Origin of the sequence: Volucribacter amazonae, from assembly GCF_029783845.1 — a bacterium.
Lineage (GTDB): Bacteria > Pseudomonadota > Gammaproteobacteria > Enterobacterales > Pasteurellaceae > Volucribacter > Volucribacter amazonae.
Genome location: NZ_LWID01000001.1, coordinates 1,379,616 through 1,494,958, shown reverse-complemented (window position 1 = coordinate 1,494,958; position 115,343 = coordinate 1,379,616). Strand labels below are relative to the sequence as shown.

100 protein-coding genes and 3 pseudogenes (2 of these 103 cut by a window edge) are annotated in these 115,343 nt (G+C 39.3%); 42 read left to right on the top strand and 61 right to left on the bottom strand.

Annotated features, from left to right (window positions below; genetic code table 11):
- Positions 1–378, top strand: partial view of an ABC transporter ATP-binding protein gene (locus A6A20_RS07150; RefSeq protein WP_279572796.1) — the 3' end only. 1,221 nt of this gene lie to the left of the window's left edge; 378 of the gene's 1,599 nt are visible here — the last part of the coding sequence; its start codon lies beyond the left edge, outside the window; its stop codon occupies positions 376–378.
- Between the two features lie 208 nt (positions 379–586).
- Here A6A20_RS07150 and gnd read toward each other — a convergent pair whose 3' ends face one another.
- From gnd to nudE, 5 genes are all read right to left on the bottom strand, one after another.
- Positions 587–2,041 carry a decarboxylating NADP(+)-dependent phosphogluconate dehydrogenase gene (gnd, locus tag A6A20_RS07145; RefSeq protein WP_279572795.1) on the bottom strand — a complete coding sequence of 485 codons (1,455 nt, stop codon included), beginning with the start codon at positions 2,039–2,041 and terminating at the stop codon, positions 587–589.
- Between the two features lie 50 nt (positions 2,042–2,091).
- On the bottom strand, positions 2,092–2,796 hold the full coding sequence (pgl, locus tag A6A20_RS07140) for a 6-phosphogluconolactonase (protein ID WP_279572794.1): 705 nt from the start codon (positions 2,794–2,796) through the stop codon (positions 2,092–2,094).
- A gap of 1 nt (position 2,797) precedes the next feature.
- Positions 2,798–4,315 (bottom strand): glucose-6-phosphate dehydrogenase, encoded by a 1,518-nt coding sequence (zwf, locus tag A6A20_RS07135; protein ID WP_279572793.1) that lies wholly within the window; start codon positions 4,313–4,315, stop codon positions 2,798–2,800.
- A gap of 86 nt (positions 4,316–4,401) precedes the next feature.
- Positions 4,402–5,214, bottom strand: a complete 813-nt coding sequence (gene cysQ, locus A6A20_RS07130) for a 3'(2'),5'-bisphosphate nucleotidase CysQ (protein ID WP_279572792.1) — start codon at positions 5,212–5,214, stop codon at positions 4,402–4,404.
- A gap of 16 nt (positions 5,215–5,230) precedes the next feature.
- Complete coding sequence (gene nudE / locus A6A20_RS07125; protein ID WP_279573765.1) at positions 5,231–5,791, bottom strand: ADP compounds hydrolase NudE; 561 nt, start codon at positions 5,789–5,791, stop codon at positions 5,231–5,233.
- A 124-nt stretch (positions 5,792–5,915) separates the two neighbouring features.
- Between nudE and hslR the strand changes: the two genes are divergently transcribed.
- A complete protein-coding gene (gene hslR / locus A6A20_RS07120) occupies positions 5,916–6,329 on the top strand; it encodes a ribosome-associated heat shock protein Hsp15 (protein WP_279572791.1) in 414 nt (137 codons plus the stop codon).
- 65 nt (positions 6,330–6,394) lie between these two features.
- Here the strand turns inward: hslR and trmL are convergent, their stop codons facing one another.
- The 4 genes from trmL to cyaY all read right to left on the bottom strand — a co-directional run bounded on the left by trmL (position 6,395) and on the right by cyaY (position 10,120).
- On the bottom strand, positions 6,395–6,883 hold the full coding sequence (gene trmL, locus A6A20_RS07115) for a tRNA (uridine(34)/cytosine(34)/5-carboxymethylaminomethyluridine(34)-2'-O)-methyltransferase TrmL (protein WP_279572790.1): 489 nt from the start codon (positions 6,881–6,883) through the stop codon (positions 6,395–6,397).
- A 217-nt stretch (positions 6,884–7,100) separates the two neighbouring features.
- On the bottom strand, positions 7,101–8,957 hold the full coding sequence (gene recQ, locus A6A20_RS07110; RefSeq protein WP_279572789.1) for a DNA helicase RecQ: 1,857 nt from the start codon (positions 8,955–8,957) through the stop codon (positions 7,101–7,103).
- The gene (gene pldA / locus A6A20_RS07105) at positions 8,947–9,801 is read right to left on the bottom strand and encodes a phospholipase A (protein ID WP_279572788.1); all 855 of its coding nucleotides are present in this window, start codon (positions 9,799–9,801) and stop codon (positions 8,947–8,949) included. Before pldA ends, recQ begins: the two co-directional genes overlap by 11 nt.
- A 7-nt stretch (positions 9,802–9,808) precedes the next feature.
- A complete protein-coding gene (gene cyaY, locus A6A20_RS07100) occupies positions 9,809–10,120 on the bottom strand; it encodes an iron donor protein CyaY (RefSeq protein WP_279572787.1) in 312 nt (103 codons plus the stop codon).
- A gap of 352 nt (positions 10,121–10,472) precedes the next feature.
- On the opposite strand from cyaY, the gene A6A20_RS07095 reads away from it, so the two are divergent.
- On the top strand, positions 10,473–12,686 hold the full coding sequence (locus A6A20_RS07095) for a FepA family TonB-dependent siderophore receptor (RefSeq protein WP_279572786.1): 2,214 nt from the start codon (positions 10,473–10,475) through the stop codon (positions 12,684–12,686).
- A 175-nt stretch (positions 12,687–12,861) separates the two neighbouring features.
- Here the strand turns inward: A6A20_RS07095 and bamC are convergent, their stop codons facing one another.
- Positions 12,862–13,863, bottom strand: coding sequence for an outer membrane protein assembly factor BamC (gene bamC / locus A6A20_RS07090; RefSeq protein WP_424585443.1), 1,002 nt, complete (start codon positions 13,861–13,863; stop codon positions 12,862–12,864).
- A 99-nt stretch (positions 13,864–13,962) separates the two neighbouring features.
- Complete coding sequence (dapA, locus tag A6A20_RS07085) at positions 13,963–14,856, bottom strand: 4-hydroxy-tetrahydrodipicolinate synthase (protein ID WP_279572784.1); 894 nt, start codon at positions 14,854–14,856, stop codon at positions 13,963–13,965.
- 140 nt (positions 14,857–14,996) lie between these two features.
- Between dapA and bcp the strand changes: the two genes are divergently transcribed.
- The 4 genes from bcp (at position 14,997) to trpS (ending at position 18,099) form a co-directional block, all read left to right on the top strand.
- Positions 14,997–15,470 (top strand): thioredoxin-dependent thiol peroxidase, encoded by a 474-nt coding sequence (gene bcp, locus A6A20_RS07080; protein ID WP_279572783.1) that lies wholly within the window; start codon positions 14,997–14,999, stop codon positions 15,468–15,470.
- Positions 15,471–15,709: 239 nt separating this feature from the next.
- Positions 15,710–16,393 carry a ribulose-phosphate 3-epimerase gene (gene rpe, locus A6A20_RS07075; protein ID WP_279572782.1) on the top strand — a complete coding sequence of 228 codons (684 nt, stop codon included), beginning with the start codon at positions 15,710–15,712 and terminating at the stop codon, positions 16,391–16,393.
- 17 nt (positions 16,394–16,410) lie between these two features.
- Positions 16,411–17,091 carry a phosphoglycolate phosphatase gene (locus A6A20_RS07070; protein WP_279572781.1) on the top strand — a complete coding sequence of 227 codons (681 nt, stop codon included), beginning with the start codon at positions 16,411–16,413 and terminating at the stop codon, positions 17,089–17,091.
- Between the two features lie 9 nt (positions 17,092–17,100).
- Complete coding sequence (trpS, locus tag A6A20_RS07065; protein ID WP_279572780.1) at positions 17,101–18,099, top strand: tryptophan--tRNA ligase; 999 nt, start codon at positions 17,101–17,103, stop codon at positions 18,097–18,099.
- 540 nt (positions 18,100–18,639) lie between these two features.
- On the opposite strand, the gene A6A20_RS07055 is transcribed toward trpS, so the two are convergent.
- Complete coding sequence (locus A6A20_RS07055) at positions 18,640–19,470, bottom strand: MurR/RpiR family transcriptional regulator (protein WP_279572779.1); 831 nt, start codon at positions 19,468–19,470, stop codon at positions 18,640–18,642.
- Between the two features lie 490 nt (positions 19,471–19,960).
- On the opposite strand from A6A20_RS07055, the gene A6A20_RS07050 reads away from it, so the two are divergent.
- The 3 genes from A6A20_RS07050 to A6A20_RS07040 all read left to right on the top strand — a co-directional run bounded on the left by A6A20_RS07050 (position 19,961) and on the right by A6A20_RS07040 (position 23,571).
- On the top strand, positions 19,961–20,896 hold the full coding sequence (locus A6A20_RS07050; protein ID WP_279572778.1) for a substrate-binding domain-containing protein: 936 nt from the start codon (positions 19,961–19,963) through the stop codon (positions 20,894–20,896).
- A gap of 81 nt (positions 20,897–20,977) precedes the next feature.
- Positions 20,978–22,513: a sugar ABC transporter ATP-binding protein gene (locus tag A6A20_RS07045; RefSeq protein ID WP_279572777.1), complete on the top strand. Its 1,536-nt coding sequence runs from the start codon at positions 20,978–20,980 to the stop codon at positions 22,511–22,513.
- A 29-nt stretch (positions 22,514–22,542) separates the two neighbouring features.
- A complete protein-coding gene (locus A6A20_RS07040; protein WP_279572776.1) occupies positions 22,543–23,571 on the top strand; it encodes an ABC transporter permease in 1,029 nt (342 codons plus the stop codon).
- Positions 23,572–23,632: 61 nt separating this feature from the next.
- Here A6A20_RS07040 and lptD read toward each other — a convergent pair whose 3' ends face one another.
- Both lptD and A6A20_RS07030 read right to left on the bottom strand, forming a co-directional pair.
- Positions 23,633–25,981 carry an LPS assembly protein LptD gene (gene lptD, locus A6A20_RS07035; RefSeq protein ID WP_279572775.1) on the bottom strand — a complete coding sequence of 783 codons (2,349 nt, stop codon included), beginning with the start codon at positions 25,979–25,981 and terminating at the stop codon, positions 23,633–23,635.
- A 55-nt stretch (positions 25,982–26,036) separates the two neighbouring features.
- Entirely contained in the window at positions 26,037–26,615 is a 579-nt protein-coding gene (locus A6A20_RS07030) for a DNA-3-methyladenine glycosylase I (RefSeq protein ID WP_279572774.1), read from the bottom strand.
- 165 nt (positions 26,616–26,780) lie between these two features.
- Here A6A20_RS07030 and tal point away from each other — a divergent pair, with 165 nt between their 5' ends.
- A complete protein-coding gene (tal, locus tag A6A20_RS07025) occupies positions 26,781–27,731 on the top strand; it encodes a transaldolase (protein WP_279572773.1) in 951 nt (316 codons plus the stop codon).
- A gap of 226 nt (positions 27,732–27,957) precedes the next feature.
- On the opposite strand, the gene A6A20_RS07020 is transcribed toward tal, so the two are convergent.
- The 8 genes from A6A20_RS07020 to A6A20_RS06985 form a co-directional block, all read right to left on the bottom strand.
- On the bottom strand, positions 27,958–37,683 hold the full coding sequence (locus tag A6A20_RS07020; RefSeq protein WP_279572772.1) for an Ig-like domain-containing protein: 9,726 nt from the start codon (positions 37,681–37,683) through the stop codon (positions 27,958–27,960).
- A complete protein-coding gene (locus A6A20_RS07015; RefSeq protein WP_279572771.1) occupies positions 37,655–38,182 on the bottom strand; it encodes a hypothetical protein in 528 nt (175 codons plus the stop codon). The genes A6A20_RS07020 and A6A20_RS07015 overlap by 29 nt, the downstream gene beginning before the upstream one ends.
- A 479-nt stretch (positions 38,183–38,661) precedes the next feature.
- Positions 38,662–39,531, bottom strand: coding sequence for an arginase family protein (locus A6A20_RS07010; protein ID WP_279572770.1), 870 nt, complete (start codon positions 39,529–39,531; stop codon positions 38,662–38,664).
- 1 nt (position 39,532) lies between these two features.
- Entirely contained in the window at positions 39,533–40,483 is a 951-nt protein-coding gene (locus tag A6A20_RS07005; protein ID WP_279573764.1) for an NAD(P)H-dependent flavin oxidoreductase, read from the bottom strand.
- Between the two features lie 10 nt (positions 40,484–40,493).
- Positions 40,494–40,964: an ester cyclase gene (locus A6A20_RS07000; protein WP_279572769.1), complete on the bottom strand. Its 471-nt coding sequence runs from the start codon at positions 40,962–40,964 to the stop codon at positions 40,494–40,496.
- A 237-nt stretch (positions 40,965–41,201) separates the two neighbouring features.
- A complete protein-coding gene (locus A6A20_RS06995) occupies positions 41,202–41,939 on the bottom strand; it encodes an SDR family oxidoreductase (RefSeq protein WP_279572768.1) in 738 nt (245 codons plus the stop codon).
- Positions 41,940–41,986: 47 nt separating this feature from the next.
- A complete protein-coding gene (locus A6A20_RS06990; protein WP_279572767.1) occupies positions 41,987–42,283 on the bottom strand; it encodes a YciI family protein in 297 nt (98 codons plus the stop codon).
- Positions 42,284–42,298: 15 nt separating this feature from the next.
- Positions 42,299–42,850 (bottom strand): NAD(P)H-dependent oxidoreductase, encoded by a 552-nt coding sequence (locus A6A20_RS06985; protein ID WP_279572766.1) that lies wholly within the window; start codon positions 42,848–42,850, stop codon positions 42,299–42,301.
- Between the two features lie 103 nt (positions 42,851–42,953).
- Between A6A20_RS06985 and A6A20_RS06980 the strand changes: the two genes are divergently transcribed.
- Positions 42,954–43,877 (top strand): LysR family transcriptional regulator, encoded by a 924-nt coding sequence (locus tag A6A20_RS06980; protein WP_279572765.1) that lies wholly within the window; start codon positions 42,954–42,956, stop codon positions 43,875–43,877.
- Here A6A20_RS06980 and A6A20_RS06975 read toward each other — a convergent pair.
- Complete coding sequence (locus tag A6A20_RS06975; protein ID WP_279572764.1) at positions 43,874–44,521, bottom strand: LysE family translocator; 648 nt, start codon at positions 44,519–44,521, stop codon at positions 43,874–43,876. The genes A6A20_RS06980 and A6A20_RS06975 overlap by 4 nt on opposite strands.
- Before the next feature lie 174 nt (positions 44,522–44,695).
- On the opposite strand from A6A20_RS06975, the gene A6A20_RS06970 reads away from it, so the two are divergent.
- Both A6A20_RS06970 and A6A20_RS06965 read left to right on the top strand, forming a co-directional pair.
- Positions 44,696–45,004: an ArsR/SmtB family transcription factor gene (locus tag A6A20_RS06970; RefSeq protein WP_279572763.1), complete on the top strand. Its 309-nt coding sequence runs from the start codon at positions 44,696–44,698 to the stop codon at positions 45,002–45,004.
- Positions 45,005–45,083: 79 nt separating this feature from the next.
- The gene (locus A6A20_RS06965) at positions 45,084–46,025 is read left to right on the top strand and encodes an alpha/beta hydrolase (protein WP_279572762.1); all 942 of its coding nucleotides are present in this window, start codon (positions 45,084–45,086) and stop codon (positions 46,023–46,025) included.
- A gap of 54 nt (positions 46,026–46,079) precedes the next feature.
- Here the strand turns inward: A6A20_RS06965 and A6A20_RS06960 are convergent, their stop codons facing one another.
- Positions 46,080–46,976, bottom strand: coding sequence for an oxidoreductase (locus A6A20_RS06960; protein ID WP_279572761.1), 897 nt, complete (start codon positions 46,974–46,976; stop codon positions 46,080–46,082).
- Between the two features lie 106 nt (positions 46,977–47,082).
- Between A6A20_RS06960 and A6A20_RS06955 the strand changes: the two genes are divergently transcribed.
- From A6A20_RS06955 to A6A20_RS06935, 5 genes are all read left to right on the top strand, one after another.
- Positions 47,083–47,955 carry a LysR family transcriptional regulator gene (locus A6A20_RS06955; protein ID WP_279572760.1) on the top strand — a complete coding sequence of 291 codons (873 nt, stop codon included), beginning with the start codon at positions 47,083–47,085 and terminating at the stop codon, positions 47,953–47,955.
- A 310-nt stretch (positions 47,956–48,265) separates the two neighbouring features.
- Complete coding sequence (locus A6A20_RS06950) at positions 48,266–50,053, top strand: class I SAM-dependent DNA methyltransferase (protein WP_279572759.1); 1,788 nt, start codon at positions 48,266–48,268, stop codon at positions 50,051–50,053.
- Positions 50,053–51,348 (top strand): restriction endonuclease subunit S, encoded by a 1,296-nt coding sequence (locus tag A6A20_RS06945; protein WP_279572758.1) that lies wholly within the window; start codon positions 50,053–50,055, stop codon positions 51,346–51,348. Before A6A20_RS06950 ends, A6A20_RS06945 begins: the two co-directional genes overlap by 1 nt.
- Complete coding sequence (locus A6A20_RS06940; RefSeq protein WP_279572757.1) at positions 51,345–52,331, top strand: hypothetical protein; 987 nt, start codon at positions 51,345–51,347, stop codon at positions 52,329–52,331. The genes A6A20_RS06945 and A6A20_RS06940 overlap by 4 nt, the downstream gene beginning before the upstream one ends.
- 3 nt (positions 52,332–52,334) lie before the next feature.
- Entirely contained in the window at positions 52,335–55,508 is a 3,174-nt protein-coding gene (locus A6A20_RS06935) for a type I restriction endonuclease subunit R (protein WP_279572756.1), read from the top strand.
- A gap of 76 nt (positions 55,509–55,584) precedes the next feature.
- On the opposite strand, the pseudogene A6A20_RS06930 reads toward A6A20_RS06935, so the two are convergent.
- The 3 genes and pseudogenes from A6A20_RS06930 to A6A20_RS06920 form a co-directional block, all read right to left on the bottom strand.
- A pseudogene (locus A6A20_RS06930) lies at positions 55,585–55,811 on the bottom strand (aminotransferase class III-fold pyridoxal phosphate-dependent enzyme); the annotation flags it as partial.
- A 25-nt stretch (positions 55,812–55,836) separates the two neighbouring features.
- Entirely contained in the window at positions 55,837–55,977 is a 141-nt protein-coding gene (locus A6A20_RS06925; protein WP_279572755.1) for a hypothetical protein, read from the bottom strand.
- Between the two features lie 80 nt (positions 55,978–56,057).
- Positions 56,058–56,675, bottom strand: a complete 618-nt coding sequence (locus A6A20_RS06920; protein WP_279572754.1) for a GNAT family N-acetyltransferase — start codon at positions 56,673–56,675, stop codon at positions 56,058–56,060.
- Positions 56,676–56,780: 105 nt separating this feature from the next.
- On the opposite strand from A6A20_RS06920, the gene A6A20_RS06915 reads away from it, so the two are divergent.
- The gene (locus A6A20_RS06915; RefSeq protein ID WP_279572753.1) at positions 56,781–57,632 is read left to right on the top strand and encodes a LysR family transcriptional regulator; all 852 of its coding nucleotides are present in this window, start codon (positions 56,781–56,783) and stop codon (positions 57,630–57,632) included.
- A gap of 81 nt (positions 57,633–57,713) precedes the next feature.
- On the opposite strand, the gene A6A20_RS06910 is transcribed toward A6A20_RS06915, so the two are convergent.
- Positions 57,714–58,175, bottom strand: coding sequence for a GNAT family N-acetyltransferase (locus A6A20_RS06910; protein ID WP_279572752.1), 462 nt, complete (start codon positions 58,173–58,175; stop codon positions 57,714–57,716).
- 243 nt (positions 58,176–58,418) lie between these two features.
- Here A6A20_RS06910 and A6A20_RS06905 point away from each other — a divergent pair, with 243 nt between their 5' ends.
- Both A6A20_RS06905 and A6A20_RS06900 read left to right on the top strand, forming a co-directional pair.
- On the top strand, positions 58,419–59,315 hold the full coding sequence (locus tag A6A20_RS06905) for a LysR family transcriptional regulator (protein ID WP_279572751.1): 897 nt from the start codon (positions 58,419–58,421) through the stop codon (positions 59,313–59,315).
- A gap of 306 nt (positions 59,316–59,621) precedes the next feature.
- Positions 59,622–60,416 carry a methylated-DNA--[protein]-cysteine S-methyltransferase gene (locus tag A6A20_RS06900; protein WP_279572750.1) on the top strand — a complete coding sequence of 265 codons (795 nt, stop codon included), beginning with the start codon at positions 59,622–59,624 and terminating at the stop codon, positions 60,414–60,416.
- Between the two features lie 63 nt (positions 60,417–60,479).
- On the opposite strand, the gene A6A20_RS06895 is transcribed toward A6A20_RS06900, so the two are convergent.
- The 6 genes from A6A20_RS06895 to murJ form a co-directional block, all read right to left on the bottom strand.
- Positions 60,480–60,737, bottom strand: a complete 258-nt coding sequence (locus A6A20_RS06895) for a ComEA family DNA-binding protein (RefSeq protein WP_279573763.1) — start codon at positions 60,735–60,737, stop codon at positions 60,480–60,482.
- 276 nt (positions 60,738–61,013) lie between these two features.
- Positions 61,014–61,958, bottom strand: coding sequence for a 4-hydroxy-3-methylbut-2-enyl diphosphate reductase (ispH, locus tag A6A20_RS06890; protein ID WP_279572749.1), 945 nt, complete (start codon positions 61,956–61,958; stop codon positions 61,014–61,016).
- Positions 61,959–61,970: 12 nt separating this feature from the next.
- The gene (gene lspA / locus A6A20_RS06885) at positions 61,971–62,459 is read right to left on the bottom strand and encodes a signal peptidase II (RefSeq protein ID WP_279572748.1); all 489 of its coding nucleotides are present in this window, start codon (positions 62,457–62,459) and stop codon (positions 61,971–61,973) included.
- Between the two features lie 85 nt (positions 62,460–62,544).
- Positions 62,545–65,358, bottom strand: coding sequence for an isoleucine--tRNA ligase (ileS, locus tag A6A20_RS06880; protein ID WP_279572747.1), 2,814 nt, complete (start codon positions 65,356–65,358; stop codon positions 62,545–62,547).
- A gap of 59 nt (positions 65,359–65,417) precedes the next feature.
- Positions 65,418–66,356, bottom strand: a complete 939-nt coding sequence (ribF, locus tag A6A20_RS06875) for a bifunctional riboflavin kinase/FAD synthetase (RefSeq protein ID WP_279572746.1) — start codon at positions 66,354–66,356, stop codon at positions 65,418–65,420.
- 49 nt (positions 66,357–66,405) lie between these two features.
- Positions 66,406–67,977 (bottom strand): murein biosynthesis integral membrane protein MurJ, encoded by a 1,572-nt coding sequence (murJ, locus tag A6A20_RS06870; RefSeq protein WP_279572745.1) that lies wholly within the window; start codon positions 67,975–67,977, stop codon positions 66,406–66,408.
- Positions 67,978–68,242: 265 nt separating this feature from the next.
- Between murJ and rpsT the strand changes: the two genes are divergently transcribed.
- Entirely contained in the window at positions 68,243–68,506 is a 264-nt protein-coding gene (rpsT, locus tag A6A20_RS06865; protein ID WP_017805402.1) for a 30S ribosomal protein S20, read from the top strand.
- Positions 68,507–68,939: 433 nt separating this feature from the next.
- On the opposite strand, the gene iolG is transcribed toward rpsT, so the two are convergent.
- The 3 genes from iolG to iolD form a co-directional block, all read right to left on the bottom strand.
- Positions 68,940–69,950 (bottom strand): inositol 2-dehydrogenase, encoded by a 1,011-nt coding sequence (iolG, locus tag A6A20_RS06860; protein ID WP_279572744.1) that lies wholly within the window; start codon positions 69,948–69,950, stop codon positions 68,940–68,942.
- A gap of 1 nt (position 69,951) precedes the next feature.
- Positions 69,952–70,848 (bottom strand): myo-inosose-2 dehydratase, encoded by an 897-nt coding sequence (gene iolE / locus A6A20_RS06855; RefSeq protein ID WP_279572743.1) that lies wholly within the window; start codon positions 70,846–70,848, stop codon positions 69,952–69,954.
- Between the two features lie 92 nt (positions 70,849–70,940).
- Positions 70,941–72,881 (bottom strand): 3D-(3,5/4)-trihydroxycyclohexane-1,2-dione acylhydrolase (decyclizing), encoded by a 1,941-nt coding sequence (gene iolD, locus A6A20_RS06850; RefSeq protein ID WP_279572742.1) that lies wholly within the window; start codon positions 72,879–72,881, stop codon positions 70,941–70,943.
- Between the two features lie 310 nt (positions 72,882–73,191).
- Here iolD and A6A20_RS06845 point away from each other — a divergent pair, with 310 nt between their 5' ends.
- From A6A20_RS06845 to rraB, 4 genes are all read left to right on the top strand, one after another.
- The gene (locus A6A20_RS06845; protein WP_279572741.1) at positions 73,192–73,917 is read left to right on the top strand and encodes an NAD-dependent epimerase/dehydratase family protein; all 726 of its coding nucleotides are present in this window, start codon (positions 73,192–73,194) and stop codon (positions 73,915–73,917) included.
- 300 nt (positions 73,918–74,217) lie between these two features.
- Positions 74,218–75,645 carry a sugar porter family MFS transporter gene (locus tag A6A20_RS06840; protein WP_279572740.1) on the top strand — a complete coding sequence of 476 codons (1,428 nt, stop codon included), beginning with the start codon at positions 74,218–74,220 and terminating at the stop codon, positions 75,643–75,645.
- A 22-nt stretch (positions 75,646–75,667) separates the two neighbouring features.
- A complete protein-coding gene (locus A6A20_RS06835) occupies positions 75,668–77,581 on the top strand; it encodes a bifunctional 5-dehydro-2-deoxygluconokinase/5-dehydro-2-deoxyphosphogluconate aldolase (RefSeq protein ID WP_279572739.1) in 1,914 nt (637 codons plus the stop codon).
- A gap of 369 nt (positions 77,582–77,950) precedes the next feature.
- Positions 77,951–78,352, top strand: coding sequence for a ribonuclease E inhibitor RraB (gene rraB, locus A6A20_RS06830; protein WP_279572738.1), 402 nt, complete (start codon positions 77,951–77,953; stop codon positions 78,350–78,352).
- 218 nt (positions 78,353–78,570) lie between these two features.
- On the opposite strand, the gene glpT is transcribed toward rraB, so the two are convergent.
- The 6 genes from glpT to A6A20_RS06800 form a co-directional block, all read right to left on the bottom strand.
- Complete coding sequence (gene glpT, locus A6A20_RS06825; RefSeq protein ID WP_279572737.1) at positions 78,571–80,016, bottom strand: glycerol-3-phosphate transporter; 1,446 nt, start codon at positions 80,014–80,016, stop codon at positions 78,571–78,573.
- A gap of 393 nt (positions 80,017–80,409) precedes the next feature.
- Positions 80,410–81,180: a class I SAM-dependent methyltransferase gene (locus tag A6A20_RS06820; RefSeq protein WP_279572736.1), complete on the bottom strand. Its 771-nt coding sequence runs from the start codon at positions 81,178–81,180 to the stop codon at positions 80,410–80,412.
- Positions 81,162–82,259, bottom strand: coding sequence for a tRNA (uridine(54)-C5)-methyltransferase TrmA (gene trmA / locus A6A20_RS06815; RefSeq protein ID WP_279572735.1), 1,098 nt, complete (start codon positions 82,257–82,259; stop codon positions 81,162–81,164). Before trmA ends, A6A20_RS06820 begins: the two co-directional genes overlap by 19 nt.
- A 173-nt stretch (positions 82,260–82,432) precedes the next feature.
- A complete protein-coding gene (locus tag A6A20_RS06810) occupies positions 82,433–82,759 on the bottom strand; it encodes a MaoP family protein (protein WP_279572734.1) in 327 nt (108 codons plus the stop codon).
- Between the two features lie 68 nt (positions 82,760–82,827).
- A complete protein-coding gene (dsbA, locus tag A6A20_RS06805; RefSeq protein ID WP_279572733.1) occupies positions 82,828–83,451 on the bottom strand; it encodes a thiol:disulfide interchange protein DsbA in 624 nt (207 codons plus the stop codon).
- A 10-nt stretch (positions 83,452–83,461) separates the two neighbouring features.
- Entirely contained in the window at positions 83,462–83,728 is a 267-nt protein-coding gene (locus A6A20_RS06800; protein ID WP_279572732.1) for a YihD family protein, read from the bottom strand.
- A 108-nt stretch (positions 83,729–83,836) separates the two neighbouring features.
- Here A6A20_RS06800 and mobA point away from each other — a divergent pair, with 108 nt between their 5' ends.
- Positions 83,837–84,412 carry a molybdenum cofactor guanylyltransferase MobA gene (gene mobA / locus A6A20_RS06795; RefSeq protein WP_279572731.1) on the top strand — a complete coding sequence of 192 codons (576 nt, stop codon included), beginning with the start codon at positions 83,837–83,839 and terminating at the stop codon, positions 84,410–84,412.
- Here the strand turns inward: mobA and A6A20_RS06790 are convergent.
- Positions 84,409–84,831, bottom strand: a complete 423-nt coding sequence (locus tag A6A20_RS06790) for a PNPOx family protein (RefSeq protein ID WP_279572730.1) — start codon at positions 84,829–84,831, stop codon at positions 84,409–84,411. The two genes, mobA and A6A20_RS06790, sit on opposite strands and share 4 nt — an antisense overlap.
- Positions 84,832–84,907: 76 nt before the next feature.
- Between A6A20_RS06790 and glpE the strand changes: the two genes are divergently transcribed.
- From glpE to A6A20_RS06775, 3 genes are all read left to right on the top strand, one after another.
- Positions 84,908–85,231: a thiosulfate sulfurtransferase GlpE gene (glpE, locus tag A6A20_RS06785; protein ID WP_279572729.1), complete on the top strand. Its 324-nt coding sequence runs from the start codon at positions 84,908–84,910 to the stop codon at positions 85,229–85,231.
- Positions 85,232–85,400: 169 nt separating this feature from the next.
- Positions 85,401–85,574, top strand: coding sequence for a hypothetical protein (locus A6A20_RS06780; protein WP_279572728.1), 174 nt, complete (start codon positions 85,401–85,403; stop codon positions 85,572–85,574).
- Positions 85,575–85,577: 3 nt separating this feature from the next.
- On the top strand, positions 85,578–85,868 hold the full coding sequence (locus A6A20_RS06775; RefSeq protein WP_279572727.1) for a type II toxin-antitoxin system RelE/ParE family toxin: 291 nt from the start codon (positions 85,578–85,580) through the stop codon (positions 85,866–85,868).
- 399 nt (positions 85,869–86,267) lie between these two features.
- Here A6A20_RS06775 and A6A20_RS06770 read toward each other — a convergent pair whose 3' ends face one another.
- Positions 86,268–86,591 carry a DUF5389 family protein gene (locus tag A6A20_RS06770; RefSeq protein ID WP_279572726.1) on the bottom strand — a complete coding sequence of 108 codons (324 nt, stop codon included), beginning with the start codon at positions 86,589–86,591 and terminating at the stop codon, positions 86,268–86,270.
- A 105-nt stretch (positions 86,592–86,696) separates the two neighbouring features.
- On the opposite strand from A6A20_RS06770, the gene A6A20_RS06765 reads away from it, so the two are divergent.
- The 6 genes from A6A20_RS06765 to A6A20_RS06740 all read left to right on the top strand — a co-directional run bounded on the left by A6A20_RS06765 (position 86,697) and on the right by A6A20_RS06740 (position 92,529).
- The gene (locus A6A20_RS06765) at positions 86,697–87,557 is read left to right on the top strand and encodes a rhomboid family intramembrane serine protease (protein WP_279572725.1); all 861 of its coding nucleotides are present in this window, start codon (positions 86,697–86,699) and stop codon (positions 87,555–87,557) included.
- Positions 87,558–87,615: 58 nt separating this feature from the next.
- Complete coding sequence (locus A6A20_RS06760) at positions 87,616–88,380, top strand: DeoR/GlpR family transcriptional regulator (protein ID WP_279572724.1); 765 nt, start codon at positions 87,616–87,618, stop codon at positions 88,378–88,380.
- A 7-nt stretch (positions 88,381–88,387) separates the two neighbouring features.
- Positions 88,388–89,251 (top strand): 4-hydroxybenzoate octaprenyltransferase, encoded by an 864-nt coding sequence (ubiA, locus tag A6A20_RS06755; protein ID WP_279573762.1) that lies wholly within the window; start codon positions 88,388–88,390, stop codon positions 89,249–89,251.
- A 170-nt stretch (positions 89,252–89,421) separates the two neighbouring features.
- Positions 89,422–89,952 (top strand): ATP-dependent protease subunit HslV, encoded by a 531-nt coding sequence (gene hslV, locus A6A20_RS06750; RefSeq protein ID WP_279572723.1) that lies wholly within the window; start codon positions 89,422–89,424, stop codon positions 89,950–89,952.
- A 48-nt stretch (positions 89,953–90,000) separates the two neighbouring features.
- The gene (gene hslU / locus A6A20_RS06745) at positions 90,001–91,332 is read left to right on the top strand and encodes an HslU--HslV peptidase ATPase subunit (RefSeq protein WP_279572722.1); all 1,332 of its coding nucleotides are present in this window, start codon (positions 90,001–90,003) and stop codon (positions 91,330–91,332) included.
- Positions 91,333–91,554: 222 nt separating this feature from the next.
- Positions 91,555–92,529: a carboxylesterase family protein gene (locus A6A20_RS06740; protein WP_279572721.1), complete on the top strand. Its 975-nt coding sequence runs from the start codon at positions 91,555–91,557 to the stop codon at positions 92,527–92,529.
- A 132-nt stretch (positions 92,530–92,661) separates the two neighbouring features.
- On the opposite strand, the gene A6A20_RS06735 is transcribed toward A6A20_RS06740, so the two are convergent.
- The 5 genes from A6A20_RS06735 to A6A20_RS06715 all read right to left on the bottom strand — a co-directional run bounded on the left by A6A20_RS06735 (position 92,662) and on the right by A6A20_RS06715 (position 97,590).
- A complete protein-coding gene (locus tag A6A20_RS06735; RefSeq protein WP_279572720.1) occupies positions 92,662–93,414 on the bottom strand; it encodes an ATP-binding cassette domain-containing protein in 753 nt (250 codons plus the stop codon).
- A 2-nt stretch (positions 93,415–93,416) separates the two neighbouring features.
- A complete protein-coding gene (locus A6A20_RS06730) occupies positions 93,417–94,415 on the bottom strand; it encodes a FecCD family ABC transporter permease (protein WP_279572719.1) in 999 nt (332 codons plus the stop codon).
- An 18-nt stretch (positions 94,416–94,433) separates the two neighbouring features.
- Positions 94,434–95,270, bottom strand: a complete 837-nt coding sequence (locus A6A20_RS06725; protein ID WP_279572718.1) for a heme/hemin ABC transporter substrate-binding protein — start codon at positions 95,268–95,270, stop codon at positions 94,434–94,436.
- Between the two features lie 141 nt (positions 95,271–95,411).
- Positions 95,412–97,031: a TonB-dependent receptor domain-containing protein gene (locus A6A20_RS06720; protein ID WP_279572717.1), complete on the bottom strand. Its 1,620-nt coding sequence runs from the start codon at positions 97,029–97,031 to the stop codon at positions 95,412–95,414.
- Positions 97,018–97,590 (bottom strand): TonB-dependent receptor plug domain-containing protein, encoded by a 573-nt coding sequence (locus A6A20_RS06715; RefSeq protein ID WP_279572716.1) that lies wholly within the window; start codon positions 97,588–97,590, stop codon positions 97,018–97,020. The genes A6A20_RS06720 and A6A20_RS06715 overlap by 14 nt, the downstream gene beginning before the upstream one ends.
- A gap of 386 nt (positions 97,591–97,976) precedes the next feature.
- Here A6A20_RS06715 and A6A20_RS06710 point away from each other — a divergent pair, with 386 nt between their 5' ends.
- From A6A20_RS06710 to A6A20_RS06690, 5 genes are all read left to right on the top strand, one after another.
- The gene (locus tag A6A20_RS06710; RefSeq protein WP_279572715.1) at positions 97,977–100,151 is read left to right on the top strand and encodes a TonB-dependent hemoglobin/transferrin/lactoferrin family receptor; all 2,175 of its coding nucleotides are present in this window, start codon (positions 97,977–97,979) and stop codon (positions 100,149–100,151) included.
- Between the two features lie 237 nt (positions 100,152–100,388).
- Positions 100,389–100,928, top strand: coding sequence for a HugZ family pyridoxamine 5'-phosphate oxidase (locus tag A6A20_RS06705; protein ID WP_279572714.1), 540 nt, complete (start codon positions 100,389–100,391; stop codon positions 100,926–100,928).
- A 208-nt stretch (positions 100,929–101,136) separates the two neighbouring features.
- Positions 101,137–102,246, top strand: coding sequence for an aspartate-semialdehyde dehydrogenase (asd, locus tag A6A20_RS06700; protein ID WP_279572713.1), 1,110 nt, complete (start codon positions 101,137–101,139; stop codon positions 102,244–102,246).
- 52 nt (positions 102,247–102,298) lie between these two features.
- Positions 102,299–103,240 carry an alpha/beta fold hydrolase gene (locus tag A6A20_RS06695; protein WP_279573761.1) on the top strand — a complete coding sequence of 314 codons (942 nt, stop codon included), beginning with the start codon at positions 102,299–102,301 and terminating at the stop codon, positions 103,238–103,240.
- Positions 103,241–103,383: 143 nt separating this feature from the next.
- Complete coding sequence (locus A6A20_RS06690) at positions 103,384–104,301, top strand: mechanosensitive ion channel family protein (protein WP_279572712.1); 918 nt, start codon at positions 103,384–103,386, stop codon at positions 104,299–104,301.
- 439 nt (positions 104,302–104,740) lie between these two features.
- Here the strand turns inward: A6A20_RS06690 and A6A20_RS06685 are convergent, their stop codons facing one another.
- From A6A20_RS06685 to A6A20_RS06635, 11 genes and pseudogenes are all read right to left on the bottom strand, one after another.
- Positions 104,741–105,106, bottom strand: coding sequence for a transposase (locus A6A20_RS06685; RefSeq protein WP_279572711.1), 366 nt, complete (start codon positions 105,104–105,106; stop codon positions 104,741–104,743).
- Positions 105,106–105,561: pseudogene (locus tag A6A20_RS12700) on the bottom strand (IS630 family transposase). The gene A6A20_RS06685 and the pseudogene A6A20_RS12700 overlap by 1 nt, the downstream one beginning before the upstream one ends.
- Positions 105,562–105,641: 80 nt before the next feature.
- Positions 105,642–105,944, bottom strand: coding sequence for an IS630 transposase-related protein (locus A6A20_RS06670; RefSeq protein WP_279571743.1), 303 nt, complete (start codon positions 105,942–105,944; stop codon positions 105,642–105,644).
- Between the two features lie 161 nt (positions 105,945–106,105).
- Positions 106,106–106,276 (bottom strand): annotated as a pseudogene (locus tag A6A20_RS12760) (IS1/IS1595 family N-terminal zinc-binding domain-containing protein); the annotation flags it as partial.
- A gap of 180 nt (positions 106,277–106,456) precedes the next feature.
- Complete coding sequence (locus tag A6A20_RS06665; protein ID WP_279572710.1) at positions 106,457–107,713, bottom strand: heme biosynthesis HemY N-terminal domain-containing protein; 1,257 nt, start codon at positions 107,711–107,713, stop codon at positions 106,457–106,459.
- 13 nt (positions 107,714–107,726) lie between these two features.
- Entirely contained in the window at positions 107,727–109,241 is a 1,515-nt protein-coding gene (locus A6A20_RS06660) for a uroporphyrinogen-III C-methyltransferase (protein WP_279572709.1), read from the bottom strand.
- A gap of 65 nt (positions 109,242–109,306) precedes the next feature.
- Entirely contained in the window at positions 109,307–110,068 is a 762-nt protein-coding gene (locus A6A20_RS06655; protein ID WP_279572708.1) for a uroporphyrinogen-III synthase, read from the bottom strand.
- 17 nt (positions 110,069–110,085) lie between these two features.
- Positions 110,086–111,015 carry a hydroxymethylbilane synthase gene (hemC, locus tag A6A20_RS06650; RefSeq protein WP_279572707.1) on the bottom strand — a complete coding sequence of 310 codons (930 nt, stop codon included), beginning with the start codon at positions 111,013–111,015 and terminating at the stop codon, positions 110,086–110,088.
- 69 nt (positions 111,016–111,084) lie between these two features.
- On the bottom strand, positions 111,085–111,861 hold the full coding sequence (nudC, locus tag A6A20_RS06645; protein ID WP_279572706.1) for an NAD(+) diphosphatase: 777 nt from the start codon (positions 111,859–111,861) through the stop codon (positions 111,085–111,087).
- A 48-nt stretch (positions 111,862–111,909) separates the two neighbouring features.
- Positions 111,910–114,198 (bottom strand): PTS trehalose transporter subunit IIBC, encoded by a 2,289-nt coding sequence (gene treB / locus A6A20_RS06640; protein WP_279572705.1) that lies wholly within the window; start codon positions 114,196–114,198, stop codon positions 111,910–111,912.
- A gap of 233 nt (positions 114,199–114,431) precedes the next feature.
- On the bottom strand, positions 114,432–115,343 hold the 3' portion of the coding sequence (locus A6A20_RS06635) for a Gfo/Idh/MocA family protein (protein WP_279572704.1). Its footprint extends 195 nt past the window's final position; 912 of the gene's 1,107 nt are visible here — the last part of the coding sequence; its start codon lies beyond the right edge, outside the window; the stop codon is at positions 114,432–114,434.

Here is a 115,343-nt window from a genome sequence, read left to right as displayed (position 1 = left end):
ATGTTACAAGAGGTGAATTTATCGCCAACAATGATAAACCGTTATCCCCACGAATTTTCAGGTGGACAACGGCAACGTATCGCCATCGCTCGAGCAATTATCCTTGAGCCTAAATTTGTGCTACTTGATGAACCTACCTCAGCATTAGATCGTTCAACCCAAATTACGGTAGTTGAACTCCTCAATCGCTTACAGCAAAAATACGGTCTAAGCTACATTTTCATTAGCCACGATTTAGCTGTTATTCGGGCATTAAGTGATCGTATTATCGTAATGAATCAAGGAAAAATAGTGGAAACAGGCAATGCCGACCAGATTTTTAATAATCCACAACAAGATTACACTAAACGACTAATTACAGCATCAAATTTAACTTAATGTGAACTAAAAAGAGAGGTAAGTTTTTGAATGATATCTTTGATGTTGCTAATAGCGATATATAATTGTTTCAATTTAAGATAAGGGGGACGCCGAAGAAGAATTGTACAGTGAGGCGCCAACACCGTATTATTCTAAAGTGGAACGACTATATAATAAAACCACCTACTATAGAAACATAGAAAGGTGGTTTTAGTTAAACTAGTTTTTACACATCATAAGTACTTGAAGATACATTACCGCCTGTTCCTGTCCAGTTGGTATGGAAGAATTCGCCACGCGGTTTGTCGGTACGTTCGTAAGTGTGAGCACCAAAATAATCACGTTGTGCTTGTAATAAGTTAGCAGGCAAGCGTGCGGTGGTGTAGCCGTCTAAGAAAGTAATGGCTGATGCCATACAAGGCATTGGGATACCGATTTCAATGGCTTTAGCCGCCACTTTACGCCAATCAGCTAAACAGTCTTCTAAAATAGCTTTGAAATAAGGATCTGAGCCTAGGAAAACAAGGTCTGGGTTGTTTTCATAAGCATCTCGGATATTGCCTAGGAATGCACTACGAATAATGCAACCCTCACGCCATAATAATGCTGTACTACCATAGTTAATATTCCAACCGTTATTTTCTGATGCTTCACGAATAAGCATAAAGCCTTGTGCGTAAGAAATAATTTTTGAGGCAAGTAGGGCTTTGCGTACCGCTTCAATCCAAACTTGTTTATCACCTTCTACTTTGCCAATTTGTTTATTAAAGGCTTTTTCTGCGGCAACACGTTGTTCTTTAAAAGAGGATACACAACGAGCAAAGACAGATTCGGTAATTAAGGTTAATGGAATACCTAAATCAAGAGCATTAATGCCTGTCCATTTTCCTGTTCCTTTTTGTCCAGCGGTATCAAGGATTTTTTCTACTAATGGCTGACCATCGCTGTCTTTATAACCAAGAATATCTGTTGTAATATCAATGAGATAGCTATCTAACTCTGTTTTTTTCCATTCAGCAAAAGTAGCTTGCATTTGTTCATAGCTTAGCCCTAATCCGTCTTTTAAGAATTGGTAAGCCTCACAAATTAACTGCATATCGCCATATTCAATGCCATTATGTACCATTTTGACGAAATGCCCTGCCCCTTCTTTACCAACCCAATCACAGCAAGGTTCGCCTTTATCAGTTTTAGCTGAAATAGCTTGTAGAATAGGTTTTACATATGGCCAAGCCTCTTCATTACCACCTGGCATAATGGAAGGTCCGTGTCTTGCTCCCTCTTCGCCACCTGATACACCGGCACCAACAAAACGAATACCTTTTTCACGCAAAGCCTCAACGCGGCGATTGGTATCAGGGAAATTGGAATTACCACCATCAATAATGATGTCGCCTTGTTCTAAATGTGGCACAAGGGCATCAATAAATTGATCCACTACCGTACCTGCACGCACCATTAACATAACACGACGTGGCTTTTCTAATTTGCTGACTAAGTCCTCAATGGAATAAGCTCCAATAATATTAGTTCCTTTCGCCGCCCCCTCAAGAAATTCATCAACTTTTGAGGTGGTTCGGTTATAAGCCACCACTTTAAAACCGTGGTCATTCATATTTAAAATTAAGTTTTGTCCCATTACCGCTAAACCGATAACGCCGATATCGCCTTTTACTGACATTGTTTTCTCCTGTTGTTTGGTAACCACAAAAAGTGCGGTTAGATTTTTATTTATTTTTGCAATAAGTTAGCGGCATCTTGATCAAGATACCAATCTGTTTTACCGTTTTTTGCCTTAATTTTGGCGGCAGGATAAGGTAATTGCTCTGCATCATTATCTTGAATTTCTTGCAAAATTTGTGCTTTCGCTGCCCCTGTTACTAAGTAAGTAATACGTTTTGCTTGTTCAAGTAAATGAGCGGTTTTGGAAATGCGTAATTGTCCTGTTTCAGGGTGTTTCGCAATAACAGCCCAATGTGTATCATTAAAATCCGTTTGGTGTGGAAATAATGAGGCTGTATGTCCATCAGTCCCCATACCTAAAATAATCCAGTCAAATTGACCTGTGGGAATATATTGTTTTAATTCTGCACTAAAACGAGCTAATTCTTGTTCAGGATCTTGCTCACCACGAATACGATGAATATTTTCTGCTGGAATAGTAATATGATCAAATAATAAATGTTGTACTTCGCCATAATTACTTTCAGGATCAGTAGGGGCAACCATACGTTCATCGCCCCACCAAAAATGTAAATTTTGCCAATGAATACCCTGCTGATAAGGAGCTTGAGCTAGGGTTTTGAACAATAATTTTGGTGTACTGCCACCAGATAAAGAAATATGCACAGGGCGATCTTGCTGACTATAAACCAACAGCTCTTGTGCGATTTGCTCTACGGCTTGTTGTGCCGTAGCAAAAATGGTTTTATTCATATTAAAGCTCACAATAATTGGTATTGGTTAAATTTTTACAAGGGAAACGCCATTCACGTTCACTTCTTGCCATTAATTGATCTGCTGCTTCAGGTCCCCAAGTACCACAAGCATAACCATGTAATTTGAAATCAGGTTTGGTTTTATAGTCCAAAATAGGTTGGACAAATTGCCAACAGGCTTGTACCGCATCACTACGGGTAAATAAGGTAGCATCGCCCTTAATGGCATCAAGCAATAACCGTTCATAGGCAGTTAAAACGTGCGACTCTTCTAAATTGCCATAATGGAAGTCCATAGATACCTCTTGAGCTTCAAAGCCTGCCCCCGGTTTTTTCAAACCAAAGCTCATTACAATCCCCTCATCAGGCTGAATACGAATAATCAATTTATTTTCAGGGGCATTTTGGCTAAATACAGGGTGTGGCGTACTTTTAAAATGAATCACAATTTCTGTAACACGGGTTGGTAAGCGTTTTCCTGTACGCACATAAAACGGCACACCGCTCCAACGCCAGTTATCAATTTGCATACGCAATGCCATATAGGTTTCGGTGCGAGATTCTGGATCAACCCCTTTTTCCTCACGATAGCCTGCTAACGCATTACCACGCACTTTTGAGCTGGTATATTGCCCAAGTACCAAATTTTCCTCTAAATCTCGCTCCGATAATGGGTGCAAACTTTGCAACACTTTTACCACTTCATTACGCAACGAGTCCGCATTAATTACTGCTGGCGACTCCATAGCAACCAAGGCTAATACCTGCAATAAATGGTTTTGGAACATATCACGCATTGCCCCAGCCCCATCATAATAGCCACCTCGATCTTCTACTCCAATGGATTCTGCCCCTGTAATTTCTACATAATTGATATAATTACGATTCCATAATGGCTCAAACAAGCCATTTGAAAAACGTAATACCAATAAATTTTGTACAGTTTCTTTGCCAAGATAATGATCGATACGATAAAGTTGATGTTCTTGGAAATATTGATGAATTTTGTCATCAAGTTCAATAGCAGATTGCAAATCATAACCAAAAGGTTTTTCTACCACTAAACGTTTCCAACCTTGTTGCTCAGAATTTAATTGATGTGCTGCTAAACATTCTGGAATAACGCCGTATAAGCTCGGCGGAGTAGAAAGATAATAAACCACATTGCCTTGGGTATGATGTTGAGTTTCTAACTCTGCTAAACGCTGTTTTACCTTAGCATATTCGCTTACTTCAGAAGTATTGACTGGCACATAATAAATATGCTGTAAAAAACCCTCTAACAAAGGGGTTTCATCAATCTTTTCATACTCAATTAAGGCTTGTTTTACCTTATCTCGATAGGCTTGATCACTATAATCCGTACGGCTAATGCCCAAAATCGCAAAATCTTCAGGCAATTTGCCATGTAAAAACAAATTATAAAATGCGGGAATAAGTTTACGTTGGGTCAAATCCCCTGATGCACCAAAAATAGCAATGGTGCTGTTCTCTGGTTTCGTTTCTACTTTGGTCATGTTGCTTTCCTATTGATGAATTAATATATTATGTTTTTGTTATATTACCGATTAATTTGATTTTCACTAATTGGTTTTACCTAATATTAAAAACGGAAAACCTTTTGCCAATCCCTCTGCCCTTGTGCCACCATGACAAAATGCGGATTAATCAAACTATGCCGTTGATTATACGTTAAGGGTTGGAATTGTGGATCAAAAATTTTGCCCCCCATTTCATTAAGAATAATCTCAGCAGCGGCAGTATCCCACTCTCCAGTATTACCTAAACGCACATAACAATCGCATTCGCCTGTTGCCACCAAGGTGCTTTTTAGCCCGCTTGAACCATAAACCAAAAATTCACAGGCAAAATTCTCGGGCAAAATTGACCGCACTTTTTGTTGTGAATAACTTGAACCTATCGCAATCTTCAACGGCTGATGCAAGTTTGGTTCTTGCCGAGATAATCTTTGTGTACTCTGTGGCGATTGTTGATAAGCACCATAACCCTGCATAGCATAAAAACTACGTTGCAAAATAGGGGCATGAATAACCCCTAATGTAGGACGATGCTGTTGCACCAAGGCAATAAGTATCGCAAATTGATCGGTGCGATCAATAAATTGCTGTGTGCCATCAAGGGGATCTATCAACCAATATTGTTGCCATTGTTGACGTTCAGAAAAGGGAATATGACAATTTTCCTCTGACAACACAGGGATATTCGGTGTTAATTGGCTTAATTGTTGAGTCAAAAATTGGCTCACAAACAAATCTGCTTCCGTAACAGGTGTGTTATCCGCTTTTAACTGTACATTTACCCCAGCAGATTGCTGATAAAATCGCCGTAAATGTTCGCCTGCTTGTTCTGCGATAATTAATACGGATTGCAACAATACCTTTGAAAGCACTAACATAATATCCCCTCTCCATTTAGCCTTTGCTTGCTGTCTTTGCTAAATAATCACGTAACGCATATAACGCAACTAAATTACGAGCCTCGCAAAAATCAGGATCTTGTAATAATTGATCCAACTGACTTAAAGGTATGCTTACCCGTTGCAAGGGTTCAGGTTCATCGCCCACTAATTGGCTAGGATAAAGATCTTGGGCAACAAAAATGTGCATGGGATTATTCATAAAACTCGGCGAAGTATTCACTGTACGCAACGGAATAAAATGTTTTGCGGCCAAACCAATTTCCTCTTGCATTTCTCGATTTGCACTCTGTTCAGGGCTTTCGCCCACTTCCATTAAGCCTTTGGGAAATCCCAGTTCATACCGTTCAGTGCCTACGGCATATTCTTTAACCATCAATAAGTTATCATTTTCAATAGGCAAGACCATAACCGCTGCTCGGCTACTTGGCTTAAAGCGTTCATAGGTGCGTAATTCGCCATTAGAAAATTTTAGATCAACCGCCTGAATTTCAAAGAGACGTGATTGTGCCACAACAGAAATGGATAAAATTTGTGGTTTTTGTAATGCTGGCATACTGACCTCAAGTTTTACAAATGCGAGCAATAACGATACCATAAAATACACAAAGCACAAATGCGATTATTGTCATTTCAATGAAGACAAGACGACTATAACAAAACGGAGAAACACAAAATCTATGGCAAAACACCGTTCTCAACCACAAGACAACGAAAGTGATAACAACGTACGTTTAGATAAATGGCTATGGGCTGCTCGATTTTACAAAACCAGAACTCTCGCCAAAGAAATGATTGATGGTGGTAAAGTGCATTACAATGGACAGCGAAGCAAGCCCAATAAAAATGTTGAAATTGGGGCAAAAATTCGCTTAAGGCAAGGTAATGATGAAAAAGAAGTGGAAGTGCTTGCTTTATCTAGCCAACGGCGAGGCGCTCCCGAGGCACAATTACTTTACCAAGAAACTGAACAAAGCCTTATCCAACGTGAAAAAATGGCATTAGCACGCAAAATGAATGTTATGCCTCACCCTGATCGCCGCCCAAATAAGAAAGAACGGCGTGAACTGATTCAATTTAAGACGCAACGATAAGTTATTGTCGTCCCACTAAAGTAATACAGTGTTGGCACGCCTTACCTTATTTTGAATTGACACGACTATAACTCACTGGCTTTAGATAAATTAGTTGCCCCTTGATAACCTAGTTGTCGCCAAGCCTCATAGACCGCCACTGCCACTGAGTTAGATAAATTCATACTACGGCTATTGGCCGTCATCGGAATACGAATTTTTTGGCTAAGGGGCAAACTGTCTAAAATCGTCATAGGAATGCCACGCGTCTCTGGTCCAAACATTAAATAATCCCCCAAAGCAAATTGCACTTCGCTATGGGCAGGTTGCCCTTTGGTGGTTAAGGCAAAAAGGCGGCGAGGTTGTTCATTTGTTAAAAAATCTTGATAAGTTTTATGTTTTTTTATCTGAGCAAACTCGTGATAATCCAAACCTGAACGGCGTAATTTTTTATCGTCCCAAGTGAAACCCAAAGGCTCAATTAAATGTAAACGAAACCCCGTATTGGCACATAAACGAATAATATTCCCTGTATTTTGTGGTATTTCAGGCTCATATAATACAATATCTAACATCATCACAACCGTTAATCAATAAAACAAAAAGCACATTATAGTCGTTCCACTTTAAAATAATACGGCGTTGGCAAACCGCGCCGTACTCGTTGTACTGTCTTCGGCATACCGCCTTATCTTATTTTAAATTGAAAGGGCTATATTCTAACAAATTTTATGGCGAAAAACTGCGAGAAAAATGACCGCACTTTAGTTCGCTGCCCGAGAATACGCCATATTATGATGCGGATTTATATTCCCGAATAATTGGAATAAACTGGTGAGCAAAGCGTTCTAATTTTCTTAGCCCAACGCCATTGATTTGTAGCATTTCTGCATCATTGGTAGGATAAAATTTTGCCATTTCTTGTAAGGTCGCATCACTAAACACCACAAAAGGCGGAATATTTTCCCGATCGGCAATTTGTTTGCGTAAAAAACGTAAACGAGCGAATAAATCTTTATTATAATCGTTAATAGTGGGTTTATTATTAAGTGCAGGACTAATTTTGGCTGAAATACGTGGCACAGCTAATTCCAAAGCCACTTCGCCACGCAATACTGCTCGAGCATTCCCTGCAAGCTGTAATACAGAATGTTGAGCAATATTTTGTTGTACTAACCCCAAATGAATTAATTGGCGAATCACTGATAGCCAATATTCTTGCGAATATTCCTTACCAATGCCAAATACACTCAGTTGGTCATGTCCAAAACCTTTAATTTTTTGATTTTGTAAACCACGCAATACCGCAATAACGTGATAAACCCCAAAGCGTTGCTCAAGGCGATAAATGGTAGAAAGCACTTTTTGAGCATCAATTAAACCATCATATTTTTTGGGCGGATCAAGGCAAATATCACAGTTTTTACAAGCGGTTTGCCGATTTTCGCCAAAATAATTTAATAACACTAAACGGCGACAGGTTTGTGATTCGGCAAAGTCGCCCATGGCTTGCAATTTATGTTGCTCAATTTGACGTTGTTCCGTTTCGGGCTTTTCTAATAACACCTTTTGTAACCAAGCATAATCCGCAGGATCATAGAACAATACCGCTTCCGCTGGGAGGTTATCACGCCCTGCTCGCCCTGTTTCTTGGTAATAGGATTCAATACTACGGGGTAAATCAAAATGTGCCACAAAACGAACATTAGATTTATTGATCCCCATACCAAAAGCAATGGTCGCCACAATCACTTGAACATTATCACGCTGAAAAGCACGTTGCACCTGTTCTCTTACCTTATTTTCCATACCCGCATGATAACCTGCAACGGCAATCCCCCGTTGACGCAAAATGTCGGTTAATTTCTCCACTTTTTTGCGACTATTACAATAAATAATGCCACTTTTGCCCTTTTGTTGTTGCACAAAACGGCAAATTTGCTCCATAGGTTTATATTTACTGACGAGGGTATAACGAAGATTAGGACGATCAAAACTGCCAATATATAAATGGGGTTGTTCAAGTTTTAATAGATGTAAAATATCCTGTCTAGTGGTTTTATCAGCGGTCGCTGTTAATGCCATAATGGGAATATTAGGAAAACACCCTTTTAATCCGCCAAGCTGGCTATATTCAGGGCGGAAATCATGTCCCCATTGGGAAATACAATGTGCCTCATCAATGGCGACAAAGCTCACTTGGCATTGTGAAATAAAATGGAAAAAACTATGGGTCATGACTTTTTCAGGAGAAAGATAAAGCAACTTCAACTGACCTGAAATCGCTTTATTTTGCACCTGTTGCTGTTGTTCAAAGGTTTGGCTAGAATTAAGATAATCCGCCTCAATCCCATTTGCCAATAATTGATCCACTTGGTCTTTCATTAAGGAAATCAATGGCGAAATCACAAGGGTCAATCCTGAAAAACATAAAGCAGGAATTTGATAACAAAGGGATTTGCCATTGCCTGTCGCCATAATGACTAGGCTATCTTGCCCCGCTAATGCAGCTTCAATAACCTCTTGTTGCCCTTGGCGAAAGGATTGATAACCAAAAACCTGTTGTAACACTTCAAGTGCGGTGTCGTTGGCAAAAATTTTTGGATTTTGCACCGCACTTTTCCTTGAAGTTTCTTGATTAGAAAACATTGTTTAGTGAAATACCAATCCCAATACGTTGAATATTACGATTATAATCAATTAATGATTCCCCATAACCGCCGTAATATTGGGTATAAAAACGAATATATTTGGTAATAGGATAACTATATGCCACTTCTAACCCACCTTTATTGTAGCGAGGGTTATAATGCCCTGTAAATTTAATCTGGTGTTGGTTATATTGATACCCCACTGATAAATCAAAATAGCCACGATAATGGGTTATATCAGGATTATCATCGTCCTCCGATTTTTCAGGAATACGCCACCAAGGTTTAATTTCCACAATCCAATTTCCTTTTGAGGCAGTAGCACGAGCATAGAGCCGATTCCAGCTACGAGATTTTAATTGTTCATCACTTTTGCCATTGGATTGATGATTAAATCCTGTTTCCACTTCATTTAATGTCCAACCAAAAGGCAAGGCATAATGGGTTGCCCAAGCCAAGAAAAGTTGCGGTTCATAATTGGTTTCACGAAATGGCGAAGAATTTGCCGTATTACTTAACTGAAACCAAGATTGTTGAGTATAAGATCCTGCCAAAACCGAGTTTTTTCCCAAAATATGTCGCCAAATGGGCAATGCCAAACTAATTTGAAACTTCACTTCATCATGTTTCATCTCTTTTTGGTCGTAGAAATTACCATTAGAAAAGGTTTGCATTAAATAATTTTGCTCATAAGCCGTTAGCCCGATCATATTGTCTGAACGAGGTGCTAATAATAATTCTGTTTTACTTTTGTAAGACTGCCACCCATTGTCCGAGCCATTGGCAAACAATAAAGAGGGGCTTATCAATAATATTAAAAATAAAGACAATGTTTTTTGCATAAAAATCCTACTCACCAAATTTAACGCTTTCACCATGGGCGGCACAGGCTTGCTCTAAACAATGCCAAAAGGTTTCGCCATCGCTATTTATCCATTGTTGATTTTTATAAGCAAAATGCAATCCCCCTAAGCGGCTGGCTAACCAAAGTTCTAACATAGGTTCTTGCTTATTAATGATAATTTGACTTCTATCAGCAAAGGTTATAGAAAATACAGCTCCTTGTGTATCGCAATCCACGTCGCAATCTTGTTGTTCTAATTGCTGTTCAATTTCCGACCAAACTTGTTCAATATTATGATGATATTCCGCTAAATTCATAGTATTTCCTTCTCTACTTGCTAAAGTTAAAGGATTATAGTGATTTTTTGCTGGCTATGCAGTAAAAATTCATCAATAGTGATGAATTTCAAGCAAAATACAATGACAGAAATTTTTTTCAAAACACACCGCACTTCAGATGAAGATAAATAACATAAAATTACCAAAACCAATAAAAATCAAAATAAATATACCAAAAATAAACACCCTCACTGGTTGATACCTATTTTTGAGTAATAAAATCGCTATAAATGATAACAAATCTCAAAAACTTGTTGAGAATAACTTTCATTAATGATAATGTTATTTCGCTTTATTATAAAAATTGCATAAAACTTAAGGAAATGACTATATGAAATTTACAAAAAGTAAGTTGTCTATGGCGATCATCATCGCTATGACTCCCTTTGCTTATGCAGAGGAAAATCTCCAGCTGGAGGAAATTACGGTTACCGCAGAACAACAGCTTAAACAATCTCTAGGGGTAAGTCAGTTACCCGCTCAAGAAATTGAGAAAGTGGCGGTAGTCAATGATGTTTCAGATTTAGTACGCAAAATGCCTGGGGTTAATTTAACGGGTAATACCGCCACAGGGCAACGAGGTAATGCACGTCAAATTGATATTCGAGGAATGGGACCTGAAAATACCTTGATTTTGGTTGATGGTCGTCCAATTACATCACGTAATTCCGTTCGTTATAGCTGGCGTGGGCAACGTGATACAAGAGGGGATTCAAATTGGGTACCCGTAGAAGATATTGAGTCTATTGAGGTGCTAAGAGGCCCTGCCGCAGCTCGCTACGGATCTGGCTCAATGGGTGGTGTAGTTAATATTATTACTAAGAAAGCCAACAATGAATTTAAAGGCTCAATTACCTATTACACTAACCAACCCGAGGATAGTAAAGAGGGGGCTACCAATCGTGTGGGCTTTAATCTTTCTGGTCCATTAGCTCAAGACAAACTTTATTTCCGTTTATATGGTAACTGGAATAAGACACAGGCTGATGCCTTGGATATTAATCCATCATCAACGACAGTAGCCACAAGAAATGGAAGAACCACAACCACAATTTATCGCCCAGCAGGTAGGGAAGGGGTACGTAACAAAGATATTGCTGGGCAATTAAGTTGGAAAATCGATCCTCGTCAACGGGTAGATTTAGATATTAGTTATAGCCGCCAAGGAAATATTTTTGCTGGAGATACACAGAACAGTTCTTATACAGTGGAAGATGGTAGAGCCTCCACCATTACAGGATTATATGGAGCTGAAACAAATAGAATGTATCGCCAAAGTTATGCGGTTACCCATAACGGCGATTGGGGTTGGGGGACAACCAAATTTGTGGCTCAATTTGACCGCACAACCAATAGCCGTTTAAATGAAGCATTAGCAGGTGGTCCAGAGGGAAGTATTTTAGCCTCAACTAATAATAATTATGGTTTTTCTGATAGCGTGCTAAAAACTTCTCGCCTAGCCTTTGAAACCAGCATTCCTTTTAGCGTAGCTGTACCTAATGTAATAACCCTTGGTGCTGAGTTTAACCACGATAGTTTAGATGACCCTGCTTCTATGACAGGACAAAGTTCTGCAGCGAACTTTAGCCGTTTTTCAGGTGTTAATCGAGGTAAGCAATCACAAGATAGTTTCTCAGCTTTTATTGAAGATAATATCTTAATTAGTGATAAAGTTAATCTTATCCCTGCGGTACGTTTTGACCATAATAACCGTTCTGGTAGCAAATTCAGTCCTGCATTAAATGCGTTCTACTACATTACTGATAATCTTACCCTTAAAGGTGGAATTGCACAGGCATATAAAGCACCAAATCTGTATCAAAGTACCGAAGGCTATTTACTCTATACACGTGGTAATGGCTGTCCGTTACAATCAGTAAGCTCAATTACCTCTTGCTATTTAATGGGGAACTCCAACCTCAAACCTGAAACAAGTTGGAATAAAGAAATTGGCTTAGAATACAATTATGCAGATTGGAAAGCCTCTTTAGCTTATTTCCATAATGATTACCGTAATAAAATTGCAGCAGGAACAACCATTTTAGAAACGGTTAATGGACACAATTTATTACAATGGGAAAATATTCCTAAAGCGGTAGTATCAGGTATTGAGGGTAACTTAACCATTCCATTAATTGATGATGTCTTAACTTGGACTAATAACTTTACTTATATGATTGAAAGTAAAGATAAATCCACAGGTAATCCGTTATCCATTATTCCAAAATATACCATTAATACTTTCTTAGATTGGCAAATTACTGAACAATGGGACGCTCAATTAAACGCCACTTTTTATGGTCGTCAAAAACCTCGTCAATATGCCGAAAATAATATAGAAAATAACAATGGCTTATCTAGCAGAGTAGTGGGTTCTTATACCCTTGTTGGTTTAAATACAGGCTATCAATTTAATAAGAATCTAAGTATCCGTTTAGGTATCTCAAATCTATTTAATAAGAAACTCTATCGTGAAAATGATGGTGCAAGCACCTACAACGAACCAGGACGTGCTTATTATGGAAGAGTAACAATTTCCTTCTAATCGGAGCGGATAAACAATTCAGGGCTAGACAACTAGCCCTGTTTTATTTTTCTCAGGAAAATAAGGAACCCCACGAATTTTCTATCCATTACACGATTTAAATAAAAATAGCTTGCCATAAAAAATCCTCGTTATTAAATAACGAGGATTTGATTTTAATCACTAACAACTAAATTTAGTTTGCCAACAACCGTTGTAACGCTTGATAAACTGCTTCGGCTTGTTGTTGGTCAAGAGGTTGATCATCTTCATCAGTGAATACGATTGCGGTATTATTTCCAACTACGGCAATTTGTAACTTATATTCGCCTTTGGCTAAGTCAGGGCGTGCAACGCCAAAACGTCGCCATTCTAATTCATCTAAGGCACGATATTTTAATTCACGATAACCTCGTCCTATATTTTCTTCTTCAATGCTAAAGCCTAATGAAGGCAGGATTTGAGCAAGTTTTTGCCAAGTGGCATTAAAACCTGCTTGAGCAATTAAGGCTTGGCGTCCATTGCGGTCAGTGGCTATGGTGGAATTTAGTGGGATATTTGAACTTGTGGCTAATTGTTGTTGCTGTTGTTGATAAGCAATATTTAATTCGCCGACTAACTGATTTAAACGACCCGCGGCATAGCGTTGTTTATCCACCACCGTTGGCGTAAAAATCACGTTATCACGTTTGGCTTGCAAAATGGAAATGGCTAAGGCGCTGGCTTGTTGGTTGCCAAGCTGTTCAATTTGATAGCGTAATTGTACATTGCCCACTTCGTCAGCACGCCCTGTTGATGTCCAATCAGTAATGATTTTGCCATTTTCCTGTTGATAAGCAATGCCTTGTTCATTGAGTAAACGTGCTACTTGTTGCAGGTTATAAACCGCTTGTTTATCAGCAGGATAAACAATAGAAGCTCGTTCGCCGTCAAATTGTGCAATGGAATCGTGGATGATCGGTAGCGGATTTACTGGTGGGCGAATATCAACTTGTAATCCACTGGTAGGAATATGTTCTGCTGGAATATTAAATCTTGGATCAGGTTGAGGTAAATTAACACCGCCACTGTTTAAGGGGGAAAAGGTTGGAATTTCTTTTTCAACAAAAGGATCATTGGCTTGTTGTTTTTCTTGATTATCGGAAGAACAAGCAGACAACGAGCCTAACGCAATAAAAGGTAATAACCAATATTTTATTTTTTTCATTTTCAACCCTATAAAAATTTTTCAAAAAACTACCGCACTTTGACTAAATTTAAGGCAAAAAGTTCAAACAAAGTGCGGTGTAAAATAAGATTAGATTAACCCTGCTTTTTCTAATGCCGCAACGACTTTAGGTTGGGCTTGTTCACTCAAGGTGGTTAATGGTAAACGTAAACTTGGGTTATCAATCAAGCCTAATTTATAAGCCGCCCATTTTACAGGAATTGGATTAGACTCTACAAACAGATCACGATGTAATCCCATTAGGGCTTGATTGATTTGCTCGGCTTCAGCAAATTTGCCTTCTCGCACTAAGCGACACATTTCGCTCATTTGCGCCGCTGCCACATTATTGGTTACTGAAATGACCCCATGTCCACCTAATTTCATACTTTCTAAGCCCGTAGGATCATCGCCGCTGAGGAAAATAAAATCTTCGCCCGCTAATTCACGAATTTTGGCAACACGACTTACGTCGCCAGTGGCTTCTTTAATCCCAATAATATTGTCAATTTTTGCCAAGCGTCCTACGGTTTCTGGCAATAAATCGCTACCAGTGCGTCCCGGAACATTATATAAAATTTGAGGTAAATCAGTACATTCCGCAATGGCTTTAAAATGTTGATACATACCTTCTTGGGTAGGCTTATTGTAATAAGGCACAACCGATAAACAGGCGGCGACACCACTATTATTTAATAATTTTGTCATGGTAATGGCTTCGCTGGTGGCATTAGCCCCAGTGCCTGCAATAACGGGAATACGCTCATCAGCAAATTCTAAGGTTTTTAAAATGGTTTTGACATTTTCTTCAATGCTTAAGGTGGCGGATTCGCCTGTTGTACCTACCGACACAATGGCGTTTGTGCCAGATTTAATATGATATTCTACTAAGTTGCGTAACTGCTCAAAATCAACTTCACCATGGTGATCCATTGGCGTAATAAGAGCAACAATACTGCCATAAAAACGAGGGGTGTTTGCCATAAAATCTCCTGTCATCATTATTGTTAAAATGGATTACTGATTGTTATTGGTTAAGATCGCCAAATTAAACATAATTTGCAAGTAATTTTTTTATTTTTATAATAGAGATCAACGATTTTGACGATTTTTTAAGGAAAATTATGCTATCCATATTAAAACAAGGGCAAAATGCACCGCACTTTTGCTTACTCGATCAACAAGGTCATCAAGTTTGTTTAACGGATTTTCAAGGGAAAAAAGTGTTAGTTTATTTTTATCCCAAAGCCTTAACCCCGGGTTGTACTACTCAAGCCTGCCATTTGCGAGATAGCAAAGCGGAATTGGATAAATTGGGGGTAACCATTATCGGTATTAGCCCTGATTTACCGGCTAAATTGGCAAATTTTACCGATAAAAAACAATTAAATTTTATTTTGTTATCCGATCCTGAGCATCAAGTCGCCGAGCAATTTGGCGTGTGGGGCGAAAAGAAATTTATGGGGCGAACCTTTGATGGTATTCATCGCATCAGTTTTTTAATTGATGAACAAGGTAAAATTGAACAAGTGTTTGATAAATTCAAAACCAGCAATCATCATCAAGTGGTTATTGATTATTTAAGCCAAAATTCTTAATGTGTTCTGCCCTTAATCGCTTTTATAGTCGTTTTTCAGTATATTATGAACGACTATACTTCCCTGTGGCAAAAATTTTGTCAAAATAGACCGCACTTTGTGATGAAATTTTATTGGGAAAGTTGTTAAGCCCTAAAATTTGAAAAACCGAGGGGAAACAAACGCCTTTCCTTTCTGCTTATGGCATAAACGTGTTATGATGATAACCAATTTGGCTTATTAATCTAAAGGAATTGGCTATGAAAGAGTATCTTATTGCCCCCTCTATTTTATCCGCTGATCTTGCTCGTCTTGGTGAAGATGTTGAACGTGTATTAAAGTGCGGTGCGGATTTGATTCATTTTGATGTCATGGATAATCATTATGTGCCTAATTTGACGTTTGGACCTGCGATATGTCAAGCGTTGCGTGATTATGGCATTACTGCCCCTATTGATGTGCATTTAATGGTAAAACCCATAGATAGAATTATTCCTGATTTTGCTAAAGCAGGGGCAAATTATATTACTTTTCACCCTGAGGCAACGGAACATATTGATCGCTCTTTGCAGTTAATTCGTGATTGTGGCTGTAAGGCTGGTTTGGTGTTTAATCCTGCCACCCCTCTGAGTTATTTAGATTATGTTATGGATAAAATAGATGTGATTTTGTTGATGTCTGTTAATCCGGGCTTTGGCGGACAATCTTTTATTCCTGCCACATTAGAGAAATTACGTGAGGCTCGTGAACGTATTGAACGCAGTGGTTTTGATATTCGTTTAGAAGTTGATGGCGGCGTAAAAATCAATAATATTGCGGAAATTGCACGAGCAGGGGCTGATATGTTTGTGGCTGGTTCTGCCATTTTTGATCAACCTGATTATCAAGAGGTTATCGATCAAATGCGGCGAGAATTAGCCAAGGTTGAAGGCGAGATTATTTAGTTTATAAGGTTAATAAAATGGGTAAACAATTTAAATTAATTGGATTTGATTTAGACGGTACATTGGTTAATAGCTTGCCTGACTTGGCATTATCCGTTAATTCGGCGTTGGTGGAATTAGATTTGCCTACCGCTGAAGAAGCATTGGTTTTAACTTGGATTGGTAACGGTGCTGATGTATTAAGTGCCAGAGCGTTGAGCTGGGCAACGCAACAAGCAGGAAGAACATTAACCCCTGAGCAAACTCAGCAATTTAAACAACGTTTCGGCTTTTATTATGGCGAAAATCTGTGTAATGTCAGTCAGCTTTATCCCCATGTGAAAGAAACCTTGGAGCAATTACATCAGCAAGGTTATCTATTAGCAGTGGTAACGAATAAACCTACTAAGCACGTTAAGCCTGTTTTAGCGGCATTTGGGATTGATCATTTGTTTAGCGAGTTATTAGGCGGGCAATCATTACCAGCAATTAAGCCCCACCCTGCCCCACTGTATTATTTATGCGGCAAATTTGGTTTATACCCAAAACAAATTCTCTTTGTGGGGGATTCTAAAAATGATATTTTAGCAGCCCATAGCGCAGGTTGCCCAGTGGTGGGACTGACCTACGGTTATAACTATAATGTACCCATTGCGGAATCTCACCCAGACTGGGTCATTGATGACTTCGCACAACTTCTCTCAATTATTAATGACTAAGGAAAGAAAATGAGCAAACCTATTGTATTTAGCGGTGTACAACCTTCGGGCGAACTCACCATTGGCAACTATATGGGGGCGTTACGCCAATTCGTTGCCATGCAAGATGATTATGATTGTATGTATTGCATTGTGGATTTGCACGCCATTACCGTACGCCAAGATCCTGCGGCACTGCACAAAGCCAGCCTAGATGTGCTTGCTTTATATCTTGCTTGTGGCATTGATCCCAATAAAAGTACCATTTTTATCCAATCCCACGTGCCAGAACACACCCAATTAGCTTGGGTACTAAATTGCTATACTTATTTTGGCGAAATGAGCCGTATGACCCAATTTAAAGATAAATCAGCACGTCATGCCAATAATATTAATGTGGGATTATTTACTTATCCTGTATTAATGGCGGCGGATATTTTGTTATATCAAGCCAATCAAGTGCCAGTTGGGGAAGATCAAAAACAGCATTTGGAAATTACACGAGATATTGCTGAACGCTTCAACGGACTATACGGCGATATTTTTGCCATTCCTGAGGTCTTTATTGCTAAATCAGGGGCAAAAGTAATGGCATTGCAAGATCCTGATAAAAAAATGTCTAAATCTGATGATAATCGTAATAATGTGATTACCTTATTAGAAGATCCAAAATCTGTGGCGAAAAAAATTAAACGTGCCGTAACTGATTCTGATGAGCCACCTGTTATCCGCTATGATCGCCAAAATAAAGCTGGAGTTTCTAATCTTATTGATATTTTACATGGGATTACAGGACAACCTATCGCCGAGATTGAAGCGGAATTTGCAGGGAAAATGTACGGACATTTAAAAACTGAAGTGGCAGAAAAAGTATCTGAAATGTTGACCGCACTTCAAGAAAAATTCTGGCATTATCGTAATAACGAAGCATTATTAAATCAAATTGCCGCCGAAGGGGCAAAAAAAGCCAGAGAACGTGCGAAACAAACTTTAGATAAAGTCTATGAGGCAATTGGTTTTGTGCGTTAGCATTTAGTGGAATTAAAAGTTAGGGGCTAAATAACTAGTTTAAGCCCCTTTATTAATCGGTTTAAAATGGAAATTGGAGATTTTATATCTTTGTAATTAAAATCCATTTAAATAGAACTCAAAATGACTAAACTGACTTACATCAAGTCTATCGTAATGACAAATAAATATTGATGTAAACAATACTATCAGGCTTTATTTTACTCCGAATAATAATGGGGAATAATGATTCTATATTTGGTAAGATGATGATATAAACCTTGCTGTTACGTTTAAGATAATTTTATCAGCCATACGGTGTTCTTGTTTACCTTTCGAACACTACCAAAATAGTTTTTATTCGCTTTAGATTCTTTTTCAGACATTTCTAAATGAGGGCTATTTGGATAAATAAGCAAATTTAAACGATGAAAATAGAATGCCATTTGTATTTTTGTTTATCTGCTGTTTGTACGATAACGCTGGCAACAAACGACTTAATAAATTTATGTTGTTTATATTGGCTTTTTTATCCTAAATAGAAAATCGATCCCCTATTTTTTATTCTTTACCTTTACGCATTGCCAAGGCAATAGCAATAGTTTGGGCAAGGGTCATGGTGGCACATTGTGAACGAAAACCATGCACTTGTGCCTCTTTAATCACAAAGGAAACATCACTAAAAGCCAATAATGGGCTGATTTGGCTATCGGTAATGGCGATTTGTTTAATGCCTTTACGGGCAGTGGCTTGCATAATTTCTAACGTTTCTTTGGCATAAGGGGAAAAACTAATGGAAATTACCGCATCACCTTCACGAATTAAACTTAATTGTTCATCAAACATTCCCCCTAATCCATCTAAAATAAAGGAACGTTCCTCAAGATGATGCAGGGCATAATTTAAATAACTGGCAATACTAAAAGAACGTTTTAGTCCAATAATAAAAATATTGTTGGCTTGTAATAAAATATCTACTGCACTTTCAAGCTGTGATAAGGAAATATTATTCGCCATTTGTTGCAAAGCATGGCTATTTGCCTGACTAAAAATCGTTAAAACATCTTTACCATTTTGCGAAATTGGCTCTTCTTTATCTAGTTGACGAGAAAGCTGTAAACGTTCTGTATAATTTACCGTTCCCTCCATTAAACTTTCACGAAATAATTGTTTCATTTCGTTAAAGCCACTAAAACCAAAAGCATTGGCAAATCGGATTAGGGTAGATGGTGGAACTTCTGCTCGCTCTGCAATGGTCGCTACGGTATCAAACACCACACTTTGATGATTATCTAAAACATATTTTGCGACTTGCTTTAAACGCTTACTCAAGCGATCATAACGTTGACGGATCTCTTGTTGCAAATTAGCTAATTCTACATTTTCTGACATAATGATCCTTGCTCTTAGTAAAATATCTATAACATAGTTTATACAACTTTGAATTAAAAGCATACAAATATTGTGTAACAGTATTCAATTTATCGCCCATGACGTAGCAAATTGGAATAATTTTTAAAATTAAAATTTCAAAAATATGATCAACTTAACAAAAATGAAATAAAATTTTCATTTTTGCTAGACAGATACATAACTAATGGTAATCTAGCAAGCAGTTAATCCATTCTATCTTTTATGTTTATTCTTCGCTGTACATTATCAAGGAATGATAAGGCAACTTACCATTTTACTTGATAGTAAGAGGATATAGTCGTTTCAATTTAAAATCAGACAAGGCGAAACGCCGAATATAGTACAAAGAGTACGGCGAGGCTTGCCAACGCTGTATTCTTTTAAATTAGGACGACGATACTTGTATGATTAGATAGCTGTAACATCTAATTCTACTTCTTTTAGCTCAACCTACCAAAGAGGTGAAAATATGAAAAAAAGTAGTAAATTAATCTTATCTATTCTGACATTAAGCTGTGCTGTTTATGCTCAAGCAAAAAATGAATTAGTTGTTTTTAGCTTGCCAAACTTATCCAGCCCTTTTGAAGTTCAACTGTCCAAATCAGCATTAAACACTGCAAAAGCGTTAGAAATTAATTTACAAGTATTAGACGGGCAAAGTAGCTCAACCAAACAAGCGGCTGATCTTGAAAATGCCATTACACGAGGTGCTAAAGGGATTGTTATTGCCCCTAATGATGTGAACGCTATCGCTGCTGCAGTGGAAGAAATTATTGAAGAAAAGATCCCTGCGGCAACTTTAGATCGTAAGGTACAAAGTAGTCAGCCTATTCCTCATTTTGGGGCAAATAATTATACGGGAGGGCAAGAAATAGCCAAAGTCATTAAAGCCCGTTTTCCACAAGGGGCAAACATTATCTTGCTCACAGGGCAACCGGGTTCTAGTTCTAATATTGAACGCACTAAAGGCTTTAGAGATGAACTCAAAGCAGGGGGCGATAGCTACAATATTATTATTGACCAAACAGGTAATTGGCTTCGCTCAGAGGGATTACGCATTATTGAAAGCGTTTTACCAACATTAAAAGTTAAACCTCAGGTTATCCTCTCTGCCAATGATGATATGGCATTAGGGGCAATAGAAGCCTTGCATAGCCTTGGCTATAAAGCCGGTGAAATTATTGTAACAGGGTTTGATGCTGGTCCTGAAGCCTTAGCACGTATTAAAGATGGTTGGTTATATGCGACTGCCGATCAACGTCCTAGCTATGCGGTAAAAACAGCCTTGGAACAAATTGTTAATAAAGAACGTAATGGGGTAGCAATGACAGGCTTAGATTTCGCCCCAACAATTATTACTTTAGAAAATATCAATGATGCCGAACGCATTAGTGAAGTGCAATAAAAATAAATTGCTAGTCTTTAAGGACAGATTTTATTGTTACTAACAATAAACGGGCTTGAAGACTGGCTTTGAGAGGTTTATATGCCAAGTCCTTTATTAACGGTTAAAAATCTTAGCAAGAGTTTCTCTGGAATATTTGCCTTAAATAATGTTCATCTTGAAGTAGGGCGAGGCGAAGTGCATGCCTTACTTGGTGAAAATGGTGCGGGGAAATCTACTTTGCTTAAAGCCTTATCTGGAGCACAACCACAAAGTAGTGGTGAAATTATTTTTGATAATAAAACTTTATCGCCACAGGATAGCCCCTATCAACGGCAACAACAGGGCATCGTAACAATTTATCAAGAATTTAATTTATTGCCGAATATGACGGTTGCCGAGAATTTTTTTCTGGGACGAGAAAAAACAAAAGGTTTGTTTGTTGATGAAAAAATGGTTAATGAAGAAGCTCAAATGGTACTGGATAACTTAGGTTTAGAGATCAAACCTAACACCCAAGTATCTCGTTTAAGTGTAGCTCAACAACAAATGGTTGAAATCGCACGAGCCTTGACCTTAAATGCCAAGCTGATCATTATGGACGAACCTTCCGCTGCATTAAGCGATAAAGAAGTGGAAACCTTACATAACATTGTAAGGGATCTCAAACAACGAGGGGTAAGTGTCATTTACGTTACACATCGTTTAAATGAAGTTTTTGCCCTTTGTGATCGCTTTACGGTATTTCAAGACGGTAAATATTCTGGCGAGGGCAAGGTTGCTGAAGTGAATGTTGATGATATTATTAAAATGATGGTTGGACGCAATGTGGCATTTACTCGCCGTCCAGCTAGCGAAACCCATCATCAAGATAAACCTGTGGTACTTTCTGTCCGTCATCTTCATCGAGAAAAACCAGCTTTAGATCCTCATGGCATTGCTTTACATGATATTAGCTTTGATATTCATCAAGGCGAAATATTGGGTATTGCTGGCTTAGTTGGAGCAGGACGCACAGAAATCGCTCGTTGTTTATTTGGTGCAGAACCTTATATTGCTGGCGAAATCTTACTTAATGGCGAGCCTTATCATGCTAATTCGCCATTGGAGGCTTTAGAAAAAGGCATTGCTCTTGTGCCAGAAGATCGTAAAAAAGAAGGGCTAGTATTGGGGCTACCTATTAGAACCAATATGACGCTTTCTAATTTAAAGAACTTATTATCCTTAAAATGGTTTGTAGATGAAAATAAAGAAAGTGATTTAATTGAATCCTATCGCCAAGCCCTTCGGATAAAAATGGCAAGTTCCCACCTTGAAGCTCGTAAATTATCTGGTGGTAATCAGCAAAAAGTCATTCTTGCTCGCTGTATGTCCCTTAACCCCAAAGTGCTTATTGTTGATGAACCGACAAGGGGTATTGATGTTGGGGCAAAATCTGAAGTGCATCAAGTACTATTTGATATGGCAAAAAAAGGAGTTGCTGTATTGGTTATTTCTTCTGATTTACCTGAAATTATGGCTATTTCTGATCGGATAATTACCCTTTCCGAAGGGCGAGTAACTGGGCAAATTCATGGCGATGATGCTACTGATGAAAAATTAATGTCGATGATGGCTATCGGCGTAAATAGAGATTAAATCATAACCTTAGCATTGGAGAAATTATTATGCTAAACAATATGTTAAAGAATATGGGCATTATTGATGAAAATGGTAAAAAAGATCCCATTGCATTTTTTGAACGGTTCGGCGTACTTATCTTTCTTGTTTTGCTTATTATATTCTTTTCTGTGCAAAACAGTGCTTTTCTATCGCAACGCAATATTTTTAATATTCTCACTGAAGTATCCATTTTCGGTATTATGGCGGTGGGTATGACCTTTGTTATTCTTACAGCAGGTATTGACCTTTCCGTAGGATCTGTATTAGCCGTTTGTGCTATCTTTGCAGCACATATTATCAAGGGCGATAATACCGTTACCGTTGAACCCGGGGCTTGGGGCGGTATGAGTTGGGCAATTGGTCTAGGGATTTGCTTAGTTATGGGGACTTTTATCGGTTGGTTACATGGATTGGGTATTACTAAATTAAAAATTCCACCTTTTATTGTAACTCTCGGCGGTATGACCATTTGGCGAGGTTTAACCTTAGTGATCAATGATGGTGCTCCCATTGCAGGCTTTGATGCTGGCTATCGTTGGTGGGGACGAGGCGACATTTTTGGTATTCCAGTGCCAGTTGTGATTTTTGCAATAGTCGCCATTCTCGGTTATATCGCATTACACAAAACTCGCTGGGGACGTTTTGTCTATTCCGTAGGGGGTAACCCTGAGGCTGCTCGCCTTGCAGGTGTGAATATTAATCGAACCTTAATTAGTGTTTATGTGGTTATGGGGGCATTGGCAGGACTTGCAGGATTTATCCTTAGTGCACGTTTAGGCAGTGCTGAGTCGGTAGCAGGTGTTGCTTTTGAGTTACGTGTCATTGCTTCTGTGGTCATTGGTGGTACTTCATTAATGGGTGGCTATGGACGTATTACGGGGACAATTTTCGGTTCTATTATTATGGGGGTACTCATTAACGGTTTAGTATTAATGGATGTTTCCGCCTACTATCAACAAATCATTATGGGGGTTATCATTATTCTCGCTGTTGCGTTTGATACTTACGCTAAAAGCCGACGAGGGGCGTTATAGTCCGCTAAATAACAAAGCCCTTTGTCAATCTTAACAAAGGGCTTTAGGCTAACATATTGTTTTACAAATCAAAAGGATCAGCATAAGGAATTAAACCTTTACCTAACATTCGGCTAATACCGCTATTATGGCTACCCCCTAAACCTCGTAATTCTACGTTAAAAATGACACTGTTATCATAGAATACTTGTTTATCATTTTGGTATTCTTGATTATCTTTGCTGGTAACATAACGACGATAGCCTATGCCTGCACTCCAACAACAGGTGTTATATTGCACTCCCGTATACTGTTCTACCGCTTTGTTAAGAGCTATGTCATGATAATAACGTGCGACTATCGCCCAATTATCATTAACCTCCCAGCCCAAGGTAACGCCAAGTTGATTAATATCTTGATTATAACGGTTAGCACTTTGTGTGAGGTTTTGGTTGATAAAAGCCTCACTAGCATAACGATAATTTAACTGCACTAAATTATTACCTTGGGGATTATATTGTAAGCTGCTGTTCGCCAATGAAGTTTGGCTTAAACTGGTGTCATATTGATAACTGGCTCGCCAACTCCATTTTGAATTGATCTTCCAGTTGGTTTCCAATGCCCAAGAAGAGGATGAGCCTGTACTATTGTCAGGGTTATTATCAATACGAGAAGGAGTAATATAATAAATTTGCCCAATGGAGAGATTAAAACGTTCGTTAGCATTTTCATCAAAGAAACGAGTTGTTCCCCCTAAAGTGACTTGATTAGCAGAAGCAATACGGTCTAAACCACTATAACGGCGATCACGGAACAGGGAGAAATAATCTTGCTGTAATAAGGTTGAATCATAACCAAAACCGAGATAATCCGAATTTAAACTTGAACCAATATTACTTTGATCACGATAAGGGCGATAAAGATATTGAATATGGGGTTCAAGAGTTTGTGTATAATTAGCAATAAAGGTTTGCTGGCTTGCTAATACCGTTTGCAAATCCACTTTAATTTGCGGAATAAAGCGATTAACTCGGCGTTGAACCTCCTCAGCATTTACCGCACTACCTTTGGTTTGTTGGTAATGGGTAGCATAAACTTTGGTTTCAATATTAATACTACCGTAATTATTCGCAAGTGGTAAATTTAAACTTGGTTCAAGATGAAAACGCCAAGCCTTTGGCATTAATTTGCTGTCATTATCAAAGCGCACCGCTTGAGAAAATAAACGAAAATCTAATCTACTTTTAGCTATATTATTGGCGTAATAATTAAAATCAAGTTGTGGTAAGGCTCGATAAGGTCCAATATCCACTTCATCAAAAATTTGAAATTGTTTGGCTGAAAGAGAGAAATTATACTGAGGCTGATAATAGCTAATACGCGCTGTTTGATCCGCATAACCGTCTGTACTACTACCATAATCAGAGGTAAAGTCGTTGAAATAACGTTTATCACTCACATGGGTATAATTCACATTTAATCGCCAATCCCGTAAAAAAGCAGAACTATGCGACCAATGGAATAAATGACGTGAACGGTTTTCGCCCGTATAATCAGCATAACGATCATCACCAAGATATTCGCCCGCAAATTTTCCTTCGCCTAATGAAGTTAAATAACGAAATTCACCATTTAATTGCCAGCCACGATGAGACATATATTTTGGCGTAAAGGTAACATCATAATTTGGTGCAATATTCCAGTAAATAGGTTGGGCATAAAAATAGCCATCTCGGCTAGAGATACCAAAATCTGGCAATAATAAACCTGAACGCCGTCTATCACCAATAGGTAATTGGAAATAAGGCGTGTAAAACACAGGAACGCCTAATACATGAAAACGAGCGTGCCACATTTCTGCCACTTCATCTTGTAAATCTTGTCGCATTTCGCTGGCATAGATTATCCAAGCATTATCATTGGGTAAACAAGAAGTAAAAGAGGCATTTTTTAAGGTACGATAACGCTCACGCAAGCTAATATCTTGTGCCTCACCCCGCCCTTGACGCCCAACAAGCTGATATTTTGCCCCTTGAATATCCGCATCACGATTATTTAAATTAATATCCGCATTTGATCCTATTAGATTAATTAAATTATCTTGGTAATCTAATCCATGACGAATATAGGCAAAACGCTGTGGATCTTGCTCATTACCTGTTTGCTTAATCTCAATGGATTGGGCTAATAACGTACGATTACCCTGTTGCACTTGCACATCGCCTGTATATTTTGCCATTGTCGGCTGATTAAGCTGTGCTTGATCTGCTTCAATATAAACAGGAAGATCATTAACATTCCCTTGCACCACTTCGCCACGAAATTGTGGTACACCTAACATACATTGCTGAGTTAAATCCGCCAAGACAGGACTAGCGTAAAGTGCGGTGATAATTGAAAGAGAAATCAGCTTATAACAGGTTTTATTCATAAATTACCATTCTTACCAAGTACAAAATTGCACAAATTATACTGAAAAAACCGCTTTAACGCATTGTGTTTTTACAATCTACCGATTTAAAAGCACATTGATCAAGATGATCATTTACCAACCCCATAGATTGCATAAAAGCATAACAAATAGTTTCACCAACAAAAACAAATCCCCGCTTTTTCAACGCCTTAGACATAGCTTGTGAAGTAGGGGTTTTACTGGGAACATCAACTAAGGTTTTTACCTGATTACATTGAGGCTTACCTTGTACAAAAGACCAAATAAAATGACTAAAATTTTCACCGCACTTTTCCATTGCAAGATAGGCTTGAGCATTTTTAACAATCGCCACAAGCTTTGCCCGATGCCGAATTAACCCCTTATCTTGCATAAGTCTATCTATATCTTGCGAAGTCATTTGCACAATTTTATCAGGCTGAAAATCAAAAAAAGCACGCCGATAATTTTCCCGTTTTTTCAATACTGTTATCCAAGATAACCCCGCTTGTTGCCCCTCTAAACACAATTTTTCAAATAATTTTAGGCTATCAAATTGTGGTTTTCCCCATTCATTATCATGATAATCAAGATATAAAGGATCTTGCGTTACCCAATCACAACGTTTTTTCATTGTTTTTCCTTATTCATGTAATACATAACTTCTCAATATTACGCTCTTGATTACCATAATTTATATGGTAGGATTGTCAAGTAGCGTGATGATGGCTAATTTATACGCCATACTTGATCAAGGCTAAACGCTAACTTATCTTTAATCACCAAAAAGGAAAATAAAATGTCTCAATTAGAATCCTTACGCAATATGACTGTTGTGGTTGCAGACACTGGCGATATTGAAGCCATTAAACAATATCAACCGCAAGATGCCACAACTAATCCTTCTTTAATTTTGAGTGCATCTGCTTTACCACAATATGCTTCATTAATTGATGATGCTATTGCTTATGCTAAAGCACAAAGCAATGATAAAGCGCAACAACTGATTGATGCAGAAGACAAACTGGCTGTAAATATTGGTTTAGAAATTTTAAAAATTGTACCGGGACGCATTTCTACTGAAGTGGACGCTCGTCTTTCTTATGACACTAAAGCAACAGTAGAAAAAGCCAAAAGATTAATGGCACTTTATAATGAAGCAGGCATTAGCAACGACCGTATCCTTATTAAAATCGCTTCCACATGGCAAGGTATTCGTGCCGCAGAATTACTTGAAAAAGAAGGCATCAACTGTAACCTCACCTTATTATTCTCCGAAGCACAAGCAAGAGCCTGTGCCGAAGCAGGTGTTTATCTTATCTCGCCATTTGTAGGACGTATTTTAGATTGGTATAAAGCCAACACCGATAAAAAAGACTACGCACCAGAAGAAGATCCGGGTGTCATCTCTGTAACCAATATTTATCATTACTACAAACAATATGGCTATAATACCATTGTAATGGGAGCAAGTTTCCGTAATGTTGGCGAAATAATTGAATTAGCGGGCTGCGATCGCCTTACTATTTCTCCAGCATTACTCAAAGAATTGCAAGAAACAAACGGAAGTTTAACCCGTAAATTAGATTACCAAGGCGAAATCAAACCTCGCCCAACCCCAATGACAGAGGAAGAATTCTATTGGCAACATAACCTCGATCCAATGGCAGTAGATAAATTAGCTGACGGTATTCGCAAATTTGCTGCCGATATTGAAAAATTAGAAGCAATGTTGGCAGAGAAGTTGTAATTATTGTTAAAATATTTCTAATAATAATTTTCATATTACAAATACCCCCACTTTTTCCGCAAGAGATGAAAGTGGGGGGTATTTTTATCGTCAATTAAAACATCTTTCCTAATGTTGGATATATAGTCGTTCAATTTAAAAGGAAAATGGTTATAAAAAAATCTACCCCAAACAAATTGTTCAGGGCGGATTTGTCTTGAGTCAGTCTAAGCTGAATTATCTCATGTTAGAGAACAGTAATATCAGTGTCTACCAAGATCTTCGTTGAATCTAAGGTATAAGTATAGTACTCATTATTCTCATAGGTTACGGTATTCGTTGATTTGGTTGCTTTCACTGATGCACTACCAAATTTCAGAGAACCAGCGTTACCTTCGATAATTAAGTTAGCGGTGCTACCATCATCTAGGTTAAAGGTTGAGCTAGCATTATTTCTAATTACGCTATCATTCAAGGTTACTACATTGTACGGCTGGGTTAATTGAATTTTCTCAAAACCACTCATACCATTTTGTAGGGTAACCTCTGTAACATCTTGAATGATTACAGTATCAATACCGCTACCACCAGTGATGGCGCCGTTAGTCCATTTTGAACCACCTTGGATAATAAAGTGATCGTCACCTTCTCCAAGATCAATGCTTCCCCCCGTAAAGTGGTTATCACTAGTGAGGTATACGGTATCATCGCCTTTGCCTAGGTATACTCGACCATTGTTAAATGTTCCCATTTCACTAGAGTTACCAGCTAGGTTTGAATTGTAATTTTTATCATAACCCATGGAGTAAATGTCATTACCATCACCTAATCTGATAACACTGTTAACGATCATACCACCAAGGATAAAGGTATCATCACCTGCACCGGTATTAAAGGTCATAGCATCATTGTCTCGAACCATAGAGTTACGCAAATCAAACCAGTCATTACCACTACCTGAATCAATACGCCCTTGTACAAAACGATAACCATTACCTTCAAGGGTGGTAACTAGGTTATTACCATCGCCTAAATCTACATAGTTGACATTCAGACTAACTACTTGTTCTGTACCATCACCAGCATCAGAATTTACAGTAACCTGACGGCGATCGCCAGCCCAGTCCATTTTATGTTTATTCCAATTATTATTTGTTGCAATGAAAGAGAGGGTGTCGTTTTCATTGCCAAATATCACTGTGGAACCATCATGGATACCACCTACTTCTAGTATATTGCTACCGCTTCCCATACTCACAACAGATTTATCACGAATACGGTCATGGATTAATAGGGTGTCATTACCATCGCCCATATTAATAGATGAGCGCCCTTGCACACCGCCGTCTCGGCTTGTACCTGTACCAATAACCACATAGTCATTTCCAGCACCAGTATCTAATCTTCCACCATTAAAGTTACTTTGGAAGAAGATAACATCATCTTCATCGCTGGTTGGTATTGCAGAGGTATTATTAATCAACCTAGCTCCATTCACTGTTGTTTTATCAAACGGTCTAGTAATTTGCGATACAACGATTTGCGGAGCTACAATACTTCTAGAGGTTGAATCACCATTTACATTGTATAATGTCGCTTCCACTTTGGTTCCCGGTTTTAAGGTACCCACATTAAACATAAAACCACCCGTTTCTTTATTTACCACACCCGGGAATAGATCTGAGCCCTCTACAAAGAACCAGTCAGAATCACCTCGTTTTATATTTGAAGTTTTTTGTACACCATTAGCATCGGTATATTTCACGACTAACAGAGAACCTGCTTCATAAGCGTTCGGATTAGCAACGCCTAAGAATAATTTACCATTCTCTTTTGGTGGCATTTCCATAATAATCTCTGGTCTGGTGTTATCAACCGTAACAGTAACAGCTTCTGAATAAGCAGTTTCAGTGCCTTTAGTGGCAACGGCACGGAACTGATAAGTCCCATCTGGCACGTTAGAATGCTGTTGAGTAGCCTCATTCCATGTTTTACCGCCATCTATACTAATTTGATATTTGACCTCAGCCCCAGCTTTATTGGCTACACCATTTAGATCAAAGGCATTATCTTTGGTTACCTTATCTGATAAGCTTTCATCTGAATGCCCTATTGCTGCTAAATAAGCTTGACCTGTCGCGGTATTATTATCATAACCAGTATCCTCTAAACTAACAAAGTTAAGAGTTACCGTTAATGCAGAGTTAACCACAACATCTTCTGGTTCAGATTTATTATTCGCTTCATCTGTGGCCGTTACGGATAATTTCGCTCCATTCTCTTGAGTTGGAATGTTGGTACTATAATTACCTTCTGTATTTGTGGTAGTAGTTACTGTGGTGCCGTCTGGTAAGGTAATAGTAATCTTACTATTCGGTTCAGCTTGCCCCACAACACTTTGCGTATCATCGTCAGCAATTACTAAGTTAGCCGTTGGTTTCGCTGGTGCTTCTGTATCAGAATCAGCTTTTGCTGTAGTATTTCCAGTTTTCGTTGCTTCCTTAGCATCTTTTGCTGTAGCAGTTACCGTTGAGTTATCCTGTACCGCACCTGATGGTAATCTGATTGCTCCTGTGTTCGGATCAATAGTTACAGTAGAACCATCAGTTGGTTGAGTAATGGTCCAATTGCTATCTTCACCTTTCGTTGCTGTAACAGTCTGCGGATTACCTGCTTCATCGGTATATTTCACTTCTACTGATTGAGCTTCTCCTGCTGTAGGAGGTGTAATCACTACGGAACCATCATTTTGAGCATCAAGATTTGGATCACCAAGAACTACAGGGTTACTACCTGCATTTTTCGTTTCTGGCTTTGAAGTATTACCGCTATTGTCTTCCGCTTTAGCAGTTACCTCTGAGCCATCTTTTACTGCTGTTGCAGGAACGGTAATTACACCAGAATTAGCATCAACTTGAACAGCAGAGCCTTCTGGAACAGACCATTTACCATTTTCATCTTTAGTTGCAACCACAGTTTGTTTTTGATTTTGCTCTTGCTCATCAGTGTATTCCACTGTAATAGTTTTAACATCAGCATCTGATGGAGGGGTTACAGTTACAGAACCATCATTTTTAGCATCAATGCTTGGTGATGCTGGAGCTTGAGCATCAACAGTTACTTCAGTCGGCTGAGATGTATTACCAGCTTTATCTGTCGCAGTAACTTCGACTTCAGCTCCATCTTCTTGTTTTGGGATCTCAACACTGTAATCGCCATTTGTATCAGCTATCGCAGTTACGGTGCTGTTATCTGGTAAAGTTACAGTAACTGTACTATCTGCTTCCGCTTTGCCCTGAACAACTTGTTTGCTGTCATCATTATCTTTTGCAACGACTTCTGCAGTTGGCGCATCTGGTGCTTTTGAATCCACTTTAGCAGAAGTTTCTGCAGATTCATTACCAGCTTTATCTGTCGCAGTAACTTTGATTTCCGCTTCATCTTCTTGTTTTGGGATCTCAACACTGTAATCGCCATTTGTATCAGCTGTCGCAGTTACGGTGCTGTTATCTGGTAAAGTTACAGTAACTGTACTATCTGCTTCCGCTTTACCCTGAACAACTTGTTTGCTGTCATCATTATCTTTTGCAACGACTTCTGCAGTTGGCGCTGAAGGTGCTTTTGAATCCACTTTAGCAGAAGTTTCTGCAGATTCATTACCAGCTTTATCTGTCGCAGTAACTTTGATTTCTGCTTCATCTTCTTGTTTTGGGATCTCAACACTGTAATCGCCATTTGTATCAGCTGTCGCAGTTACGGTGCTGTTATCTGGTAAAGTTACAGTAACTGTACTATCTGCTTCCGCTTTGCCCTGAACAACTTGTTTGCTGTCATCATTATCTTTTGCAACGACTTCTGCAGTTGGCGCATCTGGTGCTTTTGAATCCACTTTAGCAGAAGTTTCTGCAGATTCATTACCAGCTTTATCTGTCGCAGTAACTTTGATTTCTGCTTCATCTTCTTGTTTTGGGATCTCAACACTGTAATCGCCATTTGTATCAGCTGTCGCAGTTACGGTGCTGTTATCTGGTAAAGTTACAGTAACTGTACTATCTGTTTCCGCTTTGCCCTGAACAACTTGTTTGCTGTTATCATTATCTTTTGCAACGACTTCTGCAGTTGGCGCATCTGGTGCTTTTGAATCCACTTTAGCAGAAGTTTTTTCAGATTCATTACCAGCTTTATCTGTCGCAGTAACTTTGATTTCCGCTTCATCTTCTTGTTTTGGGATCTCAACACTGTAATCGCCATTTGTATCAGCTGTCGCAGTTATGGTGCTGTTATCTGGTAAAGTTACAGTAACTGTACTATCTGCTTCCGCTTTGCCCTGAACAACTTGTTTGCTGTCATCATTATCTTTTGCAACGACTTCTGCAGTTGGCGCTGAAGGTGCTTTTGAATCCACTTTAGCAGAAGTTTCTGCAGATTCATTACCAGCTTTATCTGTCGCAGTAACTTTGATTTCCGCTTCATCTTCTTGTTTTGGGATCTCAACACTGTAATCGCCATTTGTATCAGCTGTCGCAGTTATGGTGCTGTTATCTGGTAAAGTTACAGTAACTGTACTATCTGCTTCCGCTTTGCCCTGAACAACTTGTTTGCTGTCATCATTATCTTTTGCAACGACTTCTGCAGTTGGCGCTGAAGGTGCTTTTGAATCCACTTTAGCAGAAGTTTCTGCAGATTCATTACCAGCTTTATCTGTCGCAGTAACTTTGATTTCCGCTTCATCTTCTTGTTTTGGGATCTCAACACTGTAATCGCCATTTGTATCAGCTGTCGCAGTTATGGTGCTGTTATCTGGTAAAGTTACAGTAACTGTACTATCTGCTTCCGCTTTGCCCTGAACAACTTGTTTGCTGTCATCATTATCTTTTGCAACGACTTCTGCAGTTGGCGCTGAAGGTGCTTTTGAATCCACTTTAGCAGAAGTTTCTGCAGATTCATTACCAGCTTTATCTGTCGCAGTAACTTTGATTTCCGCTTCATCTTCTTGTTTTGGGATCTCAACACTGTAATCGCCATTTGTATCAGCTGTCGCAGTTACGGTGCTGTTATCTGGTAAAGTTACAGTAACTGTACTATCTGCTTCCGCTTTACCCTGAACAACTTGTTTGCTGTCATCATTATCTTTTGCAACGACTTCTGCAGTTGGCGCATCTGGTGCTTTTGAATCCACTTTAGCAGAAGTTTCTGCAGATTCATTACCAGCTTTATCTGTCGCAGTAACTTTGATTTCTGCTTCATCTTCTTGTTTTGGGATCTCAACACTGTAATCGCCATTTGTATCAGCTGTCGCAGTTACGGTGCTGTTATCTGGTAAAGTTACAGTAACTGTACTATCTGTTTCCGCTTTGCCCTGAACAACTTGTTTGCTGTTATCATTATCTTTTGCAACGACTTCTGCAGTTGGCGCATCTGGTGCTTTTGAATCCACTTTAGCAGAAGTTTTTTCAGATTCATTACCAGCTTTATCTGTCGCAGTAACTTTGATTTCCGCTTCATCTTCTTGTTTTGGGATCTCAACACTGTAATCGCCATTTGTATCAGCTGTCGCAGTTATGGTGCTGTTATCTGGTAAAGTTACAGTAACTGTACTATCTGCTTCCGCTTTGCCCTGAACAACTTGTTTGCTGTCATCATTATCTTTTGCAACGACTTCTGCAGTTGGCGCTGAAGGTGCTTTTGAATCCACTTTAGCAGAAGTTTCTGCAGATTCATTACCAGCTTTATCTGTCGCAGTAACTTTGATTTCCGCTTCATCTTCTTGTTTTGGGATCTCAACACTGTAATCGCCATTTGTATCAGCTGTCGCAGTTATGGTGCTGTTATCTGGTAAAGTTACAGTAACTGTACTATCTGCTTCCGCTTTGCCCTGAACAACTTGTTTGCTGTCATCATTATCTTTTGCAACGACTTCTGCAGTTGGCGCTGAAGGTGCTTTTGAATCCACTTTAGCAGAAGTTTCTGCAGATTCATTACCAGCTTTATCTGTCGCAGTAACTTTGATTTCCGCTTCATCTTCTTGTTTTGGGATCTCAACACTGTAATCGCCATTTGTATCAGCTGTCGCAGTTATGGTGCTGTTATCTGGTAAAGTTACAGTAACTGTACTATCTGCTTCCGCTTTGCCCTGAACAACTTGTTTGCTGTCATCATTATCTTTTGCAACGACTTCTGCAGTTGGCGCTGAAGGTGCTTTTGAATCCACTTTAGCAGAAGTTTCTGCAGATTCATTACCAGCTTTATCTGTCGCAGTAACTTTGATTTCCGCTTCATCTTCTTGTTTTGGGATCTCAACACTGTAATCGCCATTTGTATCAGCTGTCGCAGTTACGGTGCTGTTATCTGGTAAAGTTACAGTAACTGTACTATCTGCTTCCGCTTTGCCCTGAACAACTTGTTTGCTGTCATCATTATCTTTTGCAACGACTTCTGCAGTTGGCGCATCTGGTGCTTTTGAATCCACTTTAGCAGAAGTTTCTGCAGATTCATTACCAGCTTTATCTGTCGCAGTAACTTTGATTTCTGCTTCATCTTCTTGTTTTGGGATCTCAACACTGTAATCGCCATTTGTATCAGCTGTCGCAGTTACGGTGCTGTTATCTGGTAAAGTTACAGTAACTGTACTATCTGTTTCCGCTTTGCCCTGAACAACTTGTTTGCTGTTATCATTATCTTTTGCAACGACTTCTGCAGTTGGCGCATCTGGTGCTTTTGAATCCACTTTAGCAGAAGTTTTTTCAGATTCATTACCAGCTTTATCTGTCGCAGTAACTTTGATTTCCGCTTCATCTTCTTGTTTTGGGATCTCAACACTGTAATCGCCATTTGTATCAGCTGTCGCAGTTATGGTGCTGTTATCTGGTAAAGTTACAGTAACTGTACTATCTGCTTCCGCTTTGCCCTGAACAACTTGTTTGCTGTCATCATTATCTTTTGCAACGACTTCTGCAGTTGGCGCTGAAGGTGCTTTTGAATCCACTTTAGCAGAAGTTTCTGCAGATTCATTACCAGCTTTATCTGTCGCAGTAACTTTGATTTCCGCTTCATCTTCTTGTTTTGGGATCTCAACACTGTAATCGCCATTTGTATCAGCTGTCGCAGTTACGGTGCTGTTATCTGGTAAAGTTACAGTAACTGTACTATCTGCTTCCGCTTTACCCTGAACAACTTGTTTGCTGTTATCATTATCTTTTGCAACGACTTCTGCAGTTGGCGCTGAAGGTGCTGTCGTATCTGTTTGACCTGCTGTTTCTGGGTTATTGCCCGCAGTGGCTTTAGAAGAATCATTAGCAACGGATTCATTACCGCTATTGTCTTCCGCTTTAGCCGTTACCTCTGAACCATCTTTCACTGCGGTTGCAGGCACAGTAATTACACCAGAATCCGCATCAACTTGAACAGCCGAACCTTCAGGAACAGACCATTTACCATTTTCATCTTTAGTTGCAACCACCGTTTGAGCTTGCTCTTGCTCATCGGTGTATTCCACAGTAACTGTTTTAACATCATCATCGGATGGCGGTGTTACTGTAATAGAACCGTCATCATTGGCTTTCACTGTTGGTGCAGATGGTGCAGTGGTATCTTCTTCGCTAGCTGATTCAGAGTTATTGCCCGCAGTGGCTTTAGAAGAATCATTAGCAACGGATTCATTACCGCTATTGTCTTCCGCTTTAGCCGTTACCTCTGAACCATCTTTTACTGCGGTTGCAGGCACAGTAATTACACCAGAATCCGCATCAACTTGAACAGCCGAACCTTCAGGAACAGACCATTTACCATTTTCATCTTTAGTTGCAACCACCGTTTGAGTTTGATCTTGCTCATCGGTGTATTCCACAGTAACCGTTTTGACATCATCATCGGATGGCGGTGTTACTGTAATAGAACCGTCATCATTGGCTTTCACTGTTGGTGCAGATGGTGCAGTGGTATCTTCTTCGCTAGCTGACTCAGAGTTATTGCCCGCAGTGGCTTTAGAAGAATCATTAGCAACGGATTCATTACCGCTGTTGTCTTTCGCTTTAGCCGTTACCTCTGAGCCATCTTTCACTGCGGTTGCAGGCACAGTAATTACACCAGAATCCGCATCAACTTGAACAGCCGAACCTTCAGGAACAGACCATTTACCATTTTCATCTTTAGTTGCAACCACCGTTTGAGTTTGATCTTGCTCATCGGTGTATTCCACAGTAACCGTTTTGACATCATCATCGGATGGCGGTGTTACTGTAATAGAACCGTCATCATTGGCTTTCACTGTTGGTGCAGATGGTGCAGTGGTATCTTCTTCGCTAGCTGATTCAGAGTTATTGCCCGCAGTGGCTTTAGAAGAATCATTAGCAACGGATTCATTACCGCTATTGTCTTCCGCTTTAGCCGTTACCTCTGAACCATCTTTCACTGCGGTTGCAGGCACAGTAATTACACCAGAATCCGCATCAACTTGAACAGCCGAACCTTCAGGAACAGACCATTTACCATTTTCATCTTTAGTTGCAACCACCGTTTGAGCTTGCTCTTGCTCATCGGTGTATTCCACAGTAACTGTTTTAACATCATCATCGGATGGCGGTGTTACTGTAATAGAACCGTCATCATTGGCTTTCACTGTTGGTGCAGATGGTGCAGTGGTATCTTCTTCGCTAGCTGATTCAGAGTTATTGCCCGCAGTGGCTTTAGAAGAATCATTAGCAACGGATTCATTACCGCTATTGTCTTTCGCTTTAGCCGTTACCTCTGAACCATCTTTCACTGCGGTTGCAGGCACAGTAATTACACCAGAATCCGCATCAACTTGAACAGCCGAACCTTCAGGAACAGACCATTTACCATTTTCATCTTTAGTTGCAACCACCGTTTGAGCTTGCTCTTGCTCATCGGTGTATTCCACAGTAACTGTTTTAACATCATCATCGGATGGCGGTGTTACTGTAATAGAACCGTCATCATTGGCTTTCACTGTTGGTGCAGATGGTGCAGTGGTATCTTCTTCGCTAGCTGATTCAGAGTTATTGCCCGCAGTGGCTTTAGAAGAATCATTAGCAACGGATTCATTACCGCTGTTGTCTTTCGCTTTAGCCGTTACCTCTGAGCCATCTTTCACTGCGGTTGCAGGCACAGTAATTACACCAGAATCCGCATCAACTTGAACAGCCGAACCTTCAGGAACAGACCATTTACCATTTTCATCTTTAGTTGCAACCACCGTTTGAGCTTGCTCTTGCTCATCGGTGTATTCCACAGTAACTGTTTTAACATCATCATCGGATGGCGGTGTTACTGTAATAGAACCGTCATCATTGGCTTTCACTGTTGGTGCAGATGGTGCAGTGGTATCTTCTTCGCTAGCTGATTCAGAGTTATTGCCCGCAGTGGCTTTAGAAGAATCATTAGCAACGGATTCATTACCGCTATTGTCTTCCGCTTTAGCCGTTACCTCTGAACCATCTTTTACTGCGGTTGCAGGCACAGTAATTACACCAGAATCCGCATCAACTTGAACAGCCGAACCTTCAGGAACAGACCATTTACCATTTTCATCTTTAGTTGCAACCACCGTTTGAGCTTGCTCTTGCTCATCGGTGTATTCTACAGTAACTGTTTTGACATCATCATCGGATGGCGGTGTTACTGTAATAGAACCGTCATTTTGAGCTTTGACGCTTGGAGACGTTGGAGCTTGAGCATCAATGATTACATCAGTAGATTCAGATTTATTGCCTGCTTTGTCTTTTGCAGTAACTTCAATTTTTGTATTGTGATCTTGTTTTGGAATTTCAACGCTGTAATTACCGTTTTCATCTACGGTTGCGGTTAGACTATTACCATTTGGAAGAATAATTGTAACTGTACTATCAGCTTCGGCTGTACCACTTACAATTTGAGTTGTTGCATCTTTAGTGATTACTACTGCGGTAGGGGCTTCTGGCGGTATATTATCCTGTGAGGGGGGGGGTAGCGCCACTATTATTATCTCCTTTGCCACCTGCGACAAAAGCAATTCCTGCACCTAATAAACCTAAGCCTAATAACCACCACGGACTATAATCCCAAAAAACACCAGCTTTTAATTCTTCACCGCCAAGAATTTGAATTGCTGATTCTTGATTATCTAACATTGCAACAGCGTCTTGATCTTTATTTGACTCTGGTACATAAGAATAAATAAGACCATTATTAGCCTCACCAATTACCATACTATTGCTGTTTGATTCTTCTGGGTTATCCCCTTCATAATAATTTTTGATAACAATCTCTGGTAATTTGCTATCTTTGTCTAGCATAATTTGTAAATCATTGCCATCTCGTTTAGCAATAATTTTTTCTGGACCTTTACCTGTAGCATCATCAATTAATTGATAATTTACCTTACTTTGCCCTTCAAGTATTAATGATTCACCTTTGCTTACTTTGTAGCTGGCAATCTCTGATTTGGCATTCAATAACTTAATTGTCGTTGACATAAGATTTCTCCTAATAAATAATTACCTGCCTTCATTCTTATAAAATTTAGGCAACTCTAAATATAACTCCTACTCTAAACTGTATAATGTTTTACATTGAAATAAATAACTTCAATATTTTCCACAAACTCATCTAGAAATAAAAGCTATAAGTAAATTGTCGTGCTATATAAAACTAAAATCTGTTTAATAAGTTATTTTACACTTAGAAAAAATAATTTTAATTATATACACAATTAAAATGGCCATAAATCTTATATATAAACAATGGTTGTGTCAATGAAATACAATTAATTTGTAAGCATACGCAAACTAGAGTCTTTTCAATTCAAAATAAGACAAAGCATACCAACGCTACATTATTTTAAATGGGACGACTATAAATCAACTCCTTTGAAAAATATTTCTCCCTTAACAAAAAATTTCAGGCAGTCCCTTTTATCAAAGGCTGCCTGAAAATTTTCGCAAAACAGACCGCACTACCCCCAACAAGGCAAGCTATTGAGCAATCCTTTGAGTTTAATCATCTCTCTTGGCATGGGTTCGGCGATGGTGAACCCCACAATATCGCTTTGCTTTGCAATATCGTTAATCACTCGGCTAACCGCTGATAAAGTCATACCATTAGGGTCAGTGCCGACAGCGATTTTTAGTTCATTGGGGTCAAGCACATCAAGATCCAGATGAATTAACACCTTGCTTTTGCCTGTTTGTTTCAGCCATTGCAGGATTGGGGTTGAGCTTTGATTTGCCGCTTGGCTAGAGATAGAGGCAATGCCCCAATCTTGTCGCCGTTGTTCCGCTGGGTTGGAAAATTCTCGCAAGCCCACAATCAAGGCATTTTCTAGTTTAATTTTGTGTTGAGGTAAAGTGGCGGTGATATTGGCATCGCCAAAACCGCCAATTTGTGCCAATGCCATAGCGTGGAAACCCCGATAAGGGTCATAGGGTAAATTCAAATCAGGGTGGGCGTCAATCCAAATAATCGCCACATCATCGGCATATTTATCCGCCAAATAGGCAAATGGGGCTACGCTGACCGCGCAATCGCCCCCTAAGGTGATGACACGTTCTGGCTGTTCCTGTTGCAAAATCGCCCACGCATTTTGTAGCTGCTGATAAATAGCAGAATACGCCAAAATCCCTTGTTGTTCAGGGGTTTCCCACTGCTTAGATACCGCCACTTGTCGTGTAACGCTTTGAGTTTTGGGGGCAAGAAAGTCCAAGAGTTGCGAACCGAGCATATAGCCTTGTCGTGATTGCTCAATGGGTAATTCGGTTACTAGCTGTTGCACAACTTCTTGCCCTGCCCCTTGCCATTGGGGAAAAGTGAGTCTTAAATTTTTCATGTTACTCCTGTTTAAAATCTGCCATAAGTTGATGAATAACATCGGCAACACTTTGTTTTTGTTTGATTAAATCAATCGCGGTATTGACGGAAATAATCCCTTTATCAAGTTTGCCCTCACGCATTGCCCAGCGTAATTCTGTTTCCGCCGTAAGACTTGCCTCGTCCTCGCCTTGTTGATAACGTTGAGCGAGCTGTTTGGCAAAAGGGGTTGGGATTGAGCGTTGAATAGGGGTAACAAACTGCAACGCCTCCGCACGACTTTGAATAATTAATTGTTTAACATTCTCTGCTGTTGGGCTTTCAATGGTAGTCAAAAAGCCTGTGCCTACATAGACACCGCTTGCCCCCAAAGCAAACGCCGCGCGCACGCCACGAATATCGTTAATTCCACCAGCGGCAAGCACTGGGATACGCACGCTATCCACAATAGTTGGCACAATAGAAAACGTGCCAATTTGATTGCGCGGAATCCAACCGCCCTCATCAATGCCAGTGGCAACCAAAATATCCGCCCCCATTTGCTCCGCTTGTTGCGCATTTGCCACCGTTGGGGTCAAAGCACGAAAAATAATCCGCCCTTGCTGGGCTTTAATTGCGGAAAATAATGCCTCATTCGGCTCGCCCACTAAAGCAAAAATCCGCATACCTTCCTCAAAGGCAAGCCCAATATTGCGTAACGCATAGTCCAAATTTGCTTTATCTTCAGCGGCAGGGGAATAAATATTTAGCCCTGTGGGCTTTTGCGTCAACTGATGAATACGGCGAATTTCTCGGCGTAACTGGCCAGCGGAATCCAACGCCGGATCTTTATCGCCTGCATTGGGTCCTAACACCCCCAAACCGCCTGCCTCCGCCACCGCCGCTACAAATCGCGCGTCCGTTAGCCAATTCATCGGCGCTTGAATAATGGGATATTGAATACCGAGTATTTGGCAAATGGGATTGATCATTTTCACGGTTTTATCCTTCTTGATGACTTAACACATAACCAATCTCGCTCGCCAAACGCATTTCTTCACACATAAACCATAAATCGCTGATTTTGCCGTCATCGCCAAAACGAATACTAGCAATCTCGTCCCATTCCACACGGCGGTGCGTGGCTTTTGCCCCAGCAAACTCGCCTTTATGCAAAGCAGTCATATGGAAGCGAATCATCACTTGATTGCCCTCGCCAATCACTTCATACACCTCAACAGTTTGCTCGCCCAATGCCTGTTGCAGTTGCGACCAGCCCTGCTCCACCCATTGCAACAAATTGCCCTTTGGCGGAATACTCGCCCCAGTTGCCCGATACAAAGCGGCAAATCCCGCACGATGGGTTACCGCCTCTTTGGCTACCACTTGTCGCATATAAGCCAAATCCCCTTGCGGAAAGGCTTGCTCAATTAATTTACGCACAATGGCTTTATTTTGTTCTACTGTGTTCATTTTTAATCCTTTGTTTAACTTCATTGATTGAATAACAAGGATTATAATTAAACATAATAATGTTTAGAAGGCGCTAAAACTGATTTCACTATTCATAAATATGGATAATGTAAAAGCAACAACAAAGGGAGAAGCGGAAAATTTTTTCAAAACCGACCGCACTTTGACAAGTCAATAAAAAATTCAGGCTGCTTCTTAATGACAGCCTAAAAAACTTCCCCAAAACCCACTGCACTTCTACACTTCCTGCCTTGTTGGGCGGAAGATAATTTCATTAATGTCCACTTCTTCAGGTTGGCTAATGGCAAATGCTACACAACGGGCAAAGCTATCCGCAGGAATTTCATTTTGACTGTAAAAATGCTCCATTGCCTGACTTGCCATAGCGGAACTTGAGCCATGTTTTAACTCGCTGGCGACTGCGCCGGGGCTTAGTATGGTTGTGCGGATATTGTAGGGCTTCACTTCTTTGCGTAGGCTTTCGCTAATGGCACGCACCGCCGCTTTACTGGCGGAATACACCGCACACATCGGTCCCCACACATGACCTGCCACCGAAGACACATTGATAATTTGTCCGCTTTGTTGCTGTTGCATGGTTGGCAACACCGCTGCAATGCCATGCAAAACACCACGAATATTAATATCAATAATCTGATTCCACTCGTCCACTTTTAACTCTTGCAATAAGGACAAAGGCATCACCCCAGCATTATTGAGCAACACATCAATTCTGCCGTATAACTCCAAAGCACGTTGTGCCGCTGCTTGCATTTGTGCCAAATCCGCCACGTCAGCTTGCACACAATGTTGTTCACTGATGCCCAACTGTTGCGCTAATTGTTGCAAACGCGCCAAACGGCGCGCCACTAAAATCACTTTCGCCCCTTGTTGCACCAAATGACGCGCAGTTTCCTCCCCCAAACCTGAAGATGCTCCTGTAATTAACACCACTTTATTTTCAATATTGTTCATTGTTTTTTCCTTATAAAATCAATATGTTTGTTCAATTCATCATTCTGTTATGCCGTTTTCAACGAGGAAATCGGCGTAACAAACTTTAAGTTAAATTCATTAATTTGATAATCCGCCAAATCAGGATAGAAACTGTCCTCCGCCAAAACCTTTTCCAATTCCGCTCGGTTAGCCACATTGGCAATCACCAAGCCTGAAGGTTGAAGCGTGTCGGTATAAGGCCCAGCCAGCACCAATACCCCTTGTTCAATGTATTTTTGTATCCACGCCACATGGGAAGGCAATAAGGCTTGTTGTTGCTGTTTGCTCATCTGGGCTTTTACGGTAATATTGATTAAAAACATCATTTACGCCTTATCTTATTGATTTAACATTGTTAATAAACGCTCAGCGTGCTGTTTGGCTTGTTGCTGTTGGTGCGCCAAGCCCACTTGGTCATCTCGCCCAATATAACTCACGCCATTGGTATAAATCGGCGTTTGCAAATCCAAGCCACACAATAATGCGGTGGTTTCAAATGGGGTTAAGTAGTCCTCAACAGAATGTTTAAATGCCCCATTGACTTGATACACTTCCGCTGGTGCGCCTGTGGTAAAGGATAAAATCAGTTTTTTGCCCGCTAATTTACCTTGTGAACCATGGGCAAAACCATGCAAAAACACCTGATCGAGCCATAATTTCATTAACCCCGGCAGGGAATACCAAGAAAAGGGAAATTGCCACACAATCACATCGGCATTTAATAAGGCTTGTTGCTCCTGCGCCACATCAATTTGATAATCAGGATACAAGCGATCCAAATAACGAATTTCTGCCTGCGGTAATGCCTGTGCCACTTCTGCCAAAATGGTACGATTGGCGACAGACTGTTCTAAATCTGGGTGTCCTGAAATAATTAAAATGTTTTTCATTGCTTTTTCCTTTTGTTATTGACGATGAAAAGCATTTTATTCTTGCGATTAGAGATAATAAATCCCATAATTAGACAAATTGTTTCAACCAAAGATTTAAAATATGCAAAAAACTGACGAACTTCGCACCATTATTTCCTTTATTCAAGCCAGTCAATCGGGCAGTTTTACCCAAGCGGCGGAAGTGTTAGGCTTAACCCCTGCGGCGGTAAGTAAAAACGTCTCTACCTTAGAAAAATCCTTAGGGGTACGCCTGTTTAACCGCACCACGCGCAGCCTAAGCCTGACCAACGAGGGCAAGCAATTTGCCGAACAAGCCAAAATTGCGGTGGAATTATTGGCACAAGCCAGCGAAAACCTACGCCAAGCCAATGTTGCCCCACAAGGCAAAGTCAAGCTCTCCTTACCGCCCAGCATTGGCAGGCTCTATGTCGTCCCTCATTTAAGCGAATTGCAGCAGCGTTATCCGCAGATTCAATTAGAATTGGATTTTGATAACCGTGTGATTGATTTTGTACAAGAGGGCTTTGATTTAGTGATTCGTGGCGGCAATATTCAAGACTCAACGCTTATTTCGCGCAAAATCGCCATCATGCGCCAAAGCATTGTGGCAAGCCCAATCTATTTGCAACAAAAAGGCACGCCTCATCACCCTAACGCGCTGGCACAACATCACCTTATTGCCCGCCGTTTTAGTCATGGCAAGCTCGTGCCTTGGTATTTTCGCCAAGCAGACGGCAGCCTTGCCCCACTGGAATTAAGCCAACCTAGCCTTGTGATGACCGATATTGAAGCACTAGCAGACGCCACCCTGCAAGGCTTAGGCATCGCCCAACTGCCCAATTACCTCGCCCACCCCCTGATTGCGCAAGGCAAATTGCAGCCCTTACTCAAGGACTATCATCACAGCGAACCTTATGAACTGGTATTACAATACCCCCACCGCGCCTTACTTGCCCCGAGAGTGAAAGCCGTTGCCGAGTTTTTATTGGAGAAATTGAGCCAAGAATACGCCCTAATCGGCTAATGATAAAAGTAACGAAATAACCACAAAATGCGATGAAATAAGGTATAAAGCATCAACACCAATAGCACCACGCCTGATACCCCATTGAGGATATTCACCCTTTTGGGGTAAGGGCAAGCGCTAAAAGCAACAGCATACAGCAACAAAATCAAGCCATTCAACATCAGTAACAGCAATAGCCAAATCACCAGAAACAAAGGAAATCCCCAAGCAATCTCTAGCAATAACAGCAAAAAGCCCATAAAAAAGACGATATTCTTCAAATAGGCGATACTAATCATCAAGCCACCACGAAAATAGCCATGCGACACCTGCGCTATTTGCCCTTGTCCATCAACCTTATCTTTTAAAACAATCAATGAAAAATACAACAAATAACCACTGCTCAATAAAGTCAACACAGTGAACCCCCATTCACTGATGGCAAAGACCAACCTCATAAGGATAAAAGACAAAATAATCAACATTAACGCACCAACAATCGCCCCCATTATGGTTTTTAGCCCTGCCCACACGCCATATTTCACACGGACAGAAAACACCAATCTAACAGGGGCAGAGGTGCTTAAAAACAATAATATTGCCAGCGTATAAATCAGTAAGAACACATAATCCATCGCCTCCCCCTTATTTTTCTCTTTCATCAAACTACCACCAGCCTATCCCCTCCCACTTTGATTGTCAAAAATAATTTTATATCAATAAGTTAAAGACAAATGTAAAAAATATAACAAAAACTGACCGCACTTTTCTCTTGACTTAATAATTTTATAAGTTTAAACTCTTAAACCTATTAACCTTACTTAAAGGAAGTCAATATGAGCCAACGTACAATGTCTTTGCTACAAGATTGCATACCCTTGTTTAGCTTGTTGCAAGATGAAAATCGGCAAAAAATTTTAATGTTATTATTTGATTATGGTGAAATGACGGTCAACCAAATCACTGAGTATTTGCCTTTATCGCGTCCAGCGGTATCGCATCATTTAAAATTACTCCTGACTGAACAATTAGTTACCGTTAGAAAAGTACAAAAAGAACGTTATTATGCTTTGCATATTGAGCTGGCATTAATGCGGTTAAAAGCCTTAGTGCAATCCATTGAACAAGATCAGCGAAGTCGCTAATACGCCCTAAGTTTTAGGGATTATTTTTAATCAAATAGGTTTAAATGTTTAAACTTATTATGTAACAGGAGAAAAATTTATGTTTTATCAGCAACAACCTAACTGGCAAGCCATTATGCAAGCCTTACCGCGCGATTATCATTTATCCTCAGATCAGCTCCCACAGGAACAATGGTGGCAATGGGGAAAACACCGTATTCATCTTGATTGTTTTCGCAATCCGCAGGCAGTAGCCAAACTGATTTGTTTGCATGGTGTTGGCACGAATGGGCGCCAAATCAGTTTGATTGTAGGGGCAAAACAGGCAAGTTATGGCTATGAAACCATTATGCTGGATATGCCTACTTATGGGCTAACGGAAACCGCTGATCGTGGTGCGGTACGTTATGATGATTGGGTGCAATTGGTTTGTGATTATATTGAAGAAGAAGCACGCCGCGATCCTCGCCCTATTTTTCTCTATGGATTGAGTGCTGGTGGTATGCAAACCTACCATGTAGCTTGTAAACAAGCTAAAGTCAAGGGCATTATTGGTATGACTTTTTTAGATCAACGCTTGCCTCAAGTCCGTCAAACAACGGCGATTTCGCCACTAATGGGAAAAATAGGTGTGCCTGCTATGGGAATAGCTTGCCAAATGGGACTGGCAAAATGGCGTGTTCCGATGAAATGGGTATCCAAAATGTCGGCATTAGTGAATAATCCGCAAGTTTTGCGTGTAATGCTTAAAGATCCGACTTCGGCGGGAAATTGGGTTTCTATGGGGTTTTTGCAAAGTTATATGAATTATTGCCCTGCCATTGAACCTGAACAGTTTAGCCAATGTCCGATTTTATTAACGCAACCGACACAAGACCATTGGACACCTTTAGCATTAAGTGAGCTTACCTTAGGGAAAATCACGCAAGTGCCTGTTAAAACGGTGCTATTACCTGATGGTGGGCATTACCCTATTGAGGCTACGGCTTTACAAACGTTGAATGATGCCATTCATCAATTTATTCAGCAACAGCTTGGTTAGTCTTTTCAGGCTGCCTGATGCAGCCTGAAAAACTTCCCCAAAACCCACCGCACTTTATAGGGTTGGGTAATCTAAATAGCCCTGTTCGCCACCGCCAAACATTGTGTTGCGGTCGGCGGTGTTGAGTGGTGCGTTTTGGGCAAAGCGTGTTGGTAAATCGGGGTTGGCAAGGAAAGTTGTCCCGTAAGCAATCAGATTGGCGATGCCTTTATTGAGTTCTTGTTCGCCACTGTCGCGGTTGTAGCCTGTGCCTGCGATTAAGGTTTGACGGATTTTGCTGCCAAATAATGCTATTTCGTCTTGTTGTGGATAGTGGGGTAACAACGGAAACATAGGCACACGTTTCATCAGTTCCACAAAGGCAAAATCCAGTTGGTTCAGTTGGCTAATTAAGTAGTCGTAACTGGCAATGGGGTCATCAAAAGCAATGTCGGCGTAAGGGTGTAAAGGGCTGATTTTGATACCAACACGTTCGCCACCTACCGCTTCAATTAAGGCTTGCATCACGTCTAGGGTAAAGCGTGCTTTGTTGGCGAGACTACCGCCGTATTGGTCTTGCCGTTGGTTGCTGCTATCGGCAAAAAACTGTTGGGGCAAATAGCCGTTAGCGGCGTGAAGTTGCACGCCGTCAAAGCCTGCGGCAAGGGCGTTTTTGGCGGCTTGCGCATAATCGGCAATGGTTTGTTGAATTTCCTCAAGGGTAAGTTCGCATGGGGGTTCAAAGTGTTGTAACCCTTGTGAAGTAAAATGTTGCATGCTTTGAATGGCAATCGGCGATGGGGCGACAGGCAACTGCCCTGCGCGATCAATGGAATGGGCAACCCGCCCTGTATGCCAAAGTTGAGCAAAGATTAAACCGCCTTGTTGGTGTACCGCTTGGGTAACGCTTTGCCAATGTTGGATTTGTTCTTGGGTATAAAGGCTTGGGGTAAAAGGTTGTAACAGTTTCATATTTTATTCCTTTGATTTGATTAATGAAGCTTTACATTATAGTTGTTGCAAAAATAGTGCATAGAGACAATAATGCAAACTTACGTTGCAAAAATGGAACAAGATAATGAATGTTGATTTAAATGATATACGCCTATTTGTGGGCGTGGTGCAAGCAGGTAGCCTAAGCCAAGCGGAAATTTTGCTGAATATTCCTAAATCACGTTTAAGTCGGCGATTAACCCAGCTAGAGCAATCGCTCGGCATTTGCTTAATGGAAAGAGGCAAAAAAGGCATTATGCTCAATGAACTTGGCTCGCAGTTTTTCCAGCAAGCCCAAATCATGCTACAAAATGCGCAACTTGCCATTGATAGCGTGCAAAGCCAATCGCAACAACCGCAAGGCTTATTGCGCTTATCGGTCAGCAATGACATTGCCCATGCGGTGCTTGCCCCTTTGTTACCGGAATATCTTAGCCTTTATCCTGCGGTCAATCTGGATATTGAGGTCAACAATCAACGCATTCATATGATTCAAGATGGGGTAGATATTGCCCTACGGGTCAGAACCATTGATAGCGAACAAGTGGTTGCTCACAAACTGCGAGAGATAAATACTGGCATTTACGCCCACCCCGATTACCTCGCCCACCGCCCTGCTCTTTTGCAACCGCACGATTTATACCTGCATCAATTACTGGGCAAAAGCGAAATTAGCCATTGGCATTTTGAGAAAAACCAACAGAAAATCCAGATTGAACCCCTGTATCGCATACGTTCAGGCTCATTTCAACTAGTCGCTCAACTGGTAGAACAAGCACAAGGCGTAGCCATGTTGCCTTGTAATCCTGCCCTTATTCAGCCCCATTGGCAAAGGCTATTAAGCGATTGGCAAATGCCGCGCGTCCCCCTTTATCTGCTCTATTATAAAAATCGCGGCAACGCCCCAATAGTACGCAGTATGATACAGTTTTTAAAACAGAAAATGGCGGAGATTTAAGGCTACCGACAAACCTCTAGATATACCTCTAGAGGTTTGATCTAATAGGCATATTGAAAAAGCTCAAAAATACCGCCACTCCCCAATATGAAATAGAGATAGCTCATTCCAAAAAACCACCTTTAAAGATGAGTGAGAAAATCGGGAAAATAACCGTTTACACAGTTATCTGAAAGGAAAATCAAGAGAAATACGACAAAGTAAAAAAACAAACTCTTTTTTATCTAAATTACTTTGAAAAGGTTTGTCAGCAGTTTGAAATGCAAGTACAATCGTGCTTACATATTTTTAACGATCACTCATTAACGACTTGACGATAAGGAATTATTATGACAGACAGACAGACAGACAGACAGACAGACAGACAGACAGACAGACAGACAGACAGACAGACAGACAGACAGACAGACAGACAGACAGACAGACAGACAGACAGACAGACAGACAGACAGACAGCGTAGCTGCTGATGAATTAGCCTGTCAAGCTTTTTTAAACAACCTTGATGCCCAACTTTGGGAATCTGCCAACAAACTCCGTCAACAATTAGACGCCGCCAATTATAAACATATCGTTCTTGGTTTTATTTTTCTCAAATATATTTCCGACAGTTTTATCAGTTTCCGAGAAAAACTGACCGCCCAACTGCAAAATCCCGCACACGAACTTTATCTTGATCCTGCTGATTTTGATGCACAACAATATCAAGAGATTTTAAATAGCGAATTAGAAACACGAGATTATTACACGGCGGAAAATATCTTTTGGGTACCGCAAGAAGCCCGTTGGGACAATATCAAAAATTACAGTACTTTAGCCAAAGGGGCTGAATTGCCTTGGGGAGCAAAGTTCAAAGGCGTTGCCAATCTGATTGATGACGCCTTTACTGCCATAGAACGAGAAAACGAAAAACTGAAAGGTATTATTCAACGCATTTCCGGTTATCAAGTTGATGAAACCACGTTAATCGGTTTGATTAATCTCTTTTCCGATACCAATTTTACCCGTCCGACTTATGACGGCAAGCCAATTTCTCTCGCAGCGAAAGATATTTTAGGGCATGTATATGAATATTTCTTAGGGCAATTTGCCTTAGCGGAAGGGAAAAAAGGCGGTCAATATTTTACGCCAAAATCCATCGTTACGTTGATTGTCGAAATGCTACAACCCTATAAAGGGCGGATTTTTGACCCAGCAATGGGGTCTGGCGGTTTCTTTGTGCAAACTGAACGATTTATTCAAGCGCATCAAGGCAAAATCAACGATGTGTCTATTTATGGGCAGGAATTTAATCCGACCACCTGGAAACTGGCAGCCATGAATATGGCGATTCGTGGTATCGAATTTGATTTCGGTAAAAGCAATGCCGACAGTTTTACCAATCCACAACATATTGATAAAAAGATGGATTTTGTAATGGCAAATCCGCCGTTCAATATGGACGAATGGTGGAACGAAAGTTTAGTAGATGACCCACGCTGGCAATATGGCATACCACCAAAAGGTAACGCCAACTTTGCTTGGTTACAACATATGCTCTATCACCTCGCACCAAAAGGTCGTATGGGCTTGTTATTGGCAAACGGTTCAATGAGCAGCCAAACCAATGGCGAAGGTGAAATTCGTCGGCGTTTAGTGGAAGCGGATTTAGTGGAATGTATGGTCGCTCTACCGGGTCAGCTCTTTACCAATACGCAAATTCCTGCCTGTATTTGGTTTTTAAATAAAGCGAAAAATCAACAAAATAAAGTGTTGTTTATTGATGCTCGTGAGATTGGTTATATGAAAGATCGGGTATTGCGTGATTTTACCGCTGCCGATATTGCCAAAATTGCCGGTACTTACCACGCTTGGCAAAACAATAACGACTATCAAGACCAAGCAGGTTTCTGCTATTCCGCCAACCTAGACGAAATCGCCAAAAATGATTTTGTGCTTACCCCGGGACGTTATGTCGGCACAGCGCAACAACAAGATGACAGCGTGCCGTTTGCAGAAAAAATCGCAAATTTGACCGCACTTTTAGAGCAGCAATTTGCACAAGGGCAAGCGTTGGAACAACAGATTAAACAGAATTTGGCGATATTTGGGGGTGAGTGATGAAACTAGATACATTAAAAAATATCTCTGCTTTAATTGTGGATTGCCCTCACTCTACACCTAAATGGACTACTTCAGGATACACTGTATTGCGGAATCAAGGAATAAAAAATGGAAAACTTATTTTGGAAAATTGCAGTTATACAGACGAGGAAAATTTCAAGCATAGAATAAAAAGAGCCAAACCAAAATTTGGCGATATTGTTATTACACGAGAAGCCCCTATGGGTGAAGTGTGCAAAATACCTAAAAATTTAGAATGCTGTTTAGGGCAAAGGCAAGTATTAATTAGACCAATGGAAAATATAGATTCTGATTATTTACTTTATGCTTTATTATCACCTAAAGTTCAGAATCAAATTTCTTGGAATGAAGGAACTGGCTCTACTGTTAGTAATTTAAGAATTCCAGTATTAGAAAGTTTATTAATCCCGAGATTAGGAAAACATAATGAGAAAAAAGTAGCAAATATCTTAAAAACATTAGACGACAAAATCCACCTTAACTCCCAAACCAACCAAACCCTAGAAGCCCTGGCTCAAGCAATTTTTAAGCATTGGTTTATTGATTTTGCCCCAGTACACGCCAAAGCCGACGCCCTTGCAGCAGGCAAAACTGCCGAACAAGCAGAGTTGGCGGCAATGGCAAGTATTAGCGGAAAAACGGAAGCTGAAGTCATTAAATTAGCCAACAGCAATCCGCAAGCCTACCAACAACTGCAACAAACCGCCGCCGCTTTCCCAAGTGAGTTTGTGGAAAGTGAGATGGGGTTGGTGCCGAAAGGGTGGGAGGTGAAAAAAATTGATGAAGTTATCCAAAAAATTCCAGTTGGGAAAAAATATAGTCAAAAAACAACAATACCTGACGGCAAAGTTCCTGTATTAGATCAAGGAAAATCAGGAATTATTGGTTATCATAATGATGAAGCAGGGGTAACTGCAAGTATTGAAAATCCTGTGATTGTCTTTGCAAACCATACTTGTTATATGCGGTTAATTCACTTTGATTTTAGTGCTATTCAAAATGTTTTTGCTTTCAAGGGTAAAAAACTAAATATCTATTGGCTTTATTTAGCCACTTTAGGAAAACAGGAATTTGTAGAATATAAAGGACACTTTCCAGATTTTTTAATTAAAGAAGTTATTGTTCCTAATGAAAGTTTAACAGAAGTTTTTGGAAAATTAGTTAAAAATAATTTTTCAAAAATTGCACAAAATACCCAAGAAAACCAAACCCTAGCCCAAGCCCGAGATACCTTATTACCTAAATTATTAAGTGGAGAGATTGAGTTATGATAAACAAAAATGATACAAATAGTATGCAACATTACTGGTCTGAGGTCGAAAATTACTTATCAAATTTGACATCAGAAAATATGGAATCTGAAGATAAAATAAAAAAACAGATTCCTATTTTATCTGAGTATTTCTATCCTTTTACTCTTGAGTTACTTACCGATGAGCAAAAAGATAAAACCATAGAACATTTATTAAATATCAGAGAATATTTTATTAATAAGAAAAACTATACCTTATCTGATACTCATTGTAGAGAAGTAGAAAAATTAATTGATGAACTAAAAACATATTTAAATAGCATTAATGGAAAAATTCCCAATTTTTCTGTTTTAGAGAGATATGAAAAGGCTTTCAAAAAACAACAAGATGAATTTCAAAGTAGAGCTAATGAATTATTTGGAGAATTAACTACTCATAGCATAAAGAAACCATTTAATGAACAATATAAGGAATATAATAGAAAAGTGAAGTGTCAAGCTATATTTTTTTATAGCTTATTATTATTCTTATTTATTTGGATACTTATTATATTAAAAGTCATCACTATCCCTTGTTTAATTAATAATAAAATCTTATGCTCAATTTTCACTATAAATTTTGATAATACATTAGAAATGGTTATCCTTAGAATAACTAGCATAATACCAATTATTTGGGCTATTCTATTTTTATCAAAACAAATCTCTCAAAATAAAAAGATTGAACAAGCCTATTTACATAAAGCCGTTATAGCACAATCTTATTTAAATTATTTAGAGTTAATTAAAAAGAATCGTTTTAATCTAATAGATACAAATAACTCTGCTCAAGAAGTTGTTAATAGTTTGCATAAAGTTTCAATAGAAGGTTTAGGATTAAACCCTGCTCTATTACTAGATAAATCAACTGTGGAAAAAATTCCAATGGAAGAACTACTATCCAAAATTATTGATAAATCTATACCTGTAAATAATAGTCCTGCAAGTAAGAGTAAGGGATAACCCATGAAAATCAACGAATCCACCATTGAAAACCAAGCGATTGAAACCTTGCTGCAACTCGGTTGGCAATACGTTCACGGCGCTACTGTTATTGAGGGCGGTCAACACCCTTATCGCAGTAGCACTAAAGAAGTCGTCCTCTTACCATTATTACGCCAAGCAATCGAACGCCTTAATCCTCAACTACCTAATGATACTGTGGAAGAGGTGCTAAAAACCGTTACTCAAGCAGATATTCTCTCACTAGCTGAACGTAATCAACAATTTTATCAATACCTCAAACAAGGCGTGCCTGTCCATTATATCAATCCACAAGGTGAAGAAAAACACGATTATGTCCGTTTAATTGATTTTCAAGCTGTCGCAAATAATCACTTACTGGTGATTAATCAGTTGGAGATTGCGGGTAAACGTGGCAAACGGATTCCTGATTTAATCGCCTTTATTAACGGTTTACCTCTTATTGTTTTTGAATTTAAAAATCCGCTTGATATTAATGCCGATTTAAAGCGCGCATTTAATCAACTACAAACCTATCAACAAGATATCAGTGATCTCTTTGTTTATAACCAATTACAAATTATCTCTGATGGTACTTTTGCTCGGATCGGCTCACTCACTGCCGATTGGGAACGTTTTTCCCCTTGGAAAGTAGTCGATGAAAAAAATCGCAGCCAACGTATTCTTTTTGAAGATGAATTAAGCGGTTTACTGAACGGTTTAATGCAGCCTGATATGCTGCTAGATTATATCCACTATTTTATTACTTTTGAAAGATATCAGGATTCTGTTATTAAAAAATCAGCCGCCTATCATCAATTTTATGGCGTGAATGAAGCGGTAGAATGTACCATTGCCGCTAACCAAAGCCACAGCTCAAAAATCGGCGTAGTCTGGCATACACAAGGTTCAGGCAAATCCTTATCAATGCTGTTTTATGCTGGAAAATTGATTGCACAACCTGAATTGCAAAATCCAACGATTGTGGTGGTTACCGATCGCAATGATTTAGACGGTCAACTTTATGCGACTTTTTGTAATGGGCAAGAGTTGATTCGAGGTACCCCAATTCAGGCGGACGGTCGTGAGGCGTTGCGTTTGGAATTAGCCAAACGGGAAAGCGGCGGCGTTATTTTTACCACGATTCAAAAGTTTGCTTTATTGGATACAGAAAACCGCCACCCTACCCTAAATGATCGACATAATATTATTGTGATCAGCGATGAAGCTCACCGTTCGCAATATGGTTTCAATGCTAAATTAAATAATAAAAATGGCGAATATCGTGTTGGTGGCTATGCGAAACATTTACGAGATGCGTTGCCTAACGCTGCTTTTATCGGTTTTACCGGTACACCAATCAGCTTAGAAGATAAAGATACCCAAGAAGTATTTGGTAAATATGTTTCCATTTATGATATTCACGATGCGGTCGAGGACGGTGCAACAGTGCCGATTATTTATGAAGCGCGCCAAATTCCGCTTAGAGAAAGTGCTGAATTTATCCAATCGGTGAATGAAGCACAAAATATTATTGATGAGGACGAAAACAGCGACAATTTCGGCTTGCGTGAACAATTAATGGGTAACGACAGCCGTTTAAAACAGTTAGCCAAAGATTTCGTCAATCATTTTGAAACCCGTAATACGTTGTTTGACGGCAAAGCCATGCTGGTGGTTATGAGCCGCCGTATTTGCGTCAAACTCTATGAAGAAATTATTGCCTTACGCCCTGCTTGGCATAGCGACGATATTCATCAAGGCGCCATTAAAATTGTGATGACAGGATCTGCCAGTGATCCTGAAGAACTGCAAAAATATGTCTATTCCAGCTCTGATAAGAAAACCTTAGAAAAACGTTTTAAAAATCCCGATGATCCACTCAAGATAGTGATTGTACGTGATATGTGGCTTACCGGTTTTGATGCCCCTTGTTGTCATACAATGTATATTGATAAGCCGATGCAAGGGCATAATCTAATGCAAGCCATCGCACGGGTTAATCGTGTCTTTCATAATAAAAGCCGTGATAATGGCGGCTTAATTGTGGATTATGTCGGTCTGGCGGAAGAGTTAAAAGCAGCAACCAGACAATACACTAACGCTGGCGGTAAAAGTGAAGTGAAAACCGATATTGAAACGGTTTTCCAAAAAATGTTGGAATACATTGATATCATTCGTGGGCAATTTGCCACGCCTGTTGATGGTAAAAAGATTGATATTGCCAAAATTTTAACGCTAACCGATGGGAAAGAATTATTAGCCAGTATTCACCGAGCTGCCTCACATATTCTCGGTTTGGATCGTATGACTAAACCAAATAATTATTCGCAAACGGTAACAGCAGAAAAAACACCGCGCAAAAATCGCTTTTTACAAGCTATCCGATTGGTAAAAAAAGGCTTTTCGTTATGTGGTGCATTGCCTGAAACCCAAGCGTACCAACAGGAAATCGCTTTTTATGATGCCGTGCGGGCAACCATTATCAAATCAGAAAATCACAGTAATCACAGCCCAAAAGAACGGCGATTACAAATATTACATTTGGTTAATCAAGCGATTTCTTCCGATGAAGTGATTGATCTCTTTGATTTATTGCAACAAGAACAGCCTAATATCAGTTTATTATCAGAGGAATTTTTAGGCGTCGTAGAGAAAAGTGATACGCCTGATTTATGGCTTAGTAGCGTGGAACGCTACTTGAAAAGTGAAATCCGCACTAAAGCTGCTAACAATCTTGCCACACAAAAACGATTTGAAGAAAAATTAAAACAAGCAATGAACCAATACCATAACCACAATTTAACAGTAATGGAAATTATCCAAGAATTAGTGGAGATGGCAAAAGCCTTGCAAAATGAACTCACTAAAGGAGCAAGTTTAGGTCTTAATTCAGCAGAATTGGCGTTTTATGACGCATTAGCCCGTAATGACAGTGCAACAAAACTCATGGGCGATGAAACATTGGTACAGTTAGCTCGAGAAGTAACCAATACATTGCGTAAATCAATTACTATTGACTGGCAACACAAAGAGTCAGTGCGTGCCAAGATGCGTGTATTAATCCGTCGAATTTTATTGAAATATAAATATCCGCCTGATCTCCAAACTGAAGCCATCGAGTTTGTATTAGAACAGGCAGAAGTGGTAGCAGATAATTTGAGCAAAGAGGATTAATCTTACTTTGTTGCCACCAGATACAACGGACGATAAGTCAAACTTACTTGTCCGTTTTTTTATGACTAAAGCGATCTTGATATTCTGCAATAAAGCGTTGTAATTCAACGGCGACAGAACCGCTATCTGCAAAAAAGATTTTATTTGGATCTGGTGACAAAATATTTAATAGTGTTTGTTGCACCGCCGGTTCATGAGTAAAACCGCCAAACATAATATGGCTCATTCTACTTAATTGCTCTTCCGCAGCTTGGTTTAACATTGGATGATATAACCGTGCAATGCCTCCCACCAAGATGACAAACACCTCGCCATTAAAATTCGGCGATTACTGTATTTTGACAAGGCTTTCTGCATCAGGTACCACCCCAAAGGTAGGGTAAAATTGGATATAACCCCAAATCACTGCCGCCAATAACAAGGCGATAATCAACAGCCATTTGAGGGTGATAAAAGTGAGTTTTAGCATTTTTTCCTTAATTTGTGTTGTCATAAAAAAATTTCAGGCAACCTTGTTGCCTGAAATTTTTTGCAAATAGACCGCACTTTTTATGCAAACTTTTTGCTATACATTAAACAAGTTAAAGGTAATTGGCGGTTATGGATATTAAGTTCAATGGTGCGTTCGCCCACTCGTTGAAAGCCTTTCTTTTCGTAAAAAGTATAGTTGCATTGGTCATCGGTATATAAAAATAACGTTTTTCCTTTAACCTGTTCCGCTAAGGCTTGGAGCAGAAAACTGCCAACACCTTTTACCGCAAGTTGCGGATTGGCGGCGAGAAAGATAATTTCGCCATCAGGTTGGTGTTGGCGTAAATAGTCGGCTTTCATCGCTTGATTGGCTTGTTCATAACCTTGAACGCCTTGTTTAAATAGGCATTTTTGTAGCCAATCCACCCCTTTGACATAACAAGATTGCCACCAACAGCGATGGGCTTTGGGTGCGCCATACATTTCGCATAATAATAAACCTGCAAATTGTTGTCCTTGATAGGCGGCAAAAATATGGCTGGCTCGGTTCATTTCTAAATATAAAAAATAGCGTCCATAAAGACGTTGCAACCAAGGTTGTGCCAAATACCAATCAAAGTGCATACCACGAATAGCAGATTGTATGGCAAGATTATAGTCCTGTTTGGCAAAGGGTTTTAGGGTTAAGGTTTGCATGATTTCCTCGCATATCAATTATTGTTTAAAGTCGCAATCCTATCGTAAAATATTGAGAGCAAAAAATGACTGGCTATCGAAAAAAACGATAGCAGAGAGGGAAAAATGTATCAATTAGACCAATTAAAAGCCTTTGTTCTCGTCTGTGAGCTGGGTTCTTTTTCCGCCGCCGCGCGCCGATTAGGCAAGGCACAATCCAGCGTTAGCCAAAGCATTGCTAACCTAGAGATTGAACTCAACCAAACCTTATTTATCCGCCAGCAAAACCAAGCCACCCTGACTGAAAATGGCAAAGCCCTGTTGCCCCTTGCACAAGACCTATTGCAACAAGCCCACTTTTTTCAACAAAAAGCCAACGCCCTCAGCAACGGCGAGCCACACCAATTACGTATCCTATTAGAAGAAACCTTGATAACGGATAAATTACTGGCACTGTTTGCCGAACTTGCCGAACGCTTTCCTTTGCTCAACCTGCGTATCGCAAGCGAAGATAATCAACGCATTGCAGAAATCATCACGCAAGGACGGGCAGATCTTGGCATTTGCTATCAACAACAATCCCACCCTCATTTATCAAGCCAAGTATTGGGCAATGAACGCCTGATTGCTGTCGCCGCCAAACACCATCCATTGGCAACACAACGCCACATTTCCGCCCAAACCTTAGGGCAATATTGCCAATTACAGCACGATGACCAACCCCATTACCGCTTATCGCCACGCCAATGGCAATGCAACAGCTATTACAGCCTCTGCTTTCTCGCGCAACAAGGCATCGGCTGGTGCATTATGCCCGCCCAGTTGCTTAATGATGAATGGTTAAATGAACTGACGGTGCTGGATCTTGCATTTGACCTAACCACACCACAATACCCCATTACGCTGTTGCTTTCCCACCAACATAAAATTACCCCAGCCACCACGTTTTTGGTGCAGGGGTTACAAAAAATTTATTGAGGTTTAAGGAAATTTTTTAAAAACTAACCGCACTTTGATAAGTAAAAAAATTCAGACAACCTTTAGGATGCCTGAAATTTTTTATAAAATTTTTTCCATACGCAATTTTTGGGGTTTCATTCCCAAACGCTCATAAAACTGAACTGCTCTGACATTATCCGCCCAAACATCTAATGTTAAATGATAACAACCTTGCTGCTTGGCATAATCAACGGCAAATTGATAAAGTTGTTCGCCAATTTTTTGCCCTCGTGCAGAGCTTGCCACACAAAGATCATCAATAAATAGGGTTTTGACTGGCTTTAACACATCGCCTGTTGGCATTGATAATTCACAAAAAAGATGACCGACAACTTGCCCCGCAAGCTCATACACAAAAACAGGGTTATCGGGATCATTAAGCCGTTCCACTAATTCCGTTTCAGAAAATTTTTGTCCTGATGCATTGAATATATCAGGCCTTGCTTGATGATGAACGTGCAAAATATCTTGCAATAAATCATTTAACGCTGGAATATCCGCTAAAGTGGCTAAACGTATCATAATTGTTTTCCTTTTTCTCAATAAGGCAAATAAATATCGCCTAAACTGTTTATTCTCTATTTATAACCATTTCAATATAAAAGAAATCATTTTAATATGAAAGGGACTAAATAATCCCAAAACTCACCGCACTTATTTACCACCCCAAAAACCTTGTGCGCCTATCGCTTATTCCTTATAATAAACACCCATATATTTAAAAATAACAAAAACTACTTCACTATACAAAAATATGGATAATCTATGGATCAACTAACCGCTATGCGCGTGTTTGTGCGAATTGTGCAAACCGAATCCTTTGCCAAAACCGCCGACCAACTGCAAATGCCACGTTCTACCGTAAGCAAACTGATGGCAGACTTAGAAAATCATCTCCATTGCAAACTGCTCACACGCACCACACGCCAATTAAGCCTTACCGCTGAGGGGCAAAGCTACTATCAACACGCTCAACGGCTTATCGCCGACATTGACCACGCCGACAATTTAATACGTGGACAACAATGCCAAATCAGTGGATTATTACGCGTGGACGTGCCAGCCCTATTCGCCCACCAATCGCTTATCCCCCAATTACCTGACTTTGCAGAAAAATACCCCGCCATACAGCTTAATCTCGGCATCGGAGACCGCCTGACCGACCTGATTGGCGAGGGGGTAGATTGCGTTATTCGTGCAGGAAAATTACAGGATTTAGGGCTAATCGCCCGCCCCCTTTGCCAACTTCCCTTTGTAACCTGTGCCAGCAAAGCCTATTTGGCAAAATACGGCATACCGCAAAACCTACAAGCCCTAGAAAAACACCGCATTGTTGGCTATTTTTCGCAACAAACAGGCAAAAATAAAGCCCTGATTTTTGAACAAAATGGCGAAACCATTGAATACAAAACCCAGCATTATTGTGCCAACGAAGGCAACGGTTTAATCGCCATGCTCCAAGCAGGGCTTGGCATTGGGCAAGTTTTCCGCCCCTATGTGCAAGCGCAACTAGACAGCGGTGAATTGATTGAAGTGCTACCCGACTGGCAACACCCCGACCTTACCTTTTACCTCGTTTACCCTCCCAACAAACACCAAAACCTCCGCCTCACCGCCTTTGTGGAATGGCTAATGGCGACCTATCGGAAAGCAAGGGAATAAAGAGAAATAGCGGTAAAAAATACCTCAAAAACTTACCGCACTTTCATTCCTAAACAAATGCCCTCTTAGTTTAAAAATGTATAGTCGTTTTAATTTAAAATGGGACAAGGAGACAGTACAAAAAATACGGCGAGGCGTGCTGCTATCATTTTAAAGTGGGACGGCGATAAAATATCTGACGCTACCATAACCCTTTTATTTTACTTTGTTTTTAATCAACCCATTCACAACCAATACGTAAAAAACCTGATTGATTTTTCAAGTCAATTGTTTAAACTCTAATGAATTCAGATTAAGGAGAATAGCATGTCACATCAATCCCTCACACTCTCTCTTGTAGACACGTTAACCCAGCTTGCCCCTTTTGACCATGATCCTTATCTCGCTTGGCTCGCTAAAACCGATTGTCCGCCGAAATCTTATCTTGAACACCCCTTGCAATCCGAGCAGGAATTAGCGCATTACAAACGTTTTTTTCAACAACAGTTGCCTTGTTCATTAGGGGCGTTTGTTCGCTTAAAACGGCTGTGGTTTTTATTGCATCATCAGTCATCACAACCTTATCAGCGACTTTATTACGCCTTTATTGATACGCCTATCGGACAAATGTTGAGTATTTTTTCTGAACAGGGGCTGTGCTTGCTGGAATTTATTGACCGAAAAATGTTGGAAACCGAAATTAAGCAATTAATGAAGCATTTTCAATCTTCCCTCTCTTTGCAACACACCCCAGCGGTACAAACATTGCAGCAGCAAATCAATGAATATTTTGCTCAAACACGTCAACAATTTAGTGTGCCGTTGGATTGGGTGGGAACAGCGTTTCAGCAACAAGTTTGGCAAGGCTTAATCAATATCAACTACGGCGAAACGCGCGCTTACAGCGAACAAGCGCTGGCTTTAGGGCTGACTAATGCCACGCGCGCAGTAGCGAACGCCAATGGTAAAAACAAAATCGCCATTATTGTTCCTTGTCATCGGGTGGTAAAAAAAGACGGCGAGCTGGGCGGCTATGGCGGTGGATTGGGGCGCAAACGTTATTTGTTAGCGTTGGAAAGCGGGGTTGATGAGGGTAAATATAGTCGCCCCACTTTAAAATAATACGGCGTTGGCACACCAACACTGTATTATTTTTAATTGTCCATCAGAGCATTAATGGAATAGTTACTCCAACACAATACGTTCACGGTTCTTTTCTAAGGTAGCTTTGCCGAAACCTGATACTTCTAATAATTGTTCAGGGGCGGTAAATGCACCAAATTTTTCTCGGTATTGTATGATTGCTTCGGCTTTTTTACTACCGATGCCAATTAAGGTTTTTTGTAGCTGTTCTGCGGTGGCGGTATTAATATTAACCTGATTGAGCTGAAGCGATGAAGCCTGTGCTGACGTTGTTGCTGTGGACGGATTGGCGATCCCCATTGGGCTAAAGCATAAATAAGAGAACAATAGGGTGGCAATTAATAGATTAAATTTTTTCATAGGTTTTCCTTTTCTTGTTGTAAGCATAATAAATGTTAAGTTGCTTTTAATTCTGAAAAGCAAAACTATTTTGCAAGTAAAGGAAATGAGTTCACAAATAAAATCGTAATATGCCTTGTCTTTTCTCGATCTGGCTCGCAAAAAGAAAAAATGCGGTAGAAAAAACCGCACTTTTTATCCCAATGAGCAATATCGTTGTTTCAATTTAAAGTATGATTAATTGACTTCATTAATGCGTAGTTCTCTCGGCACTTCAAATACGGTATTTTCTTCACAACCTTGTAATTCTTCAACTTGGGTTACCCCTAATTGTTGCAAATGTGCCACTACAGATTGTACCAACACTTCAGGGGCTGATGCACCTGCGGTAATGCCGATGGTATTGACTTGTTGTAGCCAAGCAGGATCAATGTCTTCTGCCCCATCAATTAATTTCGCTTTTACCCCCATACGAGAAGCTAATTCTGCTAAACGATTGGAGTTAGAGGAATTTTTTGAGCCTACCACTAACACTAAATCCGATTGTTTCGCTAATTCTCGCACTGCCTGCTGGCGATTGGTGGTGGCGTAACAAATATCATTTTTGCGTGGACCTTGAATGGCTGGGTATTTTTGCTTTAATGCCTCAATAATATCCACCGTATCATCAATGGATAAGGTGGTTTGGGTCATAAAGGTAAGGTTATCATCACTTTGCAAGCCTAATTTGGCAATATCTTCCACATTTTCCACCAAAAAGATACCGCCTTCGCTATTGTCATATTGCCCCATTGTCCCTTCTACTTCGGGGTGTCCTTCATGCCCGATTAAAATCGCTTTAGTACCTCGTTTACTAGCACGAGCCACTTGCATATGTACTTTGGTTACCAATGGGCAAGTGGCATCAAATACCTTGAGATTGCGTCTTTTGGCTTCTTGCCGAACTGCTTGCGAAACACCATGTGCCGAAAAAATAACAATGGCATCATCTGGCACTTCATCAAGTTCCTCTACAAAAATTGCCCCTCGTTCCCTTAATCCATTGACCACAAAACGGTTATGTACCACTTCGTGGCGAACGTAAATGGGTGCACCATGAATTTCTAACGCAAGTTCTACAATGCTTATTGCTCGATCAACGCCGGCACAAAACCCTCGAGGATTGGCTAAAATGATTTTCATATCTTTCCCACATTATTGTTTATTCTGTTTACTTGCCTTAATTTGGTCTAAAATCAATAAACCTGCGCCAACACAAATAAACACATCAGCAAAATTAAACACAGGATAATGATAAATATCCCAATAAAAATCTAAAAAGTCCACCACAAAACCATGATAAAGCCGATCAAACATATTACCTAATGCGCCACCAATCACTAAGGCATAGGCGGTATTTTGTAAATATTGTTGGCGTGAATTTTTGGCTAACCAATAAATCAATAACACAGAAATTACTAATGCAATACCAATAAAAAAGAATTTTTGCCAACCACTATGGTTTGCTAAAAAACTAAAGGCAGCCCCATAATTACGCACATAAGTAAGATTAAATATGGGTAAAATATTGACACTTTCAAATAATTGAAAATGCTTTACTACCGCATATTTACTGGCTAAATCAATCACTATGGCTAACAAACTAAGCCATAGAAATGCCAATCCTGATTTGTGTTTTTCCATTGTTGATTGCCTTAATACTATGGTATAGATTTAAGCCAATTAACCGCTTGCGAAAAACAAGCGATTAATTGGCTTTTGTTAAATATTAAGCAAAGTGGCGCACTTCGCCTTTGCCGTCCACATTTTCCACACAACGAGCACAAAGTGTTGGGTGTTGCGGATTTGTGCCAATGGTGGCGGAATAATGCCAACAACGTGGGCATTTCTCTGCTTGCGAACGTATTACTTTTACTGCCAGACCTTGAATTTCGCCCTCAGCGACATCAGCCTGTGCTAAAGGTTTTACTTCTGCTTTGGAGGTAATCAGCACAAAACGTAATTCATCAGCTAATTTATTCAATAAAGCGGATAATTCATCATTAGCATAAATAGTGATTTCTGCCTCCAGTGATGAACCAATGACTTTTTCATTGCGGGCTTGTTCTAAAACTCGGTTAATTTCTGACCGCACTTCTAACACCTTTTGCCAATACTGATCGTCCATACTTTCTTGCTTGTCTAGTGCAAATAAGTCTGTGTAAAACTCTTCAGTAAAGACAAATTCTGCCCGTTCGCCCGGGATATGTTGCCAAATTTCATCGGCAGTGAAAGATAAAATCGGTGCAATCCAACGCACTAAGGCTTCTGCAATATGCCATAATGCGGTTTGACAACTACGGCGTGCCAAGCTATCCGCTTTGGTGGTATATTGACGATCCTTGATAATATCTAAGTAGAATGATCCCATTTCAATGGAACAGAATTTCATTAAACGCTGTACCACAGTATGGAATTGGTAATTATCATAGGCTTTTTGAATTTCTTGTTGCGTACGCAAAGCACAATCCACTGCCCAGCGATCTAACACCACCATATCCTGTGGGGCAACAAGATCACGTTTCGGATCAAAACCATTTAGGTTTGCCAATAAGAAACGGGCGGTATTACGAATACGGCGATAACTGTCCGCTGCACGTTTAAGAATTTCATCGGATACGGTCATCTCACCTGTATAATCAGTAGAGGCTACCCATAAACGTAAAATATCGCCACCGAACTTATCCATAACTTGTTGTGGGGTAACAATATTACCAATGGACTTAGACATTTTACGCCCTTGACCGTCCACCGTAAAACCATGGGTTAATACTTGTTTATAAGGGGCTTTGCCCTCGGTGGCAGTGGATAACATCAATGAAGACATAAACCAACCACGATGCTGATCTGACCCCTCTAAATACATATCAATATCTCGCCCTTGAAACTCCGGACGATTTTTTACCACTGACCAATAGGTTGAGCCTGAATCAAACCATACATCAAGGGTATCCAACACTTTGGAATAATCTTGTGCTTCCTCGCCCAATAATTCCGCTGGTTCAAGATCCCACCAAGCCTGAATACCTTGTTGTTCAACCCGTTTAGCCACTTCTTCCATTAATTCAACGGTACGAGGGTGAAGCTGTTCTGTTTGCTTATGAATAAAGAGAGGAACAGGTACACCCCAAGTACGCTGACGAGAAATACACCAATCTGGGCGATTTTCTACCATTTTTTCAATGCGAGCTTGTCCCCAATCAGGGATCCAACGCACTTGCTTAATTTCATTTAAGGCTTGTTGACGTAACCCTTTGGTTTCCATACCAATAAACCATTGCGGCGTTGCACGGAAAATAATTGGGGTTTTGTGTCGCCAACAATGAGGATAACTGTGGCGGATTTTTTCTAATTTCACTAAACTGCCGGTTTCTTCCAATTTTTGCAGTACCGCACCATTAGCCTCAAAGACTCCTAAACCTGCAAAAAATTCAGTGGACGGAATAAACTTACCATCATTGCCCACTAAACCTGCCATACTAATATGGTATTTTTGTGCTACCACATAGTCCTCTTGACCATGATCAGGGGCGGTATGAACTAAACCTGTTCCGCCGTCTGTGGTAACGTGTTCCCCTAAAATGAATGGCACATCATAGGCATAGAATGGGTGTTGAAATCGCAAAAACTCCAGCTCTGAACCTTGTGCAATACCCAATATTTTAACATTCTCTACACCTAAAGTTTTGGCAACACTTTCAACCAGTTCTTTCACTAAAATAACCCGTTCATCGCCAAACTGTACTAATTGATATTCAAAATCAGGGTGAATAGCAATGGCTCTATTAGAGGGCAACGTCCAAGGGGTGGTTGTCCAAATTAAAGCTGAAATTTTGCCTTGCCCTTTTTCCAGTAAATGAAATTTATTTTCTACCGCACTTTCATCACTCGCCATAAAGCGTACATAAATGGACGGCGAGGTTTTATCTTCATATTCCACTTCCGCTTCTGATAAGGACGAACCACAATCCAAACACCAATGAACAGGTTTTGCCCCTTTATACAAATGCCCATTTGCCACCGCCTTAGCAAAGGTGCGGATAATATTGGCTTCCGTATCAAAATTCATGGTGAGGTAAGGGTTATCCCAGTCGCCCAGCACCCCTAAACGGATAAAATCTTTTTTCTGTTCTTCCACTTGCTCTGTGGCATAATGACGGCAAGCGGTGCGAAATTCTGCCGCACTCACTTTTTGATTTGGCTTACCAACCAAGCTCTCTACTTTTAACTCAATAGGTAAACCATGACAATCCCAACCGGGGATATAAGGAGAATCATAACCTGAAGCCGTTTTCGCTTTTACAATAATGTCTTTTAAAATTTTATTGACTGCGTGTCCAATATGAATTGCCCCATTGGCATAAGGAGGGCCGTCATGCAAAATAAAGGATTTCTTGCCTTTCGTGGCTTGACGGATTTTTTGATAAAGGTTGTTATCGTACCAGTTTTTGAGCATTTGCGGTTCACGTTTGGCTAAATCGCCCCGCATTGGAAACCCTGTTTCTGGTAAATTCAGGGTATTTTTGTAATCAATTTCAGACATTGTTGTATTCCACTTGTATCAATTTTAAGGTAAATCCAGTTTAACGTTTAGGGTTTAATCTATGGTTTTATATTCTTACTAAAGAAAATCTTTGCCGTTTCAACATCTTGGCGAATTTGTGCGGTAAGTTGTTCAAACGAAGGAAATTTTATTTCATTACGAATTTTATGGCATAGTTCCACTTGTAAACATTGCCCATACAAATCTCCAGTAAAATCAAAAATATGCACTTCTAATAATTGTTTTACCCCGTTTAGGGTTGGACGTTTACCAATATTTGCCACGCCATTAAAAAATTTTCCTGATTTTAACCGCACTTTTACCGCATAAACGCCCTGCACAGGATTGACTTGGCGATGCAACATAATATTAGCGGTAGGAAAACCAATGGTTCTCCCCAACTTATTGCCATGTACCACACGCCCTCGTATGCAATAAGGTTTGCCTAATAAGGCTTCTGCTTGGGCTAAATTATCCTGTGCCAAGGCTTGACGAATGGCGGTACTGCTCACACGCAATTGTGCTAAACAATAACTTTTATTATCTTCTACCACAAAGCCAAAGCGTTCGCCTGCCTGCTGCAATTTAGCAAAATCGCCCTCTCGTTTTTCGCCAAAACGAAAATCATCGCCAATGCTGAGAAATTTTACCTGCAATTTATTCACTAACACATTTTGAATAAACTGCTCCGCCGTTTGTTGAGCAAAGGCTTGGTCAAATTTTACCGCAAGCACATAATCCACACCTGCTTGGGCTAAATAATGCAATTTATCACGCAACCGCATTAACCTTGCGGGTGCTTGCTCGCCCATAAAATACTCACGAGGTTGTGGCTCAAATAACATGACCACCATAGGCAAAGCAAGTTGATCCGCTTTCTCACGCAAATGGCGTAAAATAGCTTGATGCCCGAGGTGAACACCATCAAAATTGCCAATGGTTAAAGCACAACCTTGAAATTGCGGTGGTAAATTATGTATGCCACGAATAAATTGCATTGTTTGCTCAGGGTTAGAAAATATCAAAAATAAGCATTATACGTGGATTTTATCCTTTCGCCAATAAATGATGTTTACGAATGCCCAACAATAAAAGCAATAATAAATAACTTAATACCGCAAGACTAATCAAGCCGATCAACCAATATAATCGTTGGTTAAATGCCATAGCATACCATTGGGTTAAGCTAGGATTACAATACCAAACCAACGCCCCCATAATCAAAGCGGCACATAAAATTTTGGCAAAAAACACCGCACTTTTACGGCTAAAATGGTAAATTTCTGCTCTTGCTAAACCACGATATAATAAGTAAGCATTTAAGGTAGCGGACAAAGCAGAAGCAATCGCCAAGCCCACATAACTAAACCAAATGGCTAAGAGATTAAAGCCCATATTACTAACCATTGCGATAATACCAATTTTGACCGGGGTCTTGGTATCTTGCCTTGCATAATAGCCATTAGCAAAAACTTTAATCAGCATAAAACTTAATAGTCCTGCATTAAATGCCCATAATGATAACGAGGTGGCTTGCACATCATTAAGGGTAAAACTGCCCCGCATAAATAACACTAACAACATGGGTTGAGCTAAGACCGCAATCCCAATCATCGCAGGCACACCTAGCAATAAAATCATACGCACACCCCAATCCATCGTCTGACGAAATTGTTGCATACTGGTGGCATTATCATGGCGATTAACGTGATGAGCCGCTAAGGCAGGCAAAATTACCGTAGAAATGGCGATACCGAACAAGCCTAAGGGAAATTCCAACAAGCGATCAGAGTAATAAAGCCAGCTAATTGAACCCGTCATTAAAAAACTGGCAATAAAAGTATCTAATAATAAATTAATTTGGCTTACCGACACCCCAAATAACGCAGGGATCATCAGCGTGCGTACCTTTTTAACCCCTTCATCATTCCATGCCCATTTAGGTTTAACCAATACTCCAGCTTTAATCAAAAAAGGAATTTGAAACAAAAACTGCAATAATCCACCAAGGAAAATACCAATGGCTAGGGCAAGATCGGGGCTTGAGGTATGTGGCGATAAAAAAATCGCACTGCCAATCATGGCAATATTCAACAAAACAGGCGAAAAAGACATCACACCAAACTTGCCCAAGGTATTTAAAATTGCCCCTGACAACGCTACAAAAGTAATAAACCACAAATAAGGAAAGGTAATTTTTAACAATAACGAGGCTTGGGTAAATTTATCCGCATTAGCACCATCATTGAGCCAATCAATAAACCAACCTGTACCAAAAATAGCCGCCACAATAGGCGAACCAACCATTGCTAATAAGGTTACAATACTGACTAAGCCCCCTAAAGTACCTGAAACTTTGCCAATAAACTCTCTGGTTTTATCCATATCGCCCTGTTTACGATATTCTGCCAACACTGGCACAAAAGCCTGTGAAAACGCTCCCTCCGCAAATAAACGGCGTAAAAAATTTGGGATACGGTTAGCAAATAAAAATACGTCAGCGGCAGCACTTGCCCCAATAATATTGGCAATAACCACATCGCGCACTAAACCCAATATTCTTGATAACAATGTCATTGTGCTGACAATAATGCCTGATTTTAAAAGACCTTTACTCAAAATAATCACGTTTCCTTAGAAAAATTTGTGCTTATTGTATAGAAAGCCTGTATTCTACGCAAAAAAACTGTTAAAATCTCGCCTACATCGTTATCCATAGCACCTAATCAACCAAAATTAGGGAATTAGAACGATGCTTAATCGGTTGTGTCTCACCGAATGATGGATAAAATTAATTTTTGATTGACAGAAGAATAAAAAACAGGCATATTTTACGCCTTTATTTTTCATTATTTAAACTAGATAAATTCTTAGGAGTTTGACCTTGGCTAATATCAAGTCAGCAAAAAAACGTGCGGTACAATCAGAAAAACGCCGCCAACACAACGCAAGCCAACGCTCTATGATGCGTACTTATATTAAAAAAGTTTACGCTGCTGTTGCCGCTGGTGAAAAAGCAGTTGCAGAAGCCGCTTTCGTTGAAATGCAAAAAGTTGTGGATCGTATGGCATCTAAAGGCTTAATCCACAAAAATAAAGCAGCAAATCACAAATCTAAATTATCTGCTCAAATTAAAAAATTAGCATAATTTAGTACCTTAAAGCCACCTAAAGGTGGTATAAACCAACAAAACCCACTAATCATTATGTTTAGTGGGTTTTATTTTGACCGCGTAAAAGCATCATTATTCAGAACATTAATTATTGAATGTTTATCTACTTCTTATTCATTTAACTTTATAAGGGCAATTATTAATAGGAGTATTTATTGAACTAATTAATAACATAATTATGTTGTTAAATAAAAAGTAAAGGGAGCCAAGTAGATTCCTCCCTCTTTTATATAGTCATTCCACCTCAGAATAATACTGTGTGGATTACCTTACCGTATTATTGTTGTCTTAGATTTGCCATTTTGTCTTATTTCAAATTAAGAAGGCTGTATAATCAAACCGTAACTTAATTCAAAACAAAAAACCATAATCACAAAACGCAATTATGGTTTTTATCCATTAAATAAAACTACCCTACTTCACTCACTTTCACAGGTCTTCTCTCATCTAATGATTTTTTAGCAGCGAGGGCGATGAGGACGGGTTGTAAGCCGTCATTGCCATTGACTTTGGTTGGCTTGTCGTTGACTACGGCATCAATAAAACAAATCATTTCATCGGCAAAGGATTGCATATAGCGTTCAAGGAAGAAATATTTTGGTTTTTCAGCAATAACACCACTTGCACAGGAATAAATGGCGGTTGAATCCGTATCATTGCGAGTTTGTACTGCTCCTTTTGAGCCAAATACTTCTGCCCGTTGATCATAACCATAAACGGCTTTACGACTATTATCAATCACGCCGATTGCACCATTAGCTAATTTTAGGGTAATCACTGCAGTATCAATATCCCCTGCCTCGCCAATGGCAGGATCAACCAATACTTGTCCCACTGCAAACACTTCTTCTACTTCGCTACCGGATAAATAACGAATCATATCAAAATCGTGAATGGTCATATCAAAGAACATTCCGCCAGATACTTTGACATATTCAATGGGTGGGGCATCAGGGTCACGAGAGGTAACACGAATAATATGAGGTTCGCCAATATCCCCAGCTTCAACACGTTGTTTAATGGCTTTAAAATTATGATCAAAACGGCGATTAAAGCCTACTTGGAATTTTACGCCTGCTTTTTCTACCGCTGCTAACACTTCACGAATTTTTACTGGATCTGCATCTACGGGTTTTTCGCAAAAAACGTGTTTTCCTGCGGTAGCGGCTTCAATGGAAATAGGGGCGTGAGTATTGGTTGAAGAACAAACTAATACCGCATCAATTTCTGGATCTTGCAAAATTTGGCGATAATCTTCATATACATTGGCAATTCCCATTTCTTTTGCCCATTGAGTAAGTTCTGGGGTAACTTTGACATCAGAAATCGCTTTAATTTCTGCACCTTTAACGTATTTAGTAATGCTTTCTGAATGTACTCGCCCGATACGCCCAGCACCAATAATTCCTAATTTAATCATTTTAGACTCCTGCAACTTGTTTAATATATTGACGGCCTTTTATGGCATATTCTAATGGATTGGCAATGGCGGGATCTTGTTCCGCTTCCACCACCATCCAGCCTTGATAATTATGTTTATCCAATAGCTCAAAAATTGGTTTAAAATCAATTACACCATCGCCCGGTACGGTAAATGTGCCTTTCACTACGCCCTCTAAAAAGCTCAAATCTTTGGCTTTCACTTCGGCAACCACGTCATCTCTTACATCTTTCAAGTGAACGTGGCAAATGCGATCAATATATTTTTCTAAAACCGCAAGCATTGCTTGCTGTGAGCCTTCGGAATAATACAAATGCCCTGAATCAAATAATAAATACACATCATCATTGACTTCCGCCATATAGCGATCAATTTCTTCTGGGGTTTGAATACCTGTTCCCATATGATGATGCAAACAGACTTTCATTCCTTTCTCTGCCGCCAGTTTGGCAAGTTCATTGTAGCCCTCTGCTAACAAACGCCATTCATCGTCATTAAATACGGTCTTTTCTTTAAAAATGGCTTTTTTCTGCCCTTGAATACTGCGGCTTTGCTCTGAGCAACCAATGACTTTTGCCCCCATTTCGTGCAAAAAATCACGATGAGCAATAAACTCTTTAATGGTTTGTTCCTTTTTACCGTCCACAAAAAAGGTACTAAACCACGCATTACAAATTTGAATTCCCCTTAATGCTAATTTTTGCTTTAAGATTTGTGTATCTCGAGGGTATTTACTGCCCACTTCGCAACCTGTAAACCCTGCCAATGCCATTTCACTGATACATTGTTCAAAGGTATTTTCTTTACCAATTTCAGGTAAATCATCATTTGTCCAGCCAATGGGGGCAATACCAAGTTTGACATTTTCTGCTTTCATATATTGTTCCTTCTGTTGAAGATGAATGATGAATTTTGTCTGTTTATAGCTTATCCCCCTAAAAGTGCGGTGGATTTTGCTAAAATTTTTGCTTAATAAACTCTCGCCTCTTTTAAACGTTGTTGTAATTCAGCATAGGCTTGTTGTACTCGCTGTTTACTTGATACCGCTGCCACACCGACGTGCCACCAACTGCCATAACCATGCACCATTGTTTTTGGTAACACTTTAATATCAATCAAGGTGGAAACCTGTTGTTGTTTCGCCTCTGCCAATGCCGCTCGCAATTCTTGTTCATTGGTAACTTTATAGGTTTTACAACCATAAGAGGCGGCATTCATCGCAAAATCCACAGGCACAAAACCGCCATCAAGCTGATGAGTTTCTGGATTTCTAAAGCGAAACTCTGTGCCAAAACTCTCCATACCATGCCCAATTTCTAAATTGTTGATACAGCCATTGGTCATATTGTCAAATAATATGATATTGATTTTCTTGCCCTCTTGAATTGAAGTAACCAACTCGGAATGTAACATCATATAAGAACCATCGCCTAACAAGGCATAGACTTCGCGTTGTGGCTGGGCAATTTTGACCCCTAATGCAGCATTAATTTCATATCCCATACAAGAATAGCCATACTCCAAATGATAAGTATCTGTGCCTTTCGTTTGCCAAGTGCGTTGTAAATCTCCCGGCAAGCTACCTGCGGCAGCGACAATCACGTCTGTTTCGGTTAGGCTTTCATTTAAAATACCTAATACTCTTGATTGGGTCAGTGTTGATCCTGTTAATTTAATAAACTCAGCAAACACTTTTTGTTGATCTAAGCAATCGTTCACTTCAGGCACAAAATCCTCGCCGGTATAAACTGCTTGGTGGACACGCTCAATTTCTTCGGCTAATAAGGCTTTTGCTTGCTTAATGGTCTCGCCCCATTGGCTTTGGTAACCTGTGGGTTGTAAAAGTGCGGTCAGTTTTTGCAATGTTTCCCTGGCATCAGCGGTTACTTGCGTACCGTCTAATTTATAAGCATCAAAACGAGCAATATTGATATTTAAATAATCTACCTCAGGGTGTTGGAAAATCCATTTTGATGAAGTGGTAAAGTCGGTATAACGTGTGCCAACGCCTATAATCAAATCCGCCTCTTTGGCTAATAAATTTGCCGCTAAACAGCCTGTTTCGCCCACGCCGCCCACATTTAAAGAATGAGCAGAAACCACCGCACTTTTGCCTGCTTGTGTTTCGGCAAAAGGAATATGAAATTGTTCGGCAAAGGCTTTTAATGCCTCAGCTGCCGCAGAATAACGCACGCCACCACCGCAAACAATCAACGGCTTACGTTTACGCTGGATTAATTGTAAAGCCGATTGCAACATTGCCTCGGTGGGCGGTGTTCGTTCAATGCGATGAATGCGTTTTTGTAAAAAATACTCTGGATAATCATATTCTTCGCCTTGTACGTCTTGTGGTAAGCATAAAGTAACCGCCCCAGTATCCGCTGGTTCGGTCAATACACGCATAGCATTAATACAAGCCGTCATTAATTGCTCAGGACGACTTATGCGATCCCAATATTTACTCACTGCACGAAAACCGTCATTGGTACTCAAGGTCAAATCGTGGAATTGCTCCATTTGTTGTAACACAGGATCAGGTTGGCGAGTAGCAAAGGTATCGCCGGGTAATAATAACAACGGAATACGATTAGCGGTTGCCGTAGCAGCAGCGGTAATCATATTGGCTGCACCCGGACCAACTGAAGAGGTGCAAGCATAGATTTTTTGGCGTAAATGCTGTTTAGCAAAACCAATGGCAGCATGTGCCATACCCTGTTCATTACGCCCTTGTCGCACAATCAATTCGCCCGCTTGTTGCTCTAAGGCTTGTCCTAAACCAAGCACATTACCATGTCCAAAAATCGCCCAAATGCCCTCTACAAACTTGCTGACCTTGCCGTCAAATTCAATATATTGGTTATCTAAAAACTTGACTAATGCTTGAGCAACGGTTAATTTTACAGTTTTCATGACCTCTCCTTTTTAACAACTGATGGGTACAGGATAATTCAAATTAACATTTCGTTTTCACTTACGATGAAGTTAGTATAAGTAAATTTTTATTTCAAATAAAAGAATAATGAAAAAATAATTTCATTTCTGTGATAGTGATCAAGTTTTTGTCCAACAAAGGCAAAGGAATGAATACATTTTTAAAACATTTATTCAGATTTCAACCGCGCTTAATCACAAAAACTATCGCAATAAAATCCCTTTATTCTTGCCACAAAATGCAGTAAAGTGCGAAACCTTTAACCTTATTAACAAATAGGAAAGTAATATGAATAAAACGATTTTTGTTGCAGGGGCAAGTGGTGTTATCGGCAAACCTTTATGTGCAATGTTGTTGGCAGAGGGGTGGACAGTGTACGGTACAACTCGTAGCCAAGCCAAAGCGGAAATATTAGCTCAAATGGGGGTTAAACCTGTGATCTTAGATATATTTGATCGAGATGCAGTGATTAATGCCATTGTTGCTGCCAAACCAACTGTCATCAGTCATCAATTAACCGATTTACCAGATGGCTTAGCCGCAGACCAAATGGAACAAGCCTTAGTGCGTAATGCTCGTATTCGTGAAGAAGGAACGGCAAACCTCGTTGCCGCCGCCGAGCAAGCTGGGGTAGAAACCTTTATTGCGCAAAGTATCGCTTTTGTGTATGAACCTAGCGAGCAAGTTTTAACTGAACAATCGCCATTATTGAATTTCGCTGATCCTGTGTATGGCGAAACAGCACGAGCAGTCCATAGCCTTGAACAGCAAACACTCAATGGAAATTTCGTAGGCATCGTGTTACGCAATGGACTACTTTATGGTAAAGATACAGGGTTTGAGCAACCTTTTGTTGGTATGCCCTCAGTCAATGTTGATGCCGCCGTTAATGCTGCTTTTCTTGCGGTTAAACAAACCCAATCCGCTATTTTCAATATTACTGATGATAGTGAAATGATAAGTAACCAAAAGGCTAAAACAGAATTAGCTTGGTCGCCTGATTTTCGTTTCTAAACAATAAGGGGGAATATTCTCCCTTTTTTCTTCTTCATTGCCCCGTTAATTATGGTCGTCTTACTTTAAAATAATTCAGTGTTAGCACGCTTCGCCATACTCGTTGTATTGAAACGACTATATATGCCATAAAAACTGCACAAAAAACCACCGCACTTTTTTGTTGATTTTGGCAAAAATTCCATAAATCTGTGATCGATCTCGCAAATCTTTAATTTCAATCATAATTTAAATTGAAATGTATATTTCATTTTTGTTATAACTAGAATGAAAAATAAACCTAGTGGTGGAGGAAAAATTATGCGTACAGCAACACCAAGAAAGCATAATCTGGCTTACATTATCCGCATTTGTGCAGTCGCTTCCTTAGGGGGATTATTATTTGGCTATGATACCTCAGTTATTTCTGGGGCAATTGACGCCTTAAAAGTCTATTTTGATTTATCGCCTGCTGAAACAGGTTGGGCGGTGTCTAATGTGGTAATCGGTTGTGTGATTGGTTCATTATGTTCTGGCGAAATTGCACGCAAAATCGGACGCAAAAAAACGTTAATTATCGCCGCGCTTTTGTTCACAATTAGTGCCGTTGGTTCGGCACTTGCCACGACATTCTTTTGGTTTGTGGTTTATCGTATGATCGGTGGGGTGGCAGTTGGTTTAGCCGCTGCCATTTCGCCAATGTATATTGCCGAGGTTGCTCCAAAAGATTATCGAGGAACGGCTTCGGCTATGAATAACTTTGCCTTAGTCTTTGGGCAAATTGTTATCTTTTATGTGAATTATAAAATTGCACAGGGTATGACCGAACAATGGCTCGCCGAAGTCGGTTGGCGTTATATGCTTGGTTCAGAGGTTATTCCTTGTTTATTATTCTGTTTAGTGGTGGGCTTTATTCCAGAATCGCCTCGTTGGGACGCTATGCGTGGGCGTGATGATTTAGCACTTGCTACCCTGACCAAAATTTCTAATCCACAACACGCTAAAAATCTGCTGGCAGAAATTAAAGCCTCAATGTTAAAAGATGGGCAAGTGAGCAAACAAAAACTGGATTTTACCCGACGTGGTACGCTGTTTATTATCATTGTGGCGTGTTTACTGGCGACATTCCAACAATTAAGTGGGGTTAATGTGATGATGTATTATGCCCCAACGGTATTACGCTCTATTACTGGCAATATTGAGGAAGCGATGTTTCAAACCATTTGGATTGGCGTTGCACAATTAGCGGGGATCGGTATTGGGGCAATCTTGTTTGATAAAATTGGGCGTTTGCCATTAATGAAAACTGGGGCGATTGGAGCGGCTTTAGGTCTATTGATTACTTCTTATGCGATGTATAGCCAAAATCCGGGCTACCTTGCTTTATTTGGTATGATCTTCTTTATGATTTTCTATGCTTTCTCTTGGGGCGTGGGAATGTGGGTCTTAATTGGCGAGATTTTCCCAAATCATATGCGAGCCCAAGGCTTAGCCATTGCCGTATCCTTTAACTGGATCTTTAATTTCGTGGTATCACAAAGTTTCCCAATGATGAACGAACACCCTTATTTGCTAGAAAAATTTAATGGGGCATTCCCAATGTGGATTTTTGCAGGCTGCTGTATTATCGGTTTCTTCTTCCTTGTCCGCTATGTGCCAGAAACCAAAGGGGTATCGTTGGAAAAAATGGAAGATTTAATGTTAGACAAACTCAATCAGCGTCAAAGCAAAAACTCAAAATTAGCATAACTTAAATAGGAAGGAATAAATTATGAATAATGTAAACAAACCCCTTGATGTCATCTGTTTAGGTCGTGTTGCAGTGGACTTATATGGACAACAAATTGGTGCAAGATTAGAAGATGAAACAACCTTTGCCAAATATTTAGGTGGTTCATCAGGTAATGTGGCTTATGGTACGGCTATTCAAGGGTTAAAATCCTCAATGTTGGCGCGTGTAGGCGATGAACATATGGGGCGATTTTTACGCCAAGAATTGGAAAGCGTTGGGGTGGATACCAGTCATTTGATTACCGATAAACAACGTCTAACCGCCTTAGTGATTCTAGGTATTAAGGATCAGGATACTTTCCCTTTAATTTTTTATCGTGATAACTGTGCCGATATGGCAATCAGTAAAACGGATTTTAGCGAAGAATATATTGCCTCAGCTAAAGCCTTAGCCATTACAGGCACGCATCTTTCCCACCCTAATACCCGAGAAGCGGTGCTAACAGCTTTAGATTATGCAGGACGCAATGGGGTAAAACGTTTACTGGATATTGATTATCGCCCTGTTTTGTGGGGCTTAACTTCCCTTGGCGATGGCGAAACCCGTTATATTGATTCCGCTGCCGTTACCCAATCTTTACAAGAAGTGCTACACCATTTTGATGTATTAGTGGGAACAGAAGAAGAATTTCATATCGCAGGCGGTTCTACGGATACCCTCACAGCCCTTAAAAATGTGCGTCAAGTAAGCCAAGCCACTTTAGTCTGTAAACGTGGTGCATTAGGCTGTTCGGTATTTGAGGGTAACATTCCTGATGATTTAGACGGCGGACTAAATGTTTATGGGGTAAGGGTTGAGGTGTTAAATGTGTTAGGAGCAGGCGATGCCTTTATGTCAGGCTTATTACGAGGTTATATTAATGGTGAGGGTTGGCAACAGGCTTGTCGTTATGCCAATGCCTGTGGTGCATTAGTGGTTTCTCGTCATGGTTGTGCCCCCGCTATGCCAACCAAAATTGAACTTGATAATTATCTTAGCCGAGCGGAGTCTGTACCAAGACCAGATCTTGATGAAACCCTTAATCATTTGCATCGTGTTACTACTCGCAAACAGCAATGGGATAATTTGTGCATTTTTGCCTTTGATCATCGTAAACAATTAGAGGAAATGGCACAGAAGTGCGGTGCAAATTACCAAAAAATTACGGTACTAAAACAATTATTACTGCAAGCAGCTCAACAAGCCGCCCAACAAGAAAGTATTGCACAAGGGCAAGCAGGTATTTTAGCCGATACCACCTATGGACAAAATGCCCTTAATGCGATTACTGGACAAGGTTGGTGGATTGGACGCCCAATAGAGTTACCGTCCTCTCGCCCATTGCAATTAGAATATGGCGATTTAGGTAGCCAATTAATCAGTTGGCCAAAAGAGCAAGTCGTTAAATGTTTGGCTTTTTATCACCCAAATGACCCACAAGACATTAAATTACAACAGGATAGAAAGCTCTTTGAAGTTTATCAGGCTTGCTGTCGTACTGGACACGAATTGCTGATTGAAATTATTTTACCAGCGGATATGCCACAACAAGAAAGCCATTATGCGGAAATATTGCAACACCTTTACAGCCTTGGCATTAAACCAGATTGGTGGAAATTACCAAGCCAAAGCCAAGCCAGTTGGCAAACGCTAAGTGCGATTATTCAGCAATCTGATGCCTATTGTTGTGGTATTCTGATTCTTGGCTTAGATGCCCCTGAACAGGTTTTTGATGCCAGTTTCCAAGCGGCAAAAGATATCCCTCTAGTTAAAGGTTTCGCTGTGGGACGCACCATTTTCGGCGAACCTTCAGCTCAATGGCTAGCAGGGCAACTTGATGATCAAGAGCTGATTACACAAGTGGCACAACGCTACGGCAATTTAATTCGATTGTGGAAAAAATATCGGAGTTAATTCAATTCTTTAATCTTAATATAGTCGTTCCACTTTAAAATAAGACAAGGCGTACCAACGCTGTATTATTTTAACGTGGGACGGCTATAAAAATAGGTATCTATTTTTGTAACTCAAATTCGCCTAGCTCTAAACAATTCCCCCCTCAATGAGTAAAAATGTTAGCCTATGGGCTAATTTCATCATCATAATATAGTTGTCCCACGTTAAAATGATACAGCGTTGGTACGCCGCGCCGTACTACTTGTACTGTCTTCGGCGTACCGCTTTGTCTCATTTTAAATTGAAACGACTATAGTAACCAAGTATGATAAAATTCAAAAAATATACCACTGTACTGTATTATGAATGTTTAATTAAGGAAAATATATGCAGAAAAATCAAATTGATACTAAGCAAACTCAACAAATCATCGCAGATTTACTGAATGATGGTAGTGATCCTGATGCGCTTTATATTATTGAGCATCATGTGGCTCATCATAATTTTGACCAACTAGAAAAGATTGCAGTTGATGCTTTTAAAGCTGGCTATGAAGTTTCGGAGGCAGAAGAGTTTGAAGATCAACAGGGTAAACTCATTTATTGTTTTGATATTATTGCTGAAATTCCTTTAAAAGCCGCATTAATTGAATCTCAACAGCAAGAAATTTTACCGATTATCAATAAACATCAAGGTATTTATGATGGTTGGGGAACGTATTTTGAAGATCCTAATAGTGATGAAGATGAATATGGTAATGACGGTGAATTTTTTGATGATCGAGATTGATATAGCTTGAATTGAGGAAGAAATATTTTTAACCGAGTAGTTAAATGTAATCCCTCTATTGGCAGTATAAGGTGTAATGGAAAATGGTTGCTGAAAAAGTAGTTTAATACCTTATAGTACGAGGTTTTACTCAACATTTTTGCCCATTGTGCTTAATACTAAGTAATACAATAAAAAAGGAAGAACATTGTTATTCTTCCTTTTGATTGTTTGGTTAATTATTTACCATAATGATCTTCAAGTTTGGCTTTGTGTTTACCTTCTGCCACCATAACGATGAACATCAGTAATACCGCTAAAACACCGCCACCAATCATCACATAAAAACCGCCGTCCCAGCCGTAATGCTCAGCCGCCCAACCTACGACTGCTGATGCCGATACAGTACCACCAAGATAACCAAATAAGCCTGTGAAACCTGCTGATGTACCTGCTGCTTTTTTCGGTGCAAGTTCGAGAGCGTGTAAACCAATCAACATTACAGGACCATAGATTAAGAAACCGATAGTAGTCATTAAAATGAAGTCCGTTAATTGATATGGATTTTCATACCAAGCATGACCTGCATATTGAGCAATTTCATTATCAGGTGTTGCTGGGTTTAGCCATAGTGCCGCAACTGCAATCGTAGTTAAGATCATAAAGACAAAACCTGTTACCCCACGTTTGCCTTTAAAGATTTTATCGGATACCCAGCCGCATAATAATGTCCCTGGGATTGCGGCTAATTCATAAATGGTGTAAGCCCAAGCTGTACCTTTAATATTAAAATGTTTGACTTCGCTTAAATAAACTGGCGACCATTTTAATACGCCATAACGAATTAAATAGACAAAGACGTTAGCAATGGCGATATACCATAATAGTTTGTTTTTTAAGACATAAGTAACAAAGATTTCTTTTGCGGTAAGTTCTTGCTCAGATTTTTTCTCATCATAATTATCAGGATAATCATTACGCCATTTTTCAATCGCTGGTAAACCGCAAGATTGAGGGGTATCTTTCATTACAAAATAAATAGGAATAGATGCAATCATTGCCGCAATGCCCGGATAATACAAAGCTTGTTGCCAAATATCTTTGGCGGTAGCCTCTACGCCATGGGTTGAATAGTAAATCGCTCCTGCTAACAACACCATCATACCCGGCACCATACCGCCTAGGTTATGTGCACAGTTCCAAATTGACACGATTGAGCCACGTTCTGACTTAGACCACCAATGCACCATTGTACGTCCACAAGGTGGCCACCCCATACCTTGGAACCAACCATTTAAGAAAATTAAGGTAAACATCACTAAAATACCTGATGTTGCCCAAGGCATTAAGCCCATTAAGGTCATACATAAACCTGACAACAATAGCCCAAAAGGTAAAAAGACTTTTGGATTAGAACGATCAGAAAGGGACGCCATAAAGAACTTTGATAAACCGTAAGCTAAACCAGCCCCTGTACCAATAATCCCCAATTCGGCTTTGTTATACATTCCTGATGCAATTAAACCGGGCTGAGCTAAATCAAAGTTAGCACGCACAAAATAATACGCCGCATAACCGAAAAAGATCCCTGCAAACACTTGCCAACGCAAGCGTTTATAGGTGGAATCTATTTTGTTGGCAGGAAGTTCCGCAATATGCGGTGCAGGTTTGAATGGACCAAACATAAATATCTCCAATTAAATGTAGTTTATAAAACGTAAAATAGGGTAATTTTGCTAAGGCAAGATAACATAAAAATAAAATACATAGGAAAGTTTGTTGATTAAATGTGATAACTATCACAATATAAATTTTCTTTTTGAGCGAAAAATAACAAAAACAACCTATTTTGTTCAAGTTTATGTTCTTTTTTGCCTATTTTTAGGTTTGTTTTGTTTAATTGTGAAAGAGGATTGATTGTAGAGGTAAAGAGGAATAACTAAATAGGCAATCCTAGAAAATAGTTCCTTTCTCTAAATGTGTAGAGGTTCCACTTTAAAATAATACGGTGTTGGTACGCCTCGCCGTACTATTTGTGGGTCTTCGGCGTACCGCCTTGTCTTATTAAATTGGAACGACTACCTAAGATAAATATCAAACCGATGATTTTTGGTTTCTCGGCTAAAGTGCGGTACTTTTTCTGCGAGAAATTGGGCGTAGTCGGGGCGTTTTACCACCACACGTTGGCGAGCTAATTGTAAGGCGGGAGTAAGTAGCAAATCGGCATCTAAATCAGCACCGACAAGTTGTTGGAACACACGCATTTCTTTTTTGACTAATGCACTTTTTTGTTTATGTGGATACATGGGGTCAAGATAAACCACGTCGGCATAATCCAAGTTGGCGTTGAGTTGAGCCAAATGGGTTTGTGGCAGTAAGCGTAGGTTTTGTTGTAGTAATTCGCCGATATCAGGATCTTGATAAGCTCGTTGTAAGCCGTCTTGTAACAATAAACGTACCACTGGGTGGCGTTCAATTAAACGCACTTGGCAACCTAATACCGCTAACACAAAAGCATCACGCCCTAATCCTGCGGTAGCATCAATGACGGTAGGAAGTCTATCTTTTTTTATGCCTACCGCTTTGGCAATGGCTTCGCCTCGCCCACCACCGAACTTACGCCGATGTGCCATTGTGCCACCAACAAAATCCACATAAATCGCCCCAAGTTTGGGTTCATCAAGTTTGCGTAATTCTAAGCGTGTTTGTGTGTCTTGATGAGTGGTTTTAACCAAGGCTAAGGGCTGATTATGTTCAGCGACAATGCCGTTTTCGCCACAAAATTGGCGAAAATCCTCGTTATTTTGGGTTTCATCAAGTAATTGTAATGCTACTTGCGTGTTAGCCATACGCCAGTTTCCAGATGTTCAGTGTAAGGGAATTGATCAAATAATGCCGCTTTGGCAATGCGATGTGTTTGGCAAAGTTGCTGTAAATTATCGCATAAGCTCTGTGGATTACAGGAAATATACAAGATTTGATCATATTGTTGGATTAATGCGATAGTATCTTGATCCAAGCCTGCTCGGGGTGGATCAACCAATACCGTATGGCAATCATATTCAGCCAAATCAATGCCCTTTAAGCGGTTAAATTGACGTACGCCATTGATGGCTTGGGTAAATTCTTCCGCAGACATACGAATAATTTGCAGGTTGTCAATTTGGTTAGCTTGGATATTATATTGTGCAGCATTGACCGAAGATTTAGCGATTTCAGTGGCTAGCACTTTGCGGAAATTTTGTGCCAAAGGGATAGAAAAATTGCCGTTGCCACAATAAAGCTCTAGCAAGTCGCCTTGGCTGTGGCGAGTGCAATCCACCGCCCATTCTAGCATTTTACAATTTATCTTGGCATTGGGTTGAGTAAAGCTATTTTCTACTTGGCGATAAAAATAATCACGTCCATAAACAGGCAACACTTCCAAGACAAAATCCTGATCTAAACAGATTTTTTGTTTATTGGCTCGTCCAATAATATGCACTTTAAAGCCTTGCTCAATCAGTTGTTGTTTTAGGTTTAACGCTGCTTGTTGCCATTGTTCATCAAGTTTTTTGTGATAGAGCAAGCTCACAATAATTTCACCACTCAAACTGCTCAGATAATCAATTTGAAATAATTTTTGTCTTAATAAGGTTGATGTTTTAAGTAGCGGAATAATGGCTGACATTATTTGATTGATCAGCTGACTTGCCACAGGAAATTGTTGTACCGCATAACGCTGTTTGCTGATGGGATCAAACATAATATGAAACAAATCTTGTTGTTCGTGCCAGATTCTAAATTCTGCGCGCATACGATAATGTTGCGGTTCAGAGGCAAAAACGGCGAATTCAGGCGGATTAAAAGGGGCAAGAAGTGCGGTTAGTTTTTGAATTTTTTTTTGTAATAACGGTTGATATTGTTCAATGGGAAGTTTTTGTATCATATCGGATTTTTTGCTTAAAGGGTTACGGACTGGATTTTAGCCTAAAAAAGGCTTGGGATCACAAGCCTTTTATAGTCGTTTCACTTTAAAATCATACGACGTTGGTACGCCTCGTCCTACTATCTGTACTGTTTTCGGCGTACCGTAAATTGAAACGACTATAATAGCATAAATTATTCGGTAAATTCTTCGCTAGCCTCGGGTGCTACATTGCCTGATAAGGTATAAAGGCGTTTAGTACTTGATGTTAAGGTACGATATTTATACCAGACTTTTTCAAAAGGGGTTTCAGCAGGGCGTTCCCCACGACAAAACGCCACAAAGGCTTTTTCCTCTTTGGTTGTAGGTTCACGCTCGCCCATATCTAGGGCTTTAAAGGCTTGTCCATATTGTTCTAATATTTGTGATTCACGAATGGTGTAATCGCCGTGGCGAGAAAAACCTCTTGGGTAATTTTTATCATCAAAAAAACGGCGTTCAACACGAAAACTTTCAGCCATAATATCCTCTTATTATCTCAGTCAATAAAAATGCGTTTGCATTAAAACAGCTTATAAAAATAAGTCAATTATTTTTTCAATAATTGTTTCACTGTTTCCACATATTCACTCACAAAGGTTTCTACATTTGTATTTGATAAACCTTCTGGATTAACGCGGAATCTGCCATTAACATAAAAATCAGGTACGCCACGCACATTAAAGGTTTCCGCTAATTTTGCTTGACGATTTACCAAATTATTCACTGCAAAACTGTTAATTGAGCTGTCAAATTGTTCGGCAGAAATACCATTATTAATAAAGACTTGGCGAATATCTGCCATAGAGTTAAAGGCGTTGTTTTGTGCCCCAATAAATAAATCATTTTTCACTTTATCTTCTATCCCCATTGCCATAGCCAATGCCCAAGCACGAGAAAGGTTTTCCGATTGTCTACCTAAGAAATCAACGTGGTATTGTTTAAAACTCACGCCCTCTGGCAAATTTTGTTGAATTTGTTGTGGGATTTTGTAATCCACATCAAAATAGTAACAATGTGGGCAATAAAAAGAGAAAAATTCAATCACCTCAGGTTGTGCTGAACGAGGTTGATCAATAACTTGGTATTGTTTGCCCTCCGTAAGGTTGAGTTCATTGGCATAAACGGCGGTAGCGGCGAAAAGTGCGGTTAAAATTGTCAAAATTTTTTTCATTCTTGTTTCCTTATTTAATAATTCCACGTGCTTTTAATAAAGCGGATTTAAAGTCGTCTTCATAATCTTTTTTGATCCCCGGGATTGGCTCAAATTTATCTTTATCTGCCATTTTAAGCTGATAAATAATGACTTCATCAGATAACTCAGCCAAAGGTTTATCAAAGCCAGCCTCTTGGGCAATCTTTTGTAAGATTTGAGTAAGGTTTAACTCAGGATCTTTAGACCAATAAGGCTGTAAAAGTTCCAATACTTCATTTAAACGATGACATTTCATAGCGTTTCCTCTTATATAGACTTAACCTAGCCAGTTCAATAGATTTGAACCAAAATAGCAATATGTTACACTTTCAGCATAATATTGCAATGAAAGCAGGAATAAAATATGCCAATTAGCCTTAGTGCCGTTATTTTAGCTGGTGGACAAGGTAAACGTATGGGCGGTGTAGATAAAGGTTTACAATTATTACAGGGAAAACCTTTGATACAACATATATTACAACGCCTACAACCTCAACTGCCCCATATTGCCATTAATGCCAATCGGCATTTGCCCCAATATGCACAATATGGTTACCCTGTGTTTAATGATGAACTTGCTGGCTTTCAAGGCCCATTAAGCGGTATGCTTACAGGCTTAAAGCGAGCCACTAGCGATTATGTGCTATTTGTTCCCTGTGATTGCCCTTATTTTCCCCTTAATTTAGTGGAAAAGCTCTCTCAAGCGGTACAACAAGGGGCATTAGTGGCTTATGCTGACGATGGGCAACGTGGCCACCCAACCTTTTGTTTGTTATCAACACAACTGATTAGCCCATTAAACAGCTATCTTGCGCAAAGACAACGTAAAGTCTTGGTCTTTTTTCAGCAACAACAAGCGATAGCTGTTGATTTTTCTGAACAAAAACAGGCTTTTATCAATATAAATCAATGGCAAGATTTACACGAAAATAAGGTTTAAGGTTGCCGTTGCCATAAGGTTTTTTTGCCAAATCCTAAGGTATTGTCGGTAAATTTAATTTCATTGAAACAAATTTCCCATAATGCTGATTTCATGACACGTGCATAGGGAAAACGCTCGTAATAAAGGGCTAAGCCCGTTTTCTTTAATTCGCCATGTAGTTCATTTATTTGCCCTGTAAATTGAATACCTTGTAACTTAGCAACAGTGGTAGAGTCGTGAATAATCGTGCCTGTTACTTGAGGATTGGTTTGCATAATCAAACCATGACGGGTGTCTTGGTTAGTGCGAATTAATAAGCTGTTATTGTGTGGATTAAAAGCATAAAAACAAATGGTTGACCACATATCTTGTTGATTAAACACACTTAAACTCACAATATGCTTACGTTGGAGGAATTTAATGATATTTTCTTGCATAAGATTTACCCGATAAAAAAACAATGCTATATTTCACCGCACTTTTTACCAGAAATAAAGATTGATCGGATAATTTATGGAACAATTTGTTGAAATTACCCCAGAAGAGGCATGGCAATTATTACAGCAAGAAGAAGCGGTATTAGTAGATATTCGTGATTTGCCACGTTTTAGTTATAGTCGCCCACAAGGGGCTTTTCATTTAACCAATCAAAGTTACGGGCAATTTCAAGATGAATATGATTTTGACCAGCCTGTGATTGTAAGTTGTTACCATGGTGTCAGTAGTCGCAATGTGGCACAATTTTTACTTGAACAAGGCTATGAGCAGGTTTATAGTTTAAAAGGCGGTTTTGACGCTTGGGTCAGAGCGGAATTACCTATTGAAACGGGGTATTGATCCTTTTATATCGCTGTTCTATTTTTAAATAATATAGTCGTCCCACTTTAAAATAATACAGCATTGACACACCTCGCTGTACTATTTGCACTGTTCTAAATTGATGCGACAATAATATATAGCTTTGCTAGAGGGTTGTACTATAATGGTTAAAACTGAGGAGGAAAACATGGCTATTTCTATTGAAGAAGTGATGAAAAATGTTGTTGCAGTTCCACAACGCCAGATGACAGAAGCGGAGTGGTATCTTGAAAAGATCGAGTCTGGTGAGTTAAAAACAGTTAGTAATGAGGAAGTAATGGCTAAACTAGATGCGCTTTATTTAAAATATTTTGAGAAATAAAAAATGGATTTTGATTATAAAATCAAATGGATTGAAAGTGCAGAAGAAGAATTATTAAAAAAAGCAGAATTCATTTTTGAGCAAAGTAAAAATAAGGATATTGCTTTAAAATTTATAAATGATATAAAAGAAAATGCTTTAAAAAGATTAACTTTGATAGCTCATTCTTTTAATGATAAAGAGATTAAATTTTATACATTATTGAATGGTCATAGGGTAAAATTTTTTGTTGAACATAATCAAAAAACTATTTATATCATTGATTTCATAGCAAAAGGAAGAAATTGCCATTAAAACAGGTCTAAACAATATTTCTGAAAATGCGATAATCTATTATCTAGCCTGCCCTATCAAATTATCATCATTTTTAAGTTGAGTAGCCAAGGTGGAAGACCCTATAAACAATGATGATGCTTACAATCCAGCTTACAAGCGAGCCAAACTAAATTAAAAATGGCAAAAACAGGATAACGAAAACCAAAGTATAGTTGTTCCAATTTATAGTCGTTTCAATTTAAAATGAGACAAGGCGGTGCGCTGAAGACAGTACAGGTAGTACGGCGAGGCGTACCAACGCTGTATCATTTTAAAGTGGGACGACTATAAAATAAAACAAGGCGGCTCGCTGAATACATACAGATAGTACGGCGAGGTGTGTCAATGCTGTATTATTTTAAAGTAGAATGACGATATTTAGCTGTTAATAGTAAAGCCAACTACTGCAATATAAACCACCACCAAATAAAATAATAACCCCAAGAGGATCAATAATCTTTTCGCTAATTGCGGACGATGCTGTCTTAGTTTAAATAATAAGCGAGCCAAAATGGCTAAAATAAAAGGATAGCTCCATAAAAATACCGACATGCCATTAATTTGTCCATCGGATAATAAGGGATTTTTACTGAGATTTGGTGAAATTAATAAAGCAAGTGGCCATAATAAAATGGGCAAGCAAAAAATGGCTAACCCCCAAGTAAAGGGTTGAAAGCCTTGTGGTATTTGATCTTTTTCCATTGTCTTTGTGTATCCTGATTGAGCGATATATATTAGGTATGGCATTATAACAATAAATCACTGATAATTCTGTGTATTGTGTTAAACCTTAAAAATCGAGATGATATGAAATTATTGCTACAAAGTGAGATCGGGGCATTAGCCTTGCATTTTCGTGATTATATTCGTAATAAATATGGTGTTGAACTCAAATTGCAACAAACCGAACAAGGAGATCGCCTTTATATTGAGGAAGATAATCCTTATTTTGCTGACATTTTGCAAGAAAGTGAGCAATTTTTGCAAAATCCCTTTGATCCTCGTTATGAACAAGCCAGTTGGCAAGCGGGTGATATAGGTGTTTATCAACCTAAGCAAAAGAGCGGTCTGTTTTTGGTAAATTTTTGGCAACAATATTGCCCACCTTTTACCTTATTTATTAGCTTAGTTTGTATTGGGCTTTATGTTTTAGCTTTGTTTATTGGCGATGAGCCTATTTTTTTGGCAATGCATTATCCTGCTTATTATGACGAGGAATGGCAAATTTGGCGTTACGTTTCTCATTCATTGGTACATTTGTCGTTACCACATTTATTACTCAATTTGACCTTTTGGATTTATTTGGGACATATTATAGAGAAAAATCTTGGTTGGGTGCGGTTATGTGTCTTGTATTTGAGTTTTGCGTTGTTCTCAGGTATTGCTCAAAATTGGGCTGACGGCCCTGCATTCTTTGGGTTATCTGGTGTAGTCTATGGGTTAATTGGTTATGCTTTGGTGCTTGATCGCTTTGCCAAACAAAGCTGGTTTATCTTACCCTCAGGTTTTAGCTTAATGATTGTTGTGGGATTAATCAGTGGCTTTGTTGCTCCTTTGGTGGGGATTAATGTGGGCAATGCAGCACATATTAGTGGGTTGATTGTTGGATTAATCGCAGGCGTTGTTGAGCTATGTTATCAGCGTTTAAAAGCTACCTCTATGACCTAATTTAAGATAGAATGACCGCATTAATATTAAAATATCAATGATGCTTGGGAAGTAAATTATGAAACAATCTATTCGCCATAAAAAAATTATTGAACAAGTAAAATTAAATGGCTATGCAAGCACAGAACAATTAGTGGCGATATTAAAGGTTAGCCCACAGACCATTCGCCGAGATTTGAATGAATTAGCGGAACAAAATTTAATTCGCCGTCATCATGGCGGTGCTGCTTCGCCGTCTAATTCGGAAAATAGCGATTATACTGATCGCAAAGACTTTTTTTCCCTTGAGAAAAATTTGATTGCTCAACAAGCAGCTTTAATGATCCCCGAGGGGGCATCTTTATTTATTGATATTGGTACGACACCTGAAGCGGTGGCAAATGCCTTGTTAAACCATAAAAAATTACGTATTGTAACAAATAACCTCAATGCCGCACATTTACTTAGACAAAATGAAACCTTTGATATTACGGTGGCAGGCGGTTCATTACGTCGAGATGGAGGCGTGATGGGCGAGGCTACAGTGGCTTTTATTTCTCAATTTCGCTTAGATTTTGCTATTTTGGGAATTAGTAGTATCGATCATGATGGTTCATTATTGGATTATGATTATCATGAAGTACAGGTAAAACGTGCTATTATTGAAAATTCCCGTACAACCTTATTGGTTGCTGATCATTCTAAATTTAGCCGACGCGCTATTGTACGGCTTGGTTCTGTAGCTGATGTGGATTATGTTCTTACGGATACCACACCGCCTCAAACGGTATTAGACTTAATGGCAAGTCATCATGTTGAACTTAAACTTTGCCAAGCTAAATAAGATTGTTATGGTTTTTACTCGAGATAAATTCCTTGCTTATGCTCAATTAATGCGGCTTGATCGCCCTATTGGTTCACTACTCTTGCTATGGCCAACTTTATGGGCGTTGTTCCTTGCTAATAAAGGCGTTCCCGATTTTTTTACCCTCGTTATTTTTGTTTTGGGGGTGTTTGTGATGCGTGCGGCAGGCTGTGTAATTAATGATTACGCCGATCGGCATATTGACGGTCAAGTTAAACGCACTTCACAACGCCCTCTAGCCACAGGCAGAGCAACCGCCAAAGAGGCAAAATGCTTATTTATTGTCTTGATTTTTATTGCCTTTATTTTGGTGTTGTTTCTTAATCTTTATACTATTGCGTTATCCTTTGTTGCGGTGTTATTAGCGATTATTTATCCCTTTATGAAACGCTATACCCATTTGCCTCAGTTCTTTCTTGGGGCGGCATTTGGCTGGTCTATTCCGATGGCGTATGGGGCAAGCATTGAATATCTCCCCCTTGAATGTTGGTTATTATTTATGGCAAATATTGCTTGGACAGTGGCTTATGATACCCAATATGCTATGGTGGATCGTGATGATGATTTACGCATAGGGGTTAAATCTACTGCCATTTTATTTGCTCAATATGATAATAAAGTGATCGCTTTATTGCAATTTATCAGCTTATTGCTGTTAATTAGCATTGGTATAATAACGAAGTTACACCCCAGTTATTTTATTGGTTTAAGCATTGCTGCCACTTGTTTTATTTATCAATGTAAATTAACCAAAAGCCGAGCAAGAGAGGCTTGTTTTAAGGCTTTCTTAAATAACAATTATTTTGGTATGTTGATGTTTATTGCCATTTTATTTGGTATTTTTTACTAATCTTGCATTGAAATTTCCATATCCGAAACCATATATTCCTGTATAGCGATTTGCGTACAAACGCAGTAATGATTTGAGAAATATAGTCGTTTCAATTTAATTTGAAATAAGACAAAGCAAGCCAACGTAGTATTACTGCAACGTTGACTAACAAAGTAAAAGGAAAAACTATGACAACAATCGTGAGTGTACGCCGTAATGGCAATGTGGTTGTGGGGGGCGATGGACAGGTATCATTAGGTAATACCGTAATGAAAGGCAATGCCCGTAAAGTAAGACGGCTTTATAATAACAAAGTGCTGGCAGGATTTGCTGGCGGAACTGCTGACGCATTTACCTTATTTGAACTGTTTGAGCGTAAACTGGAAATGCACCAAGGGCATTTATTAAAAAGTGCGGTGGAATTAGCCAAAGAATGGCGTACCGATCGAGCATTACGCCGTTTAGAGGCAATGTTAATCGTTGCGGACGCCGAAGAATCCTTAATCATCACAGGAAATGGCGATGTGGTGCAACCTGAAAAAGATCAGATCTTAGCCATTGGTTCTGGTGGCAATTATGCCCTCTCTGCGGCACGTGCCTTAGTGGAAAATACCCAATTATCCGCACGAGATATTGTGGAAAAATCACTAAAAATTGCAGGGGATATTTGTGTATTTACCAATACCCATTTCACCATTGAAGAATTATCCAAGGATTAATCTTAATAGGATTAATTTGTAAGTTTAGCGAATAAAAGGAAAAAACAGATGTCGGAAATGACCCCTAGAGAGATAGTTTCAGAATTAGATCAACATATTATCGGTCAAGCTGATGCCAAACGTGCAGTGGCGATTGCATTGCGAAATCGTTGGCGAAGATTGCAATTACCTGATGCCCTACGCCACGAAGTTACCCCAAAAAATATCCTAATGATTGGACCTACTGGGGTAGGTAAAACAGAAATTGCACGCCGTTTAGCCAAATTAGCCAATGCCCCTTTTATTAAGGTAGAGGCAACCAAATTTACCGAAGTGGGCTATGTGGGTAAAGAAGTGGATTCCATTATCCGCGATCTTACCGACAGTGCAATGAAATTAGTACGTCAAACGGAAATTGAGAAAAACCGTTTTCGTGCAGAAGAGGCGGCGGAAGAGCGTATCTTAGATGCCCTGTTACCACCAGCCAAAAATCAATGGGGACAAGCAGAAGAAACGGATAATCATAGCCATACTCGCCAAATTTTCCGTAAGAAATTGCGTGAGGGGCAATTAGACGACAAAGAAATTGATATTGAAGTGGCAGCTCCTTCAATGGGCGTAGAAATTATGGCACCACCGGGTATGGAAGAAATGACTAACCAATTACAGTCTATGTTCCAAAATTTATCCAGTGGACAAACCAAAAAACGCAAAATGAAAATCAAAGATGCGTTGAAAGCCCTGATTGATGATGAGGCGGCTAAATTGCTTAATCCTGAAGAGCTAAAAGATAAAGCCATTGAAGCCGTTGAGCAATATGGTATTGTTTTTATTGATGAAATAGACAAAATTTGCCGCCGAGGAGAACATTCTGGTGCTGATGTTTCGCGTGAGGGGGTACAACGAGATTTACTGCCTTTAGTGGAAGGGTCAACGGTCAATACCAAACATGGTATGGTCAAAACCGATCATATTTTATTTATTTGTTCAGGGGCATTCCAAGTGGCTCGCCCATCAGATTTAATCCCTGAATTACAAGGGCGTTTACCTATTCGTGTGGAATTATCCGCATTAACCGTTGGCGATTTTGAACGTATTCTTACTGAGCCTAATGCCTCTTTAACCGAACAATATGTTGCTTTAATGGCAACTGAGGGGGTGAATATTGAGTTTAGCAAAGATGCCATTACGAAAATTGCCGAGGCGGCTTTCCATGTAAACGAAAAAACCGAGAATATCGGTGCGCGCCGTTTGCATACAGTAATGGAACGTTTAATGGATAAAATTTCCTTTAATGCTAGCGATATGAGTGGCGAAAAAGTCTTGATTGATGCCAATTATGTAAGCGATGCTCTCGGCACTATTGTTGAGAATGAGGATTTAAGTCGTTTTATTTTATAATTTCTTATGGCGGTATAATGTTTATCGCATAAAAAATTATTGAAAAATTGACCGCACTTATTGGATAAGTGCGGTTAATTTTTTTAAAGTTTTGCACTATTCTTATTAAGACTTATACAAAAATTTACCCTCAAGCGAGATTAGTTAAAGCATAAAAGGTTATACTTTGGACAAATATAACCTTTAACCACAATAAAATTTATTTCTTATAGAAGGAAAAGTATGATGAAAAAACCACTTATTTTTGCTTTAATTGCCATGTTAATGGGCGGGCAAGTGTTGGCAGATACGCCGACTGCGGATAATCAAAATCCTGCTTGGTCAAAACAATATGGTGGGGCAGATAAAAGTTATGATCAGCAGTTATTAACCTTGCGTGAACAAATCGCCCCACGTTTTCAACAATTAAGTTTTAAAGATGAAAAAACAGGGCGTACTATGGAATATAACCTTTATATTCCGAAAAACTATGATCCTAACCAACAATATCCTTTAGTGATGTTTATGGCTGATGCAAGCACAGTGGGGAAAGGCGTTAAAGCCCCTTTAATGCAAGGTTATGGGGGGATTATTTGGGCAACTGATGAAGTGCAGGATAAACAACCGACCTTTGTACTTGTTCCTGCTTATGCTGGACCACAGGCGGCGGTAAATGACGATTGGCAAACTTCTGATGAGGTAGCCACGACCCTAGATTTATTAGAAAATGTGGTGTCTCGTTACAATATTGACCGTAATCGTTTATATACCACAGGGCAATCTATGGGCGGTATGATGTCGTTCTATTTTAATGCCACTCACCCTGATTTATTTGCGGCTTCATTGTTTGTGGGAAGTCAATGGGACGTGAATGTGTTAAAACCTTTGGCAAAAGAAAAATTCTTCTATATTGTTTCCGCAGGCGATCCGAAAGCCTCAAAAGGTATGGCGGAATTAGGGCAATTATTTCATCAGCTCGGGGTAAAATATGGCGAAATTGAATTTTCCGCTAAGTTACCAGAGGCGGAACAAAATGCCAAAGTACAGCAATTAATTGCCGAGGGCTATCCAATTAATTTTGTGCAATTTACCGCAGGTAGTGTATTGCCAGAGAATATTGAGGTAAATAGTAAAGCAGGCGATCATATGTATTCCTTTGATTATGCTTATTTATTGCCAGCAGTAAGAGATTGGTTGCTGTCCCAGAAGAAAGATTAATTTTGCTGTTATCGCCACCGTTATGGTGGCGATATATAGTCGTTCCATTTTAAAATAATACAGTGTTGGCACGCTTTGCTCTATTCTTTGTACTGCTTTGTCTTATTTTAAATTGAAACGCTATATATTTTGTTATCTCACCCAAATCTGCCCATTAATATGGTGGATTTCTGCTTGGTAACCGTACAGATCCTGAATATGGGCGGTGGTAAGCATTTGTTCAGTTGAGCCATAGCGTAATGGGTTGCCTGTTTTCATTAGGATTAAATGATCGCAATAGCGGGCGGCTAAATTAAGATCATGTAATACAATTAAGACTAAATGTTGTTTTGCAAGCTGTTGTGTGGCTTGTAAAAAGCTATGTTGATGTTTAAGATCTAACGCACTGGTAGGTTCGTCCAATAAGACCAATTTTTCTTCAGAACTTGCTAAAATTTGTAACCAAGTTCTACTTGCTTGTACCCGTTGTTTTTCGCCCCCAGAAAGCCGTAAGTAATTGCTATGGGCTAAATGGTTTATCTCAAATAATTGCATTACTTGCTTGATTAAGGCTGAACGGTATTTCGTTTCAAGATTGGGGTGCATCATTAAGCCCATTTCTACAATTTCTTTGACCTTAAAGGCAAAGTTAAGCTGACTATGCTGTGGCATAAACACCAGTTGTTTAGCTCGTTGTTGCCAGTTTAATTGGGCGAGATTATGTTGTTGCCAATAAATCTTGCCTTGGTAGGGTAGATGCTGTCCTAGGGTTTTAAGCAGGGTAGATTTACCTGCCCCATTTGCCCCCAGAATACCGACACATTGTCCTGTGGTTAAGGTTAAATTGCTATCAGTCAGTAAGGTTTGCTGGGATAATTGAATTGCTAAATGTTCAATGACTAACATTCTTACCCCTGTTGTCTGGATTTTATTAACAAATAAATAAAAAAGGGTGTGCCAAGTAGGGCGGTTAATATGCCAATGGGAATTTCGGCTGGGGGAGCAATAATTCTCGCCAAAATATCTGATGTTAATAAGATGATCGCCCCTAATAAGGCACTTGCAGGGATTAGGGGGCGATGATTTGCCCCTAACAGCGTTCGGCAAATATGCGGAATTACCAAGCCGATAAAACCGATAATTCCTGCACTGGCTACGGCGATCCCTACCGCAAGAGCGGTAAAAATAATGCAATGGTATTTGACTTTCTCAATATCAATACCTAAATGGCGAGCCTCTAAATCCCCTAATAACAAGGCGTTTAAGGCTTGGGCAAGATGAGAAAAACGCCAATAAATCAGGATAAAAACCATAGCACAAAGTGTAATATTGTAGCTATTGGCTTGGCTTAATGAACCTAATTGCCACATACTTAATTCCCTTAATGCACTATCGTTAGCGATAAATTGCAAAATCCCTAAAAAAGCAAAGGCAAGCGAACCTATGGCAATGCCACTTAATAACATTAATTTCACGTCAGAACCGAACTCACTGCGTCCAATTTTATATACAAATAACGTTGCCATTAATCCACCAATAAAAGCAAATATGGCAATAAGATGAGTTTGCCAAAAAAACAAGCCACTGGGAATTAACACAATAGCAATGCCTGCCCCTAAAGCTGCCCCAGCACTTACCCCAATAACACTAGGATCAGCCAATGGATTGCGGAATAACCCTTGTAATACTGAGCCACAAATAGCTAAGATTGCACCAATCAATAGGCAAAGTAAGGTTCTTGGTAGGCGTAATTGTTGCACAATAAACACCACTTGCGAGTTACCTTGTCCAAATAACGCCAGAAAATTTTGTTTAAGGTCAAGGGACACCGCCCCCACAGACAGGGAAAGCAGAAATAACATTAACAAAATTGCCCAGCCGATAAATAAAAACAGGGAATAACGCATAGCTTTGGCAACCAAGGGCTATAAACAATGATGGGTTGTGATACCCTGCATAATGCGTTGCGTTTCTGCTAAGGTAGTCAGATTAAATCCACCAAGTAAGGCTTGCCCGTCAACAGTAAAAATACATTGATTTTTGACCGCACTTAATTGGTTCAAAAACGGATATTTATTGAGCGTTTCGTCTAAATCTTGGCTAAGGCTACGCTGTGCCACCAACAAAACTTTTGGTTGTTGTAATAAAATTTGTTCTGTTGAATAAGGATAATAATTTGCTTGTTGGTTAGCGAGATTATCAATATGTAGCAAGTTAAACATACTTGCCATAGTGCTATCTTGCCCTGACGCCATAATATTATTTTCGGCTAATACCAAACCTAATCCTGTTAAGCCTTGTGGGGCTTGCGAAGTAAATTGAGCGAGTTGTTGTTGAATATCAGCAAGTAACTGCTCGGCTTGCTGTGGTTTATCCAATAATTGCCCTAATTGCTCAATATGCTGCATCAAATCTTTGACATTGTTATGGGGGTTATCAAGTTTAATTACTTTAACCCCAGCTTGCGCTAATTGTTGTAGCACATTTTCTGGCCCCATTTCACTGCTACCAATCAGATAATCAGGTTGTAAAGACAATACCCCTTCAGTGGTTAAATGGCGTTGATAACCCAATACCGGCAAATGATTTTCAGAGGCAAAACGGCGACTGGTAGAATCCACCGCAACCACTTGGGATTTAGCCCCTAAGGCAAATAATAACTCGGTTACCCCAGCGCCAACAGAAACAATCCGAGTAGGCGATTGTGCCAAGGTAACACTGGTTTGTAATATTAAGCAACAAAATAAAATAATACGGTACATTTTTCTTTCCTCTAAAAATAAATAAGGATTATTATCATTTCTTTTTATTGAAAAAGTCAATGGTTGGGGGTTAGAAAGAATAAACCGCCATATAGCGGTTTATTGATTTTGTGAATAATTGTATCGTTGTTCTACTGTATTTTAGAAACGATAAGCAAAATCTATGCCCACAGCTCTGCCGGGTTGCCAAAAATCATTACGGTAACTTCCATTACGACCAGCTACATCGTCCCAACGTAAATATTGTTTATTAAATAAGTTATAAAGGGTTAATGAAGCATTGAAAGCCTTGCTTGGTTCATATTTCACACCAAGATCAACAGTAGCATAACCAGCTACTGGGTCAACTTTTCCACCATAAACTGGATCTGAACCAATATCTTTTTCTTTTTTCTTAGCAGCGAAGTTGGTACGCACAAACATATCCCAATGTTGGGTAGCATAGCCTAAACGGACATTTCCCTCTAATGGGCTAATACTATTAAGCGGTTGATTGCGATGAGTATCTTTACCTTTTGCCCAAGCTATATTGGTGGCAAGAGTTAAACCACGTAATCTTTCATTAATCCAAGAAAAATTCACTTTGGCAAAATATTCTAGTGCATTAACTCTCGTTTTTGGCACATTTTCCAATCTTACCATCCAGTCAGTAGAGGTAATTTGCAAATATTGCATATTCATATAAATCATATCGGTATAGCGAGTATGAGAAAGGGTAATATTTTGCTCTAACCAATCATTATGATATTGCCAAGCTAAAGAAATTGCTCTTGCAGTTTCAGGTTTTAAATCAGGATTAGGTTCTGCTGGCCAATGGAAATAATCTGCCACATTGGTTTCCGTATAACTTGGTACGCGTGTTGATTGTGCTAAGTTTAAGGAAAGTAAATGTTCAGGGTTGACTTGCCAATCAAATAATAATCCTACATTTAATGGGGTATATTTATAAGTACGGTAAATTTCCTCGCTAGTATCTGTTAAGCGATCAAAACTATTTTCATCTGCTTTGATTTTAAATTTTTGCCATTTTAGAGAAGGTGTGATGCTAAAACCTGTATTTCCAAAATGAATTCGATCACGAATAAAAATACCCATATTATTGCGTTTACTGCGAGGGATATAGGATTGTTCACGATTACTGTTTGTTGTTGTTCCAAATAAAGTTTGTGAATTGAACAAGGATTTTATTTGTTCTAAATCTTCTTTTCCCCAATCTACACCATAGGACAAATTATGTTCTAACGTTGCGGTATTAAACACTTTGTCGGCAATGATGTTACCGTAATAACCTTTTAAATTAAAAGATGTACCTGTACGGTTAATTAATTGTCCAATAGGGGCAAAGATAGGACCAAGTGGTTGGTTTATATAGTTTGAGAATTCAGTTTGTGTTTTTTGCCAACTGGTTTGCCAAGAAAGTTTATCAAGTATGCCTAAATTAATTAAATGGCTACCACTTACCGAAATAAATTTACGACTAGTATCGGTAAATTTAGGGGGTTCTGTTGTGCCAAAAGAGGTCAGTTTAGGTGGCGTTTTTTGTGTGCTATGATAACGTCCGGCTTGTAGTGTAAAATGGTTTCGCTCATTTAATTCCCATTGCCATTTGGTAAAAAAGTCTTCGCTACGGCGTTTATAATCGGTCAATAATTTTTGATAGTCAGAATGGGTTTTGGCTTCAGAGGATTGACGATGCGTATAGGATACTAAAGCAGACAAGCCGATAATATCAGTATCAAATGCCCCACTAACGTGCTTCATTTGCTCGTGATAACGGGCGTCGTACCCCCCCCCCTAGCTCAATGCCGACTGGACGGTTGTTGACTAATACATCTTTGGCGCTGCGGGTTGTTAAAGATACTGTTCCCGCTAAACCTGTTGATGTTGGAGAAAAACTTGCTCCACGAGAAACGGTCATAGTTTTAATATTGGCTAAATCAAAATAGGCACGTCCTTTGGTATCTTCATGCCCAAATTTAAAACTTGGGGGAACAGGGATACCATCAATTTCTAAAGCTACACGCCCACTACCTACTCCCATATCATTGGCTTTGCCACCAACGCCACGAATTTTTACATCTTCAAGTATGCCACCATCTCCACCAATAAAAGTAACACCGGGGGTATTAGTAAATAATTCTCGTAATGAGGTAGCTTGTTTAATTTGTTCCACCGTTGTGCCAGGCACATAATCCTTATTATCTTCTTCTTTCACGATAATAGGGGCTAATTTAGCGGTCTCTTCCTTAGGTTCTGTTTCTGCCATTACGCCAGTGGCAAAACCAGCAAATAACAAACAGTAAATTGACGAATAACGCATAGTAAATCCTTTTTATTTTAGTGAAAATGAGAATGGTTACTATATTTAATAAATCTATCTTTTGCAAGTTAATCCATTAAAATGTCAGTTATTTTTATTTAACATTTAATTTAAGTTTTGTTTAACAATTATGCGTGTGGTTACAGCCATTTTAATTGCAACGACTATAAAACAGGATAAGCCAACTTAGTATTCTTTCAAAGTAGAACAACTATAACATTCAAGTGCGGTATATTTTGGGGTTATTTTGCATAATTAGTTAACGTAAATTTACCAAATTAACTCAGAACTATTACACAACTAGACACAAATCCCATTGCGTATCATTTATTTTTAAATGAAAATAATTATCAATTTTAATCATCTAAATTTAAGGAATTGAGATAATGAAAAAACACCATTTTACTTTTTGCTTAGCCTCAGGCTCTATCCTAGCCGGGGGGGGGTACGCATGGGCTGAGCCGAGTGCGGCATTGGCTGAAATTACTGTATTAGAAGAAAAAGATAACCAAAATATTGATGAAGTGGTTATCGATCAACAATATATAAATCGTAAACAAGTGCGAGATTTAAAAGATTTATTTACTGACCAATTAGATGTACAGGTGAATAATTTACAACGTACTCGTTCAGGCAATGATGGTGTGAATATTCGTGGTTTGCAAGGTAACCAAGTGGCAATGTCAATAGACGGTATCCCCTTAGCGGAAACACAGGAAAATAAATTGTTTGTCAGTTTAGGTATGCAATTTGGACGAGGGGATTATATTGAGCCAACGGCATTGCGAGCGGCAAAAGTCAATTATAGTGGCTCGGCTCAAACCTTATCGGGCAGTGTGGATTTTGCCACTTTAGAGCCTAGCGATTTGATTAAGCGAGGCAATCTAGGTGGTTTTGTGGCAACAGGCTATAATAGTGTTGATCGCTCGGCTTATGTAAGTCTCGCTGGGGCGGCAAGAAATGAGCGTTATGAGGGTATGGTTTTAACCACAGGACGCTGGGGACACGAAACCAAAAATCATGGCGATATTGGTGGAGAGGGCAGTACTCGTACTAAAGCAAATCCTGCGGATTATAAGAATAGTTATGTGTTAGCGAAAAATGCTTATTGGTTGGATCAGGCTAACCGTTTGAAATTAACCTTTGAGCATCAACGGAAAACCACGAATACCGATTTATTATCAGCAAATGGGGAAAGTATTGATGCGAGAACAGGAACGCAAACTTCGGGGTTTACCAAAGATCAGGTCAATCGTACTCGTTTATCCTTAGGGCATGAATACAATAATGATACAGGCTGGTTACAGCGAGCGGTTAGCCAAGTATATTTGCAAAATTCTACTATCCAAAATTATCGTCAACGTAATTCTGCCAGTTCTTACCGTATTGAACAAGCGGAAGCCAAAGATAAAACCTTTGGCTTTAGTTCAGATTTAACCAGCGAAATAAATAGCCAATTACCACAAGTTTTACGTTATGGCGTCAGCTTCGCTTATTCTGATTTAACCAATAAATTAAGTCGTCAACGCCCTGCTTATGGCACAGTAACCAATGATAAGCCGTCAGCAGATACCACCCAACTTAAAGCGAGCCTTTATGTGGAAGATGAATTTGCCTTTGGTAATTTCGTGGTTATTCCGCATTTATCGCTGTTATATTATCGCTTAAATCCCTCTATGGACGGCGGTTATTATCAATGGGGCAGTGATGATGTGGCAGTAAGCAAGCAATCGGATACTCAAGTATTGCCTAAATTAAGTCTTATTTGGCAACTTGATGATATGTTTACCCCTTATTTCCGTTATTCTCGTGGCGTAAGAACGCCGTCTGCTCAACAGCTTACTTCTTCTTATGGTGGATCTTATGGACCTATTCAATATGCGATTGTTGGAAATCCAAATTTACTCCCTGAAATTGCCAATAATGTTGAGCTAGGGATTCAAGGTAAAACACAACGGATTCAATACCGTATTGCAGGTTATTACAATCGTTATAAAAACTTTATTGATTGGCAATCTAAAGCAATGTCAGGTTATACCTACTTTATTCAGTATGATAACTTGGATAAAGCCAAAATTTATGGTTTAACCATGGAAGGGAAATGGAATTTCTATCAAGATTTTCACCTTGCAGGCGGTTTAGCTTATGCTAAAGGGAAAGCCATCAATGAGGGCGTTACTACCCCGATTAACTCGGTGCAACCATTAAAACTTACCGCAGGTTTAAGTTATGAATTAGCCCAATTTGGGGCGAATGTGAAAATAACCCATATTAAAGGCAAAAAAGATAAGGATATTAATGGTTCAATTTATAACCCAACAAGTAGCGTAAATCTTGTTGATCTTGGGGTATATTGGAAACCAATTAGCGATTTAACCCTATCCGCCAATATTAATAATTTATTTGATAAAAAATATTGGAATTGGGCGGATATTTCTTATTTTGCGATTATGGACGCCTCAGCTAATGGCGATAATACCACAGTGATTAATGCAAATAATGCCGATGCTTACACCGCACCGGGACGCAATTTTAATCTTGGTGTGCGTTATGAATTTTAATGGGGTTTAGCGTTATTTTTTCACTGTTTGTTCTCTGACTTTGCCGTTAGCAAAGTTAGAGAACTTATCGCAAAAAAATTTCAAAAACTGACCGCACTTTGACCGAGCTATGTTATGTTTAATTTAGCATAATAAAAATAATTATCAGTTTTAATTGTTTGCTTCAAACAATGTTATATAATACGGACGATATTTTATAGTCGTTTCAATTTAAACAAATCAACGAGGTTATCAATTATGGACAATAATCGCCAAGAAGTATTAAATAATAAAATCAATACGGACATTGCTGAATTTAGAGAACAATGTTTAACCCTTCATCTTGCTACGGTTGATCAAGAGGGTGTACCAAATGCAAGCTATGCCCCTTTTATTTATGATAATAATCAATATGTGGTACTGATTTCAGATATGGCGAAACACGCTCGTAACCTCAAACAAGTGAATAGTGTTTCTTTAATGTTGATTGAAGATGAAAAAACTGCACGTGAATTGTTTGCTCGTAAGCGTTTGACGATGAATGCTATCGCTCGTTTAGTAGATAAAGAAACGGAAGAAGGACAACATTTTTTAGCTCAATTACAACAGCGTTATGGTGAACGTATTGATGAATTGGGCGAGTTAGGCGATTTTAATTTATTTGCCTTTACCCCTTTAGATGGTTTATTTGTCAAAGGTTTTGGCAAAGCCTTTAGACTGGATAACGAGGGTAAGGTAATCCATATTCGTGGTGGGCATAAGAATATGCCACAAAGCGAGCAGGGTGTTAGCCAATAATGGGCATTTGTTATTATTGAATAAACAATAAAAGTGCTTTTTAGGGGTAAATGTGGAATAAAGAGGCGACTTGTTTATAAGAATAATGATAAAGTACGCAACTATTGCAAATAACAAAAAAACTACTTGCATTTATCCCCTATATCTTGTAATTAATTAACCCTATGCAAACATTTCTTTTTTAACTCTTAACCATAAGGACTATATTATGAAAAAAGTGGGATTTGTGGGCTGGCGAGGTATGGTCGGCTCGGTGTTAATGGATCGTATGGTAGAAGAAAATGATTTCGCTAATCTTCAACCAACCTTTTTTACCACGTCGCAAGCAGGGCAAAAAGCCCCAACCTTTGCAGGCAAAGAGGCAGGGGTTTTATTAGATGCAAATGATATTGAGGCATTAAAAAGCCAAGATATTATTGTTACTTGCCAAGGGGGCGATTACACCAATGCAGTCTATCCAAAATTGCGTGCAGCTGGCTGGGACGGTTATTGGATCGATGCGGCTTCTGCCTTGCGTATGGAAAAATATGCCATTATCGTGCTAGATCCTGTTAATCAACACGTCATCACAGACGGCTTACAACAAGGTATCAAAACCTTTGTGGGCGGTAATTGTACTGTCAGTTTAATGCTAATGGCTATTGGTGGCTTATTTGAAAAAGATTTGGTGGAATGGGTATCCGTTGCCACTTATCAAGCAGCCAGTGGAGCTGGGGCAAAAAATATGCGTGAATTGTTGGAACAAATGGGATTATTGCGTGATGCCGTACAAACAGAATTAGCCGATCCTGCTTCTTCCATTTTAGAGATTGAACGTAAAGTAACGGCTACGATGCGAGCTGAAGATTTCCCAACCGCCAATTTTGGGGCGGCATTGGGTGGTTCATTAATTCCTTGGATTGATAAATTATTAGACAGCGGACAAACCAAAGAAGAATGGAAAGGCTATGCAGAAACCAATAAAATTTTAGGTTTAAGTGATAATCCTATTCCTGTTGATGGATTATGTGTGCGGATTGGGGCGTTACGTTGCCATAGCCAAGCCTTTACCATTAAATTGAAAAAAGATTTGCCACTTGCTGAAATTGAGCAAATTATTGCCAGCCATAATCAATGGGTTAAAGTCATTCCAAATGATAAAGAAACCACGTTGCGTGAATTAACCCCAGCGAAAGTAACAGGCACACTTAGCGTACCAGTTGGGCGTTTACGTAAATTAAATATGGGGCCTGAATATTTGGCAGCATTTACCGTTGGCGACCAATTATTATGGGGAGCGGCTGAACCAATTCGTCGTATTCTTACCCAATTAGTGTAAATTAATTTTAGTACCTTATAATGGGCGTAGCAATACGCCCTTATTTTTGACAATGAAAATACCTGATAGCCATTTTTCCCAATTTGCCTTACAAACCTTACTCCCTTTTGCGGAGCGATTTCCCCTGCAATATTTTCAAGGTAAAAAGGGGATCAACATTGCCTATCGTCATTTTAATCATAATGCAAAAGCGACAAAGTTGTTGATCGTTGCCAATGGGCGTGCAGAAAATATCCTCAAATGGACAGAAGTGGCTTATGATTTTTATCAACAAGGCTATGATATATTATTATTTGATCATCGAGGGCAAGGCTATTCGCAACGCTTACTAAAGGATAAACACAAAGGTTATATTGATGATTTCCGCTTTTATGTGGAAGATATGGCAAATTTAATTGAAAATTTGACCGCACTTTATCCTTACTCACAACAGTTTTTACTCGCTCACTCGATGGGCGCATTGATTAGTAGTTTTTATTTAGCCAATTATCCTCATCATATTGATAAAGCGGTTTTTTCCTCGCCATTTTTTGCCATACCCTATCCTCGTCCTTATAGTGATGAATTGATTATTAATGTTATGATGCTATTGGGGCAAGGAAAACGCTATGTTTTTGGCAAGGGAGATTATGCCCCCGCTAACTTAAACAATAATCATTTAAGCACCTGTCGCACCAGAATATGTTGGCACAATCGTATCCAACGCAAATATCATCACTTACGTCTAGGTGGGCCGACATTCCGTTGGTTACATTTATCAGCCATAGCGATCAAACAACTTAACAAACTTTTGCCACGCATTGAAATCCCCCTTATGCTGTTACAAGCGGAAAAGGACAGTGTGGTCTGTAATAAAACTTTGCCAGAATTGACCGCACTTTTGCCACAAGGACAATTACAACTTATTGCAAAAGCAAAACACGAAATCTTGTTTGAACGAGACAGTATTCGTCAGCCTGTGATCGCTTATATACAAGATTTTTTTGCCAATTAGCGTTTAAAATATTAGCAATCCTCGTTGTACCGCCTTGTCTTATTTTAACGAGAATACTTTCCCTTAGGATTGCTTGAATATCCATAAAATTGCCGATAAAATTTCGCCCAATATATTTATTCAATAACATTAAGAAGATCATAATGAGCAACGAAACTAGTACAGAACAACTACAAAACTTGGATATTCAAGCTGAAACCAAAGCCTTTTGGCATATGTTAAAAAACCTTGATATGAATAGCTTAATTTTTGATTATGTTATTCCTTATGGCACAAAAATCCTGCTTGCTTTTGTCATTTACTTTGTGGGCAAAATGATTGCACGTTGGTTAAGCAAAGTTATGGGGCGAATTGCTTTTCGTTCTACCCGAGATGAAATGTTGCAAGGTTTTGTGGTTTCCATTTCCTATTTTCTCTTTTTATTAATTACTATTATTGCTGCATTATCCCAGCTTGGGATTAATACTGCGTCCCTTGTGGCTTTAATTGGTGCGGCTGGATTAGCGGTGGGTTTAGCCTTACAAAATTCACTGCAAAACTTTGCCGCTGGTGTGATGATTTTCCTGTTTAAACCCTTTGGTAAAGGCGATTATATTGAGGCAGGCGGAGCAGCAGGTACAGTGCGTCAAATTGGCTTATTGATGTTAGAGTTACGCTCTGGCGATAACAAATCGGTTCTCGTGCCAAATGGCAAAATATTTGCGGATAAAATTACCAATTATTCTAAAAATATGACTCGCCGTATTGATATGATTTTTGATATTGCTTATGAAGCGGATATTGCCGAAGCAAAAGCCATTATTGCCCGTTGTTTGAAGCAAGATGAGCGTATTTTAACCACGCCAGAACCTCTCATTGCTGTTGGTGCATTAGCCTCTAGTAGCGTACAATTATTTGTCCGCCCTTGGGTAAAAACGGGCGATTATTGGAGTGTTTATTATAATATTACTGAACAAGTCAAATTAGAGTTTGACAGAGCCAATATTGCCATTCCTTATGATCAAGTGGATATTCATTTCCCTGATGAAATTACGGTAAATAATAAATCAAATAAAGATTAACAGGGGAAAATAGGCAAAAGTGCGGTGCGTTTTTGAAGTATAATCGTTTCTCTTTAAAATAATACAGCGTTGGTATACCTTGTCTTATTTTAAATTGAAACCACTATACATTTGTGAAGTTGGATCAAAAAAATAAGGTGTAATGGACAAAATAGTTGCTAATAATAATTTTCTCGAATTGTTAGCAACTCTTTTTATTCAAAAAGCCCTTTATAAACATAATCTTACGTTTTCTGCTTAATCCATTATGATTAGTTAATTTTCGCTTAAGTTCACTAAATAAACATTCTAACCGATTTGTTGTTTTTTCAATATTTAATTCCGCATACTTTTCAAAGGTAAATAAATATTTTTCATAATATTTAATACTCGCTAATGCCCCTCTTAATCCTTTATGTTTATAAGGAAAATAACCTTTTTCATTGCATTTATCTGAGCGTTAATTAAAATAATTTTGATGTTTTAAATACCAATAATGCAAACGACGAAAAAAATTATGTTTTAGGCTTTCTTTTAACGTTTTCACAATGATTTTTAATTCCTTTCCAACCTGAGATTTATGTTTTTTTCTTAATTTTCTCATCACCATTGCCACAAGATGAAAATGGTACATTTGAATAGGTGTATTGAATATCTCTTTTAATAATCCACGACAACCATCGCAGGTAATTGATTGAATAATATAGCCTTTTTCTCTTAATTTATTTAAAGCTAGTTGATAATAAATATCCTTTTCTGTTTTTACAATTTGATGATAAATCACTTTTTCTGTCAGGCTATCCATTAGCACTATAGTAAAACCCATTAAAAATCGCCACAAAACCACATAAAATAAAAGAATAGACGGTCTATGCAATTTAACCGACATTCTTTACGTTTTTGCTTTATCCAAGCCCAAGTACGTTCAATTGGATTAAGGTCAGGACTGTAAGGTGGGAGCCAGAGAATGGTGTGCCCCGCGGCTTCTATTAATGCTTTTGTGTCTGAACCTTTATGAAAAGCGGCATTATCCATCACAATAACACTGTTATCAGGAAGTTGCGGAAGTAATCACTGCTGGACCCAACCATGAAAAACATCGCTATTAATACTGCAATCATACAACCCCACAGCAAACAGCTGTTGATTAAGCACAGCACCGATGGCATTGCTCTGGTTTTTAAGTTGCCAGTTGGATTGGCTAAGACAAGGCTTACCTCTTTGAGCATACCCATGCGGTCTGTTGTCATGCATTTTAAAGCCGCTCTCATCTAAATAAATGATTTTTCTTCCCGCTTTTTTAAATGCTTTTAGCGCATTAAGAAAAGACTTTCGTTTTTCAGTATTTGCTTGAGAATGCGCTAACGTCTTTTTTTACGTGTTATTCCGAGCCTTTTTAAAGCCGTACAAATGGCGTTTTGGCTACAACCTAAACGCTGTGCTCGCTGCCATTGATAATCATCGGGATAAGCTTCAACATCGGCTTTGAGGAGCTCGTTATCAATCTTATAAGGTTTAACAATACGTTTCTTTCGTTCAGGGTTTTTCTTCCATCTCTGGATGGTGTTAGTACTGAGCTGAAACTCTTGTGCCAATTCTCGAAAGCTTGCGCCACCTTTGAGTTTGGCTAATATCATTTGTCGGTAGTCTTTTGAGTATGCCATGTGAATATTGTAGCGTATTTAATTAGATTTTACTATAATACACCAAAATCTCGCTTAAAGAAAGTGGTATCCATAATAATATTTAAATAAGTTGATGAGGGTAAATTTAAGGCGTTTTTCGGGGCTTTATCGATATATCTTTGAATTGTTTTAACAGAACATTAGTATTTAATGGCAAGCTCTTTATACGTTTGTTTTCCTTGAGAATAATAAAACCAAATTTCGGTGGGATTTAATTTGTTTTGAAAGGTAAAGGTCTTATTACAATGATTACATTTATAGCGTTGAATATGGTTTCTAATACCATGTTTTTTTATCTGTTTATTTAAACAGAATGGGCAATTTTTTGTTCATTTTTCAAAAAAGTGAGTTAAAGCCTTATACTATAAGGCTTCAAGCCACTTTTTAGTGGCCATTTTGTCCATTACACCAATTTGCGGAACGATTTTATAATACTAAAAAATAAACCCGATTAAAAATCGGGTTTAAAACAATTTCATTTTGTATAAAAGCTATTTCTTAGCAAGCAAAGCCGTTGTATTCTCGCTGGTTTGCTCAAGTGGCATCAAACTTTTTAGATTTTGTGCATTTAAACGTTGAATAGCTTCATTATCTTTGACTTGCTCAAAAACATAAGTTGCCATGGTAATATCTTCACTTAATGAACAACCTTGTTGCTCTAACATTGCCTTAAAGGCGTTAGCTGATTTTTCAAGCAAACCTGCTCGAGCATAAAGATAGGCTAAAGCACGCTGATATTGACAAACTCGCTGACTATTGCTTGTTTGTTTAAGCCGTTTTTCTAATAGCTTAATAAGTTTTCCACTTTCCGTTGGTTGTAATTGGCTAATTTGTTGTAACAATAATGGCATTTCTGCACTGTCATCATTCAATTTTTTAGCTAATTCTAAGCTAAATTGATAAGCGGATTGATGATCATTACAAGCAATTAAACTGGTAATTAAAGCTAATTTTGCATAAGGATTATGACGACGTTGACGTGATTGATGCTCCCACCATGTGAGTAAGCCCTCTTGTCCTTCTTCATTTAATTTTTCATTAAGCAAACCATCAATAACCTGTTGCTCTAGCTGTTCAAAAGCCTGCCCTGTATATAAATTGCTACGTTCTACCCTTGGTAAAATATTGTCTAATGCTTGATAAGCAGAAGATTTTAAATAAATCTCCACTGCCAATTTTAATACTTCTGCATTTTTAGGCGACATTTCTAACAAGCTATCTACTGCACTACGAGCGGCAGGTAACTTATGTTGCATTAACATAATACGTGTGCGTGCAATTTCTAGCATAAGGTTATCAGAACCAGCTAGTTCCGTTGCTTGTCTTAAATACTCGTTTGCCGCAAACTCATCGCCTTTTTGCTGTGCAGCCTCTGCGGCTTTCACAAAATTTAAAATCGGTTCTGCTGAATGTTTGGCATTTTTACCAATTAATTTTTCCGCCTTGGCATAATCGCCCTCGTCCATACGCATTAATCCCTCTAAGGTTTGGCGTTGAGCTTTTTGGCGTTTACGGCGTGAGAACCAACTATAAGTGCCAGAACTTAAGCGACAAAAGCGCGTAATAATCCATTCCAAACCATAGATGATCGCCAAGCTCAAGACAAAGAAAATCACCAGAGTAGTGATACTCATTTCAATAGTGTAACTGACGGCTTCAATTAATACATAGCCCTGTTTCCCCGCTAAATAAGGTCCTGCAATTAATCCTGCTAACAGGATAAGCATTAGAAATAAAACGCGTAACATTACTTATCCTCCCTTATTCTGCCGTTTGGCTATCATTCACAGAAGTAACTGGCTCTGCACTTTTTTCTGTTTCTGCTGGCTGAGATTGGATTTCCTCTGTTGCGGTATTCTGTGATGAATTATCCTCTTGTTCAGCCAAAGCATTTTGCTCAGCTTGTTCCTCTAAAATCAGTTTATCCGCTTGTTGATCGCTATCCTCAGTTAAGGCTTTATCCGCACGAATTTCAATGCGTTGCAAACTTTGCCCTTGACGATGCAACAATTCATCAAGCAAGGTAAGACTACTTAATTTTGTCGGTACATCAACATAAATGGATTGCTCCATTAAATTATCCACTTGTTGTAAGAAATCTTTTGCCGCCTCAGTATTGGTATTAAAATAACTTCTTACCCAAGCCGCCACCGCCTCAAGGGATTGTTTATATAATTCATTTTGCTGACGAGGTACAGCTAAAATCGCAATTTGTAAACGTAAACGGATATTCTCACGCAAATAAATATCCTGATTTGGGGCAAGCAATGCTTTATCATTTTGTGATTTTGGCGTAATGCGAATAAAATGATTTAAAAAAGACACCGCACTTTTTTTCACATTTTCTTTCCAATCCAGCATTGAATCGGATAATTGCACATTATCTGTATTATCACCAAAATTCACATTTAAAATTTCCAATTCATCAATGTTATTCGCTAACATAGACAAACGTTGCATAATGGCATTTTGGTCAATATTATTAACGGCTAATAATTGTTTTAAATCATCATTCAAGGCTTTTCGTACACTAACAATACGTGCGTCAGAAACTTGCTCAAGACTTTGAGAAGCCACTTGTAATAAAGCAATAGCAGTATCCACATCGCCATCTAAAACCAATTTACGCAACGCATTATTTAATAAGAAATCCGCTTCAGATAAAAGCCAATCGCTAGGTTCAGCTTTAATCACATTATTGATTTTATTCACTTGCTCTTGCAAGGTTTCAAAGGATTGTTGCTCTCCCGATTGACGTTGTGCAAATTCAGTGAGTTTATTATTTAAAGTTTGATAATCTTGGTTTAATTGCTGTAATTGTTGCGTTAATCGATCATCTTGTTGTGCTTCAACCACTTGTGGTTGTGATGATGCTAGGTCAGCAATTTTTTGCTCAAGGCTTGCCACCTGTTGCTGTCCCACATAATAACCGCCAGCCCCAACACCTAAAGCAATTAAAATCGCAAGTAATGCCAAGCCAGTTCCACCTTTCTTGCTTGAAGAATGGCTTGATACCGCTTGTTGATTATCCAAAGTGCGGTCAGTTTTTACATTATTTTTTGGTGTATTCTTTTCCACATCATTTCCTTTTTTATGCGTTGAAGTTTGGCTTACGGATTGTGTTGAACTCATATTATTAGAGGTCGCCACCCTTGGCGTTACCTCTGATGATTTCGCATTATCCACCTTTTTTGCCTTGTTATTTTCTTCCTTTCCTTGTTCTTTATTTGGAACAGAGGAATTTTGTTGTGCAAGGTCTTTTTTATCTGTTGTCATAGGCTACTCACTTATTTGCTCTTGAATTACCATGCTATTATTTCATTTATTTTAAAGTGGAACGACTATATATTATTTTTCATTGCCACAAGGGTAGAAAACAATGCCCTATTATTCGGTCGCTCTGAAACAAAAATATGTTGCCAACCTTGTTGACGTGCAAGTAATGCAATACGTTGACTGATCGTAATAAATCTACAATGTTTTAACCAATGATGCTGCTCAAGGGGAACAAATTTTAGTAAATAACGTAAAATTTCGCCACTGGTTACCACCAATGTATTAATTCCCGCTCGTTTCCATATACTGACTTGCTCAGCACCTATATAAGGTATTGCTTGACGCTGATAACATTGCACAATGTCTAATGTTGCTCCACGTTGCTGAATTTGCTCTGGAAAAAGGGGGCGCCCCTCATTCCCACGCAATAATAAAATTTGTCTCTCGGCAAGATACTCTGTTTGCATCGCTGTCAGTGCTAACAATCCTTCACTATTTTGTTGAGCATAAGGGTAGGTTATGGGTAATCCTGTTAATTCACAAAACCTCTCCGCACTACTTTGCCCAACAGAAAAATATTGCAAATCCGCACGCCATGTAAATCCCGTAGAAAGCAAAGTTTGATAAGCATAATCTACTGCATTTCTTGACACCATAACAACATAATCATTGCTATTCATCTGTGCCAATTTATGGGGTAAAGTATTTAATTGCTCACAGGCTTGAATATCAAAAACAGGAAAATGCAATGAAGCAATACCCGCTTTATTGAGCATATCAACTAAAATCGCCCCTTGTTGGGCAGGACGTGTTACCAATACGCCCATTATCTATACCCCATAAATTACTGATACAACGCTGTTAATAATTTATCCGCCCCTTGTTGCAAGAGATCTTCAGCCACGCGTATACCCAAATTTTCCGCAAATTGCACCGCACTTGTGGCTGAGGCACGAATAATTTGGCTACCATCTTCCGCTCCCACTAGGGCTTGCAAATAAAGTTGTTCATTCTGTAATACTGCGTAACCTGCAATCGGCACTTGGCAACCACCTTGTAAACGCTGATTCATTGCCCGTTCTGCCTGCACGCAATAACTGGTTGTAGGATCGGCTAAAGGGGCTAATAAGGCTTGCACTTGATAATCATCTGCTCGACACTCAATCCCTACCGCCCCCTGCCCGACCGCAGGTAAACAGGTTTGTATATCAAGAAAATCCGTAATACGTTCCGCTTCTCCCAAACGGATTAACCCTGCGGAAGCCAAAATAATGGCATCATAATCGCCATTATCTAATTTATTCAACCTTGTCCCCACATTGCCCCGTAAAGAACGAATTACCAAATCAGGGCGTAAGGCTTTTAACTGGCATTGACGGCGTAAACTTGACGTTCCCACCACAGAACCCGTTGGCAATGCCGCCAAATTAGCATAATGATTAGACACAAATACATCGCGAGGATCTTCTCGAGGGCAAATAACTGCGAGCATTAATCCTTCAGGAAAAGCCATGGGTACATCTTTCATTGAGTGTACTGCAATATCCGCACGATATTCTAATAAAGCACTTTCTAACTCTTTGACAAATAACCCTTTTCCACCAATCTTTGCTAAGGGAGAATCCAAAATCACGTCACCCTTGGTAACCATTGGCACAAGTTCAACATTTAATTCGGGATAATATTGTTGTAAACGTTGTTTTACATAATTGGCTTGCCATAATGCTAATAAACTTTGTCTTGTGGCAATTCTTAGGGTATTTTTATCAGTCATAGCCTATAATTTTATGTCAAATAATTGACCCTATCCTATCATTGTTAAAGCAAAAAGTCAGTTGAATATTCATTCCTGCTGACATAACTGTAAGGTTTGCTCAATTAATTTACGAGCAATTGTGCCTTGTGGAGGCAATATTGGCAAAGGCTGATCCACCGAAAACCAAGCAGCATCATAAATTTCCTCAGGCTGAATTTTTATTTCCCCCTCCGCATAATCCGCTAAAAATCCCACCATTTGCGAATTAGGAAAAGCCCAAGGCTGGCTTGCTACATAACGGATATTTTTTACTTTTATATTGGTTTCCTCAAAAATTTCCCGCTCTACTGCTTGCTCAAAAGACTCTCCCACTTCCACAAATCCTGCTAAGGTAGTATACATTTGGCTTTCTTTATGACGTTGATGACAAGCCAATAAAATCTCTTTTCCTCGCCGAACCGCTACAATAATAGACGGGCAAATCACAGGATAAGTACGAAAATGACATTGTTCACATTCCACAGCCCATTCATCTTGTGCTAATAAAGTTTTATGCCCACATTTACCACAAAATTGATGCGTATGAAAAAAGTAATTTAACTCTATGCCACGACTTAATAAATTGAAAGTACGCTCAGGTAAATAAAGTTGATCACGCAAAGAAAAATAAGCCCGCTGAGAATCAGGCACTTCCGCCACCAACCAAAGGGGTTGTTGTTCCAATGCCCCAATTACCATAGCTTGTAAGCCCTCTAATTGAAACTCTTTGGCATAGCCATAAGGCAATTTTCCATCAATCAAATGTAATTGGCTACCTTGGGTCAGCAACCAGAAACCACAGTCTTGCGGATTAATTTTTTGCATAATATTCTCTCTATTTTTTACCATAACATAAAAAGTGCGGTTATTTTTTTATGTATTTTGCTTCTCTCTACGCTTTTGCTCTCGTACCTTTTGCACTTTTTGTTTTACACGTTCATCAATCATTTGCCGTTTATGTTGTTCTTGTTGACGACGTTTATCTAAAATCACTTCCTTATTCGTGATAATTTCAATTTTCTTCGGTGCTTTTGCTTCATCTTGCTTAGCTAATTGAAGAATATTGGCTTGTCCTAATGTAACCTGTTGTAAATCAGGTTGTAGCCAAATATGTTCATTATTAGGGAAAACTATCGCAATGACAGTGGACAAATTATGTTCTTTCAATAGGTCAAAATCCACTCGGCAAAGTTTGTCGCCCGCTTTTACCTGATCGCCTTGTTCAACAAAACAATCAAATCCTCTACCATCAAGAATGACCGTATCCAGTCCAATATGAATAAGCACTTCTACACCGTCTTTACCCCGTAAAGTATAGGCGTGTTTAGTTGGGTATGTTGCAATCACTTCAGCATCAAAAGGCGCGACAACAAAACGCTCTGTTGGAATAATCGCAAACCCTTCGCCCATATATCCGCCAGCAAATCCTTCATCTCTCACTGCCCCCAAAGGAATGACCCAACCCGCTGCAGGAGAAAGGAAAGGATATTGGCAGTATTGTTCCGCAGGTGCTGTCATTTTATGTTCCGCTGGCGGTAAATTTTGTTCCTCTTTTAAAAAGTTTTCTTCAACTTCCGCATAAATAGAGGCGATATCAATATCCTCTTCATCATTTTCGCTATGGGGATTATCATTATTTTCTTGTTTATCCATATTTTCGTTTGGCTCTGAGGCATTTTCCGTTAATTCTTCTTCATTATTTTTACTTTGTATGCCTGTTAAATCATAACTGGTTAATTTTTTTAAGCCAATAAGATAAGTTAAAGTAAAAGAAATGGCTGCACCGATAAGCCCTGCGATAATCCATGTGAGTAAGAATTGTGGTTTAATAGAAATAACCCCCAATATACCAGCAACACCGATACTTAATGCCTCAACACCGCCACCAATGGAAATCATACAAGCAATAGAGGTTCCTATCATACCTGCCACCATAGGGAACACATATTTAAGATTGACCCCAAAAATAGCAGGTTCGGAAACCGCAATATAACAGGAAATGGTAGCAGGAATATTGATTTGACTGGCTTTCACATTTTTACGTTGTAGGATTGTCATTGCTAAAATGGCTGATGCCTGACAAATACTTGATAAGGCTAATAATGGCCAAATGGGCGTACCGCCTTTAGTTGATACCAAAGTTAAATCTATGGCTGTGGCAATTTGATGTAAACCTGTTAGCTGTACAGGAACAAACACAAAGCCAAAAATCCCTGCCACCAAGATTTTATAATCGGAGGCAAAACCAGCCAAAATAATATCCGCTAACCAATTTCCTACGGCTAAGCCCACTGGTCCTGCAATTGCCTGAGCAATTAAAATAGCAGGAATTAATGAAGCCACTGGCACAACAATCATCGCAATTAAGGTTGGCGTGATAGAACGAAAAAACCGTTCCAAACTCACAAGGACAAAGCCTGCTAACATTGCGGCAACCACTTGCCCTTGATAGGAATAATTATAAACTTTGAAATAACCAAAATCCCAAGATGACACTTTATCAATAGGAATATTAGCTATATCACTAACAGGGATAAATCCTGAATAAACAAGGGAAAGTCCTAACACAATCCCCAACACCTGTGATGCCCCCATTCGGCGACAAATAGACCAACAGATAAACACAGGTAAGGCAGGAAAAATAATATTACCAATTAACACCAATAATTGATTTAAGCCATGAAAAATTAGCGATATTTCCGCTAAGGATTTACTGCCACCATCAAAAAACTTAATTACCCCAATTAAATTTTGCAACCCTAAGGTAATCCCACCAACAATAAGGGCAGGGATCACTGGAGCAAAAATATCGCCTAAAATACCAATAATCCGTTGTAAAAAAGACTTTTCATTTTTACGCTCACGCTCACTAGCAATAATTGCCTCTTTTAATTTTTCTGGCGTTGCATTAGGTAAATGGGTACATTGTGCAAAAGCCTGAAAAAACTCTGCCACATCAGGCCCAATAATAATTTGAAATTGCCCAGCTCGTGTAAATGTTCCTTTGACAGAATCCAAATCTTCAATTTTATCCGTTGCCACTAAATTTGCTTTATGTAAAACAAACCGCATTCGGGTTAAACAATGGGTAACTGCCGCAATATTCTCGATACCCCCCACATAATCCACTAACAATCTTGCATCATTTGTATATTTAGCCATAACTACCTACCTAAATAAAAAATTAGTCTGTTATTGTAACGAGAGAGGAGGGAATTGTGAATAATGGGCATTTGATTACAAACCAAACCATAAAAAATGCGGTAAATTGACCGCACTTTTTAATATTGTTGTCCCATTTAAAAATAGACACGCCTCACCATTCTCTTTGTACTGTCTTCGGCGTGCCACCTTGTCTTAGTTTAAATTGAAAGGACTATAAATAAAATTTAACTTTATGCATTTACAATTTCAGCAACTTCAACTTTACGGTTTTCATAACGGGATTTAGTGCAGGCATCAGCTGTGGCAATAGCTGCTCTCGCTGCCTCTCCTGTGAGTAATTTTTTAAACTCCTCGGTGGCAGGCATACCATGTAAAATATCATTAAGATATTTCATTTCTTTCCGCATAATTGAACTCAGCCACAATGGCGTACGTTTCCCCGGTTTACCGTATTGAATTGCGCCGTCCATTTCTGTACTGGTATAAATGCGTGTACGATCATCATCTTCTTCTTGGCTTTCATGGATCAAAAAATGACTATCTTGCCCATTAACACGTAACGTTCCGCCACAATGATACATATCCAATTTTATTGCCCCTTTTTCGCCTTGAATAAGCAAATAATGTTCTCCCCAACGGAACGCGGATCCCCATTCTAAAACGGCAAAACGATTATCATCAAATTCTAAATTCACGAACAACATATCATCTTCATCGCCAAATTTTTCACTTTGATGTGCTACATTACCCGCTGTCATTGTTACTGTTTTTGGCATACCGCCCATAATAAACTGCACACAATCCAGTTCATGAATATGATGATATAAATGTCCTCCCGATTTTGACCGCACTTTTTTCCAAGATATTTCTGCTTGTTCATCTTCCCAGCCATTACGAGCTGAATGGCAATAAAGCACTTTACCAATCACACCTTGTTGAATTAATTCTTTAGCATGATGTACACCATTAAAGAAATTCATAATATGCCCAGCCATAAATACCACACCATTTTCTTCACAAGCACGTACCATTTCATCACAGTCAGCATAACTCAATGCAATGGGTTTCTCACAAAAAACGTGTTTTTTATGCCGAGCAGCTTGAATAACGGGCTCTTTATGTAGATAATTTGGCGTTGCCAC

Bases quoted from the DNA above. Each gene is read 5' to 3' on its own strand.
- gnd (WP_279572795.1), bottom strand. From the start codon at position 2,041: ATGTCAGTAAAAGGCGATATCGGCGTTATCGGTTTAGCGGTAATGGGA.
- pgl (WP_279572794.1), bottom strand. From the start codon at position 2,796: ATGAATAAAACCATTTTTGCTACGGCACAACAAGCCGTAGAGCAAATC.
- zwf (WP_279572793.1), bottom strand. From the start codon at position 4,315: ATGACCAAAGTAGAAACGAAACCAGAGAACAGCACCATTGCTATTTTT.
- cysQ (WP_279572792.1), bottom strand. From the start codon at position 5,214: ATGTTAGTGCTTTCAAAGGTATTGTTGCAATCCGTATTAATTATCGCA.
- nudE (WP_279573765.1), bottom strand. From the start codon at position 5,791: ATGCCAGCATTACAAAAACCACAAATTTTATCCATTTCTGTTGTGGCA.
- hslR (WP_279572791.1), top strand. From the start codon at position 5,916: ATGGCAAAACACCGTTCTCAACCACAAGACAACGAAAGTGATAACAAC.
- trmL (WP_279572790.1), bottom strand. From the start codon at position 6,883: ATGTTAGATATTGTATTATATGAGCCTGAAATACCACAAAATACAGGG.
- recQ (WP_279572789.1), bottom strand. From the start codon at position 8,957: ATGTTTTCTAATCAAGAAACTTCAAGGAAAAGTGCGGTGCAAAATCCA.
- pldA (WP_279572788.1), bottom strand. From the start codon at position 9,801: ATGCAAAAAACATTGTCTTTATTTTTAATATTATTGATAAGCCCCTCT.
- cyaY (WP_279572787.1), bottom strand. From the start codon at position 10,120: ATGAATTTAGCGGAATATCATCATAATATTGAACAAGTTTGGTCGGAA.
- A6A20_RS07095 (WP_279572786.1), top strand. From the start codon at position 10,473: ATGAAATTTACAAAAAGTAAGTTGTCTATGGCGATCATCATCGCTATG.
- dapA (WP_279572784.1), bottom strand. From the start codon at position 14,856: ATGGCAAACACCCCTCGTTTTTATGGCAGTATTGTTGCTCTTATTACG.
- bcp (WP_279572783.1), top strand. From the start codon at position 14,997: ATGCTATCCATATTAAAACAAGGGCAAAATGCACCGCACTTTTGCTTA.
- rpe (WP_279572782.1), top strand. From the start codon at position 15,710: ATGAAAGAGTATCTTATTGCCCCCTCTATTTTATCCGCTGATCTTGCT.
- A6A20_RS07070 (WP_279572781.1), top strand. From the start codon at position 16,411: ATGGGTAAACAATTTAAATTAATTGGATTTGATTTAGACGGTACATTG.
- trpS (WP_279572780.1), top strand. From the start codon at position 17,101: ATGAGCAAACCTATTGTATTTAGCGGTGTACAACCTTCGGGCGAACTC.
- A6A20_RS07055 (WP_279572779.1), bottom strand. From the start codon at position 19,470: ATGTCAGAAAATGTAGAATTAGCTAATTTGCAACAAGAGATCCGTCAA.
- A6A20_RS07050 (WP_279572778.1), top strand. From the start codon at position 19,961: ATGAAAAAAAGTAGTAAATTAATCTTATCTATTCTGACATTAAGCTGT.
- A6A20_RS07045 (WP_279572777.1), top strand. From the start codon at position 20,978: ATGCCAAGTCCTTTATTAACGGTTAAAAATCTTAGCAAGAGTTTCTCT.
- A6A20_RS07040 (WP_279572776.1), top strand. From the start codon at position 22,543: ATGCTAAACAATATGTTAAAGAATATGGGCATTATTGATGAAAATGGT.
- lptD (WP_279572775.1), bottom strand. From the start codon at position 25,981: ATGAATAAAACCTGTTATAAGCTGATTTCTCTTTCAATTATCACCGCA.
- A6A20_RS07030 (WP_279572774.1), bottom strand. From the start codon at position 26,615: ATGAAAAAACGTTGTGATTGGGTAACGCAAGATCCTTTATATCTTGAT.
- tal (WP_279572773.1), top strand. From the start codon at position 26,781: ATGTCTCAATTAGAATCCTTACGCAATATGACTGTTGTGGTTGCAGAC.
- A6A20_RS07015 (WP_279572771.1), bottom strand. From the start codon at position 38,182: ATGTCAACGACAATTAAGTTATTGAATGCCAAATCAGAGATTGCCAGC.
- A6A20_RS07010 (WP_279572770.1), bottom strand. From the start codon at position 39,531: ATGAAAAATTTAAGACTCACTTTTCCCCAATGGCAAGGGGCAGGGCAA.
- A6A20_RS07005 (WP_279573764.1), bottom strand. From the start codon at position 40,483: ATGATCAATCCCATTTGCCAAATACTCGGTATTCAATATCCCATTATT.
- A6A20_RS07000 (WP_279572769.1), bottom strand. From the start codon at position 40,964: ATGAACACAGTAGAACAAAATAAAGCCATTGTGCGTAAATTAATTGAG.
- A6A20_RS06995 (WP_279572768.1), bottom strand. From the start codon at position 41,939: ATGAACAATATTGAAAATAAAGTGGTGTTAATTACAGGAGCATCTTCA.
- A6A20_RS06990 (WP_279572767.1), bottom strand. From the start codon at position 42,283: ATGTTTTTAATCAATATTACCGTAAAAGCCCAGATGAGCAAACAGCAA.
- A6A20_RS06985 (WP_279572766.1), bottom strand. From the start codon at position 42,850: ATGAAAAACATTTTAATTATTTCAGGACACCCAGATTTAGAACAGTCT.
- A6A20_RS06980 (WP_279572765.1), top strand. From the start codon at position 42,954: ATGCAAAAAACTGACGAACTTCGCACCATTATTTCCTTTATTCAAGCC.
- A6A20_RS06975 (WP_279572764.1), bottom strand. From the start codon at position 44,521: ATGAAAGAGAAAAATAAGGGGGAGGCGATGGATTATGTGTTCTTACTG.
- A6A20_RS06970 (WP_279572763.1), top strand. From the start codon at position 44,696: ATGAGCCAACGTACAATGTCTTTGCTACAAGATTGCATACCCTTGTTT.
- A6A20_RS06965 (WP_279572762.1), top strand. From the start codon at position 45,084: ATGTTTTATCAGCAACAACCTAACTGGCAAGCCATTATGCAAGCCTTA.
- A6A20_RS06960 (WP_279572761.1), bottom strand. From the start codon at position 46,976: ATGAAACTGTTACAACCTTTTACCCCAAGCCTTTATACCCAAGAACAA.
- A6A20_RS06955 (WP_279572760.1), top strand. From the start codon at position 47,083: ATGAATGTTGATTTAAATGATATACGCCTATTTGTGGGCGTGGTGCAA.
- A6A20_RS06945 (WP_279572758.1), top strand. From the start codon at position 50,053: ATGAAACTAGATACATTAAAAAATATCTCTGCTTTAATTGTGGATTGC.
- A6A20_RS06940 (WP_279572757.1), top strand. From the start codon at position 51,345: ATGATAAACAAAAATGATACAAATAGTATGCAACATTACTGGTCTGAG.
- A6A20_RS06935 (WP_279572756.1), top strand. From the start codon at position 52,335: ATGAAAATCAACGAATCCACCATTGAAAACCAAGCGATTGAAACCTTG.
- A6A20_RS06925 (WP_279572755.1), bottom strand. From the start codon at position 55,977: ATGCTAAAACTCACTTTTATCACCCTCAAATGGCTGTTGATTATCGCC.
- A6A20_RS06920 (WP_279572754.1), bottom strand. From the start codon at position 56,675: ATGCAAACCTTAACCCTAAAACCCTTTGCCAAACAGGACTATAATCTT.
- A6A20_RS06915 (WP_279572753.1), top strand. From the start codon at position 56,781: ATGTATCAATTAGACCAATTAAAAGCCTTTGTTCTCGTCTGTGAGCTG.
- A6A20_RS06910 (WP_279572752.1), bottom strand. From the start codon at position 58,175: ATGATACGTTTAGCCACTTTAGCGGATATTCCAGCGTTAAATGATTTA.
- A6A20_RS06905 (WP_279572751.1), top strand. From the start codon at position 58,419: ATGGATCAACTAACCGCTATGCGCGTGTTTGTGCGAATTGTGCAAACC.
- A6A20_RS06900 (WP_279572750.1), top strand. From the start codon at position 59,622: ATGTCACATCAATCCCTCACACTCTCTCTTGTAGACACGTTAACCCAG.
- A6A20_RS06895 (WP_279573763.1), bottom strand. From the start codon at position 60,737: ATGGGGATCGCCAATCCGTCCACAGCAACAACGTCAGCACAGGCTTCA.
- ispH (WP_279572749.1), bottom strand. From the start codon at position 61,958: ATGAAAATCATTTTAGCCAATCCTCGAGGGTTTTGTGCCGGCGTTGAT.
- lspA (WP_279572748.1), bottom strand. From the start codon at position 62,459: ATGGAAAAACACAAATCAGGATTGGCATTTCTATGGCTTAGTTTGTTA.
- ileS (WP_279572747.1), bottom strand. From the start codon at position 65,358: ATGTCTGAAATTGATTACAAAAATACCCTGAATTTACCAGAAACAGGG.
- ribF (WP_279572746.1), bottom strand. From the start codon at position 66,356: ATGCAATTTATTCGTGGCATACATAATTTACCACCGCAATTTCAAGGT.
- iolG (WP_279572744.1), bottom strand. From the start codon at position 69,950: ATGATTAAATTAGGAATTATTGGTGCTGGGCGTATCGGGCGAGTACAT.
- iolE (WP_279572743.1), bottom strand. From the start codon at position 70,848: ATGAAAGCAGAAAATGTCAAACTTGGTATTGCCCCCATTGGCTGGACA.
- iolD (WP_279572742.1), bottom strand. From the start codon at position 72,881: ATGAAAACTGTAAAATTAACCGTTGCTCAAGCATTAGTCAAGTTTTTA.
- A6A20_RS06845 (WP_279572741.1), top strand. From the start codon at position 73,192: ATGAATAAAACGATTTTTGTTGCAGGGGCAAGTGGTGTTATCGGCAAA.
- A6A20_RS06840 (WP_279572740.1), top strand. From the start codon at position 74,218: ATGCGTACAGCAACACCAAGAAAGCATAATCTGGCTTACATTATCCGC.
- A6A20_RS06835 (WP_279572739.1), top strand. From the start codon at position 75,668: ATGAATAATGTAAACAAACCCCTTGATGTCATCTGTTTAGGTCGTGTT.
- rraB (WP_279572738.1), top strand. From the start codon at position 77,951: ATGCAGAAAAATCAAATTGATACTAAGCAAACTCAACAAATCATCGCA.
- glpT (WP_279572737.1), bottom strand. From the start codon at position 80,016: ATGTTTGGTCCATTCAAACCTGCACCGCATATTGCGGAACTTCCTGCC.
- A6A20_RS06820 (WP_279572736.1), bottom strand. From the start codon at position 81,180: ATGGCTAACACGCAAGTAGCATTACAATTACTTGATGAAACCCAAAAT.
- trmA (WP_279572735.1), bottom strand. From the start codon at position 82,259: ATGATACAAAAACTTCCCATTGAACAATATCAACCGTTATTACAAAAA.
- A6A20_RS06810 (WP_279572734.1), bottom strand. From the start codon at position 82,759: ATGGCTGAAAGTTTTCGTGTTGAACGCCGTTTTTTTGATGATAAAAAT.
- dsbA (WP_279572733.1), bottom strand. From the start codon at position 83,451: ATGAAAAAAATTTTGACAATTTTAACCGCACTTTTCGCCGCTACCGCC.
- A6A20_RS06800 (WP_279572732.1), bottom strand. From the start codon at position 83,728: ATGAAATGTCATCGTTTAAATGAAGTATTGGAACTTTTACAGCCTTAT.
- mobA (WP_279572731.1), top strand. From the start codon at position 83,837: ATGCCAATTAGCCTTAGTGCCGTTATTTTAGCTGGTGGACAAGGTAAA.
- A6A20_RS06790 (WP_279572730.1), bottom strand. From the start codon at position 84,831: ATGCAAGAAAATATCATTAAATTCCTCCAACGTAAGCATATTGTGAGT.
- glpE (WP_279572729.1), top strand. From the start codon at position 84,908: ATGGAACAATTTGTTGAAATTACCCCAGAAGAGGCATGGCAATTATTA.
- A6A20_RS06780 (WP_279572728.1), top strand. From the start codon at position 85,401: ATGGCTATTTCTATTGAAGAAGTGATGAAAAATGTTGTTGCAGTTCCA.
- A6A20_RS06775 (WP_279572727.1), top strand. From the start codon at position 85,578: ATGGATTTTGATTATAAAATCAAATGGATTGAAAGTGCAGAAGAAGAA.
- A6A20_RS06770 (WP_279572726.1), bottom strand. From the start codon at position 86,591: ATGGAAAAAGATCAAATACCACAAGGCTTTCAACCCTTTACTTGGGGG.
- A6A20_RS06765 (WP_279572725.1), top strand. From the start codon at position 86,697: ATGAAATTATTGCTACAAAGTGAGATCGGGGCATTAGCCTTGCATTTT.
- A6A20_RS06760 (WP_279572724.1), top strand. From the start codon at position 87,616: ATGAAACAATCTATTCGCCATAAAAAAATTATTGAACAAGTAAAATTA.
- ubiA (WP_279573762.1), top strand. From the start codon at position 88,388: ATGGTTTTTACTCGAGATAAATTCCTTGCTTATGCTCAATTAATGCGG.
- hslV (WP_279572723.1), top strand. From the start codon at position 89,422: ATGACAACAATCGTGAGTGTACGCCGTAATGGCAATGTGGTTGTGGGG.
- hslU (WP_279572722.1), top strand. From the start codon at position 90,001: ATGTCGGAAATGACCCCTAGAGAGATAGTTTCAGAATTAGATCAACAT.
- A6A20_RS06740 (WP_279572721.1), top strand. From the start codon at position 91,555: ATGATGAAAAAACCACTTATTTTTGCTTTAATTGCCATGTTAATGGGC.
- A6A20_RS06735 (WP_279572720.1), bottom strand. From the start codon at position 93,414: ATGTTAGTCATTGAACATTTAGCAATTCAATTATCCCAGCAAACCTTA.
- A6A20_RS06730 (WP_279572719.1), bottom strand. From the start codon at position 94,415: ATGCGTTATTCCCTGTTTTTATTTATCGGCTGGGCAATTTTGTTAATG.
- A6A20_RS06725 (WP_279572718.1), bottom strand. From the start codon at position 95,270: ATGTACCGTATTATTTTATTTTGTTGCTTAATATTACAAACCAGTGTT.
- A6A20_RS06720 (WP_279572717.1), bottom strand. From the start codon at position 97,031: ATGAAGCACGTTAGTGGGGCATTTGATACTGATATTATCGGCTTGTCT.
- A6A20_RS06715 (WP_279572716.1), bottom strand. From the start codon at position 97,590: ATGCGTTATTCGTCAATTTACTGTTTGTTATTTGCTGGTTTTGCCACT.
- A6A20_RS06710 (WP_279572715.1), top strand. From the start codon at position 97,977: ATGAAAAAACACCATTTTACTTTTTGCTTAGCCTCAGGCTCTATCCTA.
- A6A20_RS06705 (WP_279572714.1), top strand. From the start codon at position 100,389: ATGGACAATAATCGCCAAGAAGTATTAAATAATAAAATCAATACGGAC.
- asd (WP_279572713.1), top strand. From the start codon at position 101,137: ATGAAAAAAGTGGGATTTGTGGGCTGGCGAGGTATGGTCGGCTCGGTG.
- A6A20_RS06695 (WP_279573761.1), top strand. From the start codon at position 102,299: ATGAAAATACCTGATAGCCATTTTTCCCAATTTGCCTTACAAACCTTA.
- A6A20_RS06690 (WP_279572712.1), top strand. From the start codon at position 103,384: ATGAGCAACGAAACTAGTACAGAACAACTACAAAACTTGGATATTCAA.
- A6A20_RS06685 (WP_279572711.1), bottom strand. From the start codon at position 105,106: ATGGGTTTTACTATAGTGCTAATGGATAGCCTGACAGAAAAAGTGATT.
- A6A20_RS06670 (WP_279571743.1), bottom strand. From the start codon at position 105,944: ATGGCATACTCAAAAGACTACCGACAAATGATATTAGCCAAACTCAAA.
- A6A20_RS06665 (WP_279572710.1), bottom strand. From the start codon at position 107,713: ATGTTACGCGTTTTATTTCTAATGCTTATCCTGTTAGCAGGATTAATT.
- A6A20_RS06660 (WP_279572709.1), bottom strand. From the start codon at position 109,241: ATGACAACAGATAAAAAAGACCTTGCACAACAAAATTCCTCTGTTCCA.
- A6A20_RS06655 (WP_279572708.1), bottom strand. From the start codon at position 110,068: ATGGGCGTATTGGTAACACGTCCTGCCCAACAAGGGGCGATTTTAGTT.
- hemC (WP_279572707.1), bottom strand. From the start codon at position 111,015: ATGACTGATAAAAATACCCTAAGAATTGCCACAAGACAAAGTTTATTA.
- nudC (WP_279572706.1), bottom strand. From the start codon at position 111,861: ATGCAAAAAATTAATCCGCAAGACTGTGGTTTCTGGTTGCTGACCCAA.
- treB (WP_279572705.1), bottom strand. From the start codon at position 114,198: ATGGCTAAATATACAAATGATGCAAGATTGTTAGTGGATTATGTGGGG.